Consider the following 112939-nt stretch of genomic DNA (forward strand, 5'->3'; position numbering starts at 1 on the left):
GACGATCAGCAGCTCGGTCGCGAACTGCAGCACGCCGAAGGCGACGATCAGGGCCGCGACCCCGGGCTGCCAGGCCAGCAGCAGGGCGGCGAGGCCGACCCCGACGAGGGTGCCGAGGAGGCGGTGGCCGGCCCGCACGAGCTGGCCCGCCGTCGCGGTCCCCACCACGGGCACCACGGCCGACACCATCGCCCAGTACGGACTCTGCACGCCGAGACCGAGGCTGATCAGCCCGGCCGCGATCGAGGCCACCAGGCAGACGGCGGCGTGGACGACCGTCCGTCGGCCGTCCAGGGGGCGGGGGCCGCGCCTCCATCGGCGTCCGTCGACGGTGGCGAGCGCGCGGCGGCCGGCGGGCAGCAGCACGTCCGCGACCGACGCGAGCAGGGCGAGCGCGAGGCTCGCCGGGGCGACGACCGCGGCCACCGCGACGGTCGACGCGGTCGCGGGGACGAACGCCGAGACGCCGAGGCCGAAGACGAAGAAGAGCGGGCCGGGCGGGCTCCAGCGGCGCAGGTCGGAGACGGCGGACGTGAGGCCGGCGACGAGACCGATCGTGACGACGAGCACCCAGACCGGGGCCGACGAGGCGGCCAGCGCGGTGCCCAGCACCACGCAGGCGACGAGGACGAGCCCGGCCTCGAGCTGCATCTCGAGCCGCTGGAAGCGGGGCAGCCCTCGGCCGAACGCCGAGGCGAAGGCCCCGAAGACGGCGTAGGGCGTCCACTCCACGTGCCCGATCATGGCGAGCACGACCATCGGCACGAGCACCGCGACGGCGACGCGGGCTGCGGGGCGGTGTGCCCCGTCGTGAGGGCCGAAGCGGACCAGGTCGCGCGGGTGCGGCAGCAGGCGGTGGGTGGGGGTCGTAGTCGTGATGGAGCGGTCCTCTGGTCGACGCGGCGTGGGCGCTCGTCGTCGAACTGCTTCACGGGTGAATGATCTCTCTACTACTTTACTCGTGAACCATCGGTAGGCTCAAGAGCATGACCGATCCCGGGCCCCGCGACGTGATGGACGACGTCCACGACCGGTGGCGCGAGTTGCGGCCCGACCTCGACGTCTCGGCCATCCCGGTCATCGGCAGGGTGAACCGGCTCGCCCGCATCGTGCAGCGGCGCAGCGACGACCTGCTCGCCGAGTTCGGCCTGGGGCGGGCGGACTTCGACCTGCTGGCGGCCCTGACCCGACGAGACGCCCCGATGAGTCCGACACAACTGGCCGACGAGACGCTCCTGTCGCCGCCGGCCGTCACGAAGCGCGTCAAGGGATTGCTCGCGGCAGGCCTCGTCGATCGCTCGGCTAACCCTGCCGACCACCGTGGCTACTTCGTCGCACCGACCGCCGCCGGGCGTCACCTGATCGACCGCGTGCTCCAGGTGCAGCTCGCCGATGAGCGGGCGATGCTCGCCGCCCTGCCCGAGGAGGCGCGCGCGGCCGTCGCGGACGGCCTGCGTCACCTGCTCGTCGCCCTCGAGGGCTGAGCCGCCCTCGTCAGAAGAAGTGCTTCGTCGGAGCCGCCTGTCGGATTCGAACCGACGACCTGAGCTTTACAAGAGCACTGCGCTACCACTGCGCCAAGGCGGCATTTCTTTTCGTCGGACCAATGTACAGGATGCCGATCGCCCGTCGGAATGGTCGACGTCCGGGCCGGGCATCGACGCGCGGCGGGCGATCACACGAACCGTCCCGACATGCGGTCGGTGCAGGATTGGCGCTCCGAGGCCGGGAAGTGGTGAAGTAGACGGAGCGCACCGCGCCCGCCAGAAGCACCGACCTGAGGAGCCCCCTTGTCCACGATCTTGACCGCGATCGGTTCGCTCGCCCTGCTCTTCGTCAGCTTCGCCCTGTTCGCCTACTCGTTCGGCTCCGGCGAACCCAACGCCTTCGTCTTCTTCGGGGGCATCGTCCTGATGACCGGCTCGTTCTGGCTGCCCATCACGGTGATCGGCAACAGCCACAAGACCTGGTGACCGGGTCGGTGCCCGCAGGGGCACCGACCGACTACGGCGTGCTGACGAACTGCTCGGGGTCGAGCAACTTGCGCGGCTTGGCGTCGTCGCCGTCACGACCGCCGACGTAGAGCCAGCCCAGCAGCTGTTCTCCGTCGCGCAGGCCGTGCGCCGTCGCCACCTCGGGGGCCCGGGTCAGGACGCCGGTACGCCAGAAGACGCCCCAGCCCTCGTCGTCGAGCACGAGCGACAGCAGGTGCGCCACACCCGAAGCGACCGATTCTTGCTCCCAGTAGGGCACCTTGCGGCTCTCGCGCGGTGAGACGACCACCGCGACGATCAGGGGAGCGCGCAGCGCCTTCTGCGTCAGCTTGTCGCGGGCGTGGCCCTCGGCCCCGCCCGCGTCGGCCAGCGAGCGGCCCACGACGAGCCGGTCGTCGCCTCGGAACTCGATCAGCCGCCAGGGGCGCAGCTCGGAGTGGTCCGCCACCGTCGCCGCCGATCGCACGGCGTCGAGCAGCTGCTCGTGCGTCGGGGCGACGTCGGTGACCTTCGACCGTGACCGTCGACGCCGGGCGGCGTCGGCGACGGCGCTCACTACTCGGCGGCCTTGAAGTCGAGCGAGATGCTGTTCATGCAGTACCGGTCGCCGGTCGGCGTGCCGAAGCCGTCGGGGAACACGTGGCCCAGGTGCGAGCCGCAGTTCGCGCACCGGACCTCGGTGCGGGTCATGCCGAGCGAGTTGTCCTCGATCAGCTGCACCGCGTCCGGGTTCACCGACTCGTAGAAGCTCGGCCAGCCGCAACCGCTGTCGAACTTGGTGCCGCTCTTGAACAGTTCGGCGCTGCACGCCGCACACGCGTAGACGCCGGCACGGCTCTCGTCGAGCAGCTCACCGGTCCAGGGGCGCTCGGTGGCGGCCTCCCGCAGGACGGAGTACTGCTCGGCGTCGAGCTCTTCGCGCCACTGCTCGTCGGTCTTCTCGATCTTGTACGCCACGATGATCTCCTTGCTTGTCGGGACTCCTCATTCAACACGGTCGACCGGTGGACGATTCCCCGGCCCCCACCGGGCTGTCAGACTCCTGGTCGTGAGCACCTCCGACCGCTTCCTGGCCGCGGCCCTCGCCTTCGACCGCGAGAGGTCGCCGTCGCAGGCCGAGCTCGCGCGGGGCATCGCGGGCGACCCGGCGGCGCTCGCCGTCGTCGACCGGGCCGAGGAGGCGCGGCGCCAGCCCGTCCTCGTCCTCGCGGTCTGCCGGTGGCTGGGTGCACCGCACGGGTCCTGGTCGGTGCTGAGGCCCTGGCTGCTCGCCCGCTCCGACGACGTCGTGGCCGAGCTCGGTCGGCGACTCACCCAGACCAACGACGTGCGCCGCTGCGCCCCGCTGTCGATCGCGCTGGACCGCGTGCCGGGCCCGATCGCCCTCATCGAGGTCGGCGCCTCGGCCGGCCTCTGCCTCGGTGTCGACCGCTACGGCTACCGATCGGGCGACCGGACCTGGGGTGACACGTCGAGCACGGTGCAGCTCGGGATCGACATCGTCGTCGAGGGGGTGACCCGGTTTCGGGCCGAGCTGCCGACGGGACGGCTGCCCGAGGTCGTCTGGCGGGCGGGCATCGACCTCGACCCCGTCGACGTCCTCGACCCCGAGCAGGTGGCCTGGCTCGAGACCCTACTGCCGCCCGAGCGAGGTGACCGGCGGGACCTGCTACGGCGGGCCGTCGCGCTCGCCCGCACCGCGCCTCCTCGGCTCGTCGCGGCGGACGCCGTCGACGGTCTCGCCGCCGTCGTGGACGAGGCCCCGACGGGCGCCACGCCGGTCGTCGTCTCGACGGGCACGCTCGTCTACCTGCCGGGTCGGCGGCGCCAGGCCTTCGTCGACGAGGTCGGCCGGCTGGGTGCGCGGTGGATCTCGTACGAGCGGCGCGACCTGCTGACGGACGTGGTCGCCGAGGTGCCACCCGGGGTGTCTCCCGACGACGCGTTCGCGGCCCTCGCCCTCGACGGCCGGGTGCTGGGCGTGGGGGACGCCCACGGCACGCGGCTGCACCTCAGGGCCTGACCGCGAGTCGGCTCCCCGCACCGGGCGACCGGCGGTGCCCCGGGCGGGTGGGCGCGTTGTCGGACCACGCCCTCGGCCTCCGCGATCGGTCGGGGCGCCGCCCATAGGATGACCCGGAACCCAGGGGAGGGCCGCCACGATGGACGAGGACGCGACAGGTGACGACGTGCGCTCGAGCGTGCTGTCCGAACGCGACCGCGCCGTCCTCGACTTCGAGCAGCGTGCCCCCGCCTCGGCCGGCGCCCGGGAGGCCGCGATCCGTCGCGAGTTCGGCCTCGGGGTCGTCCGTTACCAGCAGTTGCTCAACTCGCTCATAGACCGACCCGCTGCACTGGCGTACGCACCCATGCTCGTCGGCCGCCTGCAGCGCCTGCGAGTCGCCCGCCGCGACGCCCGATCGACTCGTTCGTTCGGTCCGACCCGCTGACCCACGAGAGACCACGCATGCCGAAATTCGACCGAGACCGGTTCGACGACGTCCCCGCCGACCTCGACCGTGTCGGGGCCCACCGGGCCGAGAAGCGCCCCGGCAGCGGCTGGATCGGCTTCGCCTGGGCGGCCCTCGCCGTCGGCGTGCTCGTCGGTGCCGGCGTCGTCTACCTCGGGGTCGCGAACAACAGCTTCCAGTTCGTCAACCCGTCGTCGTCGAGCACCGCCGAAGCCGAGGCGCCCGACACCGAGACGGCGACCCCGACGGCCACGCCGACTGTGGCCCCGCTGACGGACCCCTCGCAGGTCGACCCCTCGGTCACCACCATCACCGTCCTGAACGGCACGGCCACCGCCGGGCTCGCCGGTTCGGCCTCCGAGCGGCTCGAGACCGCCGGCTGGGTCGTCGGCACCCAGGGCAACGCCAGCGAGCGCGTCGCGACGTCCACCGTCTACTACTCGGCGGCCGACGACGAGGCCGCGGCGCTCGGGCTCGCCCAGCAGCTCGGCATCACCGACGTCGAGGCGAGCGACGCCTTCCCGGGTGCCGCCGTCACGATCGTCCTCGGGGCCGACTACAGCGCCTGACAGGGCCCTCCCCGCCGGCCCGATCCGAGGAGGCGCGGGTCCCGTCGGGCCCTCACCGCGCCTCCCGTGTTACGCCCGCGTTTAATTACCGGTGAAATCCTCGTTTTCAGCGGGTGTTTCTCGTTCGAGGTGTGTTCTTCCGCTTTTCCCGTGGCTAGCATCTGGAATTGGTCGCCCCCCACGGCTCGCCGACCTGGTGTTCTGCACGAGTGAGGCTGTCCCGTCCGGGCTCGCAGATGACTGCGTCGACGACCCGGCTCTGCAGCACCGCACGCGCCGTACCACCACAGCAAGGGGAGCGACACCATGGCAAACGGGACCGTGAAATGGTTCAACGCGGAGAAGGGCTTCGGCTTCATCACCGTCGAGGGAGACGGCCAGGACGTCTTCGTGCACTACTCCGCGATCGACATGAGCGGGTACAAGGTCCTCGAAGAGGGCCAGGCCGTCGTGTTCGAGGTCGGCACGGGCGACAAGGGGCCGCAGGCGGAGTCCGTCCGGCTCGCCTGAGGCCCGTCGGTGCGCCTCGACGCACCCACTCCCTCGCCGCACGCCGTCACGGTCCGCCGTGGCGGCGTGCTCGTGCGTCCGGGCCCTGCCGCGTCACTTGCACTCTCATCGGGCGAGTGCCAGAATCGTTGCTGGCACTCGCGACACGTGAGTGCCAATGCTTCTGCTTCATGACGTCCGGGAGGGACGAAAAACACACATGGCTAAGATCATTGCTTTTGACGAAGAGGCCCGTCGTGGCCTCGAGCGTGGCCTGAACATCCTGGCCGACGCGGTGAAGGTCACGCTCGGCCCGCGTGGTCGCAACGTCGTGCTCGAAAAGAAGTGGGGCGCCCCCACCATCACGAACGACGGCGTCTCCATCGCCAAAGAGATCGAGCTCGACGACCCCTTCGAGAAGATCGGTGCCGAGCTCGTCAAAGAGGTCGCGAAGAAGACCGACGACGTCGCCGGTGACGGCACGACCACCGCGACGGTGCTGGCCCAGGCCCTCGTCCGCGAAGGTCTGCGCAACGTCGCGGCCGGTGCCGACCCCATCTCGCTGAAACGCGGCATCGAGAAGGCCGCCCAGGCCGTCTCCGACCAGCTGCTCGCCGACGCGAAGGACATCGAGACCAAAGAGCAGATCGCTGCCACGGCCTCGATCTCGGCCGCCGACCCCACCATCGGTGCACTCATCGCCGAAGCGATCGACAAGGTCGGCAAAGAGGGCGTCGTCACCGTCGAAGAGAGCAACACCTTCGGCACCGAGCTCGAGCTCACCGAGGGCATGCGCTTCGACAAGGGCTACCTGTCGCAGTACTTCGTCACCGACCCCGAGCGCCAGGAGGCCGTCTTCGAAGACGCCTACGTGCTCATCGTCAACTCGAAGATCTCGAACATCAAAGACCTGCTGCCGATCGTCGACAAGGTCATCCAGTCGGGCAAGCAGCTGCTCATCATCGCGGAAGACGTCGACGGCGAGGCCCTGGCCACGCTCGTCGTGAACAAGATCCGCGGCATCTTCAAGTCGGTCGCCGTCAAGGCCCCCGGCTTCGGCGACCGTCGCAAGGCGCAGCTGCAGGACATCGCGATCCTCACCGGTGGTCAGGTCATCGCCGAAGAGGTCGGTCTCAAGCTCGAGAACGCGACGCTCGACCTGCTCGGTCGTGCCCGCAAGGTCATCATCACCAAGGACGAGACGACCATCGTCGAGGGTGCCGGTGACGACGAGCAGATCGCCGGCCGCGTCCGTCAGATCCGCAGCGAGATCGAGGCGACCGACAGCGACTACGACCGCGAGAAGCTCCAGGAGCGTCTCGCGAAGCTCGCCGGTGGCGTCGCCGTCATCAAGGCGGGTGCCGCGACCGAGGTCGAGCTGAAAGAGCGCAAGCACCGCATCGAGGACGCCGTGCGCAACGCGAAGGCCGCCGTCGAAGAGGGCATCGTCGCCGGTGGTGGCGTCGCCCTCATCCAGGCCGGCAAGACCGCTCTGGCGAACCTGCAGCTCGAGGGCGACGAGGCGACGGGTGCGAACATCGTCCGCGTCGCGATCGACGCTCCCCTGAAGCAGATCGCCTTCAACGCCGGCATGGAGCCCGGCGTCGTGGCCGACAAGGTCCGCGGGCTCGACATCGGTTGGGGCCTCAACGCCGCGACCGGCGAGTACGTCGACATGCTGGCCGCCGGCATCATCGACCCCGCCAAGGTCACGCGTTCGGCTCTGCAGAACGCCGCGTCGATCGCCGGTCTGTTCCTCACGACCGAGGCCGTCGTCGCCGACAAGCCCGAGAAGAACCCGGCCCCGGCCGGCGACCCCTCGGGTGGCATGGACTTCTAGTCCGCAGCCGCGCGGCTCACACCGCGCACACGCTCAAGGGCGGTTCCCCTCCGGGGGAGCCGCCCTTCGGCGTTGCCGGGGGAGGGACGTGTCCCGCAGTCCGGCCGGCTCCGGACGACGCCACGAAATGCGCACGACGCCAGGAAGTGGGCACGACGCCACGAGAAAACGTGGTGCGGTGTCCACTTCCTGGCGTCGTGGTGCGTGGTGCGTGGTGCGTGGTGCGTGGTGCGTGGTGCGTGGTGCGTGGTGCGGGGCGCGGTGCGGGGTGCGCGGGGCGCGGGGCGCAGGGCGCGCGGCGGCGGGCGCGGGCCGCGGGCCGGGGTCGGCCCGGCTAGGCGGTCGCGGCGGCGGGCTCGGCCGCGGTGACCGCGTCGGCGGGCATCAGCGGCAGGGCGACGCGGAACGTGGCTCCACCCCCGGGGGTGTCGTCGACGTCCACCGAGCCGCCGTGGGCCGCGACGATGCCCGACACGATAGCGAGGCCGAGGCCGCTGCCGCCCGTGTCGCGGGTGCGCGACGAGTCGGCACGCCAGAAGCGCTGGAAGATCTTCTCGCGGATCTGCGGCGGGATGCCCTCGCCGTGGTCGACGATGGCGACGGTGGCCACTCCGCGCCCGGGGTCGGACTGCACCACGAGCTCGATCGGGCTGTCCGGCTCGGTGAACCGCATGGCGTTGCCCATGAGGTTGGTGATGACCTGGCGGATCTTGTTCTCTTCGCCGTGCACGATGGCCGGGGCCTCGAACTTCTGCACCTCGTCCTGGAGCTGGGCGGCGGTGGCCGTGTCGCCGTTGCGGACGGCCCTCGCCCTCAGGCTGCGGAGGCGGGCGAGGGTCGCACCCGCGAACGAGATCGCACCCGTCGCGCCGGGCGAGGCATCCGTGGGCGAGGTGCCTGTGGCCGGGGTGCTCGCGGCCGGTGGCGCGGTCTCGGGGGAGCGTCCGTCGGCCGGTGTCTCGTCGCCGTCGGTCGGAGCCTGCGCCGAGGCGAGGACGGGCTCGAGCACGATCACGTCGATGTCTCGATCGGGGTTGGACGCCATGGTGTCGAGGGCCGAGTCGCGGGCCAGCTGCACGAGGTCGACGGGACCGAGCTCGAGCGGCTTGGACTCGTCGAGACGGGCGAGGGCGAGGAGGTCCTGCACCAGTACGCCCATGCGGATGGCCTCCTTCTCGATGCGGTCCATGGCCTGGGCGACGTCCTCGGGCTTGGTCAGCGCACCCATGCGGTACAGCTCGGCGTAGCCGCGGAGCGAGACGAGCGGCGTCCGGAGTTCGTGGCTCGCGTCGCCGACGAAACGGCGCATCTGGTCGATCGTCCTGGCGCGGTCGTCGAAGGCGCTGTCGATGCGGTTGAGCATCGTGTTCAGGGACCGGTTCAGTCGTCCCACCTCGGTGTTCGGGGTGGTCGAGTCGAGTCGTTGGGTGAAGTCGCCGTCGGCGAAGCGGGCCGCGGTGGCCTCGACGTCGCGCAGCGGTGCGAAGGTCGACGTGACGAGCAGGCGGGTGAGGGCGGCGCCGAGCACGACGACCGAGAGACCGAACCCCAGGAAGATTCCGCCGAAGCGCCCGATGGTGGCGTTCGTGCCCGCCAGGTTCGTGCCGGCCACGATGACGGCCGGCACGGTCGTCACGCCGCCCTGGGCGTCGGTCGAGCGCAGGTTGGCCGCGTGCGCGAAGAGGCGCCACTCGTTGTCACGGGTCGCGTTGTACCGGTTGAAGGCCTCGTCGAGGGGAGCGCCGGCGACACCGACGCCGGAGAGGTCGGGGGCGTCGGTGGCACTCGACAGCTGTGAGCGGGTGTCGCAGATGAGGTCGCCCTCGTCGTCGAGGATCGCGACGTAGCTGCTGGTCAAGCCGGCGAAGTTCACGGTGCACGATCGGGAGTCCGCCTGGTCGAACGAGGCGCTGGTGAAGTTGGTCGCCGAGTTCCGCAGGGATGTGTCGACCTGCCCCATCAGGTAGGTGCTGAGGACGGTCATCGTGCCGAGGCCGGCGACGACGAGGCCGAGGGTGACCAGGGTCACCGTGATGCCGGTGATCTTGGTGCGGATGGAGATCTCGTTCCACCACTGCGAGAGGCGAGCGTGCATGAGGTCAGACGTTATCGGAGACGGCTGGGCACACCCCGCCCGTCACCGCACACACGACGAAGCCCGACCGCTCGGGGCGGTCGGGCTGCGACGGATGGACGGGCCGGAGGTGGTGTGTCAGGCCTTGGAGGCCTTGAGCATGTAGCCGAAGCCGCGCTTGGTCTGGATGATCGGCTCGGTCGAGAACTGGTCGAGCTTGCGACGCAGGTACGAGATGTAGCTCTCGACGATGCCGGCGTCGCCGTTGAAGTCGTACTCCCACACGTGGTCGAGGATCTGGGCCTTCGACAGCACGCGGTTCGGGTTGAGCATGAGGTAGCGCAACAGCTTGAACTCGGTGGGGCTGAGCTCGATGGCCGTCTCGCCGATGGTGACCTCGTGGGTGTCCTGGTCCATCGTGAGCTCGCCGGCACGGATGATGGCATCCTCGTCCTCGTTCATCGTGCGCCGGAGGATCGCCTTGATGCGCGCCACGATCTCGTCGAGGCTGAAGGGCTTGGTGACGTAGTCGTCGCCACCGACGGTGAGGCCCGTGATCTTGTCCTCGGTGTCGTCTTTCGCCGTGAGGAAGAGGATGGGCGACGTGTAGCCCGACGAGCGGAGGCGCTTGGTCACGCCGAACCCGTTCATGTCGGGCAGCATCACGTCGAGAATGATCAGGTCGGGTTCTTCTTCGAGGACCGCCGAGATCGCCTGCGCACCGTTGCCGACCGCACGGACGGCGAAGCCCGCGAAACGCAGGCTGGTGGTCAACAGGTCGCGGATGTTCGGTTCGTCGTCGACGATCAGGATCTTGGGGCCGTCACTCATGCGCCCAAGTATCTGCGCGCCTCCTCGGTGTTTCCTGTGAGCCGGAGGAGCGTCACCCGCACGTGGGCGGAGCGGCAGCCCTCAGGCGGCCGAGACGGCAGGACGCTCAGGCGCCGGGGTCGGACCACTCGACGTTGGGCACCAGGGCGACGCGCGTGGTGAGCTCGAGCAGCTCGTCGGGCACGGCCAGGGTGAAGTCGACGCCCTCACGCCGCTCGAGCACCGCCGTGTAGCCCGAGGCCCGGGTGATCTGCCACCCCGGGAACTCCTCGACGGAGGCGGCGACGACCTGGGCCTCGGAGGCGTCGTCCGTCGCACCGATCGCGGTGAGGCCGGCGAACAGGTGGTCCTTGACGGGCGACCCGGCGAGCAGGTCGCTGCGTTCGATCACCTCGGGATCGGGGCTCCAGGTCACGATGCTGAGGGTCGCCCCCGCGTGGAGCCCGCCCTGCACCTCGTAGGTCCGGGCGACCGACACGACGACCGACGGGTCCCACTCGGCGAACCGGGCGACCTGGCCGCGGAACTCCATGGCGTCGTGGTCGAGGGAGGCGACCAGGGGCCCGAAGGTCGCGAACGGGGCCTGGTCGGCCGCGAACACCCGGCGCAGGCTGTCGCGCCAGAGCTCGTCGTCGCCCAGGGGCAGGTCGGCACCCTGCTCGTCGGTCACGCGGCGACCACGGGCGAGTCGAGGATCGTGTAGCTGTAGCCCTGCTCGGCCAGGAAGCGCTGGCGGTTCTGCGCGAAGTCCTGGTCGACCGTGTCGCGGCTGACGAGCGTGTAGAACGAGGCCGGCAGGCCCGACTTCTTCGGACGCAGCAGACGCCCGAGTCGCTGCGCCTCTTCTTGCCTGGACCCGTACGAGCCGCTGACCTGGATCGCCACGGTCGCCTCGGGCAGGTCGACCGAGAAGTTGGCCACCTTCGAGACGACGAGCACCTTGAGGTCGCCGTCGCGGAAGCGCTGGTAGAGGCGCTCGCGCTCGTCGACGGGCGTGCTGCCGGTCAGCGTGGGGGCGTCGAGCACCGCCGCGAGCTCGTCGAGCTGGTCGAGGTACTGGCCGATGACGAGGATCTGCTCGCCGGCGTGCCGTTCCACGAGGTGCTTGACCACGTCGAGCTTGGCCGGAGCTGTGGCCGCCAGCCGGTAGCGCTCGTCGTCGGGGGACGCCGCGTACTCGAGCCGCGCCTCCTGGGGCAGGTCGACCCGCACCTCGTAGCACGAGGCCGGCGAGATGAAGCCCTGGGCCTCGATCTCTTTCCAGGGGGCGTCGAAGCGCTTGGGGCCGATCAGGCTGAAGACGTCGCTCTCGCGACCGTCCTCGCGTACGAGCGTGGCGGTGAGGCCGAGGCGGCGGCGGGCCTGCAACTCGGCGGTCAGCTTGAAGACCGGCGCGGGCAGCAGGTGCACCTCGTCGTAGACCACGAGACCCCAGTCGAGAGCGTCGAGGAGCGAGAGGTGCGTGTACTTGCCCCCGCGGCGGGCCGTGAGGATCTGGTAGGTCGCGATGGTGACCGGCTTGACCTCTTTCACCGAGCCGGAGTACTCGCCGATCTCGTCCTCGGTCAGCGACGTGCGCTTGAGCAGCTCGTCACGCCACTGCCGTGCCGAGACGGTGTTGGTGACGAGGATCAGCGTGGTCGTCCCGGCGGCCGCCATGGCCCCCGCACCCACGAGGGTCTTGCCGGCGCCGCAGGGCAGCACGACGACGCCCGAGCCGCCCTCGAAGAAGTTGTCGATCGCCTTCTGCTGGTAGTCGCGCAGGTGCCAGTCGCTCTCGTCGAGGTCGATCGCGTGGGGGGTGCCGGGCGTGTAGCCGGCGTGGTCCTCGGCGGGCCAGCCGAGCTTGACGAGTTGCTGCTTGACCTCACCGCGGGCCCAGGGCAGGAGCTCCCACAGGTCGTCCGCCCGCTTGACGCCGAGCAACTCGCCGACCTTCTTGGCCCGGGTCACCTCGCTCAGCACGGAGCTGTCGGTGCCGCGCAGCAGCAACTGGTCGCCGTCGCGCTCGATGACGATGCGGCCGTAGCGCGCGACGGTCTCGGCGATGTCGACGCTGACGCTCTGCGGCACCGGGAACTTGCTGTACTTCTCGAGCGTGCCGAGCATGTCTTCTGCGCTGTGCCCGGCCGCCCGTGCGTTCCACAACCCGAGTCGGGTGATGCGGTAGGTGTGCACGTGCTCGGGGGCGCGCTCGAGCTCGGCGAAGACGCTGAGGTCGTGCCGCGCGTCCTCCGCCTGCTCGTGGGCGACCTCGAGCAGGACGGTGCGATCGCTCTGCACGATCAGGGGTCCGGTCATGAGGGACGAGTCTAGGCGCGCCTCCTGCCGCCTCTCACAGCCGGGCGGGGGCCGCCCGTGGACGAGGAGGCGCGGGTCGGCCGCCGAGGGCCGCCCGCCTCAGTCGCGACTCGCGACCGCCACCACGTTCTTGAGCGGCAGCGTGCGCTCGACGTCCGACTTCTTGTCGCGCCCACGGACGCGTCCGCCGCCGATGCCGGTGGGCTCCATGTCGAGCGTGGTGGTGCTGCCGTCGGGCATCGCGACGGTCACCGTGACCGTCAGCCGCCCCTTGACGGCGGCGTCGAGCTGGCGGGCGATCCAGGCACGGTCGGTCGACTCGTCACCGGAGCCGGCGTCGGTGTGCAGGCGCTGGACGAGTTCGCGCAGCGGGTCGCGCGTCTCGACCGGGGCCGGTCGTCGGGGTCGGCGACGGGACGGCGGGACGACCTCGGCGCCGCCCTCGTCGACCACGACGACGGGGTACCGCTCGTCGCTCAGCGACCAGAAGACGGTGTCCCGCTCGAACCGGCTCGCCACGGTCGTCGCGTCGACGCGGGTGAGGGCGAGGGGTGAGAGCGACTGGTCGACCTCGAGCGTGTCGAGGCTCGCGCGGTCGTCGGCGACCACGAGCGACAGCGCGTCGCCCGGCACGCCCGCGGGCGCGCTGCCAGGCGCGATCGCGCGGACGCGGTAGCGCCCGTGTCGTTCGGCGCTCTGCTGGATCAGGTAGTCGAGGGGCTGGGGGATGCCCGTCGACGAGATGCCGGCGAGGAACTCGCGCAGCGTCTCGGCCGTCTCGCCCTCGCTCAGGGCGCGCTGGAGTCCGCCCTCGGTGATGCGGTAGGTGGCTGCCAGGCCCGCGCTCTCGACCACCGCGATGACGCGGAGCCTGGCGTCGATGGCCGGCGACAGGGGCCCGGGCGACACGACGCTGAGGTCGTGCTGCAGGTAGACCTGCTCGACCGCGTCCGGCAGCAGGGCGGCGACGCGGGAGCGGGCGGCGGCGGGACCCTCGCGGAACAGGGCCACGGCCGCCGAGGTGGGCGTGTCGTCCGAGGTCAGACCCAGCACCTCGGCGCTGCGCGAGAAGGCGGCGATGCGATCGGTGATCCAGCTGCCCCCGGCCGGGTAGGACCAGTCAGAGAACTCGCGCAGCGGCAGCCCCCACGAGGTGTCGACGCGTTGCTCGAGCACCGTGAGGATCTCGGCCGGCAGCGAGCCCAGCCAGGCCCGTGTCAGCGTCTGCCACCGGTCGGGCCAGGAGGCGCGGAGCCAGTCGGTCGCGTCGGCGGCCACGACCCAGCCGTCCGGGCTCGGAGCGGCCAAGCCGGCCCGCACGGCGATGGCGAGCACGGTCGCCACGTCGTCGACGTCGATCCGGGCGGCTTCGGCGAGCCGCCTCGTCTCGGGCAGCGCCAGGCCACCCTTGGCGAGCTCTCGGGCCGGCGACTGCTCGAGGGCGCGGAGGATCTCGGCCACCTCGATGACCACGGCGTAGAGCCGCTCGGCCGAGCGGGCGTCGGCGTCGTCGCGGGCCTGGTCGAGGACGGCCTCGAGCACCACCGGCGGTCGGGCGGAGGTCAGGACGTCGAGGGTCAGGGCGGGGTCGTCGTCGAGGCGCTCGGCCACGGCGTCGAGGGTCGCGACGGAGTCGCCGCGGCGGACGACGAGGAACGCCTCGTCGACGCGGTCGAGCGCGGCGGACACCGTCTCGCGGTCGACCTCGAAGGCGGCGTCGATGCGATCGTGGACCGCGTCGACGTCGCCCGGCACCCGGAGGACCTGCAGCACGATCAGGGCGACGCGGTCGAGGTGGGCCAGTGCGTCCCGCACGCTGGCCGGCTCGAGCAGGACGTCCGCCAGGTCGAAGGCGTCGTGGACGCCCGACGCCCGGACCTGTCGCCGCGCGAGTCGGCGCAGCAGGTCGTCGTCGCCGATGGAGCGCAGGACGCCCGCGAGGTCGAGTGCACTAGCCATGGTCGAGGCCTCCAGCCGTCGTGCAGCCCGGGTCTGCGGTTACCGTCTGGTGCCCCGTGAGTCGCGGCTGCGACGCACGGCGCTCGCCACCACGAATGCCAGGAGCATCGCGAAGGCGATCGGGAGCCCGATGAGGGGCAGGATCGTGAGAGCGGGCCAGACGCCCGCGGTGAAGTCGGTGACACCCGTCGCCACGCCGACGAACCTCGTGAAGAACGCGAGGACCGAGACGACGACGATGGCGAGGATCATGAAGAGGAGGACGCGCTCTGTACGATTGACGTCAGAGGGCGCACTCGGTTCGATCTTCTTGGCCACGGGTCAACGATAGTGCGGTGCGGCCCTACCCGGCGATCTAAGCTGGGGCGACCCACCCCCAGGGTCACCCGTCTTCACGAGAGGTCCAGTCATGCCCACCGGCAAGGTCAAGTTCTACGACGACGAGAAGGGCTTCGGCTTCATCAGCAGCGATGACGGCCAAGAGGTCTTCCTCCACGCGTCGGCCCTGCCCGCCGGCACCGTGGGTGTCAAGGCGGGAACCCGCCTCGAGTACGGCATCGCCGACGGCAAGCGCGGCGCGCAGGCCCTGTCGGTCCGGGTGCTCGAAGCCGCCCCGAGCCTCGCCAAGATGAACCGTCGCTCCGCCGACGACATGGCCGTCATCGTCGAGGACCTGGTCAAGGTGCTCGACAAGGCCGGCGGCGACCTGCGCCACGGCCGCTACCCGCAGAACGGCGCCCGCATCGCCGTGCTGCTGCGCACCGTCGCGGACTCGTTCGATGCCTGAGGCCGCCACGCGCACGCCCTGGTCCGAGCTCGCCCGCCGCGCCCTGACCGAGATCACGCCCGACGAGACCATCGGCGCCGAGGCCGACCCGGTCGACGACGAGCCCGGTGTCACGTCGGTGCGCTTCGCCACCCTCCTCCCCGGGTACCCGGGTTGGCACTGGACGGTCAGCGTCGCCCACCTCGACGGTGAAGAGCCTTCGGTGCTCGAGGCCGAGCTGATGCCCGGCGACGGCGCCCTGCTCGCTCCGGACTGGGTGCCGTGGGCCGACCGTCTCGCCGAGATGAAGGCCCAGGAGGCGCACGACGGCGACGAGGACGACGACGAGTCCGAAGACGACGACGAGGACTCCGAGGACGACTCGGACGACGAGGACGAGGACGACTCCGACGACGAGCGTGGGTCGATCGTGCACGGCGGTGACGTGGACGGCGTCGACATCGACGACCTCGTCGAGGATTCCGGCGACTCCGACGACGACTCCGACGACTCCGTTCCGGCGGACGCACCCGTCGTCCCCGCCGCGCACCCCGAGGCCGACCTCGACGACGAGTCGCACGACGACGACTGGGACGGCGAGGACGAGGACCCGTTGAGCAGGCGACGGAAGTAGTCCCACGAACGCGACCCGCGCCTCCTGCGTCCGGGTCGGATCACGACGAAGGCCCCGACACGATCGTGTCGGGGCCTTCGTCGTGCGGGCGATCGGTCAGAGGGCGTCGACGACGAACTCGATCGACCGGATCAGCTGGCGGACGTCGTCGGGCTCGATGGCCGTGAAGGTCGCGACGCGCAGCTGGTTGCGGCCGAGCTTGCGGTAGGGCTCGGTGTCGACGATGCCGTTGGCGCGGAGCACCTTCGCGATGGCGGCCGCGTCGATCGACTCGGCGAAGTCGATGGTCGCGACGACCTGCGAGCGGTGCGACGGGTCGACGACGAACGGGGTCGCGTACTCGGAGGCGGTGGCCCAGTCGTACAGCGCCGACGACGACTCGCGCGTGCGGGCGTCGGCCCAGGCGAGGCCGCCGTTCTCGAGCATCCAGCGGGTCTGGTCCTCGAGCAGCAGCAGGGTCGTCAGGGCGGGCGTGTTGAGGGTCTGGTCGAGCCGCGAGTTGTCGACGGCGTTCTTCAGGCTGAGGAACTCGGGGACGTACCGGCCGCTGGCGGCGATGCGCTCGACGCGCTCGATCGCCGCGGGGGAGAAGAGCGCGAACCAGAGGCCGCCGTCGCTCGCGAAGTTCTTCTGCGGGGCGAAGTAGTAGGCGTCGGCCTGCGAGGCGTCGAAGTCGATGCCGCCCGCCGCGCTCGTCGCGTCGACGACGGTGAGGGCACCGGGGTCGCCGGCGACCCGGGTGACCGGCGCCATGACGCCGGTCGAGGTCTCGTTGTGCGGCCAGGCGTAGACGTCGACGCCCTCGAGCACCTCGACCTCGGCCAACGACCCGCCCTCGGCCGTGATCACGTGGGGGGCCTCGAGCCAGGGGGCCGCATTGGCCTTGGCGAACTTCGACCCGAACTCGCCGAACGAGAGGTTCTCGGCGCGCTTCTCGACGAGGCCGAACGCCGCGGCGTCCCAGAAGGCGGTCGAGCCGCCGTTGCCCAGCACGACCTCGTAGCCGTCGGGCAGGCGGAAGAGCTCGCCGAGTTCGGCGCGGACGCGGCCGACCAGGTCCTTCACGGGCGCCTGGCGGTGCGAGGTGCCGAGGATCGTCGCCCCGGCGGTGACGAGGTGCTCGAGCTGGGCGGCCCGCACCTTCGAGGGGCCGCAGCCGAAGCGGCCGTCGGTGGGCAAGAGGTCAGTGGGAATCCGGATGTCCGCCATGCGCTCGATCCTACTGACGCGGCGCGGGGCCCAGCGTGCAGCCGGTAGGCTGACGGGGTAGTCCACGTGTTCCACCGGGAGGCCCCTGTTGACCGATCTCGTCGACACCACAGAGATGTACCTGCGCACGATCCTCGACCTCGAAGAAGAGAACATCGTGCCGCTTCGTGCGCGCATCTCCGAGCGTCTCGGCCACTCCGGTCCGACCGTGTCGCAGACCATCGCCCGCATGGAACGCGACGGTCTCGTCGTCGTGTCCGGCGACCGTCACCTCGAGCTCACGCACGACGGGCGAGCCAAGGCGACGCACGTCATGCGCAAGCACCGTCTCGCCGAGCGCCTGCTCGCCGACGTGATCGGCCTCGACTGGGCCTACGTCCACGACGAGGCCTGCCGGTGGGAGCACGTCATGAGCGAACAGGTCGAACGTCGCCTGCTCGACATGCTCGACCACCCGACCGAGTCGCCTTACGGCAACCCGATCCCGGGGCTCGACGAACTCGGCGACTCACCCGCGGGGCGCTTCCTCGACGGCGTGGTCAACCTCGTGGCCGTGCTCGCGGAGCACCCCGAGGGCGTCACTCGTCCGATCCGTCGCCTGGCCGAGCCCGTCCAGTTCGAACCCGAGCTGCTGCAGCAGCTGCAGGGCGCGGGCGTGCTGCCCGGCGGCATCGCGACCCTCCGCTCGGCGGGGTCGTACGTGTTCGTCAAGGTCGAAGGTCACGACGAGGGTCTCGAACTGCCGACCGAGGTCGCGCAGCACATCTACGTGGGGCTCTGACCCACCCACCGAGTTCTGACCGGCCCGACGGGTCGCGCGGGATTCTTGCGTTCGTGCCCCGCGCCTCCTGCGATCTGCGCCGGATCACGCACTCGTTTACCGATTCGTTACAAATATCCCTCTCGAGGATGATTCCCCAGGGTTCGCTCGGCTACAGTCGCTGAGTCCCCAGGCCACTGAACCGGCCGCCGGACCCGTGGCAGGACGTCTCTCACGCCCGTCTCCTGCCGTGTGTCGTCGCGATACGAACGAACGGACGGGACAGCTTCCCGAAAGCTGTCGAGATGCAGGAGACCCTTCCTCTTGACCCTCCCCGGCTCAGACCACACCCCCGACGTGCGCCCGAACCGCACCGTCGCCACCCGCACCCCCGCCGACCTGCCGACCCGCTCGTCGCTGCGCCGCGCCCAGGCCGCTGCCGCACCCGCCGCCCGCTCGGGCCGCCCGTCGGTCAAGCGCAGCGTGGTCTCGGTGACCGTGATGACCCTGACCGCCGGCCTGATCGGCACGATGGCCCTGCCGGCCTTCGCGTCGAACCCCGCCGCCGCGAACGACCCGAGCGTCGGCGCGGCGTCGACGAGCGTCTCGACCAGCCACGCCCAGAGCGTCGCGGTCGCCGACGACGTCGCCCTGGCCGACGCCACCCGCGACGGTTACACCGCGACGTCGCAGGCCGACCTCAACGCGGCGGCCCTGGCCACCCAGCGCGAGGCCGAGCGTGCCGCCTTGGCCGCGAGCTACGCCAGCTACACCGGACCGACGGCTGCCGAGAACGTGGCCGCCTCGGCGAGCGGCGCCGTGGCGACGCCCGGTGCGTTCAGCCTCAGTGCGGTGTACAACACGGCCCTGCAGTACGTGGGCACCCCCTACGTCTTCGGCGGAGCGACCCCGGCCGGCTTCGACTGCTCGGGTTTCGTCATGTACGTGTACTCGCAGTACGGCATCTCGCTGCCGCACTCGGTCACGCGTCAGGGCGCGATGGGCACGCCGATCTCGGCGGCCGAGGCGCAGCCCGGGGACGTCATCATCTTCGACGACGGGTCACACGACGGGTTCTACGCCGGCAACGGCATGATCCTCGATGCACCCAAGCCCGGTGGGTCGGTCAGCGTGCGACCGCTGTGGACCTCCGCGGTTCACTACGTGCGCTACGGGGCGTAGGTGACCCGCGCCTCCTGCGCCTGAACACCCTGTGAAGAGCCGCCCTGCCCCTTGGCAGAGCGGCTCTTCGGGGCTTAGCCTGGCGATCTCGGAGTTCCGCTGAGACCAGGAGCGTCAGATGCCTCGTTCGACCGCCACCCGCACCATGGGTGCGCTGTCGCACGAGCACATACGACACCCCGCCATGTGACAGAGCACCGTCCCCGTGACGGTGCTTTTTTCGTATCGGCGGGCCTGCTGGGCCTGCGCCACCCCGAGAGATCGAATCCCTGGAAGCCGTCCAGGGTGCTTCGAAAGGGAAAGCATGCGCACTCTCGTCCTGAACGCCGGTTACGAGCCCCTCGCCGTGGTCTCCGACCGGCGGGCCCTCGTCCTCGTCATGAGCCAGAAGGCGACCGTCGTCGCCGCCGATGCGGAGCACCCCGTGCTCGGGGCGGTGACGTCCTGGGATCGCCCGTCGGTGATCGTGCTGACGCGGTACGTGCGCATCCCGCACACGCGGCAGATCCCCGTCTCGCGGCGGGGCGTCATGCGGCGTGACTCGCACCGTTGCGCCTACTGCGGGCGCTCGGCGACGACGATCGACCACGTGCAGCCACGGTCACGGGGTGGGGCGGACAGCTGGGAGAACCTCGTCGCGTGCTGCCTCAAGTGCAACAACCTCAAGAGCGACCGCACCCCGCACGAGATGGGCTGGGAGCTGCTGTTCACGCCGAAGCCGCCGCACGGGGTCGGCTGGGTCGTGCGCGGCATGGAGCGGACGCAGGCGGACTGGGACGAGTACCTCGCGGCCGCGTGAGGCTCGGCCTGCCTCGTGCGGGCCGGCGGTCGGACTGCTTCGCACCGCGTCTCGTGCATCACACCGCGACTAGTCGGGGTGTACTGCACGAAGCGCGGTGCAATGGTCTCGTCGGCCGGACGGCAGGAGGCGCGGCTTCGGTAGACTCGGACTGTCAGCCTCTGTAGCTCAATGGAAGAGCAGTTCCGTCCTAAGGAAAGGGTTGGGGGTTCGAGTCCCTCCAGGGGCACCTGACGTCGCTTCGCGACGATGCCCCGGGAGGGACTCGAACCCCTGAGGCCCCGCGCTTCGCGCGCCCGTCCAGGGGCACCTGACGTCGCTTCGCGACGATGCCCCGGGAGGGACTCGAACCCCTGAGGCCCCGCACTCCGCGCGCCCGTCCAGGGGCACCTGACGTCGCTTCGCGACGATGCCCCGGGAGGGACTCGAACCCTGAGGCCCCGCACTCCGCGCGCCCGTCCAGGGGCACCTGACGTCGCTTCGCGACGATGCCCCGGGAGGGACTCGAACCCCTGAGGCCCCGCGCTTCGCGCGCCCGTCCAGGGGCACTCCTCGCCGGCGCCGATCGGCTACGCAGGAAGCTCGGGGAGGGCCAGGAGTGCGATGCCGAGCGCAGCCGCCACTGCTCCCAACGCGGTGATCGCCACGCCCGGCAGGGCGCTGCCGCCGTCCCGCTGCCGGACGATCAGGACTCCGCCGACGATGCCGACGAGCCCCAGGGCGAGGAGGGTGATCGAGAACACCATGAGGAGCCTTCCGGTTGGTGGGAACGGTGCCGACATCGCCGAGCCTGCGTCGGGGGGAGCGCTTGGTCCACACGCCACCGGGAGTGTCCGTCCGAGCTCAGACGACCGGGAGTAACGCTACCTGGAGGCCGGGGTCAGGGAAGGGCCAGAGTGGGCTCATGCCGACCGCCGCAGAGAACGCCCGCACGACCCGCTACGACCGGCAGATCGGTCGCCGCGACCTCACCGAGTGGCGATCGAGGCCGGGCCAGCGGCTCGCGTCGCGGCACAAGACCGTCGCGCAGAAGGTCGGCGCGCGCCGCGCCCTCGTCGCGACGCTCGCCGTCGGGGGCGGCATCGCGATCGCCGCGACCGCCGGGGCCGCCTACATCTACGACGGCGTGACGGGCCGCGATGGCATCGAGAGCCTCGACCGGCCGGCGCTCGAGCGCGCGAAGAAGCTCCGCTCGCCGGCGACGAACGGCACGGCCGCCGCCATCGCCCATGTCTTCGGACCCGTCGTCCTGCCCGCCGTCACCGTCGGAGCCGCCGCGGCCTTCGGCTTCCGGGACCGCCACCCCAGCCCCGTCGCCCTCGTCGTGGCGGCCGGCGCCGGCTCGCTCGCCATGACGGTCGTCGGCAAGAAGCTCATCAAGCGCAACCGGCCCGACCGGCACGAAGCCATCCCGCCGTACGAGAAATCCCCGTCATTCCCGTCGGGCCACACCCTGAACACGACCACGATCCTCGGCGTGCTCGCCTACCTCCTCGCCCTGCGGCAGGAGAAGCAGGCGCCGCAGGTCGCCCTCGTGGGGGCTGCGGCCGGGACGGCCGGCGTCGTGGGGTTGTCCCGCGTGCTGCTCGGGGCCCACTGGTTCACCGACGTGGCCGTCGGCTGGGTCAGCGGCATCGGCTGGCTCTCGCTGATCGTCACGAGCCACCGCCTCTACCTCAGCACCCAGGACGACGACGACGTCCACGAGTGACGGCCGTGCGGCCGGCGTGACCCTCGAGGCGGCCGTGCGCCGCGCCTCCTCGTCCTGGGCCTCCGCCTGGGCCGGAGGCGCCGAGCGTCACGCGCGGTCGTGCAGCGTGACCTGGTAGCCGTCGGGGTCGACGAAGGTGAAGGTGCGGCCGAAGGGGCCGTCGACCGGTGCGGTGGCGATCTCGACGTCGGCGGCGACCAGGGCGTCGTGGATGGCCTGCGCGTCGGAGGCGAGCAGCCAGAGGCCGACCCCGCGACCGAGCGGCGCCGCGTCGAGGTCGACGCCGGGCAGCGGGCCGCGCACGGCGAAGGCGATCGGCGTCGTGGCGAAGACGACCGCGTGCGGCGGGCCGTCCTGCCGGGTGAGACCGAGGTGTGCTTCGTAGAACGCGGCCGAGCGCTCGACGTCGCGGACCTGGAGGGAGATGAAGTCGGGACCGGTGGCGGTCATGGTGCGCCTGCTCTCGCGTCGGAGGTGAGTGTCAGTTAGCTGACATCTAGGAACCTATGTCAGACTACTGACATGAGTCAAGTCGGATCGGCGATCGACCTCGAGACCTCGGTGGGCTACCTGCTGAAAGAGGCGTCGAGCGCTCTGCGCGCCGCCATGGAGGCCGAGCTGCGTCCGCTCGGCATGACCATCACGCACTACTCGTGCCTCGAGCTGCTCGCGCAGCGGCCCGGGCTGTCGAACTCCGAGCTCGCCCGCGGGGCCTTCGTCACCCGTCAGTCGATGAACGTCCTGCTGCAGGCGCTCGAGCATGACGGGTTCGTGCGGCGAGCCGACCGCGCGCCGTCGGGGCGGGCGTTGCCGACCGAGCTGACGGCGGAGGGGCGACGTCAGCTGACGGTCGCCAGCGCGGCCGTCCGCGGAGTCGAGGACAAGATGACGGCGGGGCTCACGCCGGCCGCGCGTCGACAGGTGGCCGAGGCGCTGCGGGGGTTCGCCACGGCGCTGCGCCGACCGACGTGATCCGGGCTCGTCGCGTCGCGCCGCCGGTGTCGCGCCGGGTGCGGGTCAGGCGCTCTCGCGCCACATGATCTCGGTCGGCAGCAGGACCCCGGTGCGCGTCCCGTCGGCCCCGCCGAGTTGGTCGAGTACCTGGCGGGCGGCCCGCCGGCCCAGCTCTTCGGCGGGCTGGCGCACGGTCGAGAGGGGCGGCGTGCAGCGCAGTGCCCAGGAGCTGTCGTCGAAGCCGACGATCCCGAGGTCGCCGGGCACCGAGATCCCGCGCCGGTGGAGGACGTCGAGGGCCCCGGCGGCGACGGCGTCCGACGCCGCGAAGACCCCGTCGACCCGGGGGTCCCGCGCGAGCAACTCGGTCATGCCGTCGACGCCGGCCGCGTAGCTGTAGAACGGGTTGCGCACCACGAGGTCCGGGTCGAAGAGGTCGCCGAGCGCGGCACGGAAACCTGCGAGGCGGTCCTCGCCCGAGTCACGGTCGAGCCCGGAGGCGAGCATGCCGACCCGGGTGCGTCCCGTCGAGACGAGTCGGCGCACGATCGCCTCGGCGGCGGCCTGGTTGTCGATGCCGATGAACGGGATGTCGGGAGCGTCGCTCGGGTGGCCGACGAACGAGGCCGCCAGCCCGAGCTCGGCGACGGCCTGAGAGATGGGGTCGCCCGTCCGGGCGGACAGGATGATCGCCCCGTCGACGAAGCCGCCGCGCAGGTACTCGACCACGCGGTCGCTGTCGCGCTGGGAGTCGATCATCAGCGTGACGAGTTGGTGGTCGGCCTGGGATAGAACGGAGTTGGTGCCGATCAGGATGTTGCCGATGTTCGGGTCGTCGAGCACGACCGAATGAGGCTCGTGGACGATCAGCGCGATCGCTCGTGACCGCTGGGTGACGAGGTTGCGCGCCGCCGCGTTGCGGACGTAGCCCACCTTGGCCACGGCGGCCTCGACGGCCTCGCGCGCCTGGTGCGAGACGTACGGTTCGTTGTTCAGCACGCGCGACACGGTGCCCCGGGAGATGCCGGCCTCGGCGGCCACGTCGTGGATCGTGGCACGCCGACGCGGAGATCTCGGACCGGGCATGTCGGTCACCCTAGCGGAGCCCGGGACGCACGGGATCGTTCCCCGGAGGACGAAGGACGGACGGCCGGTTGGGTAACCGTACGATCACGGTCGGCCCCTCCGCTTTGACAAACCGGCGGCCGTGGGCTTAGCTCTGTGAACGTTCCCAGAAAGTGCTGCCCGATCCTTCGGGCCCCGCTCTGGGAACGATCACAGAAACCCTGTGAACCTTCGCCGTCGAAGGGCCTCCGGCCGTTCGTGAAGGACACCCGCCGAAGAAGCCGAGGCCCCGTGTGACCCAGACTGCTGCCGAGCCCGCCGTCGTCGCCCCGCCGTCCCCGCGTTCGGCCAGACCGCGGAAGCCGTTCCGGTACCGCAAGGCGATCGCGATCTTCATCGTCCCCTTCGCGGCGCTCTTCGCGGCGTTCTACCTGACACCCATCCTCTACGCCGTCTTCCAGTCGCTGCAGAAGGTCGAACGCGAGGGCACGTTCGGCGCCCCGACCCAGGTCTTCGGCGGCCTCTCGCAGTACGCGTTGGTCTTCCAGAACACCGAGTTCTGGTCGTCCATCGGCCGGGTGCTGCTCTTCGGCGTCGTCCAGGTCCCGGTGATGCTGCTGCTCGCGCTGCTCTTCGCGCTGCTGCTCGACTCGCCCTTGCTGCGCGGCAAGCGGTTCTTCCGTCTCGCGTTCTTCGCGCCCTACGCCGTGCCGGGCGTCATCGCCGCGATCATGTGGGGCTACCTCTACTCGCCGAGCCTCTCGCCGTTCTCGGCCGTCACGTCGCGGGCCGGCCTCCTCGACGGCGGCACGGTGCTCTGGGCCGTGGCCAACGTCGTCACCTGGGTGTTCGTCGGCTACAACATGCTGATCATCTACTCGTCGCTCCTCGCGATCCCCACCGAGATCTACGAGGCGGCCCGCCTCGACGGGGCCTCGCAGTGGCGCATCGCCGTGGCGATCAAGATCCCGCTGGTCGTCCCGGCGATCGTGCTGACCGCCGTCTTCTCGGTCATCGGCACCCTGCAGCTGCTGACCGAACCCCTGGTCTTCCGCCAGTTCACGTCGACCATCTCGTCGACCTTCACGCCGAACATGCTCGTGTACTCGACGTCCTCGGTGCCCAACTTCAACCTCGCGGCGGCGTTCAGCGTCGTCCTCGCGGTCGCCACGTTCATCCTCTCGATCGGGTTCCTCCGGTTGACCCAGCGGAAGGCCGACCAGTGACCGTCGACGCTCCCATCCGTCCCGCCCAGTCGTTCGACGACGCGACGACCCCTGCACGTCGACGGGGCGGGGGGCCCCGTGAGAGCGTGATGTCGCGAACGGCCGCCATGGTCATCATGGGCGCCTTCACCCTGTACTTCCTCGTGCCGATCTTCTGGCTGCTGGTGTCGTCGACCAAGACGCTCGACAACTTCAACTCGAGCGCCGCCCTCTGGTTCTCGCCGACGTCGGCGCAGGACTTCGTCGGCAACGTCGGCCGGCTGTTCACGTACAACGACGGCATCTTCCCGCGGTGGATGCTCAACAGCATCGTCTACGCGACGGTCGCCGGCGCGCTCGGCACGATCCTCTCGGCGATGTGCGGCTACGCCCTGGCCAAGTACCGCTTCTGGGGTCGCGAGGCGCTGTTCAACATCTTCCTGGGCGGCGTGCTCGTGCCGGCGACGGCCCTGGCGCTGCCGCTGTTCCTGATCTTCAGCAAGGTCGAACTGACCGACACCTTCTGGGCGGTGTTCCTGCCCAGCATCGTGAGCCCGTTCGGCGTGTACCTCAGCCGCATCTACGCGGCGTCGAGCGTCCCCGACGAGATCGTCGAAGCCGCGCGCATCGACGGCTCGAGCGAACTGCGCACGTTCTTCACCGTGGCGATCCGGCTGATGTCGCCCGCCCTCGTGACGGTGTTCCTGTTCCAGTTCGTCGCGATCTGGAACAACTTCTTCCTGCCGCTCGTAATGCTGCGCTCGCAAGAGCTCTTCCCGGTGACCCTCGGCCTCTACACCTGGAACTCCAACGTCAGCCAGTACCCCGAGCTGCGCACCCTGGTGCTCGTCGGCGCACTGGTGTCGATCGTCCCCCTGCTCGTCGCCTTCCTCAGCCTGCAGCGCTTCTGGCGCAGCGGCCTCGGGTCCGGCGGCCTCAAGTAAGCGACCCGTCCTGCTCCACCGACCCGCACCTCCTCGACCTCCACTCCGCAAGGCAACGACGTCGTTCCCTCCCGTGGCCGGCTCTTCCCGGCTCCGCACCCCGATTGGAATCCAGATGAAGAAATCACGAGTCCTCACGATCGCGGCAGCCGCCGTGGTCTCGACCATCGCCCTCGCCGGTTGCAGCTCCGGCAGTGACGGGGGTTCCGGCTCCGCCGAGGCCGCCTCGTGCGAGCCCTCCGACGGCAACGTCACCCTCAACTTCACGACCTGGGTGCCGAACATGGACAAGGTCGTCGCGCTCTGGAACGAGGAGAACCCCGACATCCAGGTCAAGGTCTCGATCGTGCCGAACGGCAACAGCGGCACCTACCAGAACTTCTTCAACCAGCTGCAGGCCGGCAACGCCCCCGACATCGGGCAGGTCGAGTACGACACGCTGCCCGCGTTCCGCGTGCAGGACGGTCTGGCGAACATCGCCTCGTGCGACGGCGTCTCGGACGCGAAGGCCGACTACGCCGACGGCCTCTGGAACCAGGTCACCTTCGGCGAGGCCGACTCGGTCTACGCGATCCCGCAGGACTCGGGCCCCATGGCGCTGTACTACCGCAAGGACCTCTTCGAGCAGGCCGGCCTCGACGTCCCCACCACGTGGGAGCAGTACGCCGAGGACGCGGTGAAGATCAAGGAGCTGGGCGGCAGCATCACGAACTTCGCCAAGGGTGACGTGAACCAGTTCGCCGGTCTGGTCTCGCAGGCCGGCGGCCAGTGGTTCGACACCGCGGACGGCACCTGGCAGGTCGACATGGGCGACGAGGCCTCGACGAAGGTCGCCGCCTACTGGCAGGACCTCATCTCGAAGGACCTCGTCACGACCCTGCCGAGCTTCACCGACGAGTGGAACAACGCCTACAACACCGACCAGGACTGGACCTGGGTCTCGGCCGTCTGGGGTGCCAACACCATCTCGAGCGGTGCCCCCGACACGAGCGGCAAGTGGGCCGTCGCGCCCATGCCGCAGTGGAAGGACGGCGAGTCCGCGTCGGCCGCCTGGGGCGGATCGTCGAACGTCGTCTTCAAGGGCAGCGAGCACCCCGCCGAGGCGTCCAAGTTCCTCGTGTGGTTGAACACCTCGACCGAGTCGCTCGAGGCGCTGAACAAGGAGGCCAACCTCTACCCGGCCTCCACGACCGGCGCCGACCTGCCGGCCCTGACCTCGGGCGTCGAGTTCTACGGCGACCAGGCCATCTACGAGGACTTCGCGAAGGCCGCCGAGAACATCCAGCCCTTCACGTGGGGCCCGACGATGACGCAGACCTACAGCGACATCTCGGACGGCTTCGGGGCTGCCGCCTCGGGTGACGGGACCCTGCTCGACGCCCTGAAGTCGGGCCAGGACAAGACCATCGCCGCGATGAAGGCCCAGTCGATCACCGTCGAGTAGCGACGATTCGAGGAGGCGCGGTGTCGGTGACCCCGGCACCGCGCCTCCTTCGCGTCCGGGCGGGGGCACTCGTCACGCGGTGCCCCTTGCGGTGTCGCCCATCAGGCTGCGCCCGAGGGAGACGGTCCCCGCGTCGTCCGCGTAGTGGCCGTAGGCCGCGATCGGTCGGTAGCCCGCCGACTCGTAGAGGCGGATCGCGGTGTCGTGGGCCACGTTCGTCTCGATCACCATGTCGGCGACGCCGGCGTCCGCGGCCGACCGTTCGAGCCAGTGCAGCACGAGCCGGGACAACCCCTGCCCGCGACGGTCGGGCCGCACGTACATCCGCTTCAGCTCGGCGCGGCCGTCGGGCAGCAGGCGCCAGGCTCCCAGGGCCACGGGCTCGCCGGTCTCGTAGGCCACGGCGAACGTGCCCCTCGGCAGCTCGAACTCGGAGCGGTCGATCGGGCTGTCGTCGCGCCCGCCGTAGATCTCGACGTACAGCTCTTGCAGTCCCTCGACGAGCAGCTGCACGTCGGGGTGGTCGTAGGGGCGGGGTTCGATGCTCGTCGCGGGCGCCGGAGTGGTCACCGGACCATCTTCGCCGATCGTCGGAGATCGGGCTCGGCCCGGCGCGGCCCGGGTGGACTCGGCCCGGCTCGGGTCGGTTCGCCCCGGTGCGTCAGCCCGCGTCGCGCCCGGTCACCCGGTCGAGACCGGACGAGGAGGCGCGGCGCGCGTCCTCGAGGTCGCACCCGAGGGTGACGAGCACGCGGGCGACCAGCTCGACCGTCCACCCGGGGGTGACGAGCTCGGGGCTCGACCACCAGGTGTGCAGTCCGCCGAGGAGGCTGCCGCCGACCAGGGACAGCGCCAGGTCGACGTCCAGCTCGGCGAACGACCCCGCGGCCTGCCCGGCCTCGACGAGCGCCCGCGCCTGCGGCACCAGCGCCGCCTCGGCGTCGAGCAGGCGCAGCCCGTTGCGCGCGACTACCACGGCCACGGCCGGGTCGCTCTGCGCCAGCCCGAGCACCACGTGCATCGCGATCGCCGCCGTCGTCACGGGGGAGTCGGCCGTGTGCCCGAGCGCCGCCATCCGTTCGGTCTGCGCGTTCAGAACGCTCTGCACGGCTTCGTCGAACAACTCGTCCTTGCCGGCGAAGTGGTTGTAGAACGTGCCGAGGCCGACGTCCGCCAGCTGCGTGATCTCGGCGACGGGGACGGCGGCGTAGTCGGCCCGTCGGAGCAGGGCGACGCCGGCCTCCACCAGCTTGCGACGCGTCTCGCGGGTGCGGCGGGACGTCCTCGAGGCGTCGACCCGCGCCTCCTCGTCGTCCGGTTTCACAGGGGCCTTTCACGTGTCTGGCGGGATGTCTGGCTACATTCTGTCATGACTGACGAATTCGTCAGTTCTGACGATTCCATCTCAGGAGGCACCATGCCCGACGTGACCATCAGCGCCGCCCGCCCGGACCAGCTCGACTCCGCCGCCGCCGTGCTCGCCGAGGGGTTCCGCGACGATCCCGTCATGCTCGGGTTCGTCCCGCGGGGACCACGTCGCCATGCGCGCCTGGTCGACCTCTTCGCGGCGATGATGCGCTCGATCCCGACGGGCCGTCGTGCGGTCGACGTGGCCGTCGTCGACGGCGACGGGGACGTCGTGGGCGCGGCCGTCTGGGAGGCGCCGCGCACCCGAGCGTCGTCGGCGCTGCGCCTGCCGGTGGCGTGGGCGGAGCTCGGGCAGCTGCCGCGGTACCTGCGCGCGCTCGGGCTCGGCGGGCTCGTGCCGGCGGCCCGCCACCAGTCGACGCTGGCGGCACCCCGCCCGCGGCTGCCGCACTGGTACCTCGGCGAGATCGCGGTCGGCGACGCGGCTCGGGGGCTCGGCGTCGGCACCTCGTTGATCGAGCACCGCCTCGCGACCGTCGACGAGCGCGGTGAGGCCGCGTACCTCGAGTCGTCGACCGAGCGGAACCGGGCGCTCTACCGGCGGATGGGCTTCGTCGAGCTGGGGCCGATCCCGGGGCTGCCCGGTGCGACGCCCGCCGCGATGTGGCGCCCGGCGACGCGGACGACCTGAGCCGCGCGGACGGGCCGTCCAGACGCGGCATGTATCTTCATGTCGAGAGACTTCTGCGCGGTAGCGTAGGGGCAGCACCACCGAGCACACGCATGCCCGACCACGAGGGAGCACCTGCCGCATGGCGAAGATCATCTACACGCTGACCGACGAGGCGCCGATGCTGGCGACCTACTCGTTCCTGCCCATCATCCAGGCCTACGCCAAGACCGCGGGGGTCGACGTCGAGACCCGCGACATCTCGCTGGCGGCCCGCATCATCAGCCAGTTCCCCGAGCGCCTCACCGACGAGCAGCGCCAGGGCGACGCCCTGGCCGAGCTCGGAGCCCTGGCGAAGACGCCCGAGGCCAACATCATCAAGCTGCCGAACATCTCGGCCTCGATGCCGCAGCTCAAGGCCGCGGTGGCAGAACTCCGGTCGCAGGGCTACGACCTCCCCGAGTACCCCGACTCGCCGTCGACCGACGCAGAGCGCGACGTCAAGGCCCGCTACGACAAGGTCAAGGGCAGCGCGGTCAACCCCGTGCTGCGCGAGGGCAACAGCGACCGCCGCGCCCCCCTGTCGGTCAAGAACTACGCCCGCAAGCACCCGCACCGCATGGGCGCCTGGACGGCCGACTCGAAGACGAACGTCGCGACCATGGGCGTCGACGACTTCCGCTCGAACGAGAAGACCGTCGTCATCCCGGCCGACGACACCCTGCGCATCGAGTTCGTCGGCGCCGACGGCGAGACCCGTGTGCTGCGCGAGTCGATCCCCGTGCTGGCCGGCGAGGTCGTCGACGGCACCGTGCTGCACGTCGCCGCGCTGCACGAGTTCCTCGCCGCACAGATCGCCCGGGCCGAGGCCGAGGGCGTCCTGTTCTCGGTGCACCTCAAGGCCACGATGATGAAGATCAGCGACCCGATCCTCTTCGGTCACGTGATCCGTGCGTTCTTCCCGCGGGTGTTCGAGCAGTACGGAGCCGACCTGAAGGCCGCCGGGCTCGACCCGGCGAACGGCCTCAACGGCATCCTGCAGGGCCTCGCGGCGCTGCCGAACGGCGCCGAGATCAAGGCCGCGTTCGACGCTGGGCTCGCCGACGGGCCCGACCTCGCCATGGTCGACTCCGACAAGGGCGTCACCAACCTCCACGTGCCGAGCGACGTCATCGTCGACGCGTCGATGCCTGCGATGATCCGCGCCTCGGGTCACATGTGGGGCCCCGACGGCGGCGAGCACGACACCCTCGCGGTCATCCCCGACTCGAGCTACGCCGGCATCTACCAGGCCGTGCTCGACGACTGCCGCGCGAACGGCGCCTTCGACCCCGCCACCATGGGCTCGGTGCCGAACGTCGGCCTCATGGCCCAGGCCGCCGAAGAGTACGGCTCGCACGACAAGACCTTCGAGGTGCCCGGCGACGGCACCGTCCGCGTCGTGAACCAGGCCGGCGAGACGCTGATCGAGCACGAGGTCGCCACGGGCGACATCTGGCGCGCCTGCCAGACGAAGGACGTCCCGATCCGCGACTGGGTCAAGCTCGCGGTCACCCGTGCGCGCGCCAGCCGGACGCCCGCCGTGTTCTGGCTCGACGAGACCCGTGCCCACGACGCCACCCTGATCGGGCTCGTACGCACCTACCTCGCCGAGCACGACACCGAGGGGTTGCAGATCGAGATCCTCTCGCCCGTCGACGCGATGGCGTTCTCGCTCGAGCGCATCCGCCGCGGCGAGGACACCATCTCGGTCACCGGCAACGTGCTGCGCGACTACCTGACCGACCTGTTCCCCATCATGGAGCTCGGCACCTCGGCCAAGATGCTCTCGGTCGTGCCGCTCATCAACGGCGGCGGCCTCTTCGAGACGGGTGCCGGCGGTTCCGCCCCGAAGCACGTCTCGCAGCTCGTCGAGCAGGACTACCTGCGCTGGGACAGCCTGGGCGAGTTCCTCGCGCTCGCCGTCAGCTTCGAGCACCTGGCCACGTCGACCGACAACGCGCGGGCGCAGATCCTCGCCGACACGCTCGACCGTGCCACCGGCACCTTCCTCGACGAGAACAAGTCGCCCGGCCGCAAGCTCGGCTCGATCGACAACCGCGGCAGCCACTTCTACCTGGCGAAGTACTGGGCCGACGAGCTCGCCGCCCAGACCGGCGACGCCGAACTGGCCGCCGCGTTCGCCGGGCTGGCCGCCACCCTCGGCGGGGCCGAAGAGGCGATCGTCGCCGAGCTGATCGCACCCCAGGGCACGGCCGTCGACATCGGGGGCTACTACCACCCCGACGCCGCCAAGACCGAGGCCGTGATGCGCCCGTCGCACACGCTGAACGAGGCGCTCGCGACGCTGTAGGTCGCGAAGCTCTCGAGAACAGGAGGCGCGGTGCCGGTCGGCTCCGCGCCTCCTGCCGTCCGTCGGGTCGCTCGCCCGTCGGGTCGGTCGTCCGTCAGGTCGGTCGCCCGTCGGGTTCGGGAAGGTGGCGGGCCCGGCTGCCACCGTCCGGATCGAGTGGGCAGGAGATGCTCCTCGTGGGCCGCCGAGCAGCATCTTCTGCCCACTCGGCCCCGACCCCGGCCCCGCCTCACCCGACCTCATCTGGTGAGTGGGCAGGAGATGCTCTTCGTGGGGCGCCGAGAAGCATCTTCTGCCCACTCGGCCCCCTGTGCGGGCGGGGTGGAGCGGGCAGGCGTCAGGGGTGCAGGGCGTGGCGGGCGGTGGCGCGGACGGCGTCGGTGACGGCGTCGAGGAGGGGCGAGGCGAGGGTCCAGCGCTGCCAGAAGAGGGGCACGTCGACCGGGTCGGCGGGCGCCAGCTCGACCAGGCGGCCGCCGTCGAGTTCGGGGCCGGCCTGGGCCTCGGGGAGCATGCCCCAGCCGAGGCCGAGCACGACGGCCCGGGCGAAGTCGGCCGACGCGGGCACGTGGTGCCGGGGCGCGAGCGGTTCACGGCCCGTGAGGCGTCGCACGAAGTCGTGCTGCAGGTCGTCCGTACGGTCGAAGACCACCATCGGGGCACGGTCGAGCCTTCCGTGGTCGAGCGGCCCACGGTCGAGCCTCTCGTGGCCGAGCGGCCCGCGGGCCGCCGTCTGGGGGTCGTCCGGCTCGCCGCCCAGCCACCGCTCGACGAAACCGGGGCTCGCGACGGCGCGGTACCGCATGACGCCGAGCGGCTCCGAGCTGCAGCCCTGCACGGGCTCGCGGGTCGCGGTGACCGCGGCGAGCACGTCTCCCGACCGCAGCAGCTCGGCCGTGTGCTGCTGATCGGCTCGGCGCAGGTCGAACACCACCGGCACGGTCGGCGGGACGGCGGCCGCCGCGTCGAGGAACCAGGTCGCCGTCGAGTCGGCGTTGACGGCGATCGGCAGGGTCGTGGGGACGGGATCGTCGGATGCGTCGTCGGCGCCGTCGCCTCCGTCGGGCCGACCACCGCCGAGCCGGGCGAGGGCGTCCGAGGTGAGCAGGTCGACCTGGCGGGCGTGGCGGAGCAGCACGTCGCCGGCGTCGGTCGTGGTGACCGGCGTCGTCCGACGCAACAACACCTGCCCGGCCGCACGTTCGAGCTGCTTGATGCGCTGCGACACGGCGGACTGCGTCACGTGCAGGCGTCGCGCGGCCGCCTCGAAGGTGCCCTCGTCGACGATCGTGCGCAGGGTGTCCAGCTGGTCGAGTGCGAAACGGGCCATGAGCAGAGGTTATGCAGCATCGCGAACATGAGTTGGCGCGATACGTCGGGGCGGCTCTAGCGTGGCGTCATGACCTTCGCGACCGTGCTGCCCGCCGTCCTGTTCGGCTTCGGCACGAGCCTCGCCCTCATCGTCGCGATCGGTGCCCAGAACGCCTATGTGCTGCGTGTCGGACTCCAGGCCGTGACCCGGGTCGTCGTGCCCGTCGTCGTGGTCTGCGCCGTGAGCGACGCCGTGCTGATCAGCGCCGGGGTGGCGGGGGTCGGAGCGCTCGTCGAGGCCGCTCCGCAGGCGGTGGTCGTCGTCCAGCTCGTCGGGGCCGGGTTCCTGCTGGTCTACGGCGCCTTCGCGGCGAAGCGGGCGATCCGCCCGGTCGGAGCGCTGACGGTCGACGTCGCGCCGGAGTCGGCTCGCGTCGGCGTCACCGCAGGAGGCGCGGTGCCGGCCGACGGCACCCCGCCCGTCGCGCAGGGTCCCCGCCCACCGGCCGCGCGCGTCGTCACGCCCGCCCGGGTCGTCCCGGCCGTCCTCGGCGCCCTCGCCTTCACCTGGCTCAACCCCCACACCTACCTCGACACGATCGTCTTCCTCGGCTCCGTCGCGAACCACCAGCCGCCCGAGCTGCGTTGGTGGTTCGCGGCCGGGGCGATCGCGGGGAGTCTCGTGTGGTTCTCGGCGCTGGGGTTCGGCGCGCGCCTCCTGCGTCCCCTGTTCGCGAAGCCGGTCGCCTGGCGGGTGCTCGACGCGGTGATCGCCGTCGTCATGGTCGCGCTCGGGCTGCGGCTGCTGTTCGGGCTCTGACGGTGCCAGGTCGGTCGGCCCGGTCCGATGTCGAGCCGGCCCGACGTCAGGCCGGACGCTCGGCGACGGCTCGCTGCCAACGGACGAGCATGACCCGCGCGTAGTGCACCGCCGACACGTAGTGGAACGCCAGTCCGACCAGGAAGACCAGGTACCCCACGCCGATGACGGCCGTCCACTCGGGGCCGTCGAGCGCCACCCCGAGCAGCAGCACCGCCAGGCCGACGAAGCACAGGCCCGTGCGCAGCCGCCCGGCCCACCACACCGGCAGCGCCGGGTCGCCGCGGAAGGCCAGCACCGCTCCGATCGCGAGCAGCACGTCCGGCACCATCAGCAGCACGGCCTCCTGCCAACCGAAGACGTCGGCCGTCGCGAACGCCACGGCCACGACGACGACGGTCAGCCGGTCGGCCACGGGGTCCAGCCACGACCCGAGCACCGAGACGGAGTCGGTGCGCCTGGCCACGAACCCGTCGAGCCAGTCGGTCGCGAACACGACCGCGATCACCACGAGGGCCGGCCACCAGAGCTCGGCGATCAGCAGACCGGCGAAGACCGGCAACAGCAGGAGGCGCGCAGCCGTGATCGCGTTGGGCACGGTCCGCCAGTCGTCCACCTCGAAGAGGCGGTGGCGCAGGGCTCCGAGCCGACGGGACGACAGGTGCTCCGCGACGAACTCGCCCGACGCAGCCGCACCCGCGACGACGGGATCGGCCACGGCGTGCCCGGCCGCGTGGACGGCGGACGCGACGGGTCCGCGGTCGTCGACCCGCGCCTCCTCGTCCACTGCGTCGTCAAGGGTCTCAGCGTCGTCGCGGGCCCCCGCGTCGTCGCGGGCCTCCGCGTCGTCGGCCGCGACCGTCTCGTCGACCGTGCCGTCCGCCGTGTCGACTGCGGCCGCGCGACGCCGGCGCACGAGCCGCACGACGAACACGATCGCGACGACCACCGCGGCTCCGATCAGCGCCCACGACGAGAACTGCCCGAGGTACTCCTGCGCCGCCTCGAGCGACGACCGCAGCAGGAACCCGATGCCGACGTAGACGGCGGCCCAGGTCAGTGCCCCGCCGAACGACGCGGGCAGGAACGACCGGTAGGGCACCTTCGCGACCCCGGCCGCCGCCGGCGTGAGGGTGCGGACCACGGGCACGAGGCGGGTGAGGAACACCGCGGCCGCCCCTCGCCGCTCGAGGACGGCCACGGCACGGTCCCAGCTGTCGACGCCGATCCGGCGGATGATGCGCGTGTCCCGGAACCCCGTGCCGAAGCGGCGGCCGAGCAGGTAGCCGACGTGGTCGCCGAGCGAGCCGCCGATGGCGACCGAGACGAAGAACGCGACCGCCGGCCAAGGGTCGTCGAAGGTCGCGGCGAGCAGCAGCACGATCGTCTCGCCCGGCACGAAGACGCCGAGGCCGAGCCCCGACTCGGTGAACGCGAACAGGGCGCCCAACGCCCAGACGAGTGGGGTCGGCAGAGACGAGCCCATGTCGGTGATCCACCCGATGAGGTCCATCCCGCCAGGCTAGGGGAGGGGTGCTGAGGGGTACGTCGCGCCGGGTGGGTCGGGGCGAGATGTCCTGAGGTGCCGCCCACCCACGGACGTGAGCGGCAGGTCGTCACCTCCCGCTGCGGCGGTAGGGTCGCCGCATGGTCAGCTTCGCGGACAAGCCCGTGCTCGACGTGACGGTCGAGCAGTGGCGCGAGTACCTCGAGGGCGACCCCGACGCAGGTGGGGTGCGACTGACGCTCCGCAAGGTGCGGTCGACGAGGCCCGGCATGACCTGGTCCGAGGCGCTCGACGTCGCCCTCTGCCACGGCTGGATCGACGGCCAGACCAGTCGGCTCGACGACGACTTCACGCTCACCGCGTTCCAACCGCGGCGGAAGAACAGCCCGTGGTCCCAGGTGAACCGCGAGCACGTCGCCCGCCTGACCGCCGAAGGGCGCATGACCCCGGCGGGGCAGGCCGAGGTCGACCGGGCGAAGGCCGACGGGCGCTGGGACGCCGCCTACCGGCAGAAGGACGCCGCGCCTCCGGACGACCTGCAGGCCGCACTCGACGCCGACCCGGCGGCGGCCGCCCACTTCGCGTCGCTGACGAAGACCGAGCGGTTCCGGGTGTACTTCCGGCTGGCCTCGCTCAAGCGGCCCGAGACCCGCGCGGCGCGCATCCGCGACGTGGTCGCGGCGGCCGCCCGCGGCGAGCAGCACTACCGCTGAGCGGACCCGGGCCGCGCGCTGGCTCGGGCTGCATGCTCCGGGGGCCTACGCCGCCACGAAGTGGACACCGCGCCATGACAAGACGTGGCGTGGTGTCCACTTCGTGGCGGGGTGGATGGTTGGACGTGCGGCAGCGGCGGCGGCGGGACGTGCGGAGCGCAGGAGGCGCGGGTCGCGTCAGCGGCGCGAGCGCTGCTTCCAGAAGCGGCCGGCCAGGCGCGCCAGACCGACCAGCGCGAGCGACAGCACGGCGAGTGCGACGAGCAGCACCACCATGTAGACCGCCACGGGGCCGTAGCCGCCCAGCGCCTCCGGGTCATAGAAGGGGTACGGGTAGAACGACGTGACGGCGCCGCGGACGAGCGAGTACACGCTGTACGCCACGGGCACGACGAGCCCGATGGCGGCGGCCGACCACGGCAGGCGGCGACCGGCGGGCAGCACGAGCCAGTCGACCAGCACGGCGACGGGCATCACCATGTGCACGACGACGTTGACCCAGGGCAGCACGCCCCCGGCCACGTCGGTCAGCAGGACGTTGAAGACGAGGCCGACGAACACCATGTCGACGACCGAGATGAGCCGCACGGTGTCCCACACACGGCTGCCGGGGCGACGGCGCAGGGTGCGGACGCCACCGACGACGAAGACCACGACGGCCAACAGGTTGCTGAGGTTCGTGAAGAACGAGAAGAAGTTGACGACGCTGTAGTCGTTCTCGAGCGTGTTCGCGAACTGGGCGGCGACGGCCACGAGTGCGAGCGCGCCGAAGACGAACCGGTACGGGACCATGAGCTGAGCGCGCGTCATGTCCTCACCCTAGTGAGGCGGCGTGGATGGGGTGGACGTGGTCGCGCTCGCGCGGGCGGGCGTGCCGCCGCCTGCAGACGGGCGTGCCGCCGCCTGCGGGGCGGGCGTGTTCGTCGGAGACGGGCGAGTCCACACGCCCGTGTCGCCCGAACACGCCCGCTCGGCGGGCCGACGGCCGGGTCAGGCCTGCTCGATCTTCTCGATCAGGGTCGCCTTGGGGTACCGCGACACGTTCGTGATGCCCTTGGTCCGGGCGAGGGCGCGCAGCGCGACGAGCGTCTGCGCGTGCAGGTCGACGTGGGCGTCGTGGCCGTCGGGCAGCTGCACGGTGGTCTCGTCGACCTCGGGCAGGGGCGGCGTGTAGATCGAGCGCGGCTCGGCCGGGGTGGCGGACGACGGCGTCGACGACGCCCCCTTCGAGGCCTGGCCCGCGCCCTTCGCCGTCTTCTTCGCGTCCTTCAGTCCGGCGGCGGCGTCGTCGAGCGCGTTCTCGAGCGGTTTCACCGAAGGGCGGGCCTTCTTCGCCAGCTTCTTCGCGCGGCGCTTGGCCTCGGCGACGGCCGTCCGGGCGTCGGTGACGGCGTCCTCGGCCTTGTCGTAGGCCTTGGCGGCGGATTTCTTGAGCTTCCTCTGGTCGGCCACGGGATCGGCCCCTCTCTCGAACGTGCGGAAATCGTGGGTCCGAGCGTGGCACGACCGCCTGGGACCACTGTCAGTCGACGTGTGTCGACTTGCCGTTCGCCATGCGGTCCCGCTCGGCGCGGAGCGACTCGATCGTCTCGGGGTCGAGGAAGTCCACGAACGGGTTGGGCTGCCCCGTCCGCGCGGCCACCACCTCGGTGTATGCAGCGGAGGCGCGTCGCAGCTTCGCGGTGGCGCGACCGAGTCGCTTGGACGACGAGGACTTCGCCGTGACGACCTCGGCGTGGTGCTCGAGGGCGTGGACGAGTTCGGCGAGGGCTGTCGGGATCTTCTTGGCCAAGGTCGGGGCCTCTCGGGTGAGCGGAGCGGGTGGTGGGCCGCCGCGGACCGGTCGGGACGGTCGCGGACGCGGGCCCGATCGTCGCCCCACCAGGAGAACTGCAGGTGAACGGACCCTGAGCGCTGGATCGACGCGGGCTAGGCTCGCTGGCCATGACCGACGCACGGGTGTGGTTGCTCGACCTCGACCTCGACCTCGATCTCGACCTCGATCTCGATCTCGACCGCCGTCCCCGCGCCGGTGGGACGTCGGCGGTCGAGGTCTGCGACGAGCACGAGTCGGCCCGGGCGGCGGCCTTCGCGGACGCGACCGACGCTCGTCGGTACCTTGCCGCCCATCGTGCGCTGCGCCTCCTGGTCTCGTCCTGCACCGGCCGCGACGCCGCGAGCCTCGTCTTCGACCGGGAGCCGTGCCGGCGCTGCGGCGGGCGGCACGGTCGTCCGGTGCTGCGGTCGCCGGGCGACTTGCACGTGAGCCTCAGCCGGAGCGGTCGCTGGGCGGCCGTGGCGCTGCGGGCCGGGGCGCCCGTCGGCGTCGACGTCGAACGGGCCCGCCCGACCGGTGCGCTGGAGCACCTCCGATCCGACGTGACCCCCGAGGACGGCGAGGTCGACGTGCTGCGCGCCTGGGTGCGGAAGGAGGCGCTGCTCAAGTCGACCGGGGAGGGCCTGACGACCGCGATGTCGGCGATCCGGCTGTCCCGAGTGCCCGACGGCACGACGACGGACGGTCGTCGCGGGACGGTCCACGACGTGGAATCGGTGGCCGACGTCGTCCTCGCGGTCGCCGGCGTCGGGCTGTCCCGCCCCGTGTTCACCGACGTGTCACCTGACGTCCCTAGCGTGCGGCCGTGAGCCAGACCCTGCCCGGCGTGATCGCCGGCTCGCCCGACGCCCCCGCGGCCCGCACCCTCGTCGACGTCCTGCGGGCGACCGCCCTCGCCCACCCCGACGCCTCGGCGCTCGAGGACGAACGGGGCGCCCTGAGCTACGCCGAACTCGTCGTCCGCGTCGAGGCCGCCGCGCGCGCGCTCGCCGACGCCGGCGTGCGACGCGGTGACCGGGTCGGCGTGCGCATGCCGTCGGGCGACTCGTCGCTCTACCTGACGATCCTCGCCGTCCTGGCCGCCGGGGCCGCCTACGTGCCGGTCGACGCCGACGACCCGGACGAGCGGGCCGCGCTGGTCTTCGGCGAGGCCGGCATCGTGGGCATCGTCTCGGCCGGGGGCCGCTTCACCCCGCGCGACACCGATCGACCCGCGAGCCTCGTGCTCGCCGCATCGGCCGCCCACGTCAGCGGACGGGGCGAGGCGCTCGCCGACGCCGACCGGCTGCCGACCCCGTCCGACGACGCCTGGGTCATCTTCACCTCGGGCTCGACCGGCACGCCGAAGGGCGTCGCCGCGAGTCACCGTTCGGCGGCCGCCCTGGCCGATGCCGAGGCGCGGATGTTCCTGTCGTCGCCGGGCGTCGAACCCCTTGGACCGGGCGACCGGGTGCTGGCCGGGCTGTCGGTCGCCTTCGACGCCTCGTGCGAGGAGATGTGGCTCGCCTGGCGCAGTGGCGCCTGCCTGGTGCCGGCCCCGCGCAGCCTCGTGCGGTCCGGGGCCGACCTCGGTCCGTGGCTCGTCACGCACGGCATCACCGTCGTGTCGACCGTCCCGACGCTCGCCGCCCTCTGGCCCGACGAGGCCCTCGAGAGCGTGCGGCTGCTGATCTTCGGCGGAGAAGCCCTGCCCCCCGAGATCGTCGACCGGGTGGTCGGCGACGACCGCGAGGTGTGGAACACCTACGGGCCGACCGAGTCGACGGTCGTCGCCACGGGATCGCTGGTCCGGGCCGGAGAGACCGTGCGCATCGGGTTGCCGCTCGACGGCTGGGACGTCGCGGTCGTCGACGCGGCCGGCGAGCCCGTCGCCGAGGGCGAGATCGGCGAGCTGATCATCGGCGGCGTCGGCCTGGCCCGCTACCTCGACCCCGCCAAGGACGCCGAGAAGTACGCCCCGCACGAGCAGCTCGGCTGGGATCGCGCCTACCGCAGCGGCGACCTGGTGCGGTTCGACCGGGCCGGGCTCGTGTTCCAGGGGCGGGCCGACGACCAGGTCAAGGTCGGTGGTCGCCGCATCGAGCTCGGTGAGATCGAGACCGCGCTGCAGGCCCTGCCCGGGGTGGGCGGCGCCGCCGCGGCGGTGCGGACCACGGCGGCCGGCAACCAGGTGCTCGTCGGTTACCTCGCGGTCGCGTCGGCCGAGACGTTCGACCGAGGCGCCGCCCTCGCCCGTCTCCGGGACGAGCTCCCGGCCGCCCTGGTGCCGCTGCTGGCGCTGGTCACCGGTGATCTGCCGACCAAGACGTCGGGCAAGATCGACCGCGACGCGCTCCCGTGGCCGTTGGTCGACGCGACGACCGGTGGCGACGGTGACGGTGGCGGGCCCGACGGTGCCGGGTCGATGACCCCGGTCGAGCAGCTCGTCGCCGAACGCTGGCGCGAGGTGCTCGGCGTGCCCGTCCCCGACGCCGACGCGAACTTCTTCGACCTCGGCGGGGGATCACTGGCCGCCGCGCAGCTCGTGGCCCGGCTGCGCGAGCTCGACCCCGAGTTCACCGTCGCCGAGATCTACTCGCACCCCCGCCTCGGTGCCCTGGCCGAGGCCCTGTCCGTGGCGGACCTCGACGACGACGCCCCTCCCGCCGAGTACCACCGGTCGGTGCCGACCCCGCGACGCACGCAATGGCTGCAGACCCTGCTCGGGGTGCCCCTCCTCGTGCTGTCGGGCGCGCGCTGGCTGACCTACGCCCTGACCGCGAGCACCGTGCTGCGCTGGTGGAGCGGATTCGACGCCCTGCCCGCGGTCGACGGCCGGCTGCTCGTCGTCGCGATCGTCGTGTTCGTGACCCCGCCGGGACGCATGGCGATCTCGGTCCTGGCCTCGCGCCTCCTTCTGCGGGGGGTGGAGGCGGGCGATCATCCGCGCGGCGGCAGCGTGCACCTCAGACTCTGGCTGGCCGAGCAGGTCGCCCACCAGATCGGGGCGGTCGGGCTCGCCGGCGCCCCGTGGATCAGCTACTACGCGCGTGCCCTCGGCGCCCGCATCGCGCCCGACGTCGACCTGCACGCCCTGCCGCCCGTCACCGGCATGCTGCGCATCGGTCGCGGGGCGTCGATCGAGCCCGAGGTCGACCTGGCCGGCCACTGGATCGACGGCGACGTCGTGCGCATCGGGGCGATCCGCATCGGTGCGGGCAGCACGATCGGCATGCGCAGCACCCTGCTCCCCGGCACCCGCATCGGCAAGAACGCCTCGATCGCGCCCGGGTCGGCGGTCTTCGGACGGGTGCCCTCGGGACAGCACTGGGCCGGTTCGCCGGCCGAGCGAATCGGCCGCACCCGCGCCTGGTGGCCGGAGGGTCGGCCGCCCTCGCCCACCCGCTGGTTCGTCGCCTACGGGGCGTCGGCGATCGTCATCGCCTTGCTGCCGGTGGTCTCTGTGGGTGCAGGAGGCGCGCTCGTCGCGCTCGGTGTGCGGGGTGCGAGTTCGCTGATCGACGCGTGGTGGCGCGCCCTCGCCCTCCTGGTGCCGGGCACGCTCGTGGCCGGGCTGGTGTCCGCCGTGCTGGTCGTCGCGCTCACCCGACTGTGGGCCCTGGGGGTGACCGAGGGGACCTTCGCGGTGCGGTCGAGGGTCGGCTGGCAGGTCTGGAGCACGGAACGCCTGCTCGACCTGTCGCGCACCCTGCTGTTCCCGCTCTACTCGAGCCTGTTCACGCCGGTCTGGCTGCGCCTGCTCGGTGCCGAGATCGGGCGGGACGTCGAGGCGTCGACCGTCCTGCTGCTGCCGTCGATGACCACGGTGCGTGACGGTGCCTTCCTGGCGGACGACACGCTCGTCGCGTCGTACGAGCTCGGCGGCGGTTGGCTGCGCGTGGCCCGGGCCGAGATCGGTCGGCGGGCGTTCCTGGGCAACTCGGGGATGACCGCCCCCGGCCACAAGGTGCCGAAGGACGGTCTGGTGGCCGTGCTCTCGTCGGCTCCGCGCAAGTCCAAGGCGGGGTCGTCGTGGCTCGGTTCGCCCGCGGTGCGCCTGCGCCGCACGGTCGCCGTCGCCGACGAGACCCGCACCTTCCGCCCGGCGACACACCTGCGGGTGGCCCGGATCGCGTGGGAGCTCAGCCGGATCGTGCCCGTCGTCGTCACCTGCGGCATCGGCCTCGGCCTGGTCGTCGGGCTGTGGGCGCTGGTCGACGCGATCGGGGTCGGTGCGACGGCCGCGCTCAGCGGTGTCGTGATGCTCGCCGTCGGGGCGGCGGCCGCCGGTGTCACGACGCTGGCCAAGTGGGCGCTCGTCGGGCGCATCCGGGCCGGCGAGCACCCGCTCTGGTCGTCGTTCGTGTGGCGCAGCGAGGTGTCCGACACCTTCACCGAGATGTGCGCGGCCCCCTGGTTCGCCCACGCGGCCGCCGGCACCCCGGCTCTCGTCTGGTGGCTGCGCTCGCTCGGGGCCTCGATCGGCCGAGGCGTGTGGACGGACAGCTACTGGTTGCCCGAGGCCGACCTGGTGCGACTCGACGACGCCTCGACCGTGAATCGAGGATGCGTCGTGCAGACGCACCTGTTCCATGATCGAATCATGAGCATGGACATCGTCACCCTGGCCGCCGGATCGACCCTCGGCCCCCACAGCGTCGTGCTGCCCGCGGCCCGCCTCGGCGAGCACGCCACCGTCGGCCCCGCCTCGCTCGTGATGCGGGGAGAGGTCGTCCCCGTCGGCAGCCGGTGGAGCGGCAACCCGATCGGCCCGTGGCGGGACGTCACGTTCGCGGACTACCACGCCGTCAGCCGGTGACAGGTTCCGCAGCGACCGCGGACGGCTACACGCCCGAGAGCGGCAACGACGGCTACGGCGTGCGCTCGTACGACCTCGAGATCGGGTACCGCGTCGCGACGAACCGGTTGGACGGCGTCGCGACGATCACGGTGGTGCCGACCGAGGCTCGGCGCACGCTCGTGTTCGACCTGCTCCGCCTGCGTGCCGCGAAGGTGCGGGTCGACGGGCACAAAGCGCGGCACGCCCAGTCGGCGACGAAGCTGACGGTGACGCTGCCGGACGCGACCGTGCCCGGCGAGCCCGTCGAGGTCGTCGTCGAGTACGCGGGCTCGCCCGCGCCACGTCGCACCCGCTGGGGCACCCTCGGCTGGGAGGAGCTCACCGACGGCGCCCTCGTCGCGTCGCAGCCGAACGGGGCACCGACCTGGTTCCCGTGCAACGACGACCCGGCCGACAAGGCGACCTACCGGGTGCAGGTCACGACCGAGCAGCCCTACGCCGTCGTCGCCCACGGCGAGCTGACCGGTCGGCACACGCGGTCCGGCCGCACGACGTGGGTCTACGAACAGCCCGAGCCCACGGCGTCGTATCTCGCGACGGTGCAGATCGGCCGCTACGAGTTGGTCCCGGTCGTGCTCGCGGGGGTGCCCGGCGTCTTCGCCGGGGTGCCGTCGATGCGGTCGCGGATCGGTCGTGACTTCGGCGAGGTCGCCGACATGATGGCCTGTTTCGTCGAGCGGTTCGGCCCGTACCCGTTCGCGTCGTACTCGGTGGTCGTCACCGACGACGACCTCGAGATCCCGCTCGAGGCCCAGGGCCTCGCCATCTTCGGCGCGAACCATGCCGACGGGGCCGGCGGGTCGCGTCGGCTGATCGCGCACGAACTGGCGCACCAGTGGTTCGGCAACAGCGTGGGCCTCACGAGTTGGCGCGACATCTGGCTGAACGAGGGCTTCGCCTGCTACGCCGAGTGGATCTGGTCCGAGGCCTCGGGCGGACCGTCGGCCGCGTCGCTCGCCGCCCGGGCGCACGCCCGACTGCTCGAGTCGCCGCAGGACGTCGTCGTCGGCGACCCCGGCCCCGACCTGATGTTCGACGATCGCGTCTACAAGCGCGGCGCGCTCGCAGTGCACGCGCTGCGCTCGGCGGTCGGCGACGAGTCGTTCTACGACGTGCTGCGCGCCTGGACGGCCGAGCACCGCCATCGCGTGGCGACCACGGCCGACTTCGTCACCCTGGCCACGCGCGTCTCGGGCCACCCCGTCGGACCCCTGCTGCGACCCTGGCTCGACGAGCGGGCGCTGCCGGCCCTGCCGTGACGATAGCGTGACGGCATGACCGCCCCGAAGCCGTCCGAGGTGCCCGTGCTCAGCCTGCTGCGCGACCTCGTCGCGATCGACTCGACCAGCGGCACGCCCGGCGAGGCGGCCGTCCTCCGCCGCGTCGCGCTCGAGTTCGAGGGCGTCGAGGAGGCGCGGGTCGCCTTCGCCCCCGGGGACGACGGTGAGCCCACGGCGCTCCTGGTCTCGCCGGCGGTCGTCGCCGCCGACAGGCCGCTGCTCGTCTTCGCGTCCCACGCCGACGTCGTGCCGGTGACCGACGCCTCGGCCTGGACCCACGACCCGTTCGCCTCGACCGTCGTCGGTGACCGCCTGCACGGCCGCGGCACGTCCGACATGAAGTCCGGCCTCGCTGCCTCGGTCGTCGCCGTGCGCGACCTCCTGCGTCAGGGCGCGCCCGTCGCGCTCGCCGTCTCGACGGGCGAGGAGGTCGGCTGCCTCGGTGCCCCCGCCGTCGTCGACCTGCTCGACGGTCTCCGGGTCGGAGCCGTCGTGATCCCCGAGTCGACCGACGGGCGGGTCGTGCTCGGCCACCGCGGCGCGCTCTGGTTGACCGTGCGCACCTCGGGCGTCGCCGCGCACGGCAGCACGCCCGAGCGGGGCCACAACGCGATCCTCGACCTCGTGGCCGTGCTCGGGCGCCTGGACGACCTGCCGCTCTCGGCGCACGCCGACCTCGGCCGCGAGACGGTCAACGTGGGCGTCGTCTCGGGCGGCAGCGTGCCGAACATCGTGCCGGACGTCTGCGAGGTGCGCATCGACTTGCGGGTCGTGCGCGACGACGTCGGCGAGCTCGTCGCCTGGTGGCGGGCCCAGCCCGAGGTGACCGACGTCGGCGTCGACCTCGACCTCGCCGCCGTGTGGACCCCGCGCGACCATCCCTGGCTCGCCGGACTCGACGCCCCGGTCTCGGAGGCGCCCGCCTCGTACTTCACGGACGCCTCGGTGCTCGTGCGTTCGCTCGACGACGGGGTGCCCGTCGTGGTTTGGGGCCCGGGCGACCCGACCGTCGTGCACACGGTGGACGAGTCGGTGTCGGTCGACGCGGTGCTGAGAGCCGTCGAGCAGTTCGGTCGCGTCGGCGAACGGTGGGCTGCCGAGCACTGACCGGCAGCCGACGGCAGGCGGACCCGGCGGCCCGGACGGGTCAGGCGGGTGCGGGCACGGGTCAGGACGACACGGGTCAGGCGGGCACGGAAGCCGTCGATCGCGTGCTCTGTCGTCGGACCAGTCGGGGCGCGAACGAGACGCGCGCGCCTCCTCGTCCGCCGTCGTCGGACCCGCGCAGCGAGAGCAGCCGCAGCGCCTCGCCGGCCATGCGGTCGGTGGGCTGGGCGAGGGTCGTCAGGGCCGGGGTCACGTACGAGGCGAAGACGATGTCGTCGAAGCCCGTGACCTGCAGCTCGTCGGGCACCGACACCCCGAGTTCGCGGGCCGCCCGCAGGACGCCCATGGCGATCAGGTCGTCCGCGCAGACGATGGCGTCCGGGCGGTCGTCGGAGGTGAGCAGTCGGCGGGCCGCCGCGTCGCCGCTGTCGACCGAGTAGTCGCCGAGCACGACCCCGTCGCGCACCTCGCGGATGCCGAGTTCGGCCGACCAGTGTCGGAAACCCCGGAGGCGCAGGGTCGTCGACGAGTTCGTCAGCTCGGAGGTGACGAACGCGGCGGAGCGGGCACCGGTCTCGGCCAGGTGCGTCAGGACGAGCTTCATCGCCTCGGCGTCGTCGAGGCCGATCCAGTCCGTGCCGGGGACGTCGACCCGGCGGTCGAGCTGCACCAACGGCACGGCCCGGGCGGACGCGGCGACGGCGGCCGCGCTCTCGGTGTCGTGCACGGGGCTGACCACGATGCCGTCGACGTGTCGTTCGATCAGCGACCGCAGGTGCTCGGCCTCGACGGCGGGGTCCTGCCGGGAGTCGCAGAGGAACAGCTGCTTCCCCTCGCCGTGCAGCGCGCTCTCGAGGCTGTCGACCAGGGTCGTGAAGAACGGGTTGAGGATGCTCGGCACGACCATGCCGACCGTGTCGGTGCGTCGGGTGCGCAGGGCGCGGGCGATGCCGTTGCCCGAGTAGCCCAGCTCGTCGGCCGCCTGTCGGACCCGGCCCTCGATCTCGCGGCCGACGGGACGGGAGGCCGACATGACGCGCGAGACCGTCGCGGGGGAGACGCCCGCCCGGCGGGCGACGTCCGAGATGGTGACGGCGTTCATGGGCTCCTCAGGGCGTGGCCGCCGGGGGCGACGGGTGATGCCGTCATCGTATCGTCCCCTCGCGGGAAACCGATTGCCCACCCCGGATCTCTTTTACACGTCGGAAACACAAAGGTGTTGACACTCGAAACACGAAGGCGTCACTCTTGACGCAGTTCCCGACGGAAATCGATTGCCCATCGATCTCGACCCCACCGAGATCGCCCTCTCGCCAGTCCCGCATGCTCCACCTCGTCCTCACCAGGAAGGCTCCTCATGCCCACGACCCGTACCGTCCTCGCCGCATTCGCCGTGGGCGCCATCGCCATCGGCACCCTCGCCGGCTGCGACTCGTCCTCGACCACCGCCTCCGGCTCCGCATCCGGCGGCTCGACCTCGACCCGCCCGGCCCCCACCGACGTCCCCCAGGCCTGCGCGCCCGACGGCGGCGGCACCCTCCAGCTCGGCATGGTCGACATCAACGAGCAGACCGCCTTCTTCACCCAGATGAACGAGGGCGTCCAGGACGTCGCCGACGAGGCCGGCGCCGACCTGCAGATCGTCAGCGGTGACAACGACAGCGCCACCCAGGTCTCGGGCGTCGAGAACCTCGTCGCCTCGGGCGTCGACGCCCTGATCGTCGACCCGGTCGACGCGACCGCGCTCGTCCCCGCCCTCACCGCGGCCAAGGCCGCGGGCATCCCGGTCGTCGCCGCCGACGGCTCGGTCGACGACGCCTCGGCCATCGACTCGTACGTCGGCACGGCGAACGAGGACGGCGGCGCCCAGCTCGGGAAGGCCTTCCTCGACATCACCGGCGGCGAGGGCGAGGTCGGCGTCGTCGGCGCGCTCAACAGCGCGATCCAGATCCAGCGGCAGAACGGCTTCACCGACGCCGTCGAGGCCGGTGGCATGACCATCGGCACGATCGTCGACGGCCAGAACGTCAACGAGGACGCCCAGGCCGCGGCCGAGAACCTGCTCACCGGCAACCCCGACCTCGAGTACATCTACGCCACCGGCGAGCCCGCCCTGAACGGTGCCATCGCCGCGGTCAAGAGCCAGGGCGCCCAGGACCGCGTGAAGATCGTCGGCTGGGACCTCTCGCCCTCGGCCGTCGAAGGGTTGCAGGACGGCTACGTCGAGGCCGTCATCCAGCAGGACACCTTCGGCTTCGGCTACGAGGCCGCCAAAGCCGCGATCAACCTCGCCTGCGGCACCGCCGAGGTGCCGGCGACCGTCGACGTGCCGATCACGATCGTCACACCCGACAACCTGGCCGACTTCTCGTACTACCTGGAGGGCTGATGACCGACGTCACGACCGGCGACCTGCTCGTCGAACTCGAGGGCATCCGCAAGTCCTACGGCGCCGTCGACGTCCTGCGCGGCGTCGACCTGCGCCTCGCACGCGGCGAGGTGCTCGGCCTGGTCGGCGACAACGGCGCCGGCAAGTCCACCCTGATGAAGGTGCTCGCCGGTTCGGTCCAGCACGACGGCGGCCGCATCAGCATCAAGGGCAAGGAGGTGCGGTTCCAGTCCCCGAGCGACGCCCAGGCCGAGGACATCGGCATCGTCTACCAGGACCTCGCCCTCTGCGACAGCCTCAACGTCGCCGCCAACCTGTTCCTCGGCCGCGAGCCGCGGGTCGGGCCCTTCCTCAAGGTCGGGGCGATGCACGCCGAGGCCACGGCGGTGCTGAAGGAGTTCGGCGTCCGCGTGACCTCCACGCACCAGCTGATCTCGCAGCTCTCGGGTGGTCAGCGCCAGTCGGTGGCCATCGCGCGCGCCGCGTCGGTCGACCCCGACGTGCTGATCCTCGACGAGCCGACCGCCGCCCTCGCGGTCACCGAGGTCGAGTCGGTGCTGCGCCTCATCAAGGAGGTCGCGGCCCGAGGGGTCGGCGTCATCCTCATCACCCACCGGCTGCAGGACCTCTTCCGGGTCTGCGACCGCATCACCGTCATGTACGAGGGGCGCAGCGTCGACGACGCCCGCATCGACGACCTCACCATCGAGTCGCTCGTCGACATGATCACCCGTGAAGGGAGCGCTGCCGCATGACCGCGACGACCTCTGACCCCACCCGCACCGACGGCCCCGAGCCCGGGCGCGGCCCCGGCACCGCCGACGTGCGCGAGCGCCGCTGGGAAGCCCTGCAACGCGTCAACAAGTCCACTCTGCTGATGCTCGTCGTGACGCTCGTCGTCATCGTCGTCTTCTCGGTGGCGACCCCGACCTTCCTCACCGGCACGAACCTGCGGAACGTCGCCGTGCAGGTGGCACCCGCGGCCATCGTCGCCGTCGCGATGACCTTCGTCATCACGGCGGGCATGATCGACCTCTCGGTCGGGTCGACGCTCGCGCTGGTGTCGGTGATCGGGGCGGTGCTGCTGCGGGCCGGTCTCGAGTCGGTGCTGGTCATCGTGATCTGCCTGGCCGTTGGCGCCTTGTGCGGGTTGGTCAACGGCTGGTTCTCGAGCTACCAGGGCATCCCGTCCTTCATCGTCACCCTGGCCACGATGTCGATCGTGCGGGGCGTGGCCCTGCTGATCACCAAGGGCTACTCGATCGCCATCGGCTCGGGCCTGATCTTCGCCCAGGTCGGCCAGGGCCGGCTGTTCGGGCTCGGCTACCCCGCCTGGCTCGCGCTGATCATCGTCGGCGTCGGCATCGTGGGGCTGCAGCGCATGCGGTTCGGCCAGTACATCACCGGCATCGGCTCGAACGAGGAGTCGGTCCGCCGGGCCGGCGTGGACACCCGCTTCGTCAAGATGATGGCCCTCGTGCTCAGCGGCACGGCGGCCGGCGCGGCCGGCATCATCACGGCGGCCCGCCTGGGGTCGGGCGACGCCAACTCGGGCGTCGACTTCGCCATGACGGTCATCACGGCCGTGGTGATCGGCGGGACGAACCTGCTCGGCGGCAAGGGCAGCGTGATCGGCACGGCGATCGGGGCCATCCTGACCGGCGTCATCACCAACGGCCTCACGCTGCTCGGCCTGAGCCCCTACATCGTGCCCATCGTGACGGGCAGCCTGCTGATCGTCGTCATCTGGATCAACCTGCGCGGCGGCTCGTTCACCGACCTGGTGCGCAAGCGGGTGACCCGATGAGCCGCGTCGGCGGCTTCGGCGTCGAGACGACCACGGTCGTCGACGTGCAGACGGTCACCGGCCCCGTGCCGAGCGACCGCCTCGGTTACACGCTGCCGCATGAGCACCTGATCAACAGCATCGAGGAGGGCGGGCTCGAGCCCGACCCCGACTTTCCCGAGCTGTTCGACGCGCCGGTCACGCCCGAGATCGCCTGGCTGCTGCGCGACCGCCCGCTCGCCTGTCGCGACAACTGCGTGCTCGACGGCGACGACGACGCGGTCGACGAGCTCGTGGCCTTCCGCGAGCTCGGCGGAAGCACCGTCGTCGAGCTGACCTCGGACGGTCAGGGCCGTGACCCGCGCCGCCTCGCCGAGATCTCGCGCCGCAGCGGGGTGAACGTCGTCACCGGCGGCGGCTGGTACCTCGAGCGGTTCCACCCCGAGGCCACGGGCCGCGACACCGTCGACGACCTGGCCGCCCGCCTGGTCGCGCAGTACCGGTCCGATCCGGCCGAGACCGGTGTGCCCCGCTCGGGCGTGATCGGCGAGATCGGCGTCTCGCCGGGCTTCACCGAGCGCGAGGAGCGCTCGCTCCGAGCGGCGTGCCTCCTGCAGCGCGACACCGGCCTGCCGATGTTCGTGCACCTGCCCGGCTTCGTCCGGCACGGCGGTCGCGTGCTCGACGTCGTGCTGCGCGACGAGGGCGTCGACCCCACGGCGGTCGTCCTCTGCCACATGGACCCGTCGGGCAGCGACCCCGACTACCAGCGCAGCCTCGCCGAGCGCGGGGTCTGGCTCGAGTTCGACATGATCGGCATGCCGTACCGCTTCTCGCTGCCCGGCGAGGGGCAGTCGCCCTCGCCGGTCGAGACGGCGACGGCGATCGCCCGCCTGGTCTCGGCCGGGTTCGGCCGCCGTCTGCTCTTCAGCCACGACCTCTTCCTCAAGAGCATGTTGCGCAAGCACGGGGGCAACGGCCTCTCGTACGTCCCCGCGGTGTTCCTCGACCGACTGACCGACCTCGGCGTCGACGCCGAGGTCGTGCACGGCGTCGGCACCCGCAACGTCCGCGACCTCTTCGAGGGCGCGGCCCTGACCCGCTGAGGGGCGACGCCGCGGCACCGAGCCGCGCGCGCCTCCTCGTCCCGAACCGTCCCGTCACCACCGGAAGGCCCCACCATGTCCCGCATCCTCATCGCCGGCGAGAGCTGGATCACCGCGACCACCCACACCAAGGGCGTCGACGAGTTCACCGCCCACTCGTACACCGAGGGCGTCGCGCAGCTCCGGACGGCCCTGCAGGCCGGCGGCCACGAGGTCGTCCACCTGCCGGCCCACCTCGTGTCGACCGAGTTCCCCGAGACCCAGGAGGCGCTGGACGCCTACGACGTCGTGGTGCTGTCCGACATCGGGGTCAACTCGCTGCAGCTCGCTCCCGCCGTGTTCGAGAAGAGCATCCCCGGTCGCGACCGCGTCCAGGAACTCGCCCGCTGGGTCGAGACCGGAGGCGCGCTGCTGATGATCGGCGGCTACCTGTCGTTCTCGGGCTGGCAGGGCCGTGCGGGCTACGCCCGCACCGAGATCGCCGACGTGCTGCCGGTCGAGCTGCTGATCGGCGACGACCGCGTCGAGCGCCCGGCCGGCGTCGTCGCCACCGTGCTCGACGCCGACCACCCCGCCCTCGGCGGCGCGGGCACCGAGTGGCCGTTGCTGCTCGGCTACAACCGCACCGTCGTGAAGCCCGGGGCGGTGGAACTCGCCCGCCTGGGCGACGACCCGCTCGTCGTCGTCGGCGAGGCCGGCGCGGGGCGCACGGCGGTCTTCACGAGCGACTGCTCGCCGCACTGGGCGCCGCCGGCGTTCTGCGAGGAGTGGGACGGCTACGCCAAGGTGTTCAACGGCATCGTGTCGTGGCTGACCAGCCGCTGACGGTGGCGATCCCGACCCGGCCCGAGGGCCCCGGCGCGGGCCGGGCGGCGGCGCTCGTCGCCCGCTGCTCGGCCGAGCTCGACGCCTCCGCGTCGGTGCCGCTGCTGGCCCGGATGGCCGACGGCACGATCGACGACGCGGCCTTCGGCCGGTACCTCGCGATCGAGCAGGCGTTCGTCCGGACGGCCGCGCGCCTCGCCGGCTACTGCCTCTGGCAGCAGCCCGACTGGTCGCGTGCCGAGCGGCACGCCGAGGCCGTCGTCGACCTCGTCGGACCGCAGAGCGCCTACTTCGCCGACCTGCGCGCGACGCGACCGGTCGACGAGGCAGGGCTGCCCGTTCTGCTGGCCCGCGCCTCCGTGCTCGAGGCCACGGTGACGACCGCGCTCGACGAGGGCGGCTACGCCGGGGTCGTCACCAGCCTCGCGGCGGCCGAGACCCTCTACCTGCAGTGGTGCACGCGGGCCGCCGAGCGGTCGGTGCCGCGAGCGGGCGACGTGCAGCGGTGGATCGAGCTGCACGTCACCGACGGCTTCCGTGCCCAGGTCGCGTTCCTGCACCAGCTGGTCGACGAGCTGCCCGCCGACGTGACCGACGACCGGCTGGACCGCTGGTTCGTCGCCATGCTGCGCGCCGAGGACGCCTTCCACGCGAGCGCCCTCACCGAGGTCGTCGCGTGACCGGCCCCGTCGTCGACCTGGCCGCCGTCGAGGCGCGTCTCACCACGGCCGGGATCGCCTTCGAACGGCTGGCCGTCGGACCCGACGCCACCGTGGTCGTCTCGTCCTACGGGGGCCGCGTCTACGGGCCGTTCTTCGCCGCGGGCGAGGCCGAGAACTGGTTGCCCGACGCCTTCGCCGACGACGACGCGTTCGGCGCGCTGCTCGGCGGCGGCGACTGGAACGTCGGCGGCGACCGGGTCTGGATCGGCCCCGAGATCGCCTACATGATCCGTGACCGGGACGACTACTGGGGCAGCTACGAGATGCCACCGTCGCTCGACCCGGGCCGTCACGACCTCGACCGCACGGGCGACCGCGTGACCCTGTCGCGGGTCGCCGAGCTCGAGGCGTTCACCGCGCCGCCCGGGCACGTCCGCGCCGACCTGACGCTGGTCGTGCGGCCCGCGGCCCATCCGCTGCGGCACCTGCGCGGCGCGTCGGCCGCGGGCCCCGACGGCACACCCCTCGTCGACGCCGTCGAGTACGGCGGCTACGTGACGGAGGTGCGGCTCGGCATCACCTCGGACGGCGCGCACGAGGCCGAGTCGTGGATGCTCGACCAGGTGCGGGCGGGCGGCACGGCGTTCGTTGCGGCCGTGCCCGACGCCCAGGTGACGGACTACTACGAACCGGTGGGGGAACTGCTCGCCGAGGTGCCGGGCGGCATCGCCGTGTCGCTGACCGGTGCCGACCGCTTCAAGATCGGCTTCGCCGCACCGCACGTCACCGGACGCCTCGGGTACGTGCGCGCCGTCGGCGACCCGGCCGACGACCGGGCGGTGCTCTTCGTGCGCGGCAGCCACAGCGACCCGTCGGCCGAGTACTCGGAGGAGCCCGACCCGTCGCCGGGCGTCCGGGGCGACTCCCTGCACCTGTACGACGACGACGGCGGGCTCGGCGGGTTCGCCGAGATCGAGGCCCGGGGCACGCCCGTGCTCGGCCCACGTCCCGAGCCGGTCACCGACCGGTTCGGCAGCTGGTGGTTCCGCGGGCGGACGGACGACGTCGCCCGCGTGGCCCAGCACCTGCTCGGGGTGCCCGCGCCGACCGTGGCGCAGGCCGCCCGGGGGGCCGCACCGCGCCTCCTCGGTCCGTCGGTCGCGTCGCCGACCGTTGCGCCGGCGCCGGCACCGTCGCCTGCCCCGCCTCCGACCCCGACCCCGCTTCCGACCCCGACCCCGACTCCGTCCCCGTCCCCGTGAGGAACGACATGACCCACGACACCGAACCCGGCTCGACCGATCCCGCCGACCGCGCCTACGACGACCTCGTCGCCCTGGTGCAGCACGGCCCCCGGTTCCACGGCACTCCCGGCATCGCGGCCGCCGCCGACTGGCTCGAGCAGCGGCTGACCGCCGTCGGGTGGCCGGTGGCACGGCAGCCCGTGACGCTGCCCGGCTGGCAGCCCGGTCGCGTGCATCGGGTCACCGTGCAGCAGCCCATCGCCCGCGACCTGCCCGCCTGGCCGATGCTCTGGAGCGGCTCGACCGACGGGCCTCGCCGGGGCACGGTCGAGGCCGTCGGCCCGCAGGGACTCTGGGGCGACTCGATGGTCTGGCAGAAGTTCGTCGTGCGGGGTGACGACGGCGACGTGCTGGCCTACCTGCACGCGCGCGACGACGGACCCGCGGCACCGCAGCCGCTGCCGTCCGGGTCGGACCACGACGTGGCGCACCTCGCCCTCGGCCGCGTCGACGGTCTGCAGCTGACCGAGTGGATCGCCGACGGCAAGCCCGTCGAGCTCGAGGTCGAGGCCGACAGCGGTCCGGTCGAGGCCGCGACGAGCGACAACCTGATCGTCGACGTACCCGGCACGGGCGAGGGGTCGGTGCTGCTCTGCGCGCACTACGACTCGTTCTTCAACACGGTCGGCGCGTACGACAACGGCAGCGGCACGATCGCCCTGCTGCAGCTCGCCGAACGGTGGGCGGCGTCCGCGCCGGTCGCATCGGTCCGTCTCGTGTTCTTCACCGCCGAGGAGTGGCACCTGGGCGGCTCGCGGCACTTCGTCGACAGCGCCTCGGCCGATGAGCTCGACGCGATCGACTACGTCCTCAACGTCGACGGGCTCGGTCGTGGGTCGTTCGTCGAGGCGTTCGGGGCCCCCGAGGCGTTCTCGACGGCGTTCCGCGGCGCACTGCTGCAGCATGCCGCGGCCACCCGGCCCGACCTCGAACTCGTCACCCGGTTCCCGCCGACGACCGGCACGGACGACGCGTCGTTCTACCGGGCAGGCGTGCCGAGCGCCTTCCTGACCTTCAACGACCTGCACCGCCTGCACCAGCCCGACGACGAGCCGAACCGGGGCATCGCGGCGAACGTGGCCTGGACCGTGCCGCTCGTCGAGCACCTCGTGGCGAGCCTGGCGCGGCCGACCCGCGCCGCGCCTCCCGGGGTGTTGTAGGCCCGGGCCGGGCGATCAGGCTGCCGGTTCGGCGAAGACGATCCGGTTCTGGTCGTAGTGGCCCGAGCCACGGTCGAACACGCCGCCGCAGGTGATCAGCCGCAGCTGGTCGGTCGGCTGCGCCCCGAAGACTCGGGCGGTCGGGAACTTGGCCTTCGGCACGTCGACCACCTCGGTGACGGCGTAGCTCACGACACCCCCGTCGACCGTGGTCACGTCGACTCGGTCGCCGACGACGAGCTCGTCGAGCCGCGCGAAGACCGCCGGGCCCGACGCGGAGTCGACGTGGGCGGCGATCACCGTCGGACCGCGCCCGCCCGGCTTGCCGCCGCCGGTGAACCAGCCGACGTCGTGCGCGTCGACGGGCACCTCCATGGCGCCGGCGTCGGCGATGCCGAGGTCGATCAACGGGGCGTCGAGTCCGATGGCGGGCACCGAGACGGCGGCCGGCGCGACGCCCTCGGCGACGACCCCGGTGCCCTCGGCGACCGCAGGAGGCGCGGTGCCGGTCGCCGACGGAGCCGCGGTCGCCGGGGCGCTCGCCCCCGCCCCCGGGGTCGGTGCCGCCGTCGGTGCGACCGCCCCGGGCGCCGCGCACCCGGTCAGGGCCAGCACGACGGCGGCGACGACGACCACCGAGGGCAGGGAGCGACCCATGTCAGGCCCGGGCCGCGCGCTGACGACGGGTCAGGACGTACGCACCCGCACCGAGCAGGGCCAGGGCCCCGGCGCCGCCGGCCGCGAGGCCGAGACCGCCGGCCGACGCGCTCTCGGTGGCCGCGCCTCCGAGTCCGGTGTCGACGCCTCCGACGGGCACCTGCGTCAGCTGGCCGCGGACGACGCCGGCCGCGAACGTGGCCGTGTGCGAGTCGCCCGTGAAGCCGGCCGGGTTCGCCTCGAGCTGCTTCAGGCTGAAGCCGGCGCCCGTGTCGGCCCCGGCGGCGCTCATGACACCAGTCGTGAACGGCCCCTGCAGGCAGCCGCTGCTCGTGCGCGTGCCGTCCCCGCGGTCGACCGGGTTCGGGAACGCGATGCGCGGCGGGCCGGCCTGACCCTGTGCCGCCTCGTGGATGTGCGTCGCGGTCTTCGCCGGGCTCTGGTAGTCGCCGGTCACGCCGCGCAGGGTGATGTCGTAGCAGATGACCTCGGTGTCGCTGTTGACGCGGAAGTCGAACGTCCCCGTCGCGCCGGGCTCGCCCGGGGTGGCGACCCCGTCGTTGTTGATGACCTGGTCGGGCGTCGCCATCACCGTGTAGGCGCTCGTGAAGGTCGACGGTTCGGGCACCTCGGTCTCGGCGAACGCGGGCGTCACGCCGAACAGGGTGACGGCGGTCGCGGCGGCACCACCGATCGTCAGGGTGCGGATGGCGGTCTTCTTGGTCGTGCGCGTCATCTTCGGCATGCTCCGGGTCCTCTCGACGGGGCGGCGCCCGGGCGGGTGCCGCTCGACAGGGCCTACGTCGGGCGGGGCCGATGCGTTCACGTCGGTCGCGAGAAAGTTCGTGGCCGGTCCGATGAACGCGGGAGGCGCGGCGGACGTACACCCCGTCGGCATCCGCGATCGGCGTGGATAGGCTGGAGGGCAGGCGGATGATCGCCGTCATGGGTCGCGCGGGCCCCGTCCCGGGCCGCGCGGCAGATCGGAGCCCGATGAGCGAGGGGTCGTCCGGTCTCGACGTCCGCGCCGCGTTCGTCGAGCACGGCTCGTCGCTGCTCGGTTTCGCCGTCAACGCCCTCCGCGACCGGACGCTGGCCGAGGACTGCGTGCAAGAGACCTTCGTGCGCGCCTGGCGTGCCCGCGACTCGTTCGACGCCGACCGCGGCAGCGTCCGCACCTGGCTGTTCGCCATCGAGCGCCGCGTCGTGCTCGACGTGCACCGGGCACGGACGCGCACGCCGTCGGTGGTGCCCCTCGAGCACGCCCCCGACCCCGTCGCGAGCGTGGCCGACCCCCTCGAACGGCTGGGCATGGCCGAGGGGCTCGCCCGGCTGAGCGACGACCACCGGGCCGCCGTCGTGGCCGTCCACCTCGAGGGCCTGAGCTACCGCGAGGTGTCCGAGCGCACGGGCGTCCCCGTCGCGACCCTCCGCACCCGCGTGTTCCACGCGCTGCGCGCCCTCCGCACCCACCTCGACGACCAGGAGACGACCGATGACTGACCGCACGCCAGGGGTGGGGGCCGGTGACGGCGACGCCCGTCGCGACGAGTTGACGGCCGCTGCGCTCGCGGACGACCTCTCGCCGAGCGAACGCGTCGAGTTCGACGCGCTCCGGGCTGCCGACCCGTCGATCGATGCCGAGCTGGCGTCGCTCGGGGTGATGGTCGACGGACTGTCGGGCTTCGGTCGCTGGGACGACGTGGTTCCGAGCGACCGGCTGCGCGAGCGCATCGATGCCCTCGGACACGTCGCCGAGGCCCCGGCCTCTCGTGACGCGGACGTCCCGCTCGACGCCGACGTCGCTCTCGACACCGGCACCGGCACCGGCACCGGCACCGCGCCTGACGAGGCGCCGGCCACGCACATCGGGCCCCACGTCGCCGCGGCCCGGTCCGGACGGGGCCGTCGCCCGCTGCTGATCGCCGTGGCCGCCGCCGCGTGCCTGGCGATCGGGGCCGGGGGAGGAGTCCTGCTCGCGACGCCTCGTGACACGGTGGTGGCTGGCCCTGCCGGCAGCCTCGGCGCCGTCGAGCACGTGGACTTCGTCGGTCAGCCCGACGGGGTCGACCTCGACGGAGACCTCGTCGCCCACACCTGGGGCACCGAGACCGTCCTCAGCGTCGACGGCCTGCCGACGGGTTCGGCGTTCACGGTCGTGGTGGTCGGCGGCGACGGGCGGGAGTACGAGTCCGGTGCGTTCCTCGGGTCGGACGTGCGCGTCGACTGTCGGCTGAACGCCGCCGTGCTGCGGTCCGACGTCGCGTCGGTCGAGATCCGCGCCGCGGACGGGCACGACATCGCCGTCGCGTCGGTGCCTCCGGTCGCGAGCTGAGCCGCGCCTCCCCGCCGAGCTGAGCCGCGCCTCCGGCTCTCGTCTGCCGAGATGTCACGACGTGCCGGTCACCTCGGGACGTGAGTGGCGAGTCGTGACATCTCGGCCGGTTCAGACGACGGTCAAGGAGGCGCGGGTCGCCTCGATCGTCGCGAGCAGCGACCTCGAGTCGGCCAGGGAGTGCAGGGGCGAGTCGCGCAGCCCGGCGTCCACGTAGGACGCGAGGGCGGTCGCCTGGTAGGCGAGCCCCTGGCGGCCGGTCGGGACGGTCGGGTCGCTCCAGACGGCCGACCCAGCATTGGTCGTCAGCTCGAACGTCGCGGGGAAGACGAGGTTCTGCAGGGTGCGGATCGACCCGGTCGAGCCCGAGATCGTGCCGAGCCCGGGCGACGTCGTGAGCAGGCTCGTCGCCGCCGTGGCGAGCACCCCGTCGGCCGTGCGGGTGACGACGGCCGCGTCGAGGTCGACGCCGTCGGCCCGGGTCGAACCGGCGGCGTGCCACTCGACGGGGTGGCCGGTCGCGAACTGGGTGAACCAGAACGCGTAGACGCCGATGTCGAGCAGCGCGCCGCCGCCGAGCGCCGGATCGGTCATGCGTCCGCCGGCCGAGAGGTCGTTGGCCCAGGCGACGTCGGCGGTCGCGAGCCGCACGTCGCCGATCGCGCCGTCGGCGAGCAGCGCGGCGATGACGGTCGTATGCGGCAGGTAGCGCGTCCAGAGCGCCTCCATCGCGAGGACACCGGCGGCGCTCGCCGCGGCGGAGATCTCGTCGGCCTCGGCCGTGCTGGTCGCCATCGGCTTCTCGATCAGGACGTGCTTGCCGGCCCGGATCGCGGTCAGGGCGTCCGGCAGGTGGCGGGTGTGGGGCGTGGCGACGTAGACGACGTCGACGTCGGGGGAGGTGACCAGCGCCTCCTGGTCGCCGTGCGCCGCGGTGACGCCGTGGGTGCGGGCGAAGGCCTCGGCCCGGTCGAGGCTGCGGGAGGCCACGGCGACCACGCGCTGGTCGGTGTGCGCGTGGAGGGCGTCGGTGAAGTCGCCGGCGATCTCGCCCGGGCCGATCACGCCCCAGCGCAGGGTCGGACCGCCGCGCAACGGGACGGCCGTCGCGGCGGGGAAGCTCAGGGTGCTCGGGGTCTGCGTGGACATGCGGTCTCCTCGGTGTCACGTCGTCGTGCGTGCGTCCATCTTCGCGGGTGCGGAACAGGCCGGGGCGTCGAGAGCCGTCAGCCCTGCTCGGCGAACCGCTCCGCGCCGATCACGTCGAGCAACCGCAGCTTGGCGTCGTCGTCGGACCCGGGCGTCGCCGTCAGCACGAGCAGCGTCTGCGACTGGTCCTCGGTGAAGAGAGCTTGGCAGTCCACCTCGACGCGGCCGAGCTCGGGATGCAGGAGCGTCTTGCGGTCGTCGAAGCGCTGGTGCACGGCGTGCCGAGCCCAGATCGTCGCGAACTCTTCGCTCGACGCGAGCAGCGCCTCCACGAGTTCTCGTGGTCGGCCCCCGCCGCCCGCCATGCTGAGCGCCGCCCGCAGCCCGGAGGCCTGCAGCTCGAGCTGGTGCGCGTGGTCCTCGACCGGGTAGGAGGCGCGCTCGGCCGGGTCGGTGAACCACCGGTGGAACGCACTGCGGGCAAGCCCCTCGTACCGCATCTGGTCACCGAGCAGGGCGACCGCGAGCCGGTTCTGCGCGAGCGTCTCGGCCAGGTCGCTGAGGACGAGCGCAGGGGTGTCGACCAACCGGTCGAGCACCCGCCGCAACGCGGGACTGACGTGGTCGCCGCCTCGCGTCCGGCGGGGCGGGTGGTGGCCGGTCAGGCGGTAGAGGTGGTCGCGCTCGTCGAGGCTCAGTCGCAGCCCCCGGGTGAGAGCGACGAGCATCTGCTCGGACGGCTGCGGGCCGCGCTGCTGCTCGAGCCGCGCGTAGTAGTCGGTCGACATGCCGACGAGCCCCGCCACCTCTTCGCGACGCAGTCCGGCGGTACGCCGACGCACGCCTTCGGGCAGCCCCACGTCGGACGGTCGCAGCGCCTCGCGGCGGTGGCGGAGGAAGTCGGCGAGGTCGGCGCGGTCCATGGCCCCATGCTGTCAGCCGCGGCACTCGCCAACCAGGGAGCACCGATCCCTGGACGAGCGCTCTCTGCCGCACCGCGCCTCCCCGGGTCAGAGTGGTGGTCGTCACCCCGACCGTCGTCGGGGCGACGACCACCACCGGCCGCGCCGAGCGCGGCACACCCGAAGGAGCAACCGTGAAGATCAGCGGCAACACCGTGTTCATCCCCGGCGCCACGTCCGGCATCGGCCTGGGCCTCGCCCTGCGCCTGCAGGCCGCCGGCAACACCGTCGTCGTGGCCGGCCGACGCCGGGCGCTGCTCGACGAGATCGTCCGCGACCACCCGGGCCTCGAGGCCGTCGAGCTCGACACCACCGACCCGCAGGCCGTCGTCGACGTCTCGGCCGAGGTGCAGCGCCGCTGGCCCGAGACCAACGTCGTCGTCGCGATGGCCGGCATCATGCAGACCGAAGACGTCACGACCGGCGACTTCCTCGCCACCGCCGAGGCGACCGTCACGACCAACCTGCTCGGTCCGATCCGACTGATCGCGGCGTGGACGTCGTTCCTCCAGACGCAGCCCGCCGCCTCGATCGTCACCGTGTCGTCGGGGCTCGCGAGCGTGCCGCTGCCGATCACGCCGACCTACAACGCGACCAAGGCCGCGATCCACTCGTTCAGCGAAGGCATCCGCGTGCAGCTCGCCGACACGTCCGTGCAGGTCGTCGAGCTCGTGCCGCCGGCCGTGCAGACCACCCTGCTCGGTCAGCAGGACGACCCGTCGGCCATGCCGCTCGACGAGTACCTCGACGAGACGATGGCGCTGCTCGAGGCGCAGCCCGACGCCCACGAGATCCTGGTCGAGCGCGTGAAGTTCCTGCGCAACGCCGAGGCCGAGGGGCGGTACGACGCGGTGCTGGCGCTGCTCAGCGCGCACTGAGGCCGGTCCGGCGGCAGCGCCCTAGGCTGGGCAGATGAGTGCATGGGGCGACTGGGGGCCGGCGGTGGTGGCGATCGTCGTGGCGGTCGTGTACCTCGTGATCGTCGTCAGCATCGTGCGCGCCGTGCGGCGACGTGCCGACACGACGCAGCTCGAGCGCACGGTCTGGACGGTCGCCGCCGTCCTCTTCCCGCTCGGGGCTGGCGCCGTGTGGCTGCTGCTCGGGCCGCACCCGCTCGGCCTCCGCATCGACCACGAGCACGACTGAACCGGCCGGGCCCTGCTCCCGTCGTGGCGAGAGGTCACGACGTGCCGCTCACCTTCAGAGATGAGCGGCACGTCATGACATCTCGCCCCGCCGACCTGGTGTCGGTGGCCACGCCTAGCCTGCGGGGATGACCCGCCCGACACCCCGACCCGACGACTGCCGAGGAGGCACGGGTCGGCTCGCCGACGACTCCTGCGGTCGTCCGGTCGATCCGTCGTCGCCCGTGCCGCTCTGCGACCGGCATCTTGCGCTCGCCGCCGACTGGGTGGCCTCGCTCGAGGCCTCGGGCGAGGGCGTCACCGACCTGCTGCCGTCGCCCTGCCTCGCGTGCGGGTCACGGCTCGGCGTGCACTGGCCCTCGGGGTGGCTCTGCGCCGTCTGCGAGTGGCGCCAGGGAGACGTGCCCGACGGCGAGCTCGGGGTCGTGCGGGTGGACGTCGTCTACTACATCCGGTTCGACGACCGCATCAAGATCGGCACGTCGTCGAACCCCCGGCAGCGCCTCGGCACGCTCTGGCACGACGAACTGCTGGCCTTCGAGCGGGGCGACCGCCTCGTCGAACGGCGGAGGCACGGGCAGTTCGCGGCCTCCCGGTTCGGACGCACCGAGTGGTTCGCACGCAGCACCGAGCTCGACGCTCACGTGACGGCGCTCGCGCAGGGCGTCGACGACCCGTGGCAGCTCTACGCCCGCTGGCGCAGCGAGGCACTGGCCCTGCGCGGCTGACCCCGGTCCGTGCCGGGCCCTAGGCCTCGTCGCACCGTGTTTCGTGCATCGCACCGCGACTAGATGCGGTGCCGTGCACGAAACGCGGTGTGGTGTCGTGGCTGCGCCCTGCCCTCCGGGTGCGCGCCGGCGTCAGCGGCGGAGGTAGGCGTCGACGAGCAGCGGGCCGCGGATGGCGCGCAACTCGTCGAGCAGCAGGGGCACCGTCTGCCGGGTCAGCCCCGACAGCTGCAGGTCGTGCGGTCCGAGCGGGGGCAGCTTGCCCGTCCGGAGTCGCACGACCTCCCAGCCCGCGGCCCGTAGCGCGGCGTCCTTGCGTCGGTCGGCGGTCTCGCGGTGCCCGACGTGTTCGAGCCCGTGCCGCCCGGTCGAGTCGTACTCGATCGCGACCCGCAGTTCGCTCAGCACGATGTCGGGCCACACCTCGACGTGGTCGAAGAACGGACGCCCCACGCGCACGGCGTTCAGACCGGGCTCGAACTCGAGCCGGGCCGTCAGCTCGGCCCGCAGCTCGGCCTCGACCGCCGACGCCGGCTTCGGGGCACACGCGCTGACGAACGGGGTGCCGGTCGGCAGCGCCGGCGTCTTGTCGCACACCGGCCGGGCGGCGCGGGTCGGCCGGGCGACGCGGCCGGTGCGGGAGGCGCGGGTCGGCTGGCCGACAGGGTCCGGCCGGGAGGCGCGGGTCGCGTCCGTCCGCGGGGCGGACGTCGAGCCCAGAGGCGGTGCCGACTCGGACCGGCGTGCCGTGGTGGACCAGGAGGCGAGGGGTGGTGCCTGCTCGGGCCGACGGGCGGGGTCGGCCGGGAACGGGGGACCAGGAGGTGCCGCCCGCGGCGTCGTCGAGGGGAGGCCCGTGCTCGAGGCGCGACGACGCCGGGGCGGGGGTGACGGGTCCACCGGCACCGCGCCTCCTGGGCTCCGGGCCGCCCCGGCCCGACCTGGCCCAGCCGCGGCCTGTACGGGTGCGCCCGAGTCCTGCCCCGGCACGCCCGCGGCCTGCGCGCGGACGACCGCCGCCGGCGCCATCGGCGGCCGCATCGGCAGAGCGCGCGGGGCGGCGAGTTTGCTGCACTCGGGGCACCACGACGACCGGCGGCGCTCACGCCCCGGCCGGTGCCGCTGCTCGTCGGGGGTGGCGACGAACACGTGGCCCGCGTCGCAGAGCCAGCACAGCCACACGTCGGCCGCGGGCGGGATCTGGCTCAGCACGATGCCGCCGTTGTGCTCGGGACGGTACTGCCGCACGAGCACCGGGTACGACGCCCAGGCCTCGCGGTAGCTGCCCACCGGATAGGGCACGGCGAGGCCGCGCGACGTCCGGCGTCGCGCCCACCAGGCGGCGATCGGCTCGGGCACGCGCACACGCTACGACGGGCCACCGACACTGGGGCCCGACCCGACCCGGCCCGACCGCCGCCGACACCCGTAGCATCGACCGAATGCCCGACACCGCCCCTCCTGACGTGCCCGACGCCCCGACCGACGCCACGACCACCGCCCCGACCGCCGTCCCCGCCGACGTCCACGCCCGCGGCTTCGTCCGAGTCCGCGGCGCCCGCGAGAACAACCTGCGCGCGGTCGACGTCGACGTCCCGCGCGACAGCATCGTCGCCTTCACCGGCGTCTCGGGCTCGGGCAAGTCGTCGCTGGCGTTCGGCACGATCTTCGCCGAGGCGCAGCGCCGCTTCTTCGAGTCGGTCGCGCCCTACGCGCGACGGCTGATCGCCCAGGGCGGCGCCCCGCACGTCGACGAGATCACCGGCCTGCCCCCGGCCGTCGCCCTGCAGCAGCGCCGGGGCGCCCCGAGCTCGCGCTCGACCGTCGGCACCCTGACCACCCTGTCGAACTCGATGCGGATGCTCTACTCGCGGGCCGGCAGCTACCCGGCCGGGGCCGACCGCCTCGAGTCCGACTCGTTCTCGCCGAACACGGTCGCCGGAGCCTGCCCGCGCTGCCACGGGCTCGGCATCGCGCACGAGGTGACCGAGGCGTCGGCCGTCCACGACCCCGGCCTGAGCATCCGCGACGGTGCGATCACCGCGTGGCCGGGAGCCTGGCAGGGCAAGAACCTCCGCGACGTCACGAGCGTGCTCGGCTACGACATCGACCGCCCCTGGCGCGACCTGCCGCAGACCGACCGCGACTGGTTGCTCTACACCGACGAGCAGCCCGTGGTCGAGGTGACCCCCCAGCGCGACCGCGTCGCCAAGCCGTACAAGGGCCGCTTCTGGAGCGCTCGCGCCTTCGTCATGCACACCCTCGCCGACTCGCAGAGCGAGACCCAGCGCACCAAGGTGCTGCAGTACGTCGAGAGCGGGCCCTGCTCGCTCTGCGGCGGCAGCGGCCTGACCCGGGCGGCGCTCGCGGTGACCTTCGCCGGCCGCACGATCGCCGAGCTGAACGCCCTGCCGATCGCCGAACTGGGCGACGTCCTGCGGCCGACGGCCACCCTGACGAGCGCGTCGGCCGCGGTGTCGAACGCGTCCTCGGGAGAGGTCACCGAGGTCGCCGTCCGCATCGCCTCCGACCTGTTGGCGCGGACGACCGTGCTCGACGACCTCGGGCTCGGCTACCTCAGCCTCGGCCGCGCGACGCCCACCCTGTCACCGGGCGAGATGCAGCGGCTGCGCATCGCGACGCAGCTGCGCTCGGGCCTGTTCGGCGTCGTCTACGTGCTCGACGAGCCGAGCGCCGGCCTGCACCCCGCCGACGCCGAGTCCCTCGTCGAGGTGCTCGAACGGCTGCGGGCGAGCGGCAACTCGGTGTTCGTCGTCGAGCACGACATGAGCATCGTGCGCCGCGCCGACTGGGTCGTCGACGTCGGCCCGGGGGCAGGCAGCCAAGGAGGCGCGGTGCTCTACAGCGGGCCCGTCGCCGGGCTCGCCGGGGTCGCCGACTCCGTCACAAGGCGCTTCCTCGACCCCTCCGTCTCCGATCACGCCCAGGGCGGGTCGCCCGTCCGACGCGAACCGACCGCCACCCTCGAGCTGCGCGGCGTCACCCGGCACAACCTCGACGGCGTCGACGTGGACCTGCCGCTCGGCGTGCTCACCGCGGTCACGGGGGTGTCCGGTTCGGGCAAGTCGACGCTGGTCGGCGGCGTGCTGGCCGAGACGGCGACCGCCCACGAGCGGGTCGACCGCGTGGTGCAGGTCGACCAGAAGCCGATCGGCCGGACGCCACGCTCGAACCTCGCGACCTACACGGGCCTGTTCGACGCCGTGCGCCAGGCCTTCGCCGCGACCGACGAGGCGCGGTCCCGGGGCTACGGCGCCGGACGCTTCTCGTTCAACGTCACCGGAGGCCGCTGCGAGGTCTGCCAGGGCGAGGGGTTCGTCTCGGTCGAGCTGCTCTTCCTGCCCGGCAGCTACTCGCCCTGCCCCGAGTGCCACGGCGCCCGCTACAACGCCGAGACCCTCGAGGTCACCTGGCACGGCGCCACCGTGGCGGACGTGCTCGCGATGACGGTCGACGAGGCGGCGACGTTCCTGACCGAGGTGACCAGCGCCTCCCGGGCTCTCGAGACGTTGCGGCAGGTCGGGCTCGGCTACCTGCGGCTCGGCCAGCCCGCGACCGAGCTGTCGGGCGGCGAGGCACAGCGCATCAAGCTCGCGACCGAGCTGCAGCGTGCCCGCACCGGACACACGCTCTACCTGCTCGACGAGCCGACCACGGGCCTGCACCCGGCCGACGTCGAGCTGCTCGTCACCCAGCTGCAGTTGCTGGTCGACGCGGGCAACACCGTCGTCGTGGTCGAGCACCACATGGGTGTCGTGGCGGCGTCCGATCACGTGATCGACCTGGGCCCCGGGGGAGGGGACGCCGGCGGGCGCGTGCTCGCCGTCGGCACGCCCGAGCAGGTGGCCGGGGCGACCGGCAGCCGCACCGCGCCGTACCTCGCGGTGGCGCTGCCCGCCTGACCCGCCGGAAGCCGGGGATTCGACGAGCCGAGGAGGCGCGGTGCAGTCGACCCGCGCCTCCTCGGTTTCGTCGTCGGTCGGGCTACGGCGAGACCATGCCGCCGTTCACGTTGAGCGTCTCGCCCGCGACGAAGCTCGACTCGGCCGAGGCGAGGAACACGTAGGCGGGTGCCTGCTCGGCGGGCTGGCCGGCGCGGCCGAGCGGGGCCTCGCTCGAGCCGAACTCGGGCAGCGACTCGGGGTCGACGCCGTCGGTCACCTGCAGCACGGTCCAGGTCGGGCCGGGCGCGACGACGTTGACGCGGATGCCCTTCGAGGTGAGCTGCTGCGACATGCCCTTCGACAGGTTGTTGATCGCGCCCTTGGTCGCCGCGTAGTCGAGGCGGTCGGGGGCGGGCGTGTGGGCCTCGGCCGACGCGGTGTTGATGATCGTGGAGCCGGGGGCGAGGTGCGGCACGGCGGCCTTGACGATCCAGAACGGCGCGTAGACGTTCGTGCGGAAGGTCAGGTCGAACTGCTCGTCGGTGATGTCCTCGATGTCCTGCTGCCAGACCTGCTTGCCGGCGACGTTGACGACGGCGTCGAGGCCGCCGAGTCCGTCGACCGCCTTCTGCACGAGTTCACGACAGAAGGAGGCGCTGGTCAGGTCCCCGGGGAGAGCCACGGCCTTCTGTCCCGCGGCCTCGATCAGCGCGATGACGTGGTCGGCGTCGGACTGCTCGCTCGGCAGGTAGTTCAGGGCGACGTCGGCACCCTCGCGGGCGTAGGCGATCGCGACGGCGGCGCCGATGCCCGAGTCGGCACCCGTGATGAGGGCCTTGCGACCCTGCAGGCGTCCCGTGCCGCGGTAGGTCTCCTCGCCGAGGTCGGGGACGGGAGTCATCTGCGACTGCAGGCCGGGCTCCTCCTGGTGCTGCACCTCGGGGCTGATCGTCGGGTAGAGCGTGCGCGGGTCGGCGAAGGTGTACTGGTCGCGGGTCATGCGGGGTCCTCTCTGGTTCGCGGTGCCCTGGACGCTACGCCGGGGGACTCCGGGGCGTACCCCGCGGGCGCGCCCGAGGCCCACGACGCACGAGTGGCCCCGAGCCGTCGTCCGCTCGGGGGCGGAGGACGGTTCGGGACCACTCGACGAGGTGCGTGACCCGGGTCAGAGGCCCTGGGTCATGATGAGCGCGCCGGCGATCATCGAGCCGATGTTGGCCAGGATGCCGACGAAGCCGAGCACGATGCCGACCGTCGCGATGGTGCGGGCGGCGGGCTCGCTCTTGCGCGAGAGGAAGCCGAGCACCACGGCCGCGATGGCCAGCAAGATCCACAGGACGGGCAGGAACAGGCAGAGGACGATGCTGACGATGCCGAAGACGAGCGACAGGACGCCCATCGTCTTCTTGGTCGTCGAGGCGGGCACGTTCGCGCCGGTGTACGGGGTGGGGTTCGTCATCGGTGTCTCCTCGACATCTGGGTGAGCATTACTCGTCGAAGCTAGCCACTTTCTGGGGGAGAGGGCCGCGGGGCCGCCCGGCGCGGCGGGCCTGTCGTGACGGGTGTGGTCAGGTCACTCGTGTCGTGCCGGTAGAGCAGTCAGCCGGTGACGGCGAACGCCGGCGGAGGCGCGTCCACCGTCGCGGGCCGTCTCGTCACACGACATAGCGGCCGTCCTCTCGTTCGCGGCTGAGCACCCATCGCCACGTTCGTTCCAATCCGTCCGTGAGCGAGACGGTGGGTGCCCATCCGGTCAGTTCGCGTGCGAGCGTGTTGTCCGAGAGCAGTCGGTCGACCTCGCTGCCGTCGGGGCGCCGCCGGGAGTCGTCGGACACGACCCGCGCCTCCTGACCCGAGATGTCGATCAGGGTCTCGGCGAGGTCGCCGATGGAGATCTCGGTGCCGGTGCCGAGGTTGACGGCGCGGCCGAGGGCGGCGTCCGAGGCGCCGACGGCGAGGAACCCGAGGGCGGTGTCGGTGACGTACGTGAAGTCCCGGGTCGGCGTGAGCGATCCCAACCGGATCTCCGTCGTACCGGTGCGCAGCTGGGCCAGGATGGCGGGGATGACGGCCCTCGTCGACTGGCGCGGACCGTAGGTGTTGAACGGCCTGCACACGGCGACCGGGGTGTCGAACGAGTGGAAGTACGACAAGGCGATCGCGTCGGCGGCGATCTTCGAGGCGGAGTACGGCGACTGGGGTTGCAGCACGTGCTGCTCGTCGATCGGCACGGCCCGGGCGCTGCCGTAGACCTCCGACGTCGACGTGTGGACCATGCGTGCTCCGTGCCGCCGGCATGCGGCGACGACGTTGTGCGTGCCGACGACGTTGGTCTGGACGTACGAGTCCGGCGCCTCGTAGCTGTAGGGGATGCCGATCAGGGCTGCGAGGTGGAACACCAGGTCGACGCCTTCGACGCACCGGTCGACGAGGTGGCCGTCGCGCACGTCGCCCGAGACCACCTCGACCCGCGGGTCGTCGAGCACGTTCGCCAGGAATCCGAGCGTGCCGTAGGGCTTGTAGTGGCAGAGCGCACGCACGTGGGCTCCGGCGGCGAGGAGTTCGTCGACGAGGGTCGAACCGATGAAGCCTTCGGCTCCCGTGACGAGCACGGTCCGGCCGGCGTAGGCGTCGTGATGGGGGGTCATGGGTGGTCCTTCCGAGCAGGGGTGGTCGTGGTCGAGGGCGATGACGGGGGAGCGGAGGAGGCGTGGAGCCGTGAGGCCGACGGGGTCGCGGCGGTGGTCGACGGCCACCGTGCCGGTGAGTCGGCCCAGGGAACCCGGCCCCGTCGCACACGCCCGGCCCGGGCCAGGTCGACGGCCCACGCCGCGAGCCCCGTGGCGGCTCCCACATGGCGAGGACTGGGCGCCGGCGCCGGTGACGAGGCGAGGTCGTCGAGGGCACGCTCGAGGGAGTCGACCGTCAGGTGCTCGTCGGCGACGAGGCGGGCCTGTCCCGTGTCGACCAGCTCGCGGGCGTTGTGGGTCTGGTGATCGCCCGGGGCGTGCGGGTAGGGCACGAGCACGGCAGGGACGCCGAGGTGCTGCAGCTCGGCGACCGAGGCCGAACCGGATCGGGTGACGGCGGCGTCTGCGGCCACGTAGGCGAGGTCCATCCGGTCGATGTACGACACGACGTCCGCGACGCGGTCGCCGCCCGTCGCACGCAGGCGACGTCGGGCCTCGTCCGTCTGCCCTGCCCGGGCCTTGACGAGCAGGCGGACGTCGTCGCGGTCGGCCCATCGGGTCGCCAGGTCGAAGGACGCCCGGTTCAGGCTCTCCGCCCCTTGGCTGCCTCCACTGACGATGACGAACCGCTGTCCTGCGTGCACTCCGAAGTGGGCTCGCGCTTCCTCTCGGTCACGCCGCCGATCGGCCGACGCGACGGCGGACGGCAGGGGGATGCCGAGATGCCTCACCTCGCGGCCGCCGGAGGGGAACGCACCCCGTCGACACCAGGACGCGTGGGCCGGATCGAAGCCCGTGGCGACGTGAGGCGTCATGAGTGCCGCGAGCAGGTTCGCCCGCCCCGGCACCGCGTTCGACTCGTGGACCAGACACGGGATGCCCGCCAGGCGAGCGGCGAGGACGACCGGGATGCTGGGGTAGCCGCCCATGCCGAGCACGACGTCGACCCGGTCCTCGCGGAGCTGCCGCATCGCGAGCCGGACGCTTCGGACCAGGTGCAGGGGGAACAGTGCCAGGTTGCAGTCCCGAGTTCGAGCCAGGGGTGTCATGGGAACCGTCCGGAGGGGGTAACCGCCGGCGGGCACGAGGGTGGTCTCGAGGCCGCGGTCGGTGCCCGAGAACGAGATGTCGGCATCGGGCACCAGGGCGCGCACGGCGTCGGCGGTGGCGAGGCCGGGGTAGATGTGGCCGCCGGTGCCGCCGGCGCCGATCACCATCCTGAGGGGAGTCGTCGAGGTCATGCCCCGATGCTCGACGGCGGCGATGAGGTCAGGATTAAGTCGGCCTCGCCCTCGCGATCACTCGTCCGTGGCGACGGGAAGCGTCACGGTCATCGTCGTGCCCCCGCCGTCCGTCGTCGACGCCGCGATGTCGCCGCCGGCTTGCTGCACGGTCTGGTGCGCGATGGCGAGGCCGAGTCCCGACCCCGGCAACCGGCTGGCGTGGGGTGACCGGTAGAACCGGTCGAAGATGCGCGGAAGGTCGTCTTCGCGGATGCCGGCACCGTGGTCGACGACGCGGACCAGCACGGACGAGGCCGTCCTGGTCACCGCGATCTCGACCCGGCCGGGCCGGGGACCGTACTTGCCGGCGTTGTCGAGCAGCACGTTCCAGAGCCGCTCGAGACGGTCGGGGTCGGCGAAGACCCGCACCTCACCGGCGTCGTCGTCGTCGACGACGTCGAAGGTCACGTCGGGCCAGTGACGACGGGCGGCAGCCGCTGCCGCATCGATCGACCGCCGTACCGGCACCGGGTGTGCATCGGGTTCCGTGTCGTCTCCTCGAGCCAGTTCGACCAGATCGTCGACGAGGTCCTGCATGCCGAGCAGTTCGCGCTCGACGTCGACGCGCAGGCGCTCTCGTACCGGGGGTGCCAGGGCGTCGCCCCGCCCGAGCAGGGCGATGTTCGTCCGGAGGGTCGTCAACGGTGTCCGCAGCTCGTGGGACGCGTCCGCGACGAGCTGCCGCTGGGCGGTGGTGGCCGCGGCGAGCTGTTCGAGCATGGCGTTGAAGGCCGAGCCCAGCCGTCCGAGCTCGTCGTCGCGGGAGATCTCCACTCGGTCGTGGGGATCTCGGGTGCTCGCCACGCGGCGGATCGAGGCGGCGAGATCGGCCACCGGCCGGAGGCCGACCGTCGCGACCAGCCACCCGACGACAGCCGAGAGCAGGACGCCTGCCGCGCCTCCTGCCAGCAGGCCCGCTCCGACACGTCTCATCGTCTCGTCGGTGGCTTCGGTGGGCACGCCGACCATCACGGCCGTGTCGCCGCGTGTGGGGAGCACGATGGTGCGCACCTCGACGTCGTCGGCGACGACCGTGTCGTAGGCCGCGTCGCGGTCCCCGCGGGCGACCGCGACGGCTGCTCCGGTGACCGCGAGGGCCGTGCCGTCGTCGAACGGTCGGTCCTCGGACGACACCACCCGGGTGCACCCGGGCTCGGAGGTGTACCGACAGTTGTCCGACCCGGAGGCGACGTAGTCCGCCTGCGCGTCGATGAGCCGCTGGATGCGAGTCGCCTCCCGGAGCAACGACACGTCCTGCCCCTTGGTCACCTGGTGGCCGACCAAGGTGAACGTGAGGGCGGCGACCAGCAGGACGACCCCGGCGACCGTCGCTGCGACGACCACGGCGAGTCGCGTGCGCAGGGACGTCCTCGTCACCGACCCGCACCGATCCGGTAGCCGACCCCGCGGACGGTCTCGATGAGCCGGCCCTCGCCCGCCTCGTCGAGCTTGCGGCGCAAGCTGCTGATGTAGACCTCGAGCGCGTTCGACCGCGGTGCCTCGTCGTCGGCCCACACGGCGTCGACCAGATCGTCCCGGGTCCGGACGCGTGAGGGCGAGGAGAAGAACGCCGTGAGGATCGCGGTCTCGATGCGGGTCAGCGCGACGGTGCCGCGGGGAGACGTCAGCACGCGATCGTCCGGATGGAGGGTGCGGTCGCCGAAGCCGACGACCTCCCGCGGGATCGGGGACGCCCGTCGCACGAGCGCACGCACCCGGGCCAGCAGCTCGTCGAGGTCGAACGGCTTGCCCAGGTAGTCGTCGGCCCCCGCGTCCAGGCCCTCGACGCGATCACGGGGGTGGTCGAGGGCGGTGAGCACGAGGACGGGCACCCGGTCGCCCTGCGCCCGCAGGGTGCGACACACCGCGAGCCCGTCGAGACCGGGCATGGAGACGTCCAGCACCACCACCTCCGGGTCCGTCCGCGCGACGGCGGCGAGCCCCTCGGCGCCGTCGGCCGCCGTGACGACGTCGTACCCGTCGGCCTCGAGGGCCGTGCGGAGGCCGAAGACGATCGCCGGGTCGTCGTCGACGACGAGTATCCGGGTGCGCGGCGACGTGATGGTGCTCATGCCCACATGCTGACGCACGATCATGAGGGCCGTCTCATCGACGTCGAGCCCCACGACGTGGTCCCAGGGGAGCGCGTGGTCCGTCCGACGCACCAGGGTCACTCTGGTGGTCGGGGACCGAAGCCTGCACCCCATCGGAGCATCCATGAGTCGGCGTCGAGGAGCGGTTCGAATCCGAAGCGGCGGTAGAGGCCATGGGCATCTTGCGTGAACAGGGCCGTGCGCTTGAGATCCAGGGGCTCCAGATCGTCCAGGATTCCCGACATCAGGGCCGATCCCACACCAGCCCCCTGAGATCCCAGCGCGCCGAGTTCGTCACCACCTGCGGCTCACGTTCGCTTCTGGTCCTCGGCCGAGATGCAGGACGAGTCGGGCGACGACTTCACGGTCGAGGAGTCGAGTGTGGTCGTGCTCGAGCGCTTCGAGATCGTCCGATGACCGACCGCGTACCGGGCGGGCGTCAGGCGGTGACGCTGATGCTCCAGGTCACACCGAACCGGTCCGTCAGCATGCCGAAGCCCGAGCTCCACGCCGACGCGGCCAACGGCTCGACGACGACGGCGTCGACCGCGAGGGCGTCCCAGTAGCCCTGGAGTTCCTCCAAGGTGTCCGAGCCGAGCGAGACGAAAAGGGCCTGGTCGGTGATGGTGGTGCCGTTCTCCCGGCGGGTCGAACCGCCGCCGGCGATCGGTCCTTCGGTCTCGCCGGGGATGTCGTAACCCATGACGCGGAAGCCGTTCTCGGCGGCGACGAGGCCGAACACGACCTTGTCCGAGCCGGGCACCTCGGCCGGCATGCCGAAGTCCGCGTAGGTGTTGACGACGGTGTGGCCGCCGAACACGGAGTGGTAGAACTCCAGCGCCTGGCGCGCGTCGCCACGGAAGTTGAGGTGGGTGGTCGTCTGGATGGTCATGTCTGCTCCTTGATCGATCAGGCCGGTGTGGCTCGACGGGTCAAGCTTTCCCGGCATGTAGGTCAGGTTCTGGCCTAGATCGCGCATAAAGTCAGAACCGTGACGACGACTTCACGACTGCTGAACCTGCTGTCCTTGCTGCAGACGCGGCGGGACTGGCCGGGGTCGCTCCTCGCGGCCCGTCTGGACGTCAGCGACCGGACGGTGCGACGGGACGTCGACCGACTGCGCGAGCTGGGCTACGCCATCCACGCCACGATGGGCGTCGACGGCGGCTACCGACTGGACGCCGGCAGCGAACTGCCCCCGTTGTTGTTCGACGACGACCAGGCCCTCGCCCTGGCCGTCGCCTTGCAGACCGCACCCGGCATCGATGCCCGCATCGGCGAGGCCGCCATCCGTGCCCTCGCCACGATCCGGCAGGTGATGCCCTCCCGGCTGCGTCATCGCCTCGACGCCCTGCACGTCACCACCGTCGGGCGTCCCGGCGACGCGCCCCCGAACCCCGTCTCCCTCGACGTACTCGTGACGGTGTCCGACGCCGTCAGGGACCACGAGACCCTCCGTTTCGACTACCCGGCACGCGATGCCGCGGGTGACGACGAAGCGGTCGGTGGAGGTCGAGAGCTCCGCCCGCCCCGCCGTGTCGAGCCGCACCACCTGGTCGCGTCCCACGGCCGCTGGTACCTCGTCGGATGGGACCTGGACCGCGACGACTGGCGGCTCCACCGCGTCGACCGTGTTCGCCCGCGAACGCCGAACGGGCCCCGCTTCACCCCGAGGACCGTCCCGGGAGGGGACGTCGACGCCTTCGTGTCGGCACGCTTCAAGGGGTCGGACGTCGACGAGTGGGCCTGCCGCGGCACCGTCGTCCTGCACCTGCCGGCACACGACGTGTTGCCGTTCGCCGGCGACGGAACCGTGATCGCGGTGGACGACCAGCGGTGCACCCTCGAGGCGGGCTCCTGGTCGTGGGGCTCACTCGCGGCGTCCTTCGGGCGGTTCGACGTGGCGATGGACGTGCTCGGTCCACCAGAACTGGCGGACGCGTTCGCCGCCCTCGCCGAGCGGTACGCCGCGACGAGCCAGCGCTAGCGGCTCAGCCCACGGGCCGGGTCGCAGAATTCGCGTCGTCGTCCTCGGGGACTCGCACCGCGCCTCCTGAACGACGGACGTCCCCGCCCGCTCGCCGCCTCGGGAGGAGGGGGGAGCGGACGGGGACGTCGGTGTGGCGAGGGCTACTCGGCCCGGCGACGGCCTCGGATCGGGCCGACCACGCGACGACCGCGACGCGAGAGCGCCAGGCCGAGGGCGACCCCGAGCAGGGCCATGGCGGCGATGCCGAGCACCGACGCGCTGCCGGTGAAGGCCAGCTGCGTCGCCGACAGGATCATCGGGAACGACACCGTGACGACGGCCTGGACCGTCTCGCCGGCCGTGTCGGTCACGCGGTACTGCACCGAGGCCTTCGAGTCGAAGCCCGCCGCGGGGGTGAAGACGACGTCGCCGTCGACGACCGTCCAGGTGCCCTGGTCGGGCACGGTCAGCGTGCTGACCCCGTCACCGGTCGCCGGGTCGACGATGACGACGGTGCCGCGGTCGAAGGTCGCTCCCTCGGTGGGGGCGTCGTTCGCCGTGACGTCGACGGTGACCGGGTGGTCGGTCGTGCCGCGCTGCTGGTCGTCGACCGCGACGGCCGCGCCCAGCACCGTGATGTCCACGGTGGCGCGGGCGGTCTGTCCGGCCTCGTCGGTCGCCGTGTAGTCGAAGGTGTCGACCCCGACGAAGCCGGCGTTCGGCATGTAGTCGTATGCGCCGTCGAGGTCGAGCGACACGGTGCCGTGCGACGGCTCGGACGCCAGGGCGACCCAGAGGGCCGACCCGTCGTCGTTGCGCATCACGCCGCCGACCCTGCCCGAGACGAGTCGCTTGCCGGCGATCGTCCTGTTCGAGTCGTTCACGGCCTTGACGCGCACGGTGATGGTGACCGTGGCGGTCGCGGTGCCGCCGTCACGGTCGGTGACCGTGTAGGTCACGGGGTCCTTCCCCGAGTACCCGGCGGTCGGCGTGTAGACCAGGCGACCGCTGGGGGCGATCGTGACCGTGCCGTGAGCGGCGGGGCCCGTCGAGGTGACGCGGAGGCCGGTGCCGAGGTCGTTGCCCAGCACGCCCGGCGCGTCGACGGTCAGCGTCGTGTCGGCCGGCGTCGAGGCCGCGTCGTCGACCGCCGTCGGCAGCACCGTGATGGTGACGGTGCCCGTGCGGGTCTGTCCTTCACCGTCGGTCGCCGTGTACGTGAACGCGTCGGTGCCCGAGAAGCCGGCCTTCGGCGTGTAGACGTACGAGCCGTCGCGAGCGAGCTCGACCAGGCCGTGCGTCGGTGCCGCGTCGAGCGTCGCGGTCAGCGAGCTGCCCGAGTCGTTCGAGAGCACGCCGTGCCCGGCGTCGACGGTCAGCGGGGTGCCGGCGCGCGTGCTGCCGGTGTCGTCGACGGCCAGGGCGCCGACGACGACGGTCGCGGTGGCCTTCGTCGACCGGCCGGCCGAATCGGTCACGGTGTACTCGACCCGGTCGGTGCCCGAGAAACCGGCGACCGGCGTGTAGACGAACGACCCGTTCGACCGGGTGTCGATCGTGCCGTGCGCCGGGGTGCCGACGCCCGTCACGGTCAGGCCGGTGCCGAGGTCGTTCACCAGCAGACCCGGGGCGGGCACCGAGAGCGCGGTGCCGGCAGGCGTCGAGTAGCGGTCGTCGAGGGCGCGGGGCGTCACCGTGACGGTGACCGTCGCCGTGGCGCTGCCGCCGTCACGGTCGCCGACCGTGTAGACCACGATGTCGTCTCCCGAGAAGCCGGGGGCCGGTGTGTAGTCGACGGTGCCGTCCGGCGCGATCGTGACCGTCCCGTGCGCGGCCGGGGTCGCCGCGGTGACGGTCAGGCCGGTTCCGACGTCGTTGCCGAGCACACCCGGTGCGGCGACCGTGACACGGTCACCGGCCACGACCGTGGCGACGTCGGGGGCGGCCTTGGGGCTGACCACGATCGTCACGATGCCCGTGCCGGTCTGACCGTTGCCGTCCGTGACCTCGTAGCCGAACGAGTCCTTGCCCGAGGTACCGGGCTTCGGCGTGTAGGTGTACGAGCCGTCGGGTGCCATCGTGACCGTGCCGGCCTTCGGCTGGTCGGTGACGGTCGCGGTCAGGCCGGTGCCCGTGTCGTTCGACAGCACGCCGTGGTCGGCGTCCACCACGAGGGGCTGGTCGGCGGTGGTGCCTCCGGCGGGGGAGTCGTCGACGACGATCGGTCCGACGTGGATCGTCACCGTGGCGACGTCCGACCCACCGGACGCGTCGGTGGCGCGGTAGGTCAGTCGGTCGGTGCCCGAGAAGCCGTCGGCGGGCGTGTAGCTGATCGTGCCGCCGGCCGCGATGGTCGCGGTGCCGTGCGCCGGGGCTTCCACGAGCTCGGCGCGCAGGTCGGTGCCGAGGTCGTTGCCGAGCACGCCGGGCGCCGCGACGGTGACCGGGGTGCCGGCCTTCGTCGAGGTCCCGTCGTCCACGGCGTCGGGCAGGACGACGATCGTCACGATGCCCGTGCTCGTCTGCTTCTCGGCGTCGGTCGCGGTGTAGGTGAAGCTGTCGGTGCCCGAGAAGCCCTTCGTCGGGGTGTAGACGTACGAACCGTCCTTCGCGACGGTCACGTCGCCGTGACGCGGGGTTCCGTCGAGCGCGGCCGTCAGTCCGGTGCCGCGGTCGTTCGAGAGCAGGCCGTCCTTCGCCGGCACGGTCAGGTCGCGACCGGCGGTCGCGGTGCCCCGGTCGGCCATGGCCAGGTCGCCGACGACGACCCAGGCGCGAGCCGTCGCGGTCTGCCCTGCGGCGTCCGTCACCCGGTACTCGAACGAGTCGGTGCCCGAGGTGCCGGCATCCGGCGTGTAGCTCCAGGTGCCGTCCGGGTCGACCGTCACGGTGCCGTGCGCGGGCGTGCCGTGGTCGGTCACGCGCAGCCCGGTCCCGAGGTCGTTGCCGAGCAAGCCGGGAGCCGCGGTGGTGACGGTCGTGTCGGAGGAAGTGGTGACCTGGTCGTCGACGGCCACCGGCTTCACGGTGATCGTCACCGTCGCCGTCGCGGTGCGGCCGGCGGCATCGGTGGCCTGGTAGGTCACGGTGTCGGTGCCCGAGAAGCCGGGTGCCGGCGTGTAGTCGAACTCGCCGTTCGGGGCGATGGTCGCGGTGCCGTGCTGCGGGCCGGTCACGATCGCGGCGCTGAGGCCGGTGCCGAGGTCGTTGCCGAGGACGCCGGGACCGTCGACGTGAGCGTTGCCACCCGCGACGACGGTGACGGTGTCGTCGACGGCCTTCGGGGCGACGGCGACGGTGACCGTCCCGGTACTCGTCACGCCGTTCGTGTCGGTCAGCGTGTAGGTGAAGGTGTCGGTGCCCGAGAAGCCCTTCACCGGCGTGTAGACGTACGAGCCGTCGGGGTTGACGACGACGGTGCCGTTCGTCGGGGCCGTGGCGAGCGCCGCGCTGAGCGGGCCGCTGCCCCCGTCGTTGCTGAGCAGTCCACGCCCGGCGGGCACGTCCAGGGGCGAGCCCGCGACGGCGTCGACGGTGTCGGCCGAGGCGCGAGGCGCGACGGTCACGGTCACCGTGCCGGTGTCGGTGCCGCCGTTGCCGTCGGTGACGGTGTAGTCGACGGTGTCGGTGCCCGAGAAGTCGTCGGCCGGTGTGTAGAGCACGTCGCCCGCGGGGGTGACCGACGCGGTGCCGTGACCCGGCGTCCCGACGGCGGTGACCTTGGTGTCGATGCCGTCGTCGTTCGCGGTCAGGGCGCTGCCGGCGATGGTCGTCGGGGTCCCTGCGACCGCGGTGGCCGTGTCGTCGACGGCGGTGGGCAGCACGGTGAGCGTCACGGTGCTCGTGGTGCTCCGGCCTTCGGTGTCGGTCGCCGTGTAGGTGAAGGTGTCGGTGCCCGAGAAGCCGTCCGCCGGGACGTACCGGAACGAGCCGTCCCGGCCGAGTACGAGGGAGCCGTGCGAGGGTCCGGTCGCGACGGCGGCGGTCAGACCGCTGCCCGAGTCGTTCGACAGCACGCCCGAGGCGGCGTCGACCACGAGGGCCTGGCCGGCGCGAGCGGTCGCGACGTCGTCGCTGCCGGCCGGGGTGACGGTGATCGTGACCGTCGAGGTCGACGTGCCACCGCCTCCGTCGGTCGTCGTGTACTGGAAGGTGTCGGTGCCCGAGAAGCCCTTCGCGGGCGTGTAGGTGTACGAGCCGTCGGCCGCGACGGTGGCCCGGCCGTTCGCCGGCTGCGTGTTCGACGTCACGGTCAGGTCGGTGCCGGCGTCGTTGGAGAGGACGCCGGGGGCGCCGACGGTCAGGGTGGTTCCGGAGGCGGTGGTCCCGGAGTCGTCGGAGGCTGCGGCCGAGGACGCCGAGACGGTGTTGACGAAGGTGCAGACGACGTCGGTGCCGTCGGCGCTCGTCGCGGCGGGGAACGAGAACTGCGCGGTGTTGCCCGAGCCGGAGGCGACGGTCGCGTCGTCGTTGACGTTCGCGCACCGGTAGGTGGTCGAGTAGTCGGCGAGGCGGGTCGTGCTGTTGCCCGCCGTCTGCGAGACGGTGTACGTGCGGGCCGGGATAGCGAGTGCGGCGCCGGCCTTCTGGGCCTGGACCCCGGTCGCGTTGCCGGACGTCGTCGCGGTGGAGGGCGCTGACAGGTTGCCGCCGTCGACCTTGAGCGCGAACTGGTCGCCGGACTTCCAGCGGCCCGTGACATCCGCCTTGCCGGTCAGGGTGTTGGCGTAGTTGCAGCTCGCGAGGTCGGTGTACGAGGCGATGTTGCTGATCGCCGGCGTGGTCATGCGGCTGACCTCGGCACCCGAGCTCGAGTCGAGCTTGATGATCTGCATGCCGGACGAGACGTAGAGGTAGCCGTCGGACGAGAACGCGATGCCCGGGCTGTTGGTGCCGGTGGGCAGGTCGGTCAGCTTGGTGGCGGCGAGCGAGGTGGTGCCGGCCGTGGTCGGGATCGTCTCGTCGTTGAGGCGGTAGACCGCGTTGCTCGCCACGACGAAGAGCAGCCCCTGCGTGCTGAAGGCGAAGTCGCCGTTGCCGGCCTGCAGGCCGGGGATGCGACCGACGACGCCGATCTTGTCACCGGTCTTGGGGTCGTAGGCCGAGATCGTGGCCGGGTCGCCACCGGTCGCGTAGTAGTAGATGCCGGTGACCGGGTTGACCGCACCGCGCAGCGTCGAGGCGGGGGCGCCCGACGGGTTGGCGTTGGCGACGGTCGTGACCGCACCGGCCGCCGAGTCGTAGCGTGCGAGCGTGTTGCCGTTCGAGTTGTTCGCCTGGCCGTTGGTGAAGGCGTAGGCGTCGAGGCCGTTGCGTCCGACGCCGAGACCGTTGTTCGCGGGCGAGAACGGCGTGGCCGACCCGGCGATCACGTCGGACACCGTGTTCGCGGCGACGTTGATCGCGACGAACTGGCCCTGGCCCGCCGTGGCGTAGATCGTGTTCTGGTCGCACGAGAGCGCGGCCGCGGCCAGCGCGGGTGCCGGCGCGACGGCCTGCGTCACGGCGACGGCCGCCAGTAGGGAGGCGGTGGCGAAGGCCGCGAACGAGAGGGCGCGACGACGGGGGCGCACGGAGGCGCGGAGAAGCGACATGGGCTGGTGGTGTCCTCGGGTGGGGGCGTCCGGCCGGGTCGGATCCGGTCGGACGTCGGTCCTGCTCGACACGCGGGGGTTCAGGCGCCCGCGCGTCGCCCCCACGGGAACGGGGGCTCCACGGAAGTGGATGTTTCGACAATAAAGCTTCTTGTTTGTCGAATGGAGTCCCCAGAGCAGGGGTGATTTCGTCCGCCTTGTGGGGGACATCGGGGTACAAGGGCGGACCGAGCGCGGGTCGCGGTGCCGAGGACGCGACCCGCGCCTCCTGGTGTCCTAGCGGCGGGGGCGACGCCCGCCTCGGCCCTGGCCGACGGTCGGGATCGACGTCGTGACGACCGCCACCGACGACGTGATGACCGCGAGCGACGAGGTCGACAGGTTCGCCTGGGCGTGACCGGTCCGCGGGAACCCACGTCGGCCCGCGACGATCACGACGAGGCTGATCGCGACGATCGCCGCGGCCGCGAACGGCACCGTGGCGAGGCCCGACATCCCGTAGACCTGACCGCCGATCGCGGCACCGGCGGCGATGCCGACGTTCGAGCCCGCGTTGATCAGTGCGCCGGCGATGTCCGGGCTGACCCCGCCCGTGCGGATCGCCGCGGCCATGAAGAGGGTGCCGGTCGTGCCGTTGGCGGCCATCCACAGGCCGGCGACGACGAAGGTGCCGACGAGTGAGCCGTGCACGAACGGCAGGGCCGCGAGGGCGCCGATCATCACGGCGACCGCGACGATCAGGGTCTGGCGAGGGGCCCGGTCGACGAACGCGCCGGCCGCGAGCAGGCCGACCACGCCCGTACCGCCGAGCACGAGCAGGGCGCCGCCGACGAGGTCCTCGCCGAGGCCGGCTCCCGTCAGGTACGGGCCGATGAAGGTGTAGACGACGTAGTGGCCGGCGAAGAGCATGAGGTCGGCCACGACCACGGCCAACAGTCCCGAGCGCGCCCACGACCGCACCGAACCGACGTGCGGCGACGACTCGCCCTGGACGTGCGGCAGGAACAGCGCGGCCACGACGGCCAGCACCGCGGTGGCGACGGCGACCGCACCCACGGCGGGACGCCAGCCGAGCTGGTCGCCGACCGTCGTCGCGAGCGGCACGCCCACGACGAAGCCCAGCGAGCTGCCCGAGTAGACGAACGCGATCGCGCGTCCGGCCAGGCGCGGCGGCACGATGCGCGTCGCGTAGGCCGACGCGACCGAGAAGAACAGGGCGTGCGCGATGCCGCCGACCACGCGGCCGGTCAGCAGCACGCCGAAGCTCGGCGCGAGCGCGACCATCAGGTTCGAGGCGGTGTAGCCGACCAGGGTCGTGACGAGCACGGCCTTGCGGGGGAACCGCGCGGTGGCCCAGGTGAGCGGCAGGGCGAGCGCGGCGACGGCCACGGCGTAGACCGTGACCACGACGCCCATGCGCGCCTCGCTCACGCCGAGGTCGGCGCTCATGGTCGAGAGCAGTCCGACCGGGCTCAGCTCGGTGGTGATCGCGAAGAACGTCGCCAGCCCGAGCACGGCGATTCCGACGACGCCCGAGGCGGTCAGGCGGTGCGGCTGGGGCGTGGGGCGGGTGTCGCGCGGGTGCCCGGTCGACGAGCGGCGGGGAGGCGCGGCGGCGGACGTGCCCGCGGCGGGCGTGCGCACGGCGGGCGTGCTCGAGGTCTCGGGCGGGCGTAGAAGGGTGTCGGTCACGGGATTGCCTCCGGGTCCGTGGCGCGTGCGCACGACGATGATCTCGTCGGGGGCATCGTGGACGTCGGCGGCCGACTCGTGGTCGACCCCGGTCTGCACGATGCAGCACACTCGTCGCGGGCCATGCTGCTGGCGGGTGGATTGGGGGGATTGCCACTCCACGACGAGGGCGCTCATCCAGTGTGACATGCCACCCCCCGGGGCTCGCAAGGCCCCCGAACGAGAAACCGAACGCCGTTCGCTCGCGGCGAGCGGCGAGCGGCGAGCGGGCGCTCGCCGCGGCCCGTCGAGGACGAGGAGGCGCGGGTGGCGTGCCCGCGCCCCGTCACCGCGCGTACCCTGGTCGCCATGAGCACCGACACCGCCCCCGACCGCATCCTGATGTTCGGCGCCGAGTGGTGCCGTGACTGCCGCCGCTCGAAGGCGCTGCTCGACCGCGAGGGCGTGGCCTACGACTACGTCGACCTCGAGGCCGTCGCCGACGGTGCCGATCGCGCCTACGCCGTCAGCGGTCGCACTCAGATCCCCGTCGTGGTGTTCCCCGACGGCAGCCACCTGGTCGAGCCGACCGACGCCGAGCTCGCCGCCAAGCTCTAGCTCGGCACCGCCGCGCCGCCGCCGGCCCTCCACCCGGCGCGCCGACCGCGACACCGCGCGCCGGCCCGCCACCCCGCCACGAGATAAACAACCCGCCACGCAAACGTGTGGCGGGTTGTTCACTTCGTGGCGGGATGCGTCGGCAGCCGCTCGTACGTCGTGAGCGCGTCGTACGACTTGGCCGGGCCGCGCACCGTCCACCGCTCCTCGAACGACACCGGCGAGAGCACCCGGGTCTCGACCAGGTAGCTGTCCGGTGCGCACGGGTGGTGCGCCTCCCAGGTCCCCGAGCGCAGGTCGAGGTCGACGAAGTGCCGGCCGTCGGCGAACCGCACGTCGAGCGAGCCGTCACCCCGGGCCGCGTAGCCGAGCCGCCGGGTGGCGGGCGTCCGCCGATCGGCCACGATCAGTTCGCCGGACTCGTCGTAGGTCGCCACGAGGTCGGAACCCGCCCGCGCCTCCTCGATCGTCGCCGTCCCGTCGAAGCGGGCGCGCTCGCCGGTGCGGTGGTCGTCGATCTCGCGCGTGACGGCCCACCGGCCGAGCAGCAGCGCGAGCGTCTCAGTCGGCATGCCGGTCGAGGAACTCGTAGACCTCGGTGTCCTCGACGCCGGGGAAGGTGCCGGACGGCAACGGTGCCAGCACGTGCGCGTGCAGGCGGGCGCTCGGCCACGCGGCGTCGCGCCACCTCGCCGTGAGCCCGGCCGAAGGGCGACGGCAACACGACTCGTCGGGGCAGGTCGAGGTCTCGCGACGCTCGGTGTCGCGTCCGCGGAACCACTTCGCGTCGGCGAACGGCACGCCCACCGTGATCGAGAACTCGTCGTGCTCGGTCGTGCCGGTCTGCGACGCCGACCAGAAGGTGCCGGCCGGGGTGTCGTCGTACTGGTAGTGCTCGGTGGTGCGGTTCGTCCGGGCGAAAGCCGTGCGCGCGGCCCAGTGACGGCAGACCAGCTGGCCCTCGACGGCCCCGGTGACGTCGGTCGGCAGGGGCAGCCCGTCGTTCTCGGCCGCCTTGGCGATCGCCCCGTCGCCCGTCACCCGCAGGAAGTGCATGCGGATGCCGAGGTGCGAGGTCAGCAGGTTGCTCATGCGCATCGCCGCCGCCTCGTGGGTGACGCCGAAGCCGTCGCGGAAGTCCTCGACCGAGAGGTCGCGCTGTGCCTTGGCCTTCTGCAGCGACTCGACCGCCGCACCGAGCGGCATGAGGCAGGCCGACGAGAAGTAGTTGATCTCGAGCCGTTGCTTGAGGAACTCGGCGTAGGTCGAGGGCCGTTCGTGGCCGAGCAGACGGTGCGCCATCGCCTGCAGGGCCAGCGCCCGCAGGCCGTGACCGCCCGGGATCGAGGCGGGTGGCAGGTAGATGCGCCCGTTGGCCAGGTCGATCACCGAGCGGGCCGAGTGCGGCAGGTCGGAGACGTGCATGATCTCGAGCCCCAGGCCGCGGGCCATGCGGCTCACGCTGCTGTGCGACAGGGCACCCGAGGTGTGGCCCACGGTGCGGAGCAGGTCGGCCGCCGCCTCCTCGACGTAGGGCAGGTGGGAGTCGCGCCCGCGCATCCAGAGCCGCAGTTCGGTGTTCGCCCGCCGCGCCTCCTCGGGGGTGGCGCTGGCCTCGCTGTGCCGACGGGCGAGCTCGCGGTGCAGCCCGAGGATCGTCTGCAGCACCGGCGTGCTCATGCCCTTGTTCGCCTTCACGTCGGGCAGGCCGAGCGACCGGTACAGCGTCCCGCGCTGCGCCTGAGCCAGCTCGATCTCGAGGGCCGCCCGCTCGCTCGGCGGCTCGGCGGCCAGCAGCGTCGCGAGGGGCACGTCGAGGGCCGTCGCCAGCGCCCGGACCAGCCCGATCTTGGGCTCGCGACGACCTGTCTCGATCAGCGACAGCTGGCTGGCACTGACCTCGACCCGCGCCGCGAGCTGGTCGAGGGTCAGGCCACGGGCCGTGCGGGCGTGCCGCACCGCCTGGCCGAGCAGCAGGGGGTCGGCATCGACCACGGGGCACCCCTCTCGGGCGGTCTTCTTTGACGATCGCGAAAGAACACCTGATCTTTACGCACCGGGCATCTGCAGATCAAGAGAGCGGGCCTCCATCGTGGAGAAGCACCCCTTTCGACGACGAGAGAAGAGATGATGGCACCGACCCCCACCGCCGCCCCGGAGCCGCTCGGCGACACCACCGCCCGGTACGACGACCGCCAGGCCGAGTGGGCCGGGCGCATGGCGCTCGCCGAGGCGATGATCCCGGTGATCGGTCGGCTGTGGCGCCGCGACGGCGTGGTCGTGTCGATCCACGGACGCAGCCTGCTCGACCGGTCGCCGGTCGGCGTGCTCAAGCTGCACCGCTTCGCCCGCCAGCTCGACGACCACGTGCTCGATTCCGCCGAGACCCTGGCGGTGCTGCAGCTGCTCGACGGCATCGAGCTCGGCCCGGCGTCGATCGACCTCGCCCGGCTGAGCGCTCGGCACCGGGCCGCCCGCGACGAGCAGCCAGTCCGGTCGTTCGTCGACGTCGTGCATGCCGAACTCGCCGACGTGGTCGGACGCCGGGGCGACGGCGGGCCCCCGCCCCGCGACGTCGTGCTCTACGGCTTCGGCCGCATCGGTCGGCTCGTCGCACGGCTGCTGATCGAGCACGCCGGCGACCGCGGCGGTGCGCGGCTCCGGGCGGTCGTCGTGCGTCGGGGCTCGGCCGACGACCTCGTCAAACGGGCCAGCCTGCTGCGCCGCGATTCGATCCACGGCCCGTTCGCGGGCACCATCGTCGTCGACGAGGCGGCCGACACGATCGTGGCGAACGGCACGACGATCCAGGTGATCTACTCGGACGACCCCGCGACGGTCGATTACGAGCGGTACGGCATCCGTGACGCGATCGTCGTCGACAACACGGGTCGGTGGCGCGACGAGCCGTCGCTGCGACGACACCTGGAGGCGCGGGGCACGTCGCGCGTGCTGCTCACGGCCCCCGGGAAGGGCGCCATCCCGAACGTCGTGTTCGGCGTGAACCACGAGACGGCAGGTGACGACGTCGTGGTCGCCGCGGCGTCCTGCACGACGAACGCGATCACGCCGGTGCTGGCCGTGCTGGACGACCGTTGGGGCGTCGAGTCGGGACACGTCGAGACCGTGCACGCGGTGACGAACGACCAGAACCTGACGGACAACTTCCACCCCGGTGACCGGCGGGGGCGGTCGGCTTCGCTCAACATGGTGCTCACCGAGACGGGGGCGGCGAAGGCCGTGGCCGAGGTGTTGCCGCAGCTCGCCGGGCGCCTGACCGGCAGTGCGATCCGCGTGCCCACGGCGGACGTCTCGGTCGCGGTGCTGAACCTGCGGCTGAGGACGCCCGTCGACCGTGACGAGCTCAACGCACACCTGCGTCGGGCCTCTCTCGACTCGCCCCTGCGCCGCCAGATCGACTACGTCGAGTCGCCCGAGGTCGCGTCGACGGACTTCGTCGGCTCGCGCCACGCGGGCGTCGTGGACGGGCTGGCGACGGTGGTGTCCGGGGACGGCGACGGCGACGAGGACGGGGGCGGCGACGGGGCGGGCGGCCACGGCTCGGGCCGCCCCGTCGTGCTCTACGTCTGGTACGACAACGAGTTCGGCTACAGCTGCCAGGTCGTCCGCCTGCTCGAGCACCTCGCCGGAGGAACGCCCCCGTCCCTGCCCCGTCCGGCCCGAGCCGCCTCCGGCTCGGCCGACGCGGCCGCACCCGCGACGCTCGACGTGTCCCGGACTACATCCCCCTCCCGGGCTGATCCGGTACGTACCGGATCAGGTGAAGAGGGAAGTACATCCCGGTCGGCGGCGGCGCCGCTGACCGAACCGACCGACGACCTGCTCGACCTGACCCTGGAGGCCACGCGATGATCACCACCCGACCCCTCGACCCCGGCGTCCTCGGCGACGCGACCCGCGCCTCCTCGAGCGACGCGACCCCCGCCTCCTCGGTCCCGCGCTCGGCGCCGAGCACCGACTGGGCACGGACCGCGCGCCGTCGCCACGTGCCCGCCCCGTCGTGGGCTCCCCGCGCCCTGGTCGCGTGGGTCGCCGAGCAGGTCGACCTGCTCGAACCCGACGGCGTGCAGTGGATCGACGGCTCGGACGCCGAGGCCGAGCGACTGACGGCCGACCTCGTCGCGAGCGGGGCGTTGATCCCGCTGAACTCCGATCTGCGTCCCGGCAGCTACCTCGCCCGGACCGACCCCGGCGACGTCGCCCGCGTCGAGGATCGCACCTTCATCTGCACGACCGATCCCGCGGGTGCCGGCCCGACCAACAACTGGCGCGAGGCCGGTGCCATGACGCGCGAACTCCGGCCGTACTTCGCCGGCTCGATGCGCGGACGCACGATGTTCGTCGTGCCGTTCAGCATGGGCCCGGTCGGCGGCCCGTTGTCGCAGCTCGGCGTGCAGCTGACCGACTCGGCCTACGCCGTGCTCAACCTGCGCATCATGGCGCGCGTCGGTTCCGAGCCGCTGGCCGCGTTCGGCGGCGCCGACGGAGACGTGCCGTTCGTGCGCGGCGTGCACAGCGTCGGCTACCCCCTGCGCGACGTCGACGGCACCGCGCGCGACGACGTGGCCTGGCCGTGCAACGAGACGAAGTACATCACCCAGTTCCCCGAGACGCGCGAGATCTGGTCGTTCGGCTCGGGCTACGGCGGCAACGCGCTGCTGGCCAAGAAGTGCTTCGCGCTGCGCATCGCGTCGACGATGGGGCGAGACGAGGGCTGGCTCGCCGAGCACATGCTGCTGATCAAGGTCACCAGCCCCGAGGGGCGGGCTCTCCACGTCGCCGCGGCGTTCCCGTCGGCCTGCGGCAAGACCAACCTCGCGATGATGCAGCCCACCCTGCCCGGCTGGCGCGTCGAGACCCTCGGCGACGACATCACCTGGATGAAGCCCGGCGCCGACGGCCGTCTGTGGGCGATGAACCCCGAGACCGGGTTCTTCGGGGTCGCCCCCGGCACGGGTGAGGCGTCGAACCCGATCGCCGTCCGCACCCTGCACGCGAACACGATCTTCACGAACGTGGCGCTGACCGACGACGGCGACGTCTGGTGGGAGGGGCTGACCGACGAGGCGCCCGAGCACCTGACCGACTGGCAGGGGAACGACTGGACCCGCGCCTCCTCGTCCCCGGCCGCCCACCCGAACTCCCGCTTCACCGCGCCGGCCGAGCAGTGCCCGTCGCTCAGTCCCGACTGGGACGCGTTCGACGGCGTGCCGCTCGACGCGATCGTCTTCGGCGGGCGACGGGCGACGAACGTGCCGCTGGTGACCGAGGCGCGATCGTGGCAGCACGGCGTGTTCGTGGGCGCGACGGTGGCGTCCGAGCAGACCGCGGCGGCCGAGGGCGTCGTCGGCGAGCTGCGGCGCGACCCGTTCGCCATGCTGCCGTTCTGCGGCTACGACATGGGCGACTACTTCGCGCACTGGCTGCGGCTCGGGGCGGAGCTCGGCGACCGGGCGCCGCGGGTGTTCCAGGTCAACTGGTTCCGCAAGGGTGCCGACGGCTCGTTCCTCTGGCCAGGCTTCGGCGAGAACTCGCGGGTGATCGCCTGGATCGCGGGTCGCCTGGCGGGCAGCGCCGACGCCGTCGAGACGCCGCTCGGCCTCGCCCCCGCGCCGGGAGCCCTCGACCTGACCGGTCTCGACCTCACCGAGGAGGCGCTGGCCGAGTCGTTCGCGGTCCCCCCGGACGCCTGGCTCGCCGAGTGCGACCTCACCGCCGAGTTCTTCGACCGCTTCGGGTCGACCCTGCCGGACGCGCTGCGCCACGAGCTGGCCGCCCTGCGCGCCCGACTCGAGGCCGCCGCTGCCGCTGTCGTGCCGACCGCACGTGCGGCCGGGCCGACCGCCGGTGCTGCCGCGCCGACCGCGGACGCGGCCGGGCCGACCGCGGGCGCAGCAGGCACGCCGGCTGGCTGACGGGGCCGACGACTCCCGCCGCCCGTGATCAGCGGGTGACGGGCCCGGGGGCTCCGCGTCGTGGGGACGCGGAGCCCTCAACACGACACCGCACCGCGCTTCGTGCACCGCACCCGGACTAGTCGGGGTGCCGTGCACGAAACGCGGTGCGGGGCGTCGTCGGGCCGGCCCGACGCCGAGGCCTAGTGGCGAGTCGGGTCGTCCGAGTCCTTGGCGACCGTGACCTTCTCGCCGTCGATCTGGTCGCGCTTGGCCTTCTCGGCGTCGCCGCGGGTCTTGGCGAGGCTGGCGACCGTGGCGACCGTGATGGTGGCGCCGATGAAGAGCAGCGAGAACCAGATCGGGATCTCGGGCACCCAGAGCAGCGGTTCGCCGCCGTTGATGAACGGCACCTCGTTGACGTGCAGGGCGTGGAAGACGAGCTTCACGCCGATGAACGCGAGGATGATCGCAAGACCCTGCGACAGGTAGACGAGACGCTCGAGCAGTCCACCGATCAGGAAGTACAGCTGGCGCAGACCCATCAGGGCGAAGGCGTTGGCGGTGAAGACGATGTACGCCTCGTTGGTGAGCCCGTAGATCGCGGGGATCGAGTCGAGGGCGAACACCAGGTCGACGAAGCCGATCGCGATGACGCAGAGCAGCAGCGGCGTGACGAAGCGCTTGCCGCCCTTCTTGACCGTGAACTTGTCCTCGTGGAACTCGTCGTCGACGGGCAGCACGCGGCGGGCGATCTTGACGAAGGCGTTGTCGGCCGCGTTGCCGCCGTGGTCGCCCTTGATCTGCTGGTAGGCCAGCACGAAGAGCAGGGCGCCGAAGAGGTAGAAGACCCACGAGAAGTTCTCGATCAGGGCGGCGCCGGCGGCGATGAAGCCGGCGCGCATGATCAGCGCGATGACGATGCCGATCATCAGCACCTTCTGCTGGTACATGCGCGGCACGGCGAACCCGGTCATGATCAGCAGGAAGACGAACAGGTTGTCGATCGAGAGCGCCTTCTCGGTGAGGTAGCCGGCGAAGTACTCGCCACCGAAGCCCCAGCCGCTGACGAATCCGATGCCGACGCCGAAGAGCAGCGCGAGACCGATGTAGAACGCCGACCAGCGGGCGGACTCGCCGATTGTCGGCTCGTGCGGCTTGCGCACGTGGGTGAAGAACTCGAACACGAAGAACGCGATGGTGACGGCGATCGTGATGAGCCAGGTGGTCAGTGAGACGTCCACGGGGATGCTCCGGGTGGGTCGGGCTGATGAGGCGGGTCGGGCTGCGCGGCGCGATCGGTCGAACAGCGGAGAAGGCTCCTGAGAAGACGGTACGTGGGGGTCCGCTGGGGGCGTGCCCTCAAGCGACCGTGACAGTGCTGAGAAGCTGCAGTGCGTGCAAGGCTCTCACCCCGTCAGCAAGGCGTCATCAAGGCGTCATCCAGGCGGCAACGGCGCCAGAGGCGGCGGCCGCCGCGGCAGGTGCACCCCGGCCAACATGCAGCGCACCGACCCGCCGGCCAGCTCGATCGTGGGCACCTCCAGCGGCAAGGGTCGGGCGTGCCGCGAGATCGTCCGGCGCTGCGTCGGCGTCAGGGACGCCCACCCGCGTGCCGAGATCGCCAGCACGGGCCCGTCGGCCCCCTGCAGTTCGAGCGCGTTGCCGGCGAACTCGCCGAGCTGGGCGCGGGTCAGGGCGACCACCTCGCGTCCGGAGGCCGACAGGCGCTCGGCCACGCGCCTCCGTTCGCTCGTCGACTCGATCGACTCGAGGCCGACCAGGGCGAACCGCGACGCCACGCATATCATGACGTTCGTGTGGTAGATCGGCACGCCCGTCGCGTCGGTCGCGGTGAAGGTCAGGGGCTCGTGGCCGAGGTCGGAGCAGACGCGGGCGACGGCCGCCCGGTCGGCGCGGTGCGAGAGCGCGACGTAGGCGACGCGCTCGACGTGGTCGAGGACGAGCGCGCCGGTGCCCTCGACGACGATCCCACGCCGTTCGAGCGGCGAGTGGTCGAGCACCTCGGTCACGAGGTACCGCTCGCGCAGCAGGCCGACGACGTCCGTGCGTCGCTCGCTGCGGCGGTTCGGCGAGTGCATCGGGTACAGCACCACCCGGCCGTCGACGTGCGTCGAGAACCAGTTGTTCGGGAACACCCCGTCGGGCCGGTCGGTCCGCTCGTCGTCGACGAGGTGCACCGTGACGCCCGCCGCGCGCAGTGCCTCGGCCGCCCGGGTCACCTCGTCGAACGCGCGCGCCGCGAGCTCGACCCGGGTCGCGTCGACGTCGGCCGGGTCAGTCTGGAACGCGTTGTCGGCCGCGGTCTGCGGGTTCGGCGTGAAGTGGTGCGGCCGCACCATGACGACCGCGGCGGGGGACTGGACGGTCGTCCGCGCCTCCTCGTGAGCGCTTCGGGCGCGCGAGGAAGCGCGGAGTGCGGGGGGCGCCGTCGTCGCCACGACGGTCGAGGGCGGCGAGGAGGCGCAGGGCGGGGGAGCGAGGGTCGTCACGACGGTCTCGGCGCGGTTCGTGCGGCGGGTGCCGGTCCGGGGTGGCCGACGACTCAGACGCCGACGGGCCGACGGGCGGCGACGAGGCCGAACAGGTCCTTCGGGTCGTCGGGATCGGCGACGAGGTCGATCTCGACGGCGTAGTCGGTGCCCACGACGTCCTCGCGCAGGTACTTCAGGGCGCAGACGTCCTCGATGGCGAAGCCGACCGAGTCGAAGATCGTGATCTGCTCGTCGCTCGTGCGCCCGGGGCGCTGCCCGGCGACGACCTGCCACAGCTCGGTCACGGCGAAGTCGGCGGGCTGGTGCTGGATCTCGCCCTCGACGCGCGTCTGCTCGGGGTACTCGACGAAGACGTCGGCCCGGCGGAGCGTCGCGGGGTCGAGCTCGGTCTTGCCCGGGCAGTCGCCGCCGATCGCGTTGACGTGCACGCCGGGGCGGACGGCCTCGTCGGGCAGCACGACCGCGTTCTGCTTGTCGGCCGTGCAGGTCGTGATGACGTCGGCGCCGTCGGCCGCCTCGCCGGGGCTCGCGCACACCGTGATGTCGAACCCGAGCGGCTCGAGGTTGCGGACGAACTTCGCGGTGGCGCGGGGGTCGACGTCGAACACGCGGACCGTCTCGAGTCCGAGGGAGGCGCGCATCGCCAGGGCCTGGAACTCGGCCTGCGAGCCGGCACCGATCAGGGCGAGCACGCGCGAGTCGGCCCGGGCGAGGCGCTTGGCGGCCATGGCGCTCGTGGCGGCGGTGCGGAGCGCCGTGAGGATCGTCATCTCGGCGAGGAAGGTCGGGTAGCCCGTGTCGACGTCGGCGAGCACGCCGAACGCGGTGACGGTCTGGTAGCCGCGGCCGGGGTTCGACGGGTGGCCGTTCACGTACTTGAAGCCGTAGGTCTCGCTGTCGCTGGCGGGCATCAGCTCGATGACGCCGATGGGGCTGTGCGAGGCGACGCGGGGCGACTTGTCGAAGGCGGGCCACCGGGCGAAGTCGCGCTCGAGGGCGGTCACCATGCCGCTGGTGATCGGGCCGACGCCACGGTCGGTGACCCATCGGATCATGTTCTGCACGTCCACGAAGCGCACCACGGCGACCTCCTCCTGCTCGGCCCGGCTCGGTCGTCGCGTCCGGGTGGCACCACGCTAGGACTGGGCGATGTGCAGCCACAATCACCATCGAGCGCCATTTCGCACGTTCGATCACCCGGTCTGCGTACTCGTGCTGTACGTTTCGGGTCATGGCGGATCTCGACGAACTGGACCGGCGCCTCCTGGCCGCCCTGCGGGTCGACGCGCGCGAGTCGGCGGCGAGCCTCGCGCGACGGTTGGGCGTGACGCGGGCGACGATCACCTCGCGGCTCGACCGGCTCGAGGCGACGGGCACGGTGCTCGGCTACACCGTGCGGGTGCGTGAGGCCGACGACCCCGACCTGATCCGCGCCATCGGCTTCATCGAGATCGAGGGCCGGTCGACGGACCACGTCATCCGGCAGCTGCGGGGCTTCCCCGAGGTGGCGTCGCTCCACACGACGAACGGCGGCTGGGACCTCGTCGCCGAGCTGCGCACGTCGTCGCTCGGCGAGTTCGACCGGGTCCTGGCGCGCATCCGCAGCGTCGAGGGCGTCGTCAACAGCGAGACGAGCCTGCTGCTCAGCTCCGTCCTCCGCTGACCCGGTGCCCGCCCGGCGGCCGTCGCGTCCCCTGTCGAAGCTGCCCGGTCCACCGAGCGAAGGAGGCGCGGGCCGGCGCCCTGAGGCACCCTGGACAGGGTGAGCCCCGCGTCCGAACCCCTGCCGTCCTCCGCCCCGCCCGAGCTCCGCGTCGACCCGGCCCCTGTCGCTGTCGCGTACAGCGGCCCGACCCGCTCCGAGGAGCGCCTGCTCGCCCCCGACCTGGCCCGGGGTCTGGCCCTGCTCGGCATCGCCCTCGCGAACTGCGTGTACTACATCGGCGGCCGCGACCTGGGCCCGTTGGCCCGGCCGGTCGACGGCACCGCGGGGGATCGTGTCGTCGACGTGCTCGTCGGCCTCCTCGTGGACAACCGCGCCTTCCCGCTGTTCACGATCCTCTTCGCGTACGGCTTCACCGTGATGATCCGGCGCCAGGCGGCACGGGGTGTGCCGTACGGCAGGGCGCGATCCCTGTTGCTACGTCGCAGCCTCTGGTTGGCGGTCTTCGGCGCCGCCCACGTCGTCCTCCTGTTCGAGGGCGACATCCTGCTGAGCTACGGCTGCCTCGGCATCGTCCTCGCGCTGCTCTTCGCGGCCCGGGACACGACGTTGACGGTGCTGGGTTGGTCGCTCGCGGTCGTCTTCGTCGTCACGGCCGGCTTCGACGGGCTGCCGCAGGGGTCACTGGACGCCGGCCTGCCCGGCCTCGATCCGGGCACGTTCCTCGGTGCGCTGCTCTGGCGCGTGGTGGCCCTGCTCGCGCTCGTGTTGGGTGCCCCCTTCGTGGCGGCGACCTTCGTGCCGCTCGCCGTCATCGGCACCCTGCTCGGCCGCCGTCAGGTGCTCGAGCGCCCCGTCGAGAACCTCGGCCTGTTCCGTCGTCTCACGCTCGTCGGCCTCCCGGCCGGCGTGCTCGGCGCGGTGCCCCTCGTGCTCGCCGCCGTCCAGGTCTGGCAGCCGCCGTGGTGGGCGCTCTACCTCCTGGGCATCCTGCACGGGGTCAGCGGCGTCGCGGGCGCCCTGGGCTTCTTCGGCGCGGTCGGTTGGTTCGTCGCGAACCGCACCCGCGCCTCCTCGGCCGCGACCGGCCCGGTCGTCACCGGCCCTGTCGTCACCGGCCCGGTCGTCACCGGCCCGGTGGTGCGGGCCCTGGCGGCCGTGGGCCGGCGCTCGCTGACCTGCTACCTCCTGCAGTCGGTGCTGTTCGTCCCCCTGCTCGCTCCGTGGGCCCTCGGGCTCGGTGTCGGGGCGGGCACCCTCCGGGTCAGTCTGATCGCCGTCGGCGTCTGGCTCGTGACCGTCGTCGTGGCGGTCGCCCTCGAGCGAGCGGGGCGTGACGGCCCCGCCGAGTGGTTGCTCCGCCGCCTCAGCTACGGCCGCAGACCTGAGCCCCTGCCGGTCCGGCTCTCGGGCTGATCCGGTCCGTACCGGATCGACGACACCGCGACGCCCGCCGCCGGTGCGGTGCCGCGCGATCGAGGTCGGGCGAGCGGAGGAGGCGCGGGCCGGCTCCCCGAGGCGCCCGCGACCAGGCGCCCGAGACCAGGCGCCCGAGACCCGCCGCGCTCAGACCGCGCCGCGCCTCCCGGCGACGATGTTCTTCAGGGCCTCGTCGAGGTGCGGGTGGACGAACTCGTACCCGCTGTCGACGAGGCGCTCGGGCAGCACCCACCGGCTCTTGAGCACGAGCTCGGTCTCGGTGCGCAGGACGGCGGTGCCGAGTTCGAGCATCCAGCGCCAGGCGGGCAGGCCGAACGGCACGCCGAGGACGCGGCGCAGGGTGCGCATCACGGTGCGGTTGTCGCTCGGGTTCGGCGACGACAGGTTGAGCACGCCGTCGACCGACTCGTCGTCGCGGGCGAACCGGATCGCCCCGAGCACGTCGTCGACGTGGATCCAGCTGAACTTCTGCCGCCCACCGCCACGACCCTCGTGGTGGTACGTGCCCGCTGCGAGTCGTGCCCGGGTGGCAGGCCAGGGGCCGTCGAGCTGCGGCCCGCCGAGACCCGCCCGCACGAGGTTCATCAGCGGGACGAGCGAGCTGCCGTCGCCCAGCACGATCGCCATGCGCAGGGCGACGCGGCGGGTGGCGGGCAGCTCGCCCGAGAAGAACTCGGCCTCCCACGCCGTCGCGACGTCGACCGAGAACCCGGAGCCGATCTCGCCGCCCGACTCGGTCATCGGGCGGTCCTCGGCGTGCCGGTAGATGGTCGCCGTCGACGAGTTCATCCAGACCCGAGGAGGCGCGGTGCACGCGAGCACCGCCTCCTTCAGTTCGCGCGTGGTCTCGACGCGCGAGCGCACGATCTCGGCGCGGTTCTCGGGGTCGTAGCGGCAGTTCACGCTCTTGCCGGCGAGGTTGACGAGCAGGTCGGCCCCGTCGAGCAGCGCGGTGATGGCGGCGGTGTCGCCCCACGAGGCGTCGGGTCCGTGCCGGCCGATCAGGCTGACGCGCGCGCCCTCGGCGCGGAACGCGGCGGCGAGGTGCTGCCCGATGAAGCCGCTGGCCCCGGCGAGGACGATGTGGTCGGTCATGGGGCTCACGCTAGGGGACCGACCGGTCTCCGGCCGCCCGATCCTTCGACGTCGAGAAGTCCTCACCTGTGGGGTGCCCGTTAGCCTCGTCGGCATGAACCATCCCCTGGTGACCGCCGCCGAGCTCGACGCGACCCTGACGGGTGGGGGAGCGGTGCGCCTGCTCGACGTCCGGTGGCGGCTCGACCGGCCGGACGGCCGTCCCGCCCACCGCGAGGGGCACCTGCCCGGCGCGGTCTACGTCGACCTCGACTCCGAGCTCGCCCGGCACGGCGAACCCGTCGAGGGTCGGCATCCGCTGCCCGACCGGGCCGACCTGCAGGCCGCCGCCCGGCGGTGGGGGCTCCGCGACGGCGACGCCGTCGTCGTCTACGACGACCTCGGCGGACAGTCGGCGGCTCGCGCGTGGTGGCTGCTGCGGGCCTCGGGCATCGCCGACGTGCGTCTGCTCGACGGGGGACTCGCGGCCTGGACGGACGCGGGCCTGCCCCTCGAGCAGGGCGACGCGGAGGTCGTGCCCGGCGACGTCACCCTCGGCGACGACCCGTGGCCCGTGATCGACGCCGACGCGGCAGCCGCCTGGCCGGGCACCGGCGTGCTGGTCGACAGTCGGGCCGCCGAGCGCTATCGCGGCGACGTCGAGCCGGTCGACCCGCGGGCCGGTCACGTCCCGGGTGCCGTCAACCTGCCCACGGCGGGCAACCTCGACTCCACGGGTCGGTTCGTCGACGCCACCGCGCTGCGCGCCCGGTTCGAGGAGGCGGGGGTCACCCCGGCCACGCCCCTGGCCGTCTACTGCGGGTCGGGGATCACCGCGGCCCACAACGCCCTGGCCGCGACGATCGCCGGGTTCGACCCCGTGCTCTTCGCCGGTTCGTGGAGCGCCTGGTCGAACGACCCCACGCGCCCCGTCGCCACCGGCGGCCGCCCCGGGTGACCGAGGGGTGGGGCCGTGGTCAGTCGGCGTGGCCCGGGACGGGGACGTCCGTCCGGTCGTCGACCACGGCGTCGACGGCCGTCCGACGCAGGGCGTCGATGCCGTTCATCGCCGAGCCCTTCTGCTTGTAGCCCCCGGACGAGGCGAGGACCTCGCCGTTGCCCGTCGTCAGGTCGAAGCGGTACTCGCCCGAGGCGTCCTGGGTGACGACGAAGGTGCCTGCCATGTGGGTCCCCTTGCAGGAAGTGGTGCGCGCGCTCTGCGTGGCGACAGCATAGGGCCGCACCCCGACCGAGGGGCGCCCTGCGTCGCCGAGCCGACCTGCGCCTCCCCGCCGTTGATCACGCCGACCGTTTGACATGTGAAATGCAACATGGCATGCTGGACGAGTCGGTGCGGCCGCCCGAGAGTCTCGTTCCCCCCTCCGAGACCGGGCGGTCGCGCCGGTCCGTCTCGATCGTGCATCGAGCAGACGAGAGCGCCCGGCCCCGGATGGCAGTCGCGGGGTCGGGCGCTCTCGTCGTTCCCGGGTGGCGGCCCGGCACAAGTGCCGCGTCAGTCGGCCAGCAGGACCGCCATGGCGCTCTTCAGGGCCTCGCGGTCGCGACGCAGCTTGGCGACCTCGGCCTCGAGTTCGGCGACGCGCTCGGCCGTGGCGGCCGATCCCGAACCCGGGGGCCGACCCCGGCGCGGGGCTGCCGCGGTCGAGGGGGCGGCCTCGTCGTCGTCCGAGGTGACGTCGAGTTCTTTCTCGACCGCGTCGTCGGGTGCCGGCGTCGGGGCGATCGACCGCTCGTGGGCCCGGATCCACCCGCGCAGGGACTGCTCACCGACCTCGAACTCGGACGCCGTCTCGCGGATGATCGCCCGGTTGCCCGGCTCGGCCTCGCGACGTTCGAGCACCCGGGCGAGCGACTTCTCTCGCGTCTCGTCGCTGTACTTCTGTTCGAAAGGCATGTGCGCTCCTGATGTCGAGACACGGTGTCGTGTCGGCTCATTGAATAGCCCCCGTGATGACCGTACTGTACGTTGACGTGGTGGCGCACGGTTATGACGACAACTCACGTAACCGTCCGTGTCGCGCATCATGACGAATGCTGTAACACGACCACGGATCGGCATCGGGTGTCGCCGAGTGGCCCACCGACGTGTGGGCGGCCCACCGTGACGACTCGCGGCGGAACCGCCCGTCCTCCGGGTGTTGTCGGGGCGGACCGCTTAAGGTGTCAGGGTGTGGCGAGCCGACAGACAGCATGACAACGACGACGACGAGAACGACTCCGTCGCCGTCCCGACCGGCGCGCCCACGGGCGTGATCACACCCCATGCCGTCAGCCTCGGTCACCCGGGGCAGTCCCTGGGCAACGTGGCCGAGCCCGTCTGGAACACCTGGCGCGAGTCCCTGCGACGGGTCGGCGGCCCCTCCACGCTGCTGCACTTCGGTGACTCGCAGCGGTCCCGCATCGAGCTGAGCACGACCCATCCCGGTGGCCTCGCCCAGTTCATCACGGGCAAGACGACCCTGCTCTCCAGCCTGATCCGTGACGACCTCGCCCTGCGCACGGCCCGCGCCGCGGCCGGCGAGATCGCCGCGAAGGGGCTCGAGCTCAGCACGGTCCGCGGCATCGATGCCGTGCACCTGGCCATCGGCGTCGCCGCCTGGTCCTTCGCCGGAGAAGACTTCCGGGCCCCCGTGTTGCTGCGCCCGTTGGCGATCCGGCGCCACGGGCGTGACTTCGAGGTCAAGCTGCTCGGCGAGCCCTTCCTCAACCCGGCGCTGGTCGACGCCCTGCACGACCAGTTCGGCATCACGCTCGACGCCGAGTCCTTCGTCTCCCTCGCCAGTCGAGAGGGGTCGTTCACGCCGAACCCGGTCATCGACCGCCTCCGCGGGCTGACCGCCCACCTCGAGTGGTTCACGGTCCAGCCGCGACTCGTGGTCTCGACCTTCGCCGAGGTCTCGACCGAGATGGCCCTCGACGCCCGCGAGCTGGGGCACCCCGTGCTCGACGCGCTCGCCGGCAACCCGATGGCCATCCGCCAGGTCGAAGAGGCCTATCGTCCGACCACGGCGACGCCGCAGGACGAGCGCAGCCCCGAGACCGACACCTTGTTGCTCGACGCCGACCCCGAGCAAGAGAACGTCGTGGCGCAGATCGCCGCCGGCAACTCGGTCGTCGTCAAGACCCTGCCGGGCACCGGTGGCACCCAGACCATTGTCAACGCGGTCGGCCGTCTCGTGTCGCAGAACAAGCGCGTCCTGGTGGTGAGCGCCCGCCGGGCGACGCTGCGGGGCATCACGAGTCGTCTCGCCGACGTCGGCCTGCCGGGTGTCGCCGTCAGCCCGACCACGCTGCGCCGCGACGTGATCCGGTCGATCTCCCGCAACGAGAAGGCCACCCACCCTCAGATGGGAGAAGTCGACGACGCCCTCGTGCGCCTCCGGAAGGTGCTCGTCGACTACCGTGGCGCACTCAGCCGTCGGGACCCCGAGCTCGGCGTCTCGGTGCTCGACTGCCTCACCGAGCTCTCGCGGCTGGCCCTGCTGCCCGCCGCCCCGGCGACCACGGCCCGCCTCAGCCGCCGCAGCATCGCCGCCATGGTCGACGGCCGTGGGCGGGTGGCCGAGACGATGGTCGGTGCCGCCAACCTGGGCGAGTTCAAGTACGGCCCGGGCGACTCGCCCTGGTACGGCGCCCGCTTCACCGAGAGCGTCGGAGCCGGTGACGCGCACCAGCTCGCCAAGAACCTGCACCACCGCGACCTGCCCCGCCTCCTCGAGCGCGCGGAAGAGGTCATCGGCAGCACCCGCATGCGCCCGTTCGAGAGTGTCTCCGAGCTCGGCGTCTACCTGCGCCTGCTCACCGAGATCCGCGACACCCTCGACAAGTTCATGCCCGTGGTGTTCGACCGTTCGGTCGCCGAACTCGTCGCCGCGACGGCGCCCAAGCGCGAGGCGCCCGACATGTCGAGCGCCAACCGTCGTCGGCTCAAGAAGCTCGCCCGCGAGTACGTGCGACCCGGCGTCCACATCGCCGACCTGCACGGCGCCCTCCAGCGCATCCAGCAGCAACGCGTCGTGTGGCAGCGCTACGTGTCGGCCGGCACCCCGCCCGAGGTCCCCACGGGCATCGCCGACACGCACGTGCTGCACCAGCAGGTGTCGCAAGACCTCGAACGACTCGACGGCCCCCTGGGCCTGACGGGCGACGACGGGCTGACCGAGATCGGCATCGTCGAGCTGCAGCAGCGGCTCGAGGCCCTCGCCGCCGAGAGCGACGTCCTGCAGAACCTGCAGGAGCGCACCGAGCTCATGACGACCCTGCGCGATCTCGAACTGACCCCGCTCATCACCGACCTGGCCAACCGCCACGTGCCGGAGCACCAGGTCGCCGCCGAGCTCGAGCTCGCCTGGTGGCGCTCGGCACTCGAGTCGTTGCTCGAGGCCGACCGTGCCCTGCTCGGCGCCAACACCGCGATGCTCGACCGGCTCGAGGCCGACTTCCGCCTCGTCGACGAGGCCCACGCCGCGGGCAGCGCCCAGCTGCTCGCGTGGCTGCTGGCCGAGAACTGGAAGATCGGGTTGGTCGACTGGCCCGAAGAGGCCTCGGCCCTCAAGGGGCTGTTGCGTCAGGGCCACCTGACCGCCCGTCTGCTGCACGACGCGGCCCCGCACCTGTCCCGGGCCATCGCACCCGTCTGGGTCGCGTCACCGTACGAGGTCCACACCATCGCCGACACGGTGCCGTTCGACACGGTCGTGCTCGTCGACGCCGGCGCCACGACCCTGGCCGAGAACGTCGGGGCGATCCGTCGCGGCAAACAGACCGTGGCCTTCGGCGACCCCGTGACCCAGACGCCGTCGGAGTTCGACATCGGCGTCGTGCCGGGCAAACCGCCCGTCGACGCCGACGAAGAGGCCCTGGCCGCGTCCCATTCCGAAAGTGCCCTCGCGCGCCTCGCGACCCTGCTCCCCACGCTCTCCCTCACGCGCAGCTACCGTGCCGGCGGAGAAGACCTCGCCGAGCTCGTCAACCGTCGTTTCTACGGCGGGCGCATCGAGTCCCTGCCCTGGGCGGGCAGCTTCCTCGGCCACGGCAGCATCGCGCTCGACTACGTCTCGGGCGGCACCGCCGTCCCCGACCCCGAGTCCGGCGCCGTCGAGAGCGTCGACGCCGAGGTCGATCGCGTCGTGTCCCTCGTCCTCGAGCACGCCCGCACGCGTCCGAGCGAGTCGCTCATGGTGCTGACGGCGTCGGCCAAGCACGCCATCCGCGTGCAGCAGGCCGTCCTCACCGCGGTCTCGGGCCACAAAGACCTGACCGAGTTCGTCGTGGGCGACCGCAGCGAACCGTTCATGATCGCCACCCTCGAGCAGAGCGTCGCGCAGAGCCGTGATCACGTCGTGTTCTCGATCGGCTACGGCCGCACCCCGCACGGCCGCGTGCTGAGCGACTTCGGTCCGCTCGGCCAGCCAGGTGGCGAGCGACTGCTGGCCGTCGCCATGACGCGTGCGCGTCGCTCGATGGTCATCGTGACCTGCTTCCAACCGGGCGACATCGACTCGAGTCGCATGGGTCACGGGACGGTCGCGCTCAGCGAGATCCTCACCGAGGTGCAGGCCCGGACGTCGGCCGAGCACGTCCCCGACGACAGCGAGCCCATGCTCGTCGACCTGGCCCGCCGGCTCGAGGTCAAGGGCATCCCCGTCGCGCTCGGCCACCGGGGCAAGCTCGGACTCGTGGCCGCCCACGACGGCGTCTGCGTCACGATCGAGACCGACACGACGCTCTCGCGCACCAGCCTGCGCGAGTCGCTGCGTTCACGTCCCGAGGTGCTGCGGCGGCTCGGCTGGCACTACATCCGCGTGCACGCGTTCCAGCTCTTCACCGATCCCGACGCCGTCGCCGAGCGCGTCGCCGAGGTGCTCGGCATCGGTGACTCGCACACGCACGAGGTGCCGGCCCTGTCGGCCAGCCAGCACGTCAACCGTCGATGACCGCAGGAGGCGCGGCGTCCGACGGCGACGCCCCTCACGAGTTCGAGTCGGTCGAGCAGCGCCCCCTGGTGGTGCGTCGACGGGCCGGGCGTCGTGTGACCACCGATCCGGTGCCGGGCAGCGACCCGACTCCCGCGCCCGAACCCGGTCGGCAGGGCTCGAGCGAGAACGACCAGCGACTGCGTGCCGACGTCCCTCCGCACTGGGGCTGAGTCGACGCCCTCCGGGACGCGAAGAACCCGCCACGAGATCTCTCGTGGCGGGTTCGTCGCGGCGGTCTCAGCGGCTGCCGAGCGGGCCGTTCTCGCTGTGCGGGTCGCGCGACTCGAGCACGGGCGCGGCGTGCGAGCCGCTGCCGACGGCAGGTGCGGCCTGGGCACGCAGCAGGTCGCGGATCTCGCTGAGCAGTTCGACGTCGGTCGGCGGGACGTCGGCCGGGGTCTCTTCCGCCTTCTGCTTGGCGAAGGTGCGCTTCAGCAGGTTGTTCACCGGCAGCACGAGCACGAAGTAGACGACGGCCGCGATGATCAGGAACTGGATCGCGGACCCGATCACGGCGCCGAACTTCAGCTGGGCCTCGCCGCCGTTGAGAGTCGGGATCGTGACGATGAGCGCCTCGTCGAGCATGGTCGCGTTGAACGCGGCACCGATCAGCGGGTTGAACACGTTGGTCACGAGCGACGTCACGATGGCCGTGAAGGCCGCTCCGATGACGACGGCCACGGCGAGGTCGATGACGTTGCCGCGCAGGATGAACTCTTTGAAACCCTTCACGGGCGACTCCTTATGATCCGGCGAGAGGGGATTCTCGACGTCCAGCAAACCACGGAGGCGCGCTCGGGTGATCCCGTCGCTCGCCTCGGTCCGGTCAGGACGAGCTCGAGGAACCGCCCGACGAGCTCGAGCCCGACGAGCTCGAGCCGGACGAGCCGCTGCCTGACGAGCTCGAGCCGGAGCCCGACGAGCCGCTGCCGGACGAGGACGAACCCGACCCGCTGCCCGAGGCACCCGACGTGGGCGAGCCGCTCGCGCCTCCGGAGCTCTTCTCGGACGAGCCGGACGACGACGCCTTGTCGCCCGATCCGGACGACCCCGAGCCCGACGTGCTCTTGGAGCGCGAGTCGGTGCGGTAGAAGCCCGACCCGTTGAAGGTCACGCCGACGGGGCTGAAGACCTTGCGCAGCTTGCCCTCGCAGACCGGGCAGACCGTGAGGGTGTCGTCGGTGAACGACTGCACGATGTCGAACGCGTTGTCGCACTCGGTGCAGCGGTACGAGTAGGTGGGCACGGAGGCGCTCCTGAGGGAAGGCGAGTCTAGAACTCGTGGATGCCGGAGGGGGTGACGACGCCGTCGACGGGCTGGTCGTGCCGCTCTCGGGGCACCGACTCGACGTACTCGGGGTCGAACACCACAGCATAGACGGGCGGGCGGCGCTCCATCGAGCCGAGGGTCTTGTCGAAGTAGCCCCGGCCCCAGCCCATGCGCATGCCGCCGTGGTCGATCGAGGCCGCGGGAACGACGATCAGGTCGACGTCGTTGACCGCCATCGGGCTGAGCACCTCGCCGACGGGCTCGGGCAGGTCGAAGAGGCCGCGGGTCTCGCTCTCGCCGTCGCCCACCGCCCAGTCGAGCAGGCCGTCGGCCCGGGTGATCGGGAACAGCACGCGGATGCCGTTCGCGAAGGCCCAGTTGAGGAACGGACGCGTGTTCGGCTCGACGTCGGTCGAGAGGTAGGCGGCGATCGAGCGCACCGACAGGCCCGTGGCGAGGTCGGTGAGGTGCCGGGTGATGCCCTCGGTGGTCTGTTCCCTCTCGTGCGCACCCAGGGTGCGACGCTTCTGGCGGATCTCGGCTCGCAGGGCGCGTTTGGCGTTGCCGACGTCGTCAGTCATGACGTCGAGCTTAACCGTCCGACTATTAACCTCCGCGAAACGTCGGGGATGGATACGCTGACCCGCATGGGCTTCACGATTTCTAAAGCAGTCATTCCCGCCGCGGGCCTGGGGACACGATTCCTGCCCGCCACGAAAGCAATGCCGAAGGAGATGCTGCCGGTCGTCGACAAGCCGGCGATCCAGTACGTCGTCGAAGAGGCCGTCAGCGCCGGCCTCACCGACGTGCTGATGATCACGGGGCGCAACAAGAACGCGCTCGAGAACCACTTCGACCACGTCAGCGAGCTCGAAGAGACGCTGAAGAAGAAGGGCGACCACGACAAGCTCGCCAAGGTCAACCAGTCGACCGACCTCGCCGACATGCACTACGTGCGTCAGGGTGACCCGCTCGGCCTCGGCCACGCGGTGCTCCGCGCCAAGATGCACGTCGGACGCGAGCCGTTCGCCGTCCTGCTCGGTGACGACATCATCGACGCCCGCGACCCGCTGCTGACGCGCATGGTCGAGGTGCAGGGGCAGAAGAACGCCACCGTCATCGCCCTGCTCGAGGTCGACCCGTCGCAGACCCACCTCTACGGCATCGCCACGGTCGAGAAGACCGACGAGGACGACGTCGTCAAGGTCACCGGCCTCGTCGAGAAGCCGGCACAGGGCGAGTCCCCCTCGAACCTGGCGATCATCGGCCGCTACGTCATCCGCCCCGAGGTCTTCGACGTCCTCGAGAAGCAGGAGCCGGGCAAGGGCGGCGAGATCCAGCTGACCGACGCCCTGATGAAGATGGCCGGCGCCGAAGAGTGGACCGGCGGCGTGTACGGCGTCGTGTTCCGTGGTCGTCGCTACGACACCGGTGACAAGCTCGACTACATCAAGGCCATCGTGCAGCTCGCCTCCGACCGGGACGACATCGGTGGCGAACTGCGCCCGTGGTTGCAAGAGTTCACCGCCGGGCTCGAGAAGTAAGCAGGCGACACGCTCCGTGACGAACATCCCCACGCTGACGGAGGGGGCGGTGACCATCCGCCCCCTCCGTCTTCGTGACACCCGCGACCTCGACCAGGCCCTGATGGAGAACAGGTCGTGGCTGCGGCAGTGGGAAGCCACCAACCCGAACGGCTTCACGAGCCACGACGTGCGCGGCAGCATCCGCTCGTTGCAGACCAACGCCCGGGCCGGGCTCGGTCTGCCCTTCGCGATCGAGCTCGACGGCCGGTTCGTCGGCCAGCTCAACGTCTCGGGCATCGCCTACGGCTCGCTCGGCTCGGCCACCATCGGTTACTGGGTCACCCAGGCCGCGGCGGGCCACAACGCGACGCCGATCGCGGTGGCACTCGCGACCGACCACTGCTTCCGGGCCCTGGGCCTGCACCGCATGGAGATCTGCATCCGGCCCGAGAACGCCCCCAGCCTGCGCGTCGTCGAGAAGCTGGGCTTCCGCTACGAGGGTCTGCGACGGCGGTACATCCACATCAACGGGTCGTGGCGCGACCACTTCTGCTTCGCCCTGGTCGCCGAAGAGGTTCCCGAGGGGGTCCTGCGTCGCTGGACCACGGGCACCGTGCCGGTCGGGCAGGGCAGCGTGCCGGCCGACGCCCTGGCCGAAGCCGGGCGCACGCTGCCGCTGTAGCGACTCCGCCCGCTCGGGTCGTCCGTCGGGCCGTGAGGCGGATCCGTGCCGCGACACGCGGACACACCTGTCGATCAGCGGCCTCCGGGGCCCGCCCGCTCATACCTTGGTCACCATGAACATCGAGTCGTGGGGTGGAGGCGTCGTCCTCGCTCTCGTCGCCGCGCTCTGGCTCGTCTACCTCGTGCCCACCTGGCAGCGTCGACGCGAGTACCTCGCGACCGAACGCAACGCCGTGCGGCTGCAGCAGACCCTGCGCATCCTCGCCCAGACGGCCGAGGTACCCGACGAGGTGCGCATCGAGGCGAACGCCCGATCGGTCGCCGACGCGCAGAAGATCCTGCGACACGAGGAGGCGCGGCGCGAGGCCCTGAGGCGTGCGCACGAGGCAGCGCGTCAGCGTGCCGTCACCCGAGAGCTCGCCGCGGCCGCCCCCGTGTTGCGTGCCGCCGACCGCGATCCCGCCCTCGCCGCCCGTCGGCTCCGACGCTCCCGCCTGGTCTCGACGGTGGTGCTCGTCCTGAGCGTGGTCGCCGTGGTCGCAGGCGTCGCCGCGGGCTTGACGTCGTCCTGGGTGCTCGTCGTCGCCGGCCTCGTCTTCGGCGCCGGTGCGGTCGCGATGCTCACGCAGTTGGCCGCCGTGTCGCAGGCCCGGGCGCGCCGAGCCGTGGTCGCGCCCGTGGCGCAGCCGCTCAAGGACTTCTCGGGCGTCATGGGCGACGGCGTCGTCGTCCGCGACGACGAGGCCTCGGCCGAGTCACGGCTGTGGACGCCCGTGCCCGTCCCGAAGCCCCTCTACCTGCGGCGCGGGCGACAGCGTCCCGCCCCCGCCGCGTCGGCGGACGCCGCCGCGGCCGAGTTGCAGCGGGACTCCCGTCGCTCGGTCGAGTCGCTGCGTGCCGCACAGCACGACGCCCTGCGTGAGGCCGCCCGGGCCGAGGCCGCACTGCAGTCGACGCGACGCGCTCCGGTGACCGCCGCCGCGCCTCCTGCACCCGCCGCGACCCCCGCCGCCCCCGCCGAGGAGGCGCGGGTCGAGCCGGTCGCACCCCCTCGCCCCCCGAGTCGCTTCGCCCGCATGGGCATCATCGACGACCTGCCGCAGTCGGACTTCTCGCTCGACGAAGCCCTGCAGCGGCGTCGCGCCGTCTGACCCGCGGAGCGCCCGGCCCGGGTTCATCCGTCGGTCGACGAGGTGCTATCGTGGCAGAGCAGTTTCTGGGGCTATGGCGCAGTTGGTAGCGCGTCTCGTTCGCAATGAGAAGGTCAGGGGTTCGAATCCCCTTAGCTCCACCACACGAAGGCCCGGGTCGACCACGACCCGGGCCCTTCGCATGCCGGCCGCCGCCGAGACCCCACGAACTCGCCGAGACCCCATGGCGCATCCTGGGGTCTCGCCGACTTCCTGGGGTCTCGGCTCGGCGGTGTCCCGGGCGAGTTGATGGATGTGCTGTGAGCGGGTGCGGCCCGGACGGGCCGGTCGTAGCATCCGGGCATGTCCCTCGCAGTCAGCATCGTTCAGCACGACGAACACGAACGCCCGGTCTGGTACCTGCAGTACTCCTACGCGAGCACCCTGCCCGGAGCGCCGGCCCGGGGGCCGTACCATTCGCGACTCGACGCCGAGGAGGCCCTGCACCACCTCCGCGACGCCGCCCACATGTACGGCGAGTTCGAGATCTCGGTGTCGCCCGCCTGAGCACCGCCGGGGTGTGCGCGGCCGACGAGAGGTTGCGCAGGGTGAATCAAATACGACAGATCGGTAACGAAAACGGGTCGCGCAGCCTGTTCGGCTCGTCGGAACTCCCGAGTCACGACATGCTTGCCTCATGAGCACTCCGCAGCCGCCCTACGGTTCGTCCGACGAGCCCCGTGACCCCCGCGACGAGAACGGACGGGGCGACCAGACGCCTCCGCCGTCGGCACCCCAGCCCCCGCAGCCGGCGTACGGCACGACGCCCCCGCCGAGTGCACCCCAGCCCGTCTACGGAGCACCGCAGCAGCCCTACGGTGGGCAGTCGCAGCAGCCCTACGGCGGCCAGCAGTCGCCTTACGGTGGCGCCCCGACCGGTGCACCGGCCTACGGCCAGTCCCCTCAGCCATCGCAGGGCGGCAACGGGCTCGGCATCGCCTCGATCGTCGTCGGCGGCGTCGGGCTGCTCTTGTCGTTCGTCGGGTTCGGCGCGATCCCCGCGATCGTCGGCCTCGTGCTCGGCATCATCGCCCTCGTGAAGAAGAAGGGCGCGCGCATGCTCGCCCTGATCGGCACGATCGTGTCGGGGCTCGGCGTGCTCATCGGCATCGCCGTCGTGATCGTCGGAATCGTCATCGGGCTCGCCTCCGTCCAGGCCGTCAACGACTCCCTGCCCACGAGCGGCTCGATCGACTCGGGTGACTCCGGGTCGGCCGACAGCGACGCCTCGGCCGAGAACAACGCCTTCGGCGACACCTTCACCTACGACGACGGCATCGCCGTGACGGTCTCGGCGCCCGAGGCGTACACGCCCGGCGAGTACTCGAGCGGCGCCGACCAGGCAGCCTCCGTGATCTTCACCGTGACCATCGAGAACGGCACCGACGCGAACTTCGAGCCGATGCCCTACGAGACGGCCACCTCGGGCGGCGTCGAGGCCAGCAAGGTCTATGACTCCGACATCGAGAGCTCGCCCACGACGGTCGTCCCGGCCGGCCAGACCATCACCTACCGCGTCGTGTTCTCCGTGGCCGACGCCGACCAGATCGTCTTCCAGATGTCCCCGTCGTTCGACTACGACGACGTGGTCTTCACCAGCTGACCCGTCGCGCGTCCACCGGCCCGTTCCGGGCGGAGCCCCCGTCGACCCTCGACGGGGGCTCCGTGGCGTCCCCGGTGACCGGCGCCGCGCCTCCTGCACCATGATGGTCGGGTGCCTCCGACGACCTCGACCGACGCCTCGACACCCCACCTCTCGACCGACCCCGAGCTGCTCGCACGGCTGAGGGCCGACCTGGCGTCGTCCGGGTTCACGGTCGAGCGGCTGCAGGGTGCCGACGCCTGGGGCTCGCACGCCGGCGCCGCACTCTTCCGCGGCGAGCGGGTCGCCGCCCGTCGTGCCCTCGCCCGCAGCGCCGCGCGCGACGCGTCGGTGCGTCCGGCCGCCACGCTGGCGTCGCTGTTCGTGCTCGGCTACCCGCAGGGCCTCGACGCGGTCGCCGACGCCCTGCCGACCCTGGGCGCCGAGGGCGCGGTCGCCCTCGGGCTCGTGGCGAGCGAGGGCGACTCGGTCCGTGCGCTCGTCGACCTCCGCCCGTACGCCTTCGTCGATTCCTCGGGCGAGGCGAGCTGGTGGATCGCCTCCGACCTCGGCGAACTCGTCGTCGAGGGGGCTCTGCGCGAGGACCACGTGCTGGGCGTCGGGGGAGCCTCGGCCACGCTCGCCGGCCTGATGATCTCGCGCCAGGTCGACCGGGCGCTCGACCTCGGCACGGGCTGTGGCATCCAGGCCCTGCACGCGGCCCGGCACGCGCGGCACGTCGTCGCCACCGACATCTCGCAGCGCGCCCTCGACTACGCCGCGTTCAACGCCGCGCTCAACCTGGTCGACGGCATCGAGCTGCGCCTCGGCAGCCTCTTCGAGCCCGTCGCCGGCGAGACCTTCGACCACATCGTCTCGAACCCCCCGTTCGTCATCACGCCGCGGGCCGAGGGCGTGCCCGAGTACGAGTACCGCGACGGGGGCATGGTCGGCGACGACCTCGTCGCCTCGGTCGTCGAGGGCCTCGGCCGCCACCTCGCGCCGGGCGGCGTCGCGCAGTTGCTGGGCAACTGGGAGTCCGGAGGCGCGGGTGCGGTCGCCGGCAAGAGGGGCGCGTACTCGGTCGCCGACTGGGCGGCCCGGGGCGGCGTGCCCGTCGACGTCTGGGTCGTCGAGCGTGAGGTGCAGGACCCGACCGCGTACTCCGAGACCTGGATCCGCGACGGCGGCACCCGACCGGGCTCGGCGGACTTCGAGCGCCTGTACGAGGCGTGGCTCGGTGACTTCGAGGCCCGAGGCGTCGTCGAGGTCGGCTTCGGCTACCTCACGGTGCGCCGGCCCGTGGACGACGCGAGCCTGCCCGTGGTGCGCACGGAGCGCCTCCTCGGCGGTCTCGGACAGAACGACGTCGGACTCGGCGCCCACCTGCTCGGCACGCTTGACGCGATCGAGCTGCTGCGCGACCTCGACGACGAGCAGCTGGCCGCGTGTCGGCTGGTCGTCGCGGGGGACGTCACCGAAGAGCGGCACTACTGGCCGGGCAACGACGACCCCACGGTCATCTCGTTGCGACAGGGCGGCGGCTTCGCCCGGACGGTCGACTCGGGCACGGCCCTGTCGGCGCTGGTCGGTGCCTGCGACGGCGAGCTCAGCGTCGGCGCCATCGTCGGCGCGCTGGCCCAGCTGCTCGGGGCGGACGAGGCCGCGCTGCGGGCGGAGCTGCTGCCGCAGGTCCGCGAACTGGTGACGACGGGCATGCTGCGGGCCTGAGCCCGACGGGCGTGCCGGGCTGTGGTCCGGCGCGTCAGGCGGGAGTCGCCACCGCCGCCAGTGCCAGGCTCCAGACGAGCTCGACGTGCTCGGCCATGTCGGTGGCGGGGTCGAGCATCCATTGGATCTGCATGCCGTCGCTGACCGCGAGCAGCACGGTCGCGAGGCGGGTGGGGTCGACGCCCGCCGGCACCTCTCCCCGCTCCTGTCGGACGGTGATCGCCGCGGCGACCTGGGCGCGGATCGACGCGTAGCGCTCGACGAAGTAGGCGTGGGCGGCGTGGCTCGGGTCGCTCGTCGCGGCCGTCGACATGCTCGCGAACAGCTGGACCAGCCCGGGCACGTCGGCGTTGTGCCGGATGACCGCGATCAGCTGCTCGACGATGTCGACGTGCTGGTCGGCGAGGGCGTGGTCGACCTCGTCGCGTCGGCGGAGGATGGCCGTGAACAGCTCGTCCTTGCTGTCGAAGTAGTGCAGCAGCCCGGCCTGGCTGAGGCCGACCGAGTCGGCCAGCTCCTTGACCGACGTGCCGCGGAAACCGTTGCGGGCGACCACGTCGAGCGCCGTGTCGAGGATCTCCGTGCGCTTGGCCACGCCTTTCGCGTACGAACCCCGTTGTGCCATGCCGTCAGGCTAGCGCGACCGTCACGGGTCCGGCCCGAAACCCACCGTCGCTCGGTTTTCGCTGGTAGCGTCACGTCATGACCCTCCACAGCGACGGCGACGCGGCCGACGACCAGACACGACACGACCAGGCCCGACTCGCCGAGCTCCTCGGGCGGCTCACCCTCGACGAGAAGGTGCAGCTGCTCACCGGTCGCGACTTCTGGACCACCCATCCGAACGAGAAGATCGGACTGCGGCGCATCCTGGTCAGCGACGGCCCCAGCGGGGTGCGCGGCGAGGTGTGGGACGAACGCTCGCCGTCCCTGAACCTGCCCAGCGCCTCCTCGCTCTCGTCGTCCTGGGACCCCGACCTGGCCCGCCGCTACGGTGCCGCGGCCGCCGTCGAGGCCCGCCGCAAGGGCGTCGACGTCGTGCTCGGCCCCACCATCAACCTGCACCGGTCGCCCCTCGGCGGTCGGCACTTCGAGGCGTTCAGCGAAGACCCCGTCCTCACCGCCGAGCTCGCCGCCGCGTACGTCCACGGCGTGCAGGACAACGGCGTCGGCGCGACGCCCAAGCACTACGTCGCGAACGACTACGAGACCGACCGCTTCACCGCGAGCACCGTGGTGAGCGACCGGGCCCTGCGCGAGCTCTACCTGTTGGCGTTCGAGAAGGCGGTCACCGAGGCGCACGCCTGGTTGGTCATGTCGTCGTACAACTCGATCAACGGCGTCACCGCGACCGAGAACGAGCTGCTCGAGACCCCGCTGAACAGCGAGTGGGGCTTCGACGGCGTCGTGGTCAGCGACTGGACGGGCGTCCGCAGCGTCGAGAGCGCGAAGCATTCGCAAGACCTCGTGATGCCCGGCCCGGACGGCCCCTGGGGCGACGCCCTCGTCGCCGCCGTGCGGGCGGGCGAGGTGTCCGAGGACGCGATCGACCGCAAGGTGCTGCGCCTGCTGCAGCTCGCCGCCCGGGTCGGCGCCCTCGACGGCTTCGAGCCGGTGGCCGCGACGCCGACGACCGTCGAGGACGGCATCGCCTTCGTCCGCGAGGCCGCGGCCGCCGGCACCGTCCTGGCCCACGACCGAGGAGGCGCGGTGCCGGTCGACCCCTCGACCGTGCGGTCCATCGCGGTCGTCGGCCACAACGCCCGCTTCGCCCGCACCCAGGGCGGCGGCAGCGCGACCGTGCTGCCCGAGAAGGTCGTCACGCCGATCGAGGGCATCGAGGAGGCCTTCCCCGACGCGACCGTGACGTACTCGGTCGGCGCCGTCGTGCAAGAAGGGGTGGCCGAGCTGCCCCTCGACCGCATCACCAACCCCGAGACGGGCGAACCCGGCGTCCGCGTGTCGTTCCGCTCGGGCGACGACGAACTGTTCGCCGAGGACCGCCGGGCCACCGCGCTCGTCTGGTTCGGCGGCGACGCCCCCATCGAGCGCAGCGACACCGTGCGGTTCTCGACCCGGTACACGCCCGAGGTCACGGGCGAGATCCTGCTCGGCGTGGCCTCGGTCGGCCACTCGGTGATCCGGGTCGACGGCGAGGTCGTGCTCGACGGCACGAGCGAGGCCGTCGGCGACGACCTCGGTGCGGCGTTCCTCGCGCCGCCGTCGCAGTCGGCCGCCGTGGCGGTCGTCGAGGGGCGACCGATCGACGTCGTGATCGACCACACCATCGGGGCGAGCGCGCTCGGCGGAGCCCTGAGCTACACCTTCGGCATCGAGCCCGACGACGGCGACCCGTCCGGGCTGATCGACGAGGCCGTCGCGGCCGCGGCGACCGCCGACCTGACGATCGTCGTCGTGGGGACCAACAGCAAGGTCGAGTCCGAGGGTTTCGACCGCACCTCGCTCGACCTGCCCGGACGTCAGGACGAGCTCGTCTCGCGCGTGGCCGCGGCCGCCGCGACGACGGTCGTCGTCGTCAACGCGGGGTCGCCGGTCACGATGCCCTGGCGTGACGAGGTCGACGCGCTGTTCCTCACCTGGTTCGGCGGCCAGGAGTACGGCCACGCGCTCGGCGACGTCCTGACCGGTGCCGTCGAGCCCGGCGGCCGCCTGCCCACGACTTGGCCCGCCACCCAGGCGGACGTACCCGTCATCGACGTCACCCCGGTCGACGGCGAGGTCGTCTACGACGAGGGCATCCACATCGGCCACCGCGCCTGGCTCAAGGCCGGGACGACGCCGGCCTACCCGTTCGGGCACGGCCTCGGCTACACGAGCTGGTCGCTGTCGGGCCTCGACGCGACGCCGTCGGTGACCGTGGGAGGCACGGTGCAGGTGGCCGTCGACGTCGCCAACACGGGTGCTCGCGAGGGCAAGCACGTCGTGCAGGTCTACGCGTCGCGCGCCGACTCCGTGGTGGATCGTCCCGTGCTCTGGCTGGTCGGGTTCGCGCCCGTCGTGGTGTCGGCCGGAGGGACGCGTCGCGTCGAGGTGAGCGTCCCGGCCCGGGCCTTCGCCGACTGGCGGAACGGCGCCTGGGCCCACGAGCCGGGCGCGTTCACGCTGCACGTCGGTTCGTCGGTGGCCGAGCTGCCGCTCGAGGCGACGGTGGTGCTCGAGGGGTGACGCGCGCCTCCTGACGCGACCCGCGCCTCCTGGTCCGTCGGATCAGGAGGCGCGGGTCGTCGGTGCGGGGAGCGAACGTCAGCCGCGGTGGTTGCCCGTGCGCTCGCCCCACTCGCGCCACGAGTACTCGGGCACGAAACCGAGCAGGTCGCGGGCCTTGTCGCTGCTGAGCAGCGGCTCGACGCCCTCGACGGCCCGGCGCTTCTCGACCTGCGGCCAGTACTGCTCGGCGAGCACGGCCGTCGGCGTGTTCATCACGGTGTCGGACGCGGCGATGATGAACGCCTCGAAGCCGACGAGGTCGCTCTCGAGCGCCTTGCGCACGGCCTGGGCGCCATCGCGGGCGTCGATGTACGAGAAGAGGTTGAAGGTGCGCTTCTCGGGGGTCTCGTCGAAGGGGTACTCCGAGTAGTCGCCGTCGTCCATCACGTTCGAGAAGCGCAGGCCGATCAGCTTCAGCTGGCGGTCCCAGCGCGTGAAGTGCCGCGCCATCTCTTCCTCGACGGCCTTGCCGAGCGAGTACGACGACTCGGGGCGCACGGGGTACTCCTCGTCGAGCGGCAGGTAGGGCGGGTCGATGTCGAACGGGATGCCCAACAGGGTCTCGCTCGAGGCCCACACGACGTTGCGGATCTTCGCCGCGCGGGCGGCGGCGAACACGTTGTAGCTCGACGTCACGTTGTTCGTGAAGAGGGCGGCGTTCGGCACCAGGCCGGGAGCCGGGATCGCGCCGAGGTGCACGACGGCGTCGATGTGGTCGTACCGGTCGTCGACGCTCGTCAGGGCCTGGGCGACCTGGCCGTAGTCGGTCAGGTCGACCTTGACGAACACGACGCCCTCGACGGGGTCGGGGCTGGGCACGCGGTCGAGCAGGACGACCTCGTAGCCGTGCTCGGCGAGGTCGCGCACGACGGCACGGCCGAGCTTGCCGCTGCCGCCGGTGACGGCGACTCGGGTGGTGGGGGTGCGGGGAGACGACATCGTCGGCCCTTTCTGCCGGGCGCCCGGCGGGTCTGGAGGTGCGCGGATCGGGCTGCGCGCCTCCCTCGTGTCTACTAGTCGGCGGCCGTCCGTGGTCGGACGCGGGTGGTCCGGTCGACTCCGTCTCGACACCCGGGAGGCGCGGTGCCGGTCCCGGTCCGCTGGGAGCCGTGTCGGAGGTGCCGGGTAGCTTCGAGCTGACCGGGGTCGAGCGTCGGCCCCCGAGAGAGGCCCCCATGAGCACGCCCACGAACCCCGCTGACCACGACGCCGACGAGCGCACCGACCCGGCAGCCGTGCACGGCGACAGCCCCGAGCCCGTCGAGCTGCACGGCGAGTCCCCGGCCGACGAGGCCGCCGTCGAAGGCGCCGTCGAGCAGGTCGACGGTCTGCTCGGTGGTCCGGGGCGCATCGCCTGAGCCGTCGGCACGTCGGCACGTCGGCCCTTCGGGGCCTCGGCGACTCGGAGCTGTCGCGCTCGGGCGCGTCAGCCGATCGGCTGCAACGAGTGGAAGGCGGTGCCGTGATAGACGAGCGGTGCGGCCGTGTCGTCGACCTCGGCACCGAGCACCTGCAAGATGACGACGACGTGGTCGCCGGCCGGCACCTCGCGGTGCACGACGCACTCGAGCCGCAGCGGGGTGCCCGACACCAGGACGGCCCCGTCGTCGGTGACGACGTGGTCGACGTCGGCAAACCGGGCGGCCCGGGTGCGCGACGAGAGCTGGCGACAGAGCAGGCCCTGGTCGGCGGCGAGCACCGAGACGCCCAGGCTCGGTGCCGTGCGCAGGCGGGCCCACGTCGCGGAGTCCTGACGCGCGGCGAAGGTCACCATCGGCGGGTCGAACGACGCCCCGACCGTGAAGCTCGAGACGACCATGCCGTCCGGGCCGTCGACCCCGGTCGCGGCGAGCGCGGCGACCCCGCTCGGGAAGGCGGCGAACGCCGAGCGTTCGACCGGGGCGAGCGACGTGGTGCGGGTCATCGGGGGCTCCCGTCGTGAGAATGTGAACCAGTTGGTTCATCCGTGACGCTAGCCGTCGGGTGTTTCATCCGGATTACGAGGTGGGTCAATCACCTGGAAGTCACCCACCGCCTCGGGAGCCGTCCGAGGTACGGTGTAGTGCGCTCACCGGCTGGTTAC

Annotated in this window: 105 protein-coding genes and 3 tRNA genes (1 of these 108 cut by a window edge); 58 read left to right on the plus strand and 50 right to left on the minus strand. The window is 72.1% G+C overall.

The window, feature by feature from the left end; genetic code table 11:
* A protein-coding gene (locus SJY14_RS04920; protein ID WP_396599953.1) for an FUSC family protein crosses the window boundary here: on the minus strand, positions 1–744 show its 5' portion. It extends 195 nt beyond the left edge of the window; the window shows 744 of its 939 coding nt (coding positions 1–744); it begins with the start codon at positions 742–744; its stop codon lies beyond the left edge, outside the window.
* 242 nt (positions 745–986) lie between these two features.
* Here SJY14_RS04920 and SJY14_RS04925 point away from each other — a divergent pair, with 242 nt between their 5' ends.
* Positions 987–1484 (plus strand): MarR family winged helix-turn-helix transcriptional regulator, encoded by a 498-nt coding sequence (locus SJY14_RS04925; protein WP_396599954.1) that lies wholly within the window; start codon positions 987–989, stop codon positions 1482–1484.
* A 31-nt stretch (positions 1485–1515) separates the two neighbouring features.
* Here SJY14_RS04925 and SJY14_RS04930 read toward each other — a convergent pair.
* Positions 1516–1587, minus strand: a tRNA-Thr gene (locus SJY14_RS04930).
* 203 nt (positions 1588–1790) lie between these two features.
* On the opposite strand from SJY14_RS04930, the gene SJY14_RS04935 reads away from it, so the two are divergent.
* Positions 1791–1973 carry a hypothetical protein gene (locus SJY14_RS04935; protein WP_071256417.1) on the plus strand — a complete coding sequence of 61 codons (183 nt, stop codon included), beginning with the start codon at positions 1791–1793 and terminating at the stop codon, positions 1971–1973.
* Between the two features lie 31 nt (positions 1974–2004).
* Here SJY14_RS04935 and SJY14_RS04940 read toward each other — a convergent pair whose 3' ends face one another.
* Positions 2005–2550, minus strand: a complete 546-nt coding sequence (locus tag SJY14_RS04940) for a nitroreductase family protein (protein ID WP_043593534.1) — start codon at positions 2548–2550, stop codon at positions 2005–2007.
* Positions 2550–2951 carry a peptide-methionine (R)-S-oxide reductase MsrB gene (gene msrB, locus SJY14_RS04945; RefSeq protein WP_043593533.1) on the minus strand — a complete coding sequence of 134 codons (402 nt, stop codon included), beginning with the start codon at positions 2949–2951 and terminating at the stop codon, positions 2550–2552. Before msrB ends, SJY14_RS04940 begins: the two co-directional genes overlap by 1 nt.
* Positions 2952–3042: 91 nt before the next feature.
* Between msrB and SJY14_RS04950 the strand changes: the two genes are divergently transcribed.
* The 5 genes from SJY14_RS04950 to groL all read left to right on the plus strand — a co-directional run bounded on the left by SJY14_RS04950 (position 3043) and on the right by groL (position 7363).
* On the plus strand, positions 3043–4017 hold the full coding sequence (locus SJY14_RS04950) for a DUF2332 family protein (RefSeq protein ID WP_396599955.1): 975 nt from the start codon (positions 3043–3045) through the stop codon (positions 4015–4017).
* 139 nt (positions 4018–4156) lie between these two features.
* Positions 4157–4444: a DUF3263 domain-containing protein gene (locus SJY14_RS04955; protein WP_396599956.1), complete on the plus strand. Its 288-nt coding sequence runs from the start codon at positions 4157–4159 to the stop codon at positions 4442–4444.
* Between the two features lie 17 nt (positions 4445–4461).
* Positions 4462–5034, plus strand: coding sequence for a LytR C-terminal domain-containing protein (locus tag SJY14_RS04960; protein ID WP_396599957.1), 573 nt, complete (start codon positions 4462–4464; stop codon positions 5032–5034).
* 306 nt (positions 5035–5340) lie between these two features.
* Positions 5341–5544 (plus strand): cold-shock protein, encoded by a 204-nt coding sequence (locus SJY14_RS04965; protein ID WP_043593527.1) that lies wholly within the window; start codon positions 5341–5343, stop codon positions 5542–5544.
* 199 nt (positions 5545–5743) lie between these two features.
* Entirely contained in the window at positions 5744–7363 is a 1620-nt protein-coding gene (gene groL, locus SJY14_RS04970; RefSeq protein WP_043593524.1) for a chaperonin GroEL, read from the plus strand.
* A 334-nt stretch (positions 7364–7697) separates the two neighbouring features.
* On the opposite strand, the gene SJY14_RS04975 is transcribed toward groL, so the two are convergent.
* The 6 genes from SJY14_RS04975 to SJY14_RS05000 all read right to left on the minus strand — a co-directional run bounded on the left by SJY14_RS04975 (position 7698) and on the right by SJY14_RS05000 (position 14846).
* A complete protein-coding gene (locus SJY14_RS04975; protein ID WP_071256426.1) occupies positions 7698–9458 on the minus strand; it encodes a cell wall metabolism sensor histidine kinase WalK in 1761 nt (586 codons plus the stop codon).
* 117 nt (positions 9459–9575) lie between these two features.
* Positions 9576–10268 (minus strand): response regulator transcription factor, encoded by a 693-nt coding sequence (locus tag SJY14_RS04980; RefSeq protein ID WP_054146826.1) that lies wholly within the window; start codon positions 10266–10268, stop codon positions 9576–9578.
* A gap of 106 nt (positions 10269–10374) precedes the next feature.
* The gene (locus SJY14_RS04985; RefSeq protein ID WP_071256428.1) at positions 10375–10938 is read right to left on the minus strand and encodes a hypothetical protein; all 564 of its coding nucleotides are present in this window, start codon (positions 10936–10938) and stop codon (positions 10375–10377) included.
* Positions 10935–12569 carry a DNA repair helicase XPB gene (locus SJY14_RS04990; protein WP_396599958.1) on the minus strand — a complete coding sequence of 545 codons (1635 nt, stop codon included), beginning with the start codon at positions 12567–12569 and terminating at the stop codon, positions 10935–10937. The genes SJY14_RS04985 and SJY14_RS04990 overlap by 4 nt, the downstream gene beginning before the upstream one ends.
* 99 nt (positions 12570–12668) lie before the next feature.
* Complete coding sequence (locus SJY14_RS04995; RefSeq protein ID WP_396599959.1) at positions 12669–14528, minus strand: helicase-associated domain-containing protein; 1860 nt, start codon at positions 14526–14528, stop codon at positions 12669–12671.
* Between the two features lie 39 nt (positions 14529–14567).
* Positions 14568–14846, minus strand: coding sequence for a hypothetical protein (locus SJY14_RS05000; RefSeq protein WP_054146822.1), 279 nt, complete (start codon positions 14844–14846; stop codon positions 14568–14570).
* A gap of 91 nt (positions 14847–14937) precedes the next feature.
* Here SJY14_RS05000 and SJY14_RS05005 point away from each other — a divergent pair, with 91 nt between their 5' ends.
* Positions 14938–15315 carry a cold-shock protein gene (locus SJY14_RS05005; protein WP_043593516.1) on the plus strand — a complete coding sequence of 126 codons (378 nt, stop codon included), beginning with the start codon at positions 14938–14940 and terminating at the stop codon, positions 15313–15315.
* Positions 15308–15928, plus strand: a complete 621-nt coding sequence (locus tag SJY14_RS05010) for a DUF3027 domain-containing protein (RefSeq protein WP_396599960.1) — start codon at positions 15308–15310, stop codon at positions 15926–15928. The genes SJY14_RS05005 and SJY14_RS05010 overlap by 8 nt, the downstream gene beginning before the upstream one ends.
* A 96-nt stretch (positions 15929–16024) precedes the next feature.
* On the opposite strand, the gene serC is transcribed toward SJY14_RS05010, so the two are convergent.
* Positions 16025–17137: a phosphoserine transaminase gene (gene serC / locus SJY14_RS05015; RefSeq protein WP_396599961.1), complete on the minus strand. Its 1113-nt coding sequence runs from the start codon at positions 17135–17137 to the stop codon at positions 16025–16027.
* An 88-nt stretch (positions 17138–17225) separates the two neighbouring features.
* Here serC and SJY14_RS05020 point away from each other — a divergent pair, with 88 nt between their 5' ends.
* The 4 genes from SJY14_RS05020 to SJY14_RS05035 all read left to right on the plus strand — a co-directional run bounded on the left by SJY14_RS05020 (position 17226) and on the right by SJY14_RS05035 (position 20107).
* Complete coding sequence (locus SJY14_RS05020; RefSeq protein WP_043593511.1) at positions 17226–17918, plus strand: metal-dependent transcriptional regulator; 693 nt, start codon at positions 17226–17228, stop codon at positions 17916–17918.
* Positions 17919–18221: 303 nt separating this feature from the next.
* Positions 18222–19079: a C40 family peptidase gene (locus tag SJY14_RS05025; RefSeq protein WP_396599962.1), complete on the plus strand. Its 858-nt coding sequence runs from the start codon at positions 18222–18224 to the stop codon at positions 19077–19079.
* A gap of 304 nt (positions 19080–19383) precedes the next feature.
* The gene (locus SJY14_RS05030) at positions 19384–19878 is read left to right on the plus strand and encodes an HNH endonuclease (protein WP_071256434.1); all 495 of its coding nucleotides are present in this window, start codon (positions 19384–19386) and stop codon (positions 19876–19878) included.
* Between the two features lie 157 nt (positions 19879–20035).
* Positions 20036–20107, plus strand: a tRNA-Arg gene (locus tag SJY14_RS05035).
* A 340-nt stretch (positions 20108–20447) separates the two neighbouring features.
* On the opposite strand, the gene SJY14_RS05040 is transcribed toward SJY14_RS05035, so the two are convergent.
* Entirely contained in the window at positions 20448–20624 is a 177-nt protein-coding gene (locus tag SJY14_RS05040; RefSeq protein ID WP_177174814.1) for a hypothetical protein, read from the minus strand.
* A 158-nt stretch (positions 20625–20782) separates the two neighbouring features.
* On the opposite strand from SJY14_RS05040, the gene SJY14_RS05045 reads away from it, so the two are divergent.
* Positions 20783–21589: a phosphatase PAP2 family protein gene (locus tag SJY14_RS05045; RefSeq protein WP_396599963.1), complete on the plus strand. Its 807-nt coding sequence runs from the start codon at positions 20783–20785 to the stop codon at positions 21587–21589.
* 87 nt (positions 21590–21676) lie between these two features.
* Here the strand turns inward: SJY14_RS05045 and SJY14_RS05050 are convergent, their stop codons facing one another.
* Positions 21677–22039, minus strand: coding sequence for a VOC family protein (locus SJY14_RS05050; RefSeq protein WP_071256442.1), 363 nt, complete (start codon positions 22037–22039; stop codon positions 21677–21679).
* Between the two features lie 72 nt (positions 22040–22111).
* On the opposite strand from SJY14_RS05050, the gene SJY14_RS05055 reads away from it, so the two are divergent.
* Positions 22112–22561, plus strand: coding sequence for a MarR family winged helix-turn-helix transcriptional regulator (locus SJY14_RS05055; RefSeq protein WP_071256443.1), 450 nt, complete (start codon positions 22112–22114; stop codon positions 22559–22561).
* A gap of 45 nt (positions 22562–22606) precedes the next feature.
* On the opposite strand, the gene SJY14_RS05060 is transcribed toward SJY14_RS05055, so the two are convergent.
* Positions 22607–23629, minus strand: a complete 1023-nt coding sequence (locus SJY14_RS05060; RefSeq protein ID WP_071256578.1) for a LacI family DNA-binding transcriptional regulator — start codon at positions 23627–23629, stop codon at positions 22607–22609.
* Between the two features lie 272 nt (positions 23630–23901).
* Between SJY14_RS05060 and SJY14_RS05065 the strand changes: the two genes are divergently transcribed.
* The 3 genes from SJY14_RS05065 (at position 23902) to SJY14_RS05075 (ending at position 27201) form a co-directional block, all read left to right on the plus strand.
* Positions 23902–24834, plus strand: a complete 933-nt coding sequence (locus tag SJY14_RS05065) for a carbohydrate ABC transporter permease (protein WP_056259338.1) — start codon at positions 23902–23904, stop codon at positions 24832–24834.
* A gap of 89 nt (positions 24835–24923) precedes the next feature.
* On the plus strand, positions 24924–25757 hold the full coding sequence (locus tag SJY14_RS05070; protein WP_043596471.1) for a carbohydrate ABC transporter permease: 834 nt from the start codon (positions 24924–24926) through the stop codon (positions 25755–25757).
* A gap of 115 nt (positions 25758–25872) precedes the next feature.
* Positions 25873–27201: an ABC transporter substrate-binding protein gene (locus SJY14_RS05075; protein WP_396599964.1), complete on the plus strand. Its 1329-nt coding sequence runs from the start codon at positions 25873–25875 to the stop codon at positions 27199–27201.
* 72 nt (positions 27202–27273) lie between these two features.
* Here the strand turns inward: SJY14_RS05075 and SJY14_RS05080 are convergent, their stop codons facing one another.
* Together SJY14_RS05080 and SJY14_RS05085 are read right to left on the minus strand one after the other, a co-directional pair.
* Positions 27274–27771 (minus strand): GNAT family N-acetyltransferase, encoded by a 498-nt coding sequence (locus SJY14_RS05080; RefSeq protein ID WP_396599965.1) that lies wholly within the window; start codon positions 27769–27771, stop codon positions 27274–27276.
* A gap of 91 nt (positions 27772–27862) precedes the next feature.
* Positions 27863–28525 carry a TetR/AcrR family transcriptional regulator gene (locus tag SJY14_RS05085; RefSeq protein ID WP_396599966.1) on the minus strand — a complete coding sequence of 221 codons (663 nt, stop codon included), beginning with the start codon at positions 28523–28525 and terminating at the stop codon, positions 27863–27865.
* A 45-nt stretch (positions 28526–28570) separates the two neighbouring features.
* On the opposite strand from SJY14_RS05085, the gene SJY14_RS05090 reads away from it, so the two are divergent.
* On the plus strand, positions 28571–29260 hold the full coding sequence (locus SJY14_RS05090; protein ID WP_396599967.1) for a GNAT family N-acetyltransferase: 690 nt from the start codon (positions 28571–28573) through the stop codon (positions 29258–29260).
* A gap of 121 nt (positions 29261–29381) precedes the next feature.
* Positions 29382–31592, plus strand: coding sequence for an NADP-dependent isocitrate dehydrogenase (locus SJY14_RS05095; protein ID WP_396599968.1), 2211 nt, complete (start codon positions 29382–29384; stop codon positions 31590–31592).
* 337 nt (positions 31593–31929) lie between these two features.
* On the opposite strand, the gene SJY14_RS05100 is transcribed toward SJY14_RS05095, so the two are convergent.
* Positions 31930–32922 carry a LysR family transcriptional regulator ArgP gene (locus tag SJY14_RS05100; protein WP_071256449.1) on the minus strand — a complete coding sequence of 331 codons (993 nt, stop codon included), beginning with the start codon at positions 32920–32922 and terminating at the stop codon, positions 31930–31932.
* 69 nt (positions 32923–32991) lie between these two features.
* On the opposite strand from SJY14_RS05100, the gene SJY14_RS05105 reads away from it, so the two are divergent.
* Positions 32992–33723 (plus strand): LysE/ArgO family amino acid transporter, encoded by a 732-nt coding sequence (locus tag SJY14_RS05105; protein ID WP_071256451.1) that lies wholly within the window; start codon positions 32992–32994, stop codon positions 33721–33723.
* A gap of 46 nt (positions 33724–33769) precedes the next feature.
* Here the strand turns inward: SJY14_RS05105 and SJY14_RS05110 are convergent, their stop codons facing one another.
* Positions 33770–35236, minus strand: a complete 1467-nt coding sequence (locus SJY14_RS05110) for a CDP-alcohol phosphatidyltransferase family protein (RefSeq protein ID WP_396599969.1) — start codon at positions 35234–35236, stop codon at positions 33770–33772.
* A gap of 134 nt (positions 35237–35370) precedes the next feature.
* Here SJY14_RS05110 and SJY14_RS05115 point away from each other — a divergent pair, with 134 nt between their 5' ends.
* Positions 35371–35943, plus strand: a complete 573-nt coding sequence (locus tag SJY14_RS05115) for a YdeI family protein (protein ID WP_396599970.1) — start codon at positions 35371–35373, stop codon at positions 35941–35943.
* Between the two features lie 177 nt (positions 35944–36120).
* Here SJY14_RS05115 and SJY14_RS05120 read toward each other — a convergent pair whose 3' ends face one another.
* The 3 genes from SJY14_RS05120 to SJY14_RS05130 all read right to left on the minus strand — a co-directional run bounded on the left by SJY14_RS05120 (position 36121) and on the right by SJY14_RS05130 (position 37735).
* The gene (locus SJY14_RS05120; RefSeq protein ID WP_396599971.1) at positions 36121–36753 is read right to left on the minus strand and encodes a Pr6Pr family membrane protein; all 633 of its coding nucleotides are present in this window, start codon (positions 36751–36753) and stop codon (positions 36121–36123) included.
* A 180-nt stretch (positions 36754–36933) separates the two neighbouring features.
* The gene (locus tag SJY14_RS05125) at positions 36934–37395 is read right to left on the minus strand and encodes a Rho termination factor N-terminal domain-containing protein (RefSeq protein WP_396599972.1); all 462 of its coding nucleotides are present in this window, start codon (positions 37393–37395) and stop codon (positions 36934–36936) included.
* A 70-nt stretch (positions 37396–37465) separates the two neighbouring features.
* Positions 37466–37735 carry a hypothetical protein gene (locus SJY14_RS05130; protein WP_396599973.1) on the minus strand — a complete coding sequence of 90 codons (270 nt, stop codon included), beginning with the start codon at positions 37733–37735 and terminating at the stop codon, positions 37466–37468.
* A 152-nt stretch (positions 37736–37887) separates the two neighbouring features.
* On the opposite strand from SJY14_RS05130, the gene SJY14_RS05135 reads away from it, so the two are divergent.
* From SJY14_RS05135 to SJY14_RS05150, 4 genes are read left to right on the plus strand one after another with little or no spacing between them, the layout of a single operon-like run.
* On the plus strand, positions 37888–38589 hold the full coding sequence (locus tag SJY14_RS05135; RefSeq protein ID WP_396599974.1) for a 4'-phosphopantetheinyl transferase family protein: 702 nt from the start codon (positions 37888–37890) through the stop codon (positions 38587–38589).
* A complete protein-coding gene (locus tag SJY14_RS05140) occupies positions 38586–42578 on the plus strand; it encodes a Pls/PosA family non-ribosomal peptide synthetase (protein ID WP_396599975.1) in 3993 nt (1330 codons plus the stop codon). Before SJY14_RS05135 ends, SJY14_RS05140 begins: the two co-directional genes overlap by 4 nt.
* On the plus strand, positions 42575–43879 hold the full coding sequence (locus SJY14_RS05145; protein WP_396599976.1) for a M1 family metallopeptidase: 1305 nt from the start codon (positions 42575–42577) through the stop codon (positions 43877–43879). The genes SJY14_RS05140 and SJY14_RS05145 overlap by 4 nt, the downstream gene beginning before the upstream one ends.
* Positions 43880–43894: 15 nt before the next feature.
* On the plus strand, positions 43895–45007 hold the full coding sequence (locus tag SJY14_RS05150) for a M20 family metallopeptidase (RefSeq protein ID WP_396599977.1): 1113 nt from the start codon (positions 43895–43897) through the stop codon (positions 45005–45007).
* Between the two features lie 76 nt (positions 45008–45083).
* Here SJY14_RS05150 and SJY14_RS05155 read toward each other — a convergent pair whose 3' ends face one another.
* Positions 45084–46109, minus strand: a complete 1026-nt coding sequence (locus SJY14_RS05155; RefSeq protein WP_396599978.1) for a LacI family DNA-binding transcriptional regulator — start codon at positions 46107–46109, stop codon at positions 45084–45086.
* A gap of 255 nt (positions 46110–46364) precedes the next feature.
* On the opposite strand from SJY14_RS05155, the gene SJY14_RS05160 reads away from it, so the two are divergent.
* The 8 genes from SJY14_RS05160 (at position 46365) to SJY14_RS05195 (ending at position 54239) form a co-directional block, all read left to right on the plus strand.
* Positions 46365–47396: a substrate-binding domain-containing protein gene (locus SJY14_RS05160; protein WP_071256462.1), complete on the plus strand. Its 1032-nt coding sequence runs from the start codon at positions 46365–46367 to the stop codon at positions 47394–47396.
* Positions 47396–48151, plus strand: a complete 756-nt coding sequence (locus tag SJY14_RS05165; RefSeq protein WP_056043006.1) for an ATP-binding cassette domain-containing protein — start codon at positions 47396–47398, stop codon at positions 48149–48151. The genes SJY14_RS05160 and SJY14_RS05165 overlap by 1 nt, the downstream gene beginning before the upstream one ends.
* Entirely contained in the window at positions 48148–49203 is a 1056-nt protein-coding gene (locus SJY14_RS05170; protein ID WP_396599979.1) for an ABC transporter permease, read from the plus strand. Before SJY14_RS05165 ends, SJY14_RS05170 begins: the two co-directional genes overlap by 4 nt.
* Positions 49200–50288: a phosphotriesterase gene (locus SJY14_RS05175; protein WP_396599980.1), complete on the plus strand. Its 1089-nt coding sequence runs from the start codon at positions 49200–49202 to the stop codon at positions 50286–50288. The genes SJY14_RS05170 and SJY14_RS05175 overlap by 4 nt, the downstream gene beginning before the upstream one ends.
* A gap of 75 nt (positions 50289–50363) precedes the next feature.
* Positions 50364–51113, plus strand: a complete 750-nt coding sequence (locus SJY14_RS05180) for a glutamine amidotransferase (RefSeq protein WP_396599981.1) — start codon at positions 50364–50366, stop codon at positions 51111–51113.
* Positions 51095–51793, plus strand: a complete 699-nt coding sequence (locus SJY14_RS05185; protein ID WP_396599982.1) for a TenA family protein — start codon at positions 51095–51097, stop codon at positions 51791–51793. Before SJY14_RS05180 ends, SJY14_RS05185 begins: the two co-directional genes overlap by 19 nt.
* Positions 51790–53037 (plus strand): hypothetical protein, encoded by a 1248-nt coding sequence (locus SJY14_RS05190; protein WP_396599983.1) that lies wholly within the window; start codon positions 51790–51792, stop codon positions 53035–53037. The genes SJY14_RS05185 and SJY14_RS05190 overlap by 4 nt, the downstream gene beginning before the upstream one ends.
* 8 nt (positions 53038–53045) lie before the next feature.
* Complete coding sequence (locus SJY14_RS05195) at positions 53046–54239, plus strand: M28 family metallopeptidase (RefSeq protein WP_396599984.1); 1194 nt, start codon at positions 53046–53048, stop codon at positions 54237–54239.
* Positions 54240–54254: 15 nt separating this feature from the next.
* On the opposite strand, the gene SJY14_RS05200 is transcribed toward SJY14_RS05195, so the two are convergent.
* Together SJY14_RS05200 and SJY14_RS05205 are read right to left on the minus strand one after the other, a co-directional pair.
* Positions 54255–54896: a class F sortase gene (locus SJY14_RS05200; RefSeq protein ID WP_396599985.1), complete on the minus strand. Its 642-nt coding sequence runs from the start codon at positions 54894–54896 to the stop codon at positions 54255–54257.
* A 1-nt stretch (position 54897) separates the two neighbouring features.
* Entirely contained in the window at positions 54898–55641 is a 744-nt protein-coding gene (locus SJY14_RS05205; protein ID WP_255364270.1) for a CHRD domain-containing protein, read from the minus strand.
* A gap of 248 nt (positions 55642–55889) precedes the next feature.
* Between SJY14_RS05205 and SJY14_RS05210 the strand changes: the two genes are divergently transcribed.
* Positions 55890–56399 (plus strand): RNA polymerase sigma factor, encoded by a 510-nt coding sequence (locus SJY14_RS05210; protein WP_071256583.1) that lies wholly within the window; start codon positions 55890–55892, stop codon positions 56397–56399.
* The gene (locus tag SJY14_RS05215; protein WP_396599986.1) at positions 56392–57231 is read left to right on the plus strand and encodes a hypothetical protein; all 840 of its coding nucleotides are present in this window, start codon (positions 56392–56394) and stop codon (positions 57229–57231) included. The genes SJY14_RS05210 and SJY14_RS05215 overlap by 8 nt, the downstream gene beginning before the upstream one ends.
* 111 nt (positions 57232–57342) lie before the next feature.
* On the opposite strand, the gene SJY14_RS05220 is transcribed toward SJY14_RS05215, so the two are convergent.
* Together SJY14_RS05220 and SJY14_RS05225 are read right to left on the minus strand one after the other, a co-directional pair.
* Positions 57343–58380: a Gfo/Idh/MocA family protein gene (locus SJY14_RS05220; RefSeq protein WP_083396398.1), complete on the minus strand. Its 1038-nt coding sequence runs from the start codon at positions 58378–58380 to the stop codon at positions 57343–57345.
* A gap of 77 nt (positions 58381–58457) precedes the next feature.
* Entirely contained in the window at positions 58458–59303 is an 846-nt protein-coding gene (locus SJY14_RS05225) for a helix-turn-helix transcriptional regulator (protein ID WP_071256475.1), read from the minus strand.
* Positions 59304–59476: 173 nt separating this feature from the next.
* Between SJY14_RS05225 and SJY14_RS05230 the strand changes: the two genes are divergently transcribed.
* The 3 genes from SJY14_RS05230 to SJY14_RS05240 all read left to right on the plus strand — a co-directional run bounded on the left by SJY14_RS05230 (position 59477) and on the right by SJY14_RS05240 (position 61215).
* Positions 59477–60220, plus strand: coding sequence for an SDR family oxidoreductase (locus tag SJY14_RS05230; RefSeq protein WP_071256585.1), 744 nt, complete (start codon positions 59477–59479; stop codon positions 60218–60220).
* Between the two features lie 34 nt (positions 60221–60254).
* A complete protein-coding gene (locus SJY14_RS05235) occupies positions 60255–60488 on the plus strand; it encodes a PLDc N-terminal domain-containing protein (protein WP_071256476.1) in 234 nt (77 codons plus the stop codon).
* A gap of 127 nt (positions 60489–60615) precedes the next feature.
* The gene (locus SJY14_RS05240; protein ID WP_083396399.1) at positions 60616–61215 is read left to right on the plus strand and encodes a GIY-YIG nuclease family protein; all 600 of its coding nucleotides are present in this window, start codon (positions 60616–60618) and stop codon (positions 61213–61215) included.
* Between the two features lie 132 nt (positions 61216–61347).
* On the opposite strand, the gene SJY14_RS05245 is transcribed toward SJY14_RS05240, so the two are convergent.
* On the minus strand, positions 61348–62574 hold the full coding sequence (locus SJY14_RS05245) for a hypothetical protein (protein ID WP_396599987.1): 1227 nt from the start codon (positions 62572–62574) through the stop codon (positions 61348–61350).
* An 83-nt stretch (positions 62575–62657) separates the two neighbouring features.
* Between SJY14_RS05245 and SJY14_RS05250 the strand changes: the two genes are divergently transcribed.
* A complete protein-coding gene (locus tag SJY14_RS05250) occupies positions 62658–65138 on the plus strand; it encodes an ATP-binding cassette domain-containing protein (protein ID WP_396599988.1) in 2481 nt (826 codons plus the stop codon).
* 82 nt (positions 65139–65220) lie between these two features.
* On the opposite strand, the gene SJY14_RS05255 is transcribed toward SJY14_RS05250, so the two are convergent.
* The 7 genes from SJY14_RS05255 to SJY14_RS05285 all read right to left on the minus strand — a co-directional run bounded on the left by SJY14_RS05255 (position 65221) and on the right by SJY14_RS05285 (position 72078).
* Positions 65221–66120, minus strand: coding sequence for an SDR family oxidoreductase (locus tag SJY14_RS05255; RefSeq protein ID WP_396599989.1), 900 nt, complete (start codon positions 66118–66120; stop codon positions 65221–65223).
* A gap of 165 nt (positions 66121–66285) precedes the next feature.
* A complete protein-coding gene (locus SJY14_RS05260; RefSeq protein WP_396599990.1) occupies positions 66286–66579 on the minus strand; it encodes a hypothetical protein in 294 nt (97 codons plus the stop codon).
* A 196-nt stretch (positions 66580–66775) separates the two neighbouring features.
* Positions 66776–67768, minus strand: a complete 993-nt coding sequence (locus tag SJY14_RS05265) for an SDR family NAD(P)-dependent oxidoreductase (RefSeq protein ID WP_396599991.1) — start codon at positions 67766–67768, stop codon at positions 66776–66778.
* Positions 67765–69051 (minus strand): UDP-N-acetylglucosamine--N-acetylmuramyl-(pentapeptide) pyrophosphoryl-undecaprenol N-acetylglucosamine transferase, encoded by a 1287-nt coding sequence (locus SJY14_RS05270; protein WP_396599992.1) that lies wholly within the window; start codon positions 69049–69051, stop codon positions 67765–67767. The genes SJY14_RS05265 and SJY14_RS05270 overlap by 4 nt, the downstream gene beginning before the upstream one ends.
* A gap of 57 nt (positions 69052–69108) precedes the next feature.
* Positions 69109–70470 (minus strand): ATP-binding protein, encoded by a 1362-nt coding sequence (locus tag SJY14_RS05275; RefSeq protein ID WP_396599993.1) that lies wholly within the window; start codon positions 70468–70470, stop codon positions 69109–69111.
* Positions 70467–71165: a response regulator transcription factor gene (locus SJY14_RS05280; protein WP_396599994.1), complete on the minus strand. Its 699-nt coding sequence runs from the start codon at positions 71163–71165 to the stop codon at positions 70467–70469. The genes SJY14_RS05275 and SJY14_RS05280 overlap by 4 nt, the downstream gene beginning before the upstream one ends.
* A 460-nt stretch (positions 71166–71625) precedes the next feature.
* Positions 71626–72078: a VOC family protein gene (locus SJY14_RS05285; protein ID WP_396599995.1), complete on the minus strand. Its 453-nt coding sequence runs from the start codon at positions 72076–72078 to the stop codon at positions 71626–71628.
* Between the two features lie 99 nt (positions 72079–72177).
* On the opposite strand from SJY14_RS05285, the gene SJY14_RS05290 reads away from it, so the two are divergent.
* Positions 72178–73173 carry a helix-turn-helix transcriptional regulator gene (locus tag SJY14_RS05290; protein ID WP_396599996.1) on the plus strand — a complete coding sequence of 332 codons (996 nt, stop codon included), beginning with the start codon at positions 72178–72180 and terminating at the stop codon, positions 73171–73173.
* A 143-nt stretch (positions 73174–73316) separates the two neighbouring features.
* Here SJY14_RS05290 and SJY14_RS05295 read toward each other — a convergent pair whose 3' ends face one another.
* The gene (locus SJY14_RS05295; RefSeq protein WP_396599997.1) at positions 73317–78749 is read right to left on the minus strand and encodes a beta strand repeat-containing protein; all 5433 of its coding nucleotides are present in this window, start codon (positions 78747–78749) and stop codon (positions 73317–73319) included.
* 276 nt (positions 78750–79025) lie between these two features.
* Positions 79026–80540, minus strand: a complete 1515-nt coding sequence (locus SJY14_RS05300) for an MFS transporter (RefSeq protein WP_396599998.1) — start codon at positions 80538–80540, stop codon at positions 79026–79028.
* A 249-nt stretch (positions 80541–80789) separates the two neighbouring features.
* Here SJY14_RS05300 and SJY14_RS05305 point away from each other — a divergent pair, with 249 nt between their 5' ends.
* Positions 80790–81038, plus strand: a complete 249-nt coding sequence (locus SJY14_RS05305; protein ID WP_043594734.1) for a glutaredoxin domain-containing protein — start codon at positions 80790–80792, stop codon at positions 81036–81038.
* Between the two features lie 119 nt (positions 81039–81157).
* On the opposite strand, the gene SJY14_RS05310 is transcribed toward SJY14_RS05305, so the two are convergent.
* Complete coding sequence (locus SJY14_RS05310) at positions 81158–81610, minus strand: DUF6314 family protein (protein ID WP_396599999.1); 453 nt, start codon at positions 81608–81610, stop codon at positions 81158–81160.
* Complete coding sequence (locus SJY14_RS05315; RefSeq protein WP_396600000.1) at positions 81600–83033, minus strand: helix-turn-helix domain-containing protein; 1434 nt, start codon at positions 83031–83033, stop codon at positions 81600–81602. Before SJY14_RS05315 ends, SJY14_RS05310 begins: the two co-directional genes overlap by 11 nt.
* Before the next feature lie 132 nt (positions 83034–83165).
* Between SJY14_RS05315 and SJY14_RS05320 the strand changes: the two genes are divergently transcribed.
* Together SJY14_RS05320 and SJY14_RS05325 are read left to right on the plus strand one after the other, a co-directional pair.
* Positions 83166–84911, plus strand: coding sequence for a glyceraldehyde-3-phosphate dehydrogenase (locus SJY14_RS05320; RefSeq protein ID WP_396600001.1), 1746 nt, complete (start codon positions 83166–83168; stop codon positions 84909–84911).
* Entirely contained in the window at positions 84908–86974 is a 2067-nt protein-coding gene (locus SJY14_RS05325) for a phosphoenolpyruvate carboxykinase (GTP) (RefSeq protein ID WP_396600002.1), read from the plus strand. The genes SJY14_RS05320 and SJY14_RS05325 overlap by 4 nt, the downstream gene beginning before the upstream one ends.
* Before the next feature lie 182 nt (positions 86975–87156).
* Here the strand turns inward: SJY14_RS05325 and SJY14_RS05330 are convergent, their stop codons facing one another.
* The 3 genes from SJY14_RS05330 to SJY14_RS05340 form a co-directional block, all read right to left on the minus strand.
* Positions 87157–88197 (minus strand): TerC family protein, encoded by a 1041-nt coding sequence (locus tag SJY14_RS05330; RefSeq protein WP_396600003.1) that lies wholly within the window; start codon positions 88195–88197, stop codon positions 87157–87159.
* Positions 88198–88392: 195 nt separating this feature from the next.
* Entirely contained in the window at positions 88393–89466 is a 1074-nt protein-coding gene (gene ctlX / locus SJY14_RS05335) for a citrulline utilization hydrolase CtlX (RefSeq protein WP_396600004.1), read from the minus strand.
* 53 nt (positions 89467–89519) lie between these two features.
* The gene (locus SJY14_RS05340) at positions 89520–90551 is read right to left on the minus strand and encodes an ornithine cyclodeaminase (protein ID WP_055974365.1); all 1032 of its coding nucleotides are present in this window, start codon (positions 90549–90551) and stop codon (positions 89520–89522) included.
* A 149-nt stretch (positions 90552–90700) separates the two neighbouring features.
* Between SJY14_RS05340 and SJY14_RS05345 the strand changes: the two genes are divergently transcribed.
* Positions 90701–91132, plus strand: a complete 432-nt coding sequence (locus SJY14_RS05345) for an Lrp/AsnC family transcriptional regulator (protein WP_054146944.1) — start codon at positions 90701–90703, stop codon at positions 91130–91132.
* Between the two features lie 99 nt (positions 91133–91231).
* Complete coding sequence (locus tag SJY14_RS05350; protein ID WP_396600005.1) at positions 91232–92548, plus strand: DUF418 domain-containing protein; 1317 nt, start codon at positions 91232–91234, stop codon at positions 92546–92548.
* 150 nt (positions 92549–92698) lie between these two features.
* Here SJY14_RS05350 and SJY14_RS05355 read toward each other — a convergent pair whose 3' ends face one another.
* Positions 92699–93667 carry an epimerase gene (locus tag SJY14_RS05355; RefSeq protein ID WP_396600006.1) on the minus strand — a complete coding sequence of 323 codons (969 nt, stop codon included), beginning with the start codon at positions 93665–93667 and terminating at the stop codon, positions 92699–92701.
* 94 nt (positions 93668–93761) lie between these two features.
* Here SJY14_RS05355 and SJY14_RS05360 point away from each other — a divergent pair, with 94 nt between their 5' ends.
* Positions 93762–94604: a sulfurtransferase gene (locus tag SJY14_RS05360; RefSeq protein ID WP_396600007.1), complete on the plus strand. Its 843-nt coding sequence runs from the start codon at positions 93762–93764 to the stop codon at positions 94602–94604.
* 19 nt (positions 94605–94623) lie between these two features.
* Here SJY14_RS05360 and SJY14_RS05365 read toward each other — a convergent pair whose 3' ends face one another.
* Complete coding sequence (locus SJY14_RS05365) at positions 94624–94830, minus strand: YegP family protein (RefSeq protein WP_396600008.1); 207 nt, start codon at positions 94828–94830, stop codon at positions 94624–94626.
* 329 nt (positions 94831–95159) lie between these two features.
* Positions 95160–95561 (minus strand): hypothetical protein, encoded by a 402-nt coding sequence (locus SJY14_RS05370; RefSeq protein ID WP_055974352.1) that lies wholly within the window; start codon positions 95559–95561, stop codon positions 95160–95162.
* 274 nt (positions 95562–95835) lie between these two features.
* Between SJY14_RS05370 and SJY14_RS05375 the strand changes: the two genes are divergently transcribed.
* Together SJY14_RS05375 and SJY14_RS05380 are read left to right on the plus strand one after the other, a co-directional pair.
* The gene (locus SJY14_RS05375) at positions 95836–99603 is read left to right on the plus strand and encodes an AAA family ATPase (protein WP_396600009.1); all 3768 of its coding nucleotides are present in this window, start codon (positions 95836–95838) and stop codon (positions 99601–99603) included.
* Positions 99600–99815, plus strand: a complete 216-nt coding sequence (locus SJY14_RS05380; protein WP_396600010.1) for a hypothetical protein — start codon at positions 99600–99602, stop codon at positions 99813–99815. The genes SJY14_RS05375 and SJY14_RS05380 overlap by 4 nt, the downstream gene beginning before the upstream one ends.
* A gap of 67 nt (positions 99816–99882) precedes the next feature.
* Here the strand turns inward: SJY14_RS05380 and mscL are convergent, their stop codons facing one another.
* From mscL to SJY14_RS05395, 3 genes are all read right to left on the minus strand, one after another.
* A complete protein-coding gene (gene mscL / locus SJY14_RS05385) occupies positions 99883–100377 on the minus strand; it encodes a large conductance mechanosensitive channel protein MscL (protein ID WP_396600011.1) in 495 nt (164 codons plus the stop codon).
* Positions 100378–100471: 94 nt separating this feature from the next.
* Positions 100472–100891 carry an FmdB family zinc ribbon protein gene (locus tag SJY14_RS05390; RefSeq protein WP_396600012.1) on the minus strand — a complete coding sequence of 140 codons (420 nt, stop codon included), beginning with the start codon at positions 100889–100891 and terminating at the stop codon, positions 100472–100474.
* A gap of 26 nt (positions 100892–100917) precedes the next feature.
* Positions 100918–101496: a 5-formyltetrahydrofolate cyclo-ligase gene (locus tag SJY14_RS05395; protein ID WP_055974340.1), complete on the minus strand. Its 579-nt coding sequence runs from the start codon at positions 101494–101496 to the stop codon at positions 100918–100920.
* 66 nt (positions 101497–101562) lie between these two features.
* Here SJY14_RS05395 and galU point away from each other — a divergent pair, with 66 nt between their 5' ends.
* From galU to SJY14_RS05430, 7 genes are all read left to right on the plus strand, one after another.
* A complete protein-coding gene (galU, locus tag SJY14_RS05400) occupies positions 101563–102459 on the plus strand; it encodes a UTP--glucose-1-phosphate uridylyltransferase GalU (RefSeq protein ID WP_054146939.1) in 897 nt (298 codons plus the stop codon).
* A 16-nt stretch (positions 102460–102475) separates the two neighbouring features.
* Complete coding sequence (locus SJY14_RS05405) at positions 102476–103123, plus strand: GNAT family N-acetyltransferase (protein WP_056229038.1); 648 nt, start codon at positions 102476–102478, stop codon at positions 103121–103123.
* A 115-nt stretch (positions 103124–103238) separates the two neighbouring features.
* Positions 103239–104276 carry a hypothetical protein gene (locus SJY14_RS05410; protein WP_396600013.1) on the plus strand — a complete coding sequence of 346 codons (1038 nt, stop codon included), beginning with the start codon at positions 103239–103241 and terminating at the stop codon, positions 104274–104276.
* Positions 104277–104343: 67 nt separating this feature from the next.
* Positions 104344–104419 (plus strand) — tRNA-Ala (locus SJY14_RS05415).
* 199 nt (positions 104420–104618) lie between these two features.
* Positions 104619–104822 (plus strand): hypothetical protein, encoded by a 204-nt coding sequence (locus SJY14_RS05420; RefSeq protein WP_071256944.1) that lies wholly within the window; start codon positions 104619–104621, stop codon positions 104820–104822.
* Positions 104823–104952: 130 nt separating this feature from the next.
* The gene (locus tag SJY14_RS05425) at positions 104953–105918 is read left to right on the plus strand and encodes a hypothetical protein (protein ID WP_396600014.1); all 966 of its coding nucleotides are present in this window, start codon (positions 104953–104955) and stop codon (positions 105916–105918) included.
* Positions 105919–106029: 111 nt separating this feature from the next.
* Positions 106030–107628, plus strand: a complete 1599-nt coding sequence (locus tag SJY14_RS05430) for a methyltransferase (protein WP_396600015.1) — start codon at positions 106030–106032, stop codon at positions 107626–107628.
* 34 nt (positions 107629–107662) lie between these two features.
* Here SJY14_RS05430 and SJY14_RS05435 read toward each other — a convergent pair whose 3' ends face one another.
* Entirely contained in the window at positions 107663–108223 is a 561-nt protein-coding gene (locus SJY14_RS05435) for a TetR/AcrR family transcriptional regulator (RefSeq protein ID WP_396600016.1), read from the minus strand.
* Between the two features lie 107 nt (positions 108224–108330).
* Between SJY14_RS05435 and SJY14_RS05440 the strand changes: the two genes are divergently transcribed.
* Entirely contained in the window at positions 108331–110814 is a 2484-nt protein-coding gene (locus SJY14_RS05440) for a beta-glucosidase (RefSeq protein WP_396600017.1), read from the plus strand.
* A 78-nt stretch (positions 110815–110892) separates the two neighbouring features.
* Here SJY14_RS05440 and SJY14_RS05445 read toward each other — a convergent pair whose 3' ends face one another.
* Positions 110893–111795 carry an NAD(P)-dependent oxidoreductase gene (locus SJY14_RS05445; protein ID WP_071256952.1) on the minus strand — a complete coding sequence of 301 codons (903 nt, stop codon included), beginning with the start codon at positions 111793–111795 and terminating at the stop codon, positions 110893–110895.
* A gap of 236 nt (positions 111796–112031) precedes the next feature.
* Here SJY14_RS05445 and SJY14_RS05450 point away from each other — a divergent pair, with 236 nt between their 5' ends.
* Positions 112032–112214, plus strand: coding sequence for a hypothetical protein (locus SJY14_RS05450; RefSeq protein WP_071256954.1), 183 nt, complete (start codon positions 112032–112034; stop codon positions 112212–112214).
* A 68-nt stretch (positions 112215–112282) separates the two neighbouring features.
* Here SJY14_RS05450 and SJY14_RS05455 read toward each other — a convergent pair whose 3' ends face one another.
* A complete protein-coding gene (locus SJY14_RS05455; RefSeq protein ID WP_055974314.1) occupies positions 112283–112780 on the minus strand; it encodes a flavin reductase family protein in 498 nt (165 codons plus the stop codon).
* Positions 112781–112939: the final 159 nt, after the last annotated feature.

The organism is Frigoribacterium sp. R86507 (assembly GCF_044597695.1).
Classification (GTDB): Bacteria; Actinomycetota; Actinomycetes; order Actinomycetales; family Microbacteriaceae; genus Frigoribacterium.

Bases quoted from the DNA above. Each gene is read 5' to 3' on its own strand.
- SJY14_RS05365 (WP_396600008.1), bottom strand. From the start codon at position 94,830: ATGGCAGGCACCTTCGTCGTCACCCAGGACGCCTCGGGCGAGTACCGC.
- SJY14_RS05295 (WP_396599997.1), bottom strand. From the start codon at position 78,749: ATGTCGCTTCTCCGCGCCTCCGTGCGCCCCCGTCGTCGCGCCCTCTCG.
- serC (WP_396599961.1), bottom strand. From the start codon at position 17,137: ATGGCGGACATCCGGATTCCCACTGACCTCTTGCCCACCGACGGCCGC.
- SJY14_RS05005 (WP_043593516.1), top strand. From the start codon at position 14,938: ATGCCCACCGGCAAGGTCAAGTTCTACGACGACGAGAAGGGCTTCGGC.
- SJY14_RS05135 (WP_396599974.1), top strand. From the start codon at position 37,888: ATGACCGACGCACGGGTGTGGTTGCTCGACCTCGACCTCGACCTCGAT.
- SJY14_RS05285 (WP_396599995.1), bottom strand. From the start codon at position 72,078: ATGACCATCCAGACGACCACCCACCTCAACTTCCGTGGCGACGCGCGC.
- SJY14_RS05320 (WP_396600001.1), top strand. From the start codon at position 83,166: ATGATGGCACCGACCCCCACCGCCGCCCCGGAGCCGCTCGGCGACACC.
- SJY14_RS05380 (WP_396600010.1), top strand. From the start codon at position 99,600: ATGACCGCAGGAGGCGCGGCGTCCGACGGCGACGCCCCTCACGAGTTC.
- SJY14_RS05235 (WP_071256476.1), top strand. From the start codon at position 60,255: ATGAGTGCATGGGGCGACTGGGGGCCGGCGGTGGTGGCGATCGTCGTG.
- SJY14_RS05225 (WP_071256475.1), bottom strand. From the start codon at position 59,303: ATGGACCGCGCCGACCTCGCCGACTTCCTCCGCCACCGCCGCGAGGCG.
- SJY14_RS05270 (WP_396599992.1), bottom strand. From the start codon at position 69,051: ATGACCTCGACGACTCCCCTCAGGATGGTGATCGGCGCCGGCGGCACC.
- SJY14_RS05070 (WP_043596471.1), top strand. From the start codon at position 24,924: ATGTCGCGAACGGCCGCCATGGTCATCATGGGCGCCTTCACCCTGTAC.
- SJY14_RS05115 (WP_396599970.1), top strand. From the start codon at position 35,371: ATGGTCAGCTTCGCGGACAAGCCCGTGCTCGACGTGACGGTCGAGCAG.
- SJY14_RS05370 (WP_055974352.1), bottom strand. From the start codon at position 95,561: ATGCCTTTCGAACAGAAGTACAGCGACGAGACGCGAGAGAAGTCGCTC.
- SJY14_RS05175 (WP_396599980.1), top strand. From the start codon at position 49,200: ATGAGCCGCGTCGGCGGCTTCGGCGTCGAGACGACCACGGTCGTCGAC.
- SJY14_RS05355 (WP_396600006.1), bottom strand. From the start codon at position 93,667: ATGACCGACCACATCGTCCTCGCCGGGGCCAGCGGCTTCATCGGGCAG.
- SJY14_RS05170 (WP_396599979.1), top strand. From the start codon at position 48,148: ATGACCGCGACGACCTCTGACCCCACCCGCACCGACGGCCCCGAGCCC.
- SJY14_RS05110 (WP_396599969.1), bottom strand. From the start codon at position 35,236: ATGGACCTCATCGGGTGGATCACCGACATGGGCTCGTCTCTGCCGACC.
- SJY14_RS04960 (WP_396599957.1), top strand. From the start codon at position 4,462: ATGCCGAAATTCGACCGAGACCGGTTCGACGACGTCCCCGCCGACCTC.
- SJY14_RS05105 (WP_071256451.1), top strand. From the start codon at position 32,992: ATGACCTTCGCGACCGTGCTGCCCGCCGTCCTGTTCGGCTTCGGCACG.
- SJY14_RS05155 (WP_396599978.1), bottom strand. From the start codon at position 46,109: ATGAACGCCGTCACCATCTCGGACGTCGCCCGCCGGGCGGGCGTCTCC.
- SJY14_RS04975 (WP_071256426.1), bottom strand. From the start codon at position 9,458: ATGCACGCTCGCCTCTCGCAGTGGTGGAACGAGATCTCCATCCGCACC.
- SJY14_RS05060 (WP_071256578.1), bottom strand. From the start codon at position 23,629: ATGCCCGGTCCGAGATCTCCGCGTCGGCGTGCCACGATCCACGACGTG.
- SJY14_RS05030 (WP_071256434.1), top strand. From the start codon at position 19,384: ATGCGCACTCTCGTCCTGAACGCCGGTTACGAGCCCCTCGCCGTGGTC.
- SJY14_RS05440 (WP_396600017.1), top strand. From the start codon at position 108,331: ATGACCCTCCACAGCGACGGCGACGCGGCCGACGACCAGACACGACAC.
- SJY14_RS05450 (WP_071256954.1), top strand. From the start codon at position 112,032: ATGAGCACGCCCACGAACCCCGCTGACCACGACGCCGACGAGCGCACC.
- SJY14_RS05410 (WP_396600013.1), top strand. From the start codon at position 103,239: ATGAACATCGAGTCGTGGGGTGGAGGCGTCGTCCTCGCTCTCGTCGCC.
- SJY14_RS05150 (WP_396599977.1), top strand. From the start codon at position 43,895: ATGACCGCCCCGAAGCCGTCCGAGGTGCCCGTGCTCAGCCTGCTGCGC.
- SJY14_RS05265 (WP_396599991.1), bottom strand. From the start codon at position 67,768: ATGACCCCCCATCACGACGCCTACGCCGGCCGGACCGTGCTCGTCACG.
- SJY14_RS05420 (WP_071256944.1), top strand. From the start codon at position 104,619: ATGTCCCTCGCAGTCAGCATCGTTCAGCACGACGAACACGAACGCCCG.
- SJY14_RS05165 (WP_056043006.1), top strand. From the start codon at position 47,396: ATGACCGACGTCACGACCGGCGACCTGCTCGTCGAACTCGAGGGCATC.
- SJY14_RS05395 (WP_055974340.1), bottom strand. From the start codon at position 101,496: ATGACTGACGACGTCGGCAACGCCAAACGCGCCCTGCGAGCCGAGATC.
- SJY14_RS05255 (WP_396599989.1), bottom strand. From the start codon at position 66,120: ATGACCCGCGACCAGTACACCTTCGCCGACCCGCGCACGCTCTACCCG.
- SJY14_RS05010 (WP_396599960.1), top strand. From the start codon at position 15,308: ATGCCTGAGGCCGCCACGCGCACGCCCTGGTCCGAGCTCGCCCGCCGC.
- SJY14_RS05305 (WP_043594734.1), top strand. From the start codon at position 80,790: ATGAGCACCGACACCGCCCCCGACCGCATCCTGATGTTCGGCGCCGAG.
- SJY14_RS05325 (WP_396600002.1), top strand. From the start codon at position 84,908: ATGATCACCACCCGACCCCTCGACCCCGGCGTCCTCGGCGACGCGACC.
- SJY14_RS05240 (WP_083396399.1), top strand. From the start codon at position 60,616: ATGACCCGCCCGACACCCCGACCCGACGACTGCCGAGGAGGCACGGGT.
- SJY14_RS05180 (WP_396599981.1), top strand. From the start codon at position 50,364: ATGTCCCGCATCCTCATCGCCGGCGAGAGCTGGATCACCGCGACCACC.
- galU (WP_054146939.1), top strand. From the start codon at position 101,563: ATGGGCTTCACGATTTCTAAAGCAGTCATTCCCGCCGCGGGCCTGGGG.
- SJY14_RS04965 (WP_043593527.1), top strand. From the start codon at position 5,341: ATGGCAAACGGGACCGTGAAATGGTTCAACGCGGAGAAGGGCTTCGGC.
- SJY14_RS05050 (WP_071256442.1), bottom strand. From the start codon at position 22,039: ATGACCGCCACCGGTCCCGACTTCATCTCCCTCCAGGTCCGCGACGTC.
- SJY14_RS05045 (WP_396599963.1), top strand. From the start codon at position 20,783: ATGCCGACCGCCGCAGAGAACGCCCGCACGACCCGCTACGACCGGCAG.
- SJY14_RS05195 (WP_396599984.1), top strand. From the start codon at position 53,046: ATGACCCACGACACCGAACCCGGCTCGACCGATCCCGCCGACCGCGCC.
- SJY14_RS05040 (WP_177174814.1), bottom strand. From the start codon at position 20,624: ATGGTGTTCTCGATCACCCTCCTCGCCCTGGGGCTCGTCGGCATCGTC.
- SJY14_RS05360 (WP_396600007.1), top strand. From the start codon at position 93,762: ATGAACCATCCCCTGGTGACCGCCGCCGAGCTCGACGCGACCCTGACG.
- SJY14_RS04990 (WP_396599958.1), bottom strand. From the start codon at position 12,569: ATGACCGGACCCCTGATCGTGCAGAGCGATCGCACCGTCCTGCTCGAG.
- SJY14_RS04925 (WP_396599954.1), top strand. From the start codon at position 987: ATGACCGATCCCGGGCCCCGCGACGTGATGGACGACGTCCACGACCGG.
- SJY14_RS05280 (WP_396599994.1), bottom strand. From the start codon at position 71,165: ATGAGCACCATCACGTCGCCGCGCACCCGGATACTCGTCGTCGACGAC.
- SJY14_RS05090 (WP_396599967.1), top strand. From the start codon at position 28,571: ATGACTGACGAATTCGTCAGTTCTGACGATTCCATCTCAGGAGGCACC.
- SJY14_RS05100 (WP_071256449.1), bottom strand. From the start codon at position 32,922: ATGGCCCGTTTCGCACTCGACCAGCTGGACACCCTGCGCACGATCGTC.
- SJY14_RS05205 (WP_255364270.1), bottom strand. From the start codon at position 55,641: ATGCCGAAGATGACGCGCACGACCAAGAAGACCGCCATCCGCACCCTG.
- SJY14_RS04980 (WP_054146826.1), bottom strand. From the start codon at position 10,268: ATGAGTGACGGCCCCAAGATCCTGATCGTCGACGACGAACCGAACATC.
- SJY14_RS05260 (WP_396599990.1), bottom strand. From the start codon at position 66,579: ATGACGAACCCCACCCCGTACACCGGCGCGAACGTGCCCGCCTCGACG.
- SJY14_RS05075 (WP_396599964.1), top strand. From the start codon at position 25,873: ATGAAGAAATCACGAGTCCTCACGATCGCGGCAGCCGCCGTGGTCTCG.
- SJY14_RS05445 (WP_071256952.1), bottom strand. From the start codon at position 111,795: ATGTCGTCTCCCCGCACCCCCACCACCCGAGTCGCCGTCACCGGCGGC.
- SJY14_RS05345 (WP_054146944.1), top strand. From the start codon at position 90,701: ATGGCGGATCTCGACGAACTGGACCGGCGCCTCCTGGCCGCCCTGCGG.
- SJY14_RS05425 (WP_396600014.1), top strand. From the start codon at position 104,953: ATGAGCACTCCGCAGCCGCCCTACGGTTCGTCCGACGAGCCCCGTGAC.
- SJY14_RS05200 (WP_396599985.1), bottom strand. From the start codon at position 54,896: ATGGGTCGCTCCCTGCCCTCGGTGGTCGTCGTCGCCGCCGTCGTGCTG.
- SJY14_RS05160 (WP_071256462.1), top strand. From the start codon at position 46,365: ATGCCCACGACCCGTACCGTCCTCGCCGCATTCGCCGTGGGCGCCATC.
- SJY14_RS05095 (WP_396599968.1), top strand. From the start codon at position 29,382: ATGGCGAAGATCATCTACACGCTGACCGACGAGGCGCCGATGCTGGCG.
- SJY14_RS05210 (WP_071256583.1), top strand. From the start codon at position 55,890: ATGAGCGAGGGGTCGTCCGGTCTCGACGTCCGCGCCGCGTTCGTCGAG.
- SJY14_RS05250 (WP_396599988.1), top strand. From the start codon at position 62,658: ATGCCCGACACCGCCCCTCCTGACGTGCCCGACGCCCCGACCGACGCC.
- SJY14_RS05220 (WP_083396398.1), bottom strand. From the start codon at position 58,380: ATGTCCACGCAGACCCCGAGCACCCTGAGCTTCCCCGCCGCGACGGCC.
- SJY14_RS05215 (WP_396599986.1), top strand. From the start codon at position 56,392: ATGACTGACCGCACGCCAGGGGTGGGGGCCGGTGACGGCGACGCCCGT.
- SJY14_RS05455 (WP_055974314.1), bottom strand. From the start codon at position 112,780: ATGACCCGCACCACGTCGCTCGCCCCGGTCGAACGCTCGGCGTTCGCC.
- SJY14_RS04995 (WP_396599959.1), bottom strand. From the start codon at position 14,528: ATGGCTAGTGCACTCGACCTCGCGGGCGTCCTGCGCTCCATCGGCGAC.
- SJY14_RS05310 (WP_396599999.1), bottom strand. From the start codon at position 81,610: ATGCCGACTGAGACGCTCGCGCTGCTGCTCGGCCGGTGGGCCGTCACG.
- SJY14_RS05120 (WP_396599971.1), bottom strand. From the start codon at position 36,753: ATGACGCGCGCTCAGCTCATGGTCCCGTACCGGTTCGTCTTCGGCGCG.
- groL (WP_043593524.1), top strand. From the start codon at position 5,744: ATGGCTAAGATCATTGCTTTTGACGAAGAGGCCCGTCGTGGCCTCGAG.
- SJY14_RS04955 (WP_396599956.1), top strand. From the start codon at position 4,157: ATGGACGAGGACGCGACAGGTGACGACGTGCGCTCGAGCGTGCTGTCC.
- SJY14_RS05055 (WP_071256443.1), top strand. From the start codon at position 22,112: ATGAGTCAAGTCGGATCGGCGATCGACCTCGAGACCTCGGTGGGCTAC.